Below are 115343 nucleotides of genomic sequence, written 5' to 3' on the forward strand. Positions count from 1 at the left end.
TCTTGTGTTTTTTGCTCTTCCCTTGATGACTTTACCTGATTGATTCTGGCAATCTGTTCACTACGTACTTTAGAATTGTCAACTTTAAGTATATCAAGTTCTGACTCGTGATCTGCTACCAAAGCATTGACGCCTATGACGTGTTCATGTCCACTGTCTATACGTGCTTGCTTGGCCGCAGCGGCTTCTTCAATACGCATCTTTGGTATACCTGCGACGATAGCAGATGTCATCCCTCCAAGTGATTCTATCTCCTCTATATGTTTTCTTGCTTTAGTTACCAATTGATCGGTCAGGTACTCCACATAATAAGAACCACCCATGGGGTCTATGGACGAAGTGATTTTAGTCCCACTTTGCAGATATTTTTGTGTATCCCTGGCAATTTTGGCTGAAAAGTCAGTAGGCAAGGCGATAGCTTCATCCAATGAGTTGGTATGTAGTGACTGTGTACCTCCGAACGCCGCTGCCATGGCCTCGATGCAGGTCCTGGATATATTGTTATAAGGATCCTGTGCAGTAAGACTATATCCTGAAGTCTGACAATGGGTTCGTAAAGCCAATGTTTTGGATTTTTTAGCACCAAAATCAGCCACCAATTCAGACCATAAAAGACGACCTGCCCGCATTTTGGCTATCTCCATAAACATGTTCATCCCTATACCCCAAAAAAATGAAAACCTGGATGCAAAACTATCTATATCCAATCCTGCTTTGAGCCCGGCTCTGATATACTCTACACCATCACACAGTGTGTATGCCAGCTCTATATCGGCAGGTGCACCGGCTTCATGCATGTGGTATCCGCTTATGGAGATACTATTGAATTTGGGCATATGCGCTGCCGTAAACCCAAATATATCAGAAATGATATGTATGGAAGGAGCTGGTGGATAGATATATGTATTTCTTACCATAAACTCCTTCAGGATGTCGTTCTGGATGGTACCACTCAGTTTTTCCATAGACACACCCTGCTCTTCAGCGGCTACGATAAAGAATGCCAAAATCGGTATGACAGCACCATTCATAGTCATAGACACCGACATCTCATCAAGAGGTATACCGTCAAACAGTATTTTCATATCTTCTACGGTGTCAATGGCAACACCCGCCATACCCACATCACCAGGTACTCTCGGATGGTCTGAGTCGTAACCACGATGTGTAGCCAGATCAAATGCTACAGACAATCCCTTCTGACCGGCTGCCAGATTTCTCCTGTAAAAGGCATTGCTCTCTTCAGCAGTAGAAAATCCTGCATACTGTCTGATCGTCCATGGAGATGTAAGATACATAGTGCTGTAGGGACCTCTCAGAAATGGCGGAATGCCTGCCTGATATCCTAAATGCTGTAAATTTTTGATATCTTCTGGTTGATACTGTGATTTAACTTCAATGTTTTCAGGAGTTACTTTTGTTTTCATTTCTCTTGTGATCATCTTCCTAAATGGTGTATGAAGCGCCAAAGTTACACATTATGAGCAAGACAGTACAATCAAAGTTTGATGATTTAAATTATGATTACAGATGATCTTTATCTGATCAAAACCTATCAGATTTCAAATTTGAGTCTAATCTTAAAACGAATATTTGATGATAATCAAATGTTTTTCACCCTTCCATTAAAAGTATACATTTGATTATCAATGCAATAGATATCAATAATATTTTTTCACTTCATCGAAGATATTTAGGAGTGGGTTCAAATTTGAAGTCGTCACAACTTAACCCAAGATACTTTTTGAACTTTAACGCCGGTTGTGAGAAAGAGCATGTAATGACCGGGTGATAAATATTGAATATCCAAAACCGTTTTTTCCTGATCACAGGTACCTTGGTTGATGATTTTGCCGTCTGAAGCCATTATGGAGTATCTGGTTTTGTTTATTTCAGGAGTTGTAAAAGAAATGAAAGATGATGCCGGATTGGGTGCAACCGTCCACGCATCTACAATGTCGTCCACATCACTAAGCAGATTAGGATTGTTTAGGATGGTATGTTTTGAAACCAACCATAAAGCAGGGTCAAATTGCACTTCCTGTACCTTAAAGTCTGTAGGTATAGTAAATTCCTGTATTTTACTCGTATTTTCCAATCTGATTTCTTTACGAGTCGTACCACCTTTGATGACAAATGGTAATGGCATATCAAAGAAATCAACTGAAGCATGGGAAGTGGTCTGCTCAACTTTTATTTTAAGTTTGTCGTCGGTAGAAGCCCATGTGATATTGTACGTGGGATAACCTTGACCCTCATACCACTTTGTAAAAAATGAATTCAGGTTTTGGCCTGAAGCAGTTTCCATATATTGTTTCAACTGAGGAGTTTTAGCATAATTATAAGAACTTCCGTTTAAATAATCTCTTACTGCCTGAAAAAACACCTGATCTCCGAGTTTCCATCTCAACATATGGAGCAGGTAAGCTCCTTTATTGTATGATAATCTACTACTAAAAATTCTATTGACAGAAAGAGAGTCATCCACTTTTACAGAGCCTGCCGGACTGGATATGATAGAATTGACTTTTCCGGACTTCCACTTTTGCCAGTCATCTACCGTCTGTGGAAAACGCTCTCTGCTCAATCCCTCGAGATAAGTTGCAAATCCTTCATTGAGCCAGATATCTACCCAACTACCGCATGTCACCAGATCACCAAACCATTGGTGAGCTAATTCATGCGCCAGCAGGCCCCAGTCAAAATTAACTACAAAACTCATAGTCTGGTGCTCCATTCCGCCTCCCCAACCAAATTGGGCGTGGCCGTACTTTTCTTTTTTGAATGGATATGTAATAAACAAGGAATCAAAGTATTCCAATGCCTTTACATGAGCTTTCGTACCATTTTGAGCAGCGGTGAGACTCTCGGGATACACGTAATTGACCATTGGCATATTGGTGCCGTCAGTTAACTTGACGTTGTCCTGATATACCTGATAATTGGTCACAGCAAAAGCAACAAGGTATGGTGTGATGGCATACAGGTGCTTCCAGTGATAGGTTTTTGTACCATTGGTATTGATTATTTCCCTGACCAACATTCCATTGCTTGCTGCTCGATAAGCAGGCGGAGTTGAAATGATCACATCTATGCTGTCGATCTTGTCTTCGAGACCATTTTTAGTTGGCCACCAATCCTGAGCACCAAATGGCTCTGAAAGTGTCCATATCACAGGAGTATTATTATGTGTACTCTTGATAAAAGACCCAAACCCGCCGGAAGGTGGTGTTCCATGATAAGTGATGGAAATGCTGTCAAATACTCCAGCCTGAAGTGTTACAGGTAGTTCAATTTCCAATTTATAAGTCGAAGGTTGTGTAAACTTCAGTTTGGTGTTATGCCACACTATGCTGTCTATGATCAACTGATTAGAAAAATCAAAGCTGATATTTTTAAGAGATGTGTTCCCAACTTTAAAATATGGTGTGGCTGTACCGGATATATTATTAACAGCAGGGTCGATAAACCACTCAAACCTGTAATACTTCATATCAAAATCATCATGTGCTACAGGACCTCTTTCTCCCTTGTGCATAAAAAATCTGCGGGCAGCATGAGCTTTATTACAGTAATGATCTTCCTGTGCAAAAATTGAAATACTCAGCAAGACCAGGATTGATGTTAAAATTTTTATTTTCATTATAATGTACTCATTTTCAGTAAATCAATTCCGATCATGACATAAAATGACTAAACATATCTATCATCACGCCCAAAAAGGAAATACTTACACCAAAAATAAAATAGTTGAGTGTCTTTTGGTAATACTTTTCAGCTTGATCTCTGTTGTAGTTCATCCTTAAGATTCTCTGCAACACTACTATCAGAGCCACGATACCAAACAGGATAGAAATGGCAACTGTATATGCCAAAAAATCACTAATGCCACTGTCTGCCTTCACAAATGATGATGCAAAATTGAGGATAAATCCCAGTATAATACCGGTCGCTGTGACCAATGGTTGTCTGTATGATTGTATTTTGTCTTCCATCAAAGCTAATAAAAAACAAAGATAGAATAAAATGATCTAAATCGTAAAAAATAGTGTTTGTTGCGTGTATAACAAAATAGAAGTTATTTTCTCTAATAAAGAAATTTGTGGCTAACTTGTCCTTGGTAAGAAAGAAGCCTATATATCAAAACTATATTACAATAGCTGGGGTTCCCCATTTTTGCACTAAAATTGTTTAAACTGCCCGCTACCCTCATTCCCAAAAGTGACGACCCGCCCAATTCAACCACGTTTCTACCATTTATTAAAAAGAACACTGAAAAAGTGCAGGTTGTTATACACACGTGATTGTTCACCCTGTTTTAATACGCATATAAATTGCTTTATACTTGCTAATAACAACAATGAAAGTGGAAACTTACGAGTCCGCTATTCAGAAAAAACTAAATTCATTCCCAACCATTCGATTAATATTTTTACATTTGGCTGTCATTAGCCATCTCTAAATAGCATCATCGTTTTATGAATAAAATTAACCCTTCAAATAGTAGGTTAAAACATCCATCTTACATGTTTGGCAGATTACTTTTTATTATAATGATATTATTTATTGCCCTGAATGTACAATCTCAAAAAACACAAAACATCAACGGTCGTGTCATAGATAAAAGCACAAAACAGGCATTAATTGGAGCGACAGTTTATGTGGAAGGTACTACTATCGCTTCGGTAACAGATGAATCCGGCGCATTTTTACTTGAAAATATACCTGTAGGTCGTATTAATATAGTTTGTAATTATCTTGGGTATGAACCCACAATAGCAGAAGGCATCATTATTTCTACCGGAAGATCCGATTTTTTAGAAATCCAACTCAATCAAAACTCTCAAATAATAGCAGACGTTTTGATAACAGGTACAAAAAATGCTTTTGAAGCAGTCAATCCGCTTTCTGTGGTAAGTTCAAGATCTTTTACAGCTGAAGAGACTGATCGAATTCCTGCAGGAATTAATGATCCCGGACGTGTGGCCCTTTCTTTCCCCGGCGTAAAACAAGGAAATGATGAAAACGAAAATACTATCATTGTAAGAGGTAATGCTCCGATTGGCATCCTTTGGAGGCTTGAGGGTATCGATATCCCCAATCCGAATCATTTTCCTTTGATAGGTTCGGCTACAGGTGGAATTACTATTTTTAGTGCCCAGTTATTGGCAAAATCTGATTTTTCTACCGGTGGAATGGCAGCAGAATATGGCAATGCACTTTCCGGAGCATTTGATATACAGTTTAGAAAAGGCAATACTGAATCGCGCAACCATCGGATTAAGTTAGGAATCATAGGTCTGGATATATCTACTGAAGGTCCGATCCGCAAAGGTAAATCGTCTTATCTCCTCAATTACAGATACTCTACCTTGAGTCTGCTCAATAAAGCCGGATTTAATCTAGTGGGAGAAAGAGTCGTCAATGATTTTCAGGATTTTTCTTTTAATATAGGCTTCAAAACCAAAAACTCTAAATTATCCGGAACTGTATTTGGGATCGGTGGCTTGAGTCTGGAGCAATATCTTCCTGAATATGATCTGAGCAAACGCAATCCTGCTTACTTTGATCATAGAGAATTTCAGGATAAACCCGCAAAAATGGGAACCATAGGTACTACGTGGACCTACCTGGGTAGTGATAAATATTTCATCAAAGGGGTCGTAGCTTTGATCGGTTCAGGAATAGATAGAAAAAATGATACTATTGGACTGGACAACAAACATTTCAGATATCATACAGAAAGTTTTACCGATACACGATTATCCACATCACTGACTTTCAATTACATCCCCAATACCCAGTGGAGAATAAAATCAGGTCTGATAGCTCATCAGATATTCTTTGATTTTTTCAGGGACAGATTGCCGGTTGGAGGATTGAATGATATCAATAGTTTTGAAGTGGTTGCCAAAGTTAATGGATCGGGCAGTACACAGACGCTGCAACAATATACACAGGCATCATGGCAACCATCGCCAAGATTATCTGTCAATTTTGGGTATCACTTCCTGCATCTATTTGCCAATAACAGCAATGCCATAGACCCTCGATTATCTGCCCAATATAGTTTTTCATCAAGACATAAGTTGAGTCTGGCATATGGCATCCATAGTCAAATCCTGCCATTGATGTCATATTATTTCCAGGATCAAAGAGGACAATTTACAAACAAAAACATTAAACTCCTTCAAGCCAATCATCTCGTAGGTGCTTAGCATTTTTACACTGAAAATAAAATGAAAATCAGTCTGGAAGCCTATTATCAGACATTATCAAACGTTCCGGTTTCGACCAATATAAAAGATAAATACTGGTTGTTGAATCAGACTAATGGATATCCTCTCTTTGAGGTGAAAAGCAATGGAAAAGGCACTAACATGGGTATTGATGTTGCTGTTGAAAAGCTTTTTTCCAATTCATACTATTTCCTGGCAACGGGGTCTTATCTAAAATCCGATTTTACACCGGCAGATGGAAAAACATACAGGAGCAGATGGTCTGCAGGGTTGACTTCTTCATTTACTTTTGGCAAAGAGGTAAAACTGGGACAAAACAAAACATTACAGATCGGTGGCCGGTTTCTGCTCAGTGGCGGTGGTCGTTATACACCTTATGATCCGGTATTGAGCCAGATCGCAGGGTCTTACATTGCAAAATCCGAAGCCGAGTATGCAGGGCAATTGCCGGTATACTACAGGTTGGATACCAGAATACAGTATAGATTCAATGCTAAAAAATATGCCGGAAGTATCAGTCTGGATGTACAGAATGCTATCAACAGGATCAATGCTTCTGGTATAGGATATGATGCTGTTACTAATACTACATACATTCAGTACAGAGGTGGTGGATTTGTGCCTGTGATAGCATTTCAGGTAGATTTTTAATAATTCAGATATGGAAAAAGCATATGAATCTGTAATAAAAAAATATAAAAAAAATAAATTATATATTAAATGTATTATCCATTCTTAAAATCAATGTATCAATGAAACACATCTTTTGCTTTTTATTCATCATAAGCATCATAGCATGCAAAGAAAAACCGACTTCCTCACCCACAACTGAATTAAACATAGCAGCGGACAATTTTGAAAAGGACTTACAGTCGAAGCTCATAGATGCTGTTGAAGGATCAGTATTTATATTGCCCGAAGGAAAATTTGACCTGAAAGGGGGTATCTCTCTACAAGATATCCCGGCCATCACCATCAAGGGAAGTGGAAAAGGAAAGACCATCCTTTCGTTCAAAGGACAGATTTCAGGAGCTGAAGGTATGCTTATCAAAAATGTCAAAAACCTGACACTGGAAGGATTTACAGTGGCTGACTCAAAGGGTGATGCCATCAAAGTGCAGGCTTGTACCAATGTGATCATGAGAGATCTGGAAACTACATGGACTGGTGGCAAGCGTCCGACTAATGGAGCATATGGTTTATATCCGGTCAGCTGTACCGGTGTACTGATGGAAAAGTGTGAAGCATCATACGCCATGGATGCCGGCATATATGTAGGACAAAGTACCAATGTCATCGTCAGGGAAAATTATGCGCACAACAATGTTGCAGGTATCGAAATTGAAAATACTATCTGTGGTGAAGTCTATAATAATATTGCTAAACAAAATGCCGGAGGTATGCTGATTTTTGATATGCCTGATTTGCCACAAGCTAAAGGCGATAAAATCAAATTCTACAACAATCTAATGGAAGATAATAATGGAGAAAACTTCGCTCCAAAAGGCATGGTGGTTTCTACAATTCCGTCTGGCTCCGGGATGATAATCATGGCTCACCGCAATATCGAAATGTATAAAAATACCATCAAAAACAATAAATCTGTGGGTATAGCCATCAACTCATGGTTGCTGACTGGTGTTCCTTTCAAATCAAAAGATTATGACCCATATTACAGAAATATAAACATACATGACAACGAAATCACCGGCACAACAGGACCAATAGACCAGCAATCTGATTTCGGAAAACTAATCCATGGCGTATTACAAGGAAAGCCATCTGATATCATCATGGATGGTTTGTTTTCTCCAGAACTCATTGATGCACAAGGCAAAGTGCAAGGTATATGCATCTCAAAAAACGGAAATGCCACTTTTTTGTGTTTCAATATGTATAAAGGACAAAAACCCGAAGAGATATTAAAAAACATGTCAAAAGATATCAGTCAATTCGACTGCACATTGGAGGCTTTTGATACTTCCTGTCATAGTGCATGGCTTTCAGGGGATGTTACCAAAAAATGATATAAATATTTTATAAACTCATACTTTAATCATTATATCTTATATGCATTTTCGTGAAACATTAATTTCCATTTCCATCCTGATTTTTATTTTGGTTTCAGGTTGTAAAAAGAAATCAGATCAGATAAGTCAAACATCGAATGTCAAACAAAAACTGTCGGAATACGGATTTTTCGAAGGAAAACTTTCAGACCTGTCACCAAGAGCTGATGTATTGCCTTACGATCTGAATACACCATTATTTACCGATTATGCTTACAAGGCAAGATTTGTATGGATGCCAAAAGGTAGCTCTGCGTCATATACTACCGATCACGTCCTGGAATTTCCTAAAGGAACAGTGCTGATAAAAAATTTTTATTACTTGCTCGACGAAAGAAAACCTGAACAAGGCAAAAGAATCATAGAGACCCGTTTGATGATAAACAATGATAAAGGATGGGAAGTACTTACCTACATCTGGAATAAAGAGCAAACTGAAGCGCAATTTGACAAAGCAGGTGATATCCTTCCTGTCTCATGGGTCAACAACGAAGGAAAAGAGATGTCAATACAATACATCATACCCAATAAAAATCAGTGTAAGAGCTGCCATACTTACAAAGGTAAGTTTACACCCATAGGACCAAAAGTAGCTCATCTGAATAAAGATTTTGTCTATGCTGAAGGTACACAAAATCAATTGGCAAAATGGCAATCTGTGGGTTATCTGAAAGGGTACGATCCAAATCAACTGCATCCCAAAGCTGCAAACATGGATGACAAATCACAAAGTATTCATGAACGTGCAATGGCATACCTCGACATCAACTGTGCTCACTGCCACAATCCGCATGGTGCAGCAAATACTTCAGGTCTGACATTGACGCTCGATAGTCCTATAGATCTGAATCTGGGGATTTACAAGGCAACAGTTTCTGCAGGTGCAGGCACGGGCGGACATACCTATTCTATTGTTCCCGGCAATCCTGATCAATCCATACTGGTTTACAGGATGCAAAGCACCAATCCCGGAGCTATGATGCCTGAACTTGGACGTACCGTTGTGCACGAAGAGGGTGTGACCCTCATCTCAGATTGGATAAAAAGTATGAATCCTAAAGAGTTTGATATGCCTGAGAAGAGTTTATTACAGTGATGATGGATTAAATAAACCAATCATCATTATTTTGCTTAGGATATGCTCTCAAAATGTATCTATCAATCCTATTGAGTCAAAGTATCACGCTGCTATCAACTTCCTAATGGCACTTTTTGAAATCTTATCCTCAGCATAGACCCTGTCCACTACAAACTCCTTGATATCTTTTTGTGATGGTAACTCAAACATTGCATCTGTAAGTATAGCTTCACACAAAGACCTTAGACCCCGCGCACCCAACTTATATTCCAATGCTTTGTCGGCAATAAAATCGATGGCTTCTTTGTCAAAGACCAACTTTATGCCTTCAATTTCAAATAGCTTATTGTATTGTTTTAACAAGGCATTTTTAGGCTCGGTAAGTATAGCAAGCAGGGTACCCTTATCCAATGGTTCGAGATATGTCAGGACTGGAAGTCTACCTATCAACTCCGGAATAAGTCCATAATGTTTGAGATCCTGATGAGTGATGTATTGGAGCATATTTTCTCTGTCGAAATGTTCTTTATCGTCATGATTGTAACCTATGACCTGAGTGTTGAGTCTCCTGGATATGACTTTTTCTATCCCTGCAAATGCTCCTCCGCAGATAAAGAGAATATTGGAAGTATCCACCTTGATCATCTTTTGCTCTGGATGTTTTCTACCTCCATGTGGCGGCACATTTACATCTGTACCTTCGAGCAGTTTCAATAAGGCTTGCTGCACTCCTTCACCGGATACGTCACGTGTGATAGATGGGTTGTCACTTTTTCTGGCAATTTTATCCAACTCGTCTATATACACGATACCCCTTTGTGCGGCTTCTACATTGAAGTCACATGCCTGAAGCAATCTGCTCAGCATGCTTTCGACATCCTCACCGACATACCCTGCCTCAGTAAATACTGTAGCATCTACTATGGCAAATGGTACATCAAGAAACTTGGCAATAGTCTTTGCAAGTAATGTTTTACCTGTACCTGTCTCACCTACAAGGATGATGTTGGACTTTTCTATTTCGACATCTCCTGTGTTGATACTATTGAGCCTTTTGTAATGATTGTAGACAGCTACCGAAAGATACTTTTTTGCATCAGTCTGACCAATGACGTACTGATCCAGGAATGTTTTTATCTGAGCCGGTGTAATGTTTGTTGGAAGTCCGGCTAAACTATCCTTCTTCGATGAAGATTTTTTTGATGGCTTCAATTCATCTGATATGATTTCATGTGCCTGCTCTACACATGACTCGCATATGTGGCCATCTATTCCGGCTATGAGCATAAGTGCATCACGCTTGTCTTTGCCACAAAATGAACATTTAATATTTTCCTTATATTTTGACATACTAAAGGATATTACTTTGATTTAAGGTTTTTTTGTAGCTGACTTTCTATCCAGCACTTCATCTACCAATCCGTATTCTTTTGCCTCTGTGGCTGTCATCCAGTTGTCCCTGTCTGAGTCTCTCTCGATATCTTCAAATGTTTTGCCGGTATGGGTAGCCATGATGTCATAGAGTTCATTTCTCAGGTTCTTGATCAGTTTGTAGGAAATCTCCATATCCGTAAACTGTCCCTGCATACCACCTGATGGCTGATGTATCATCACTCTGGAATGCGGAAGACAAGTACGCTTTCCGGTTTTGCCCGCACAAAGTAATACAGCACCCATAGATGCCGCCAAACCAGTACATATTGTAGCCACATCCGGTGCGACATATTGCATAGTGTCATAGATGCCCATACCAGCTATCACTGAGCCGCCCGGGCTATTGATAAACATTTGAATATCCCTTTTGGGGTCAGTGGATTCCAGAAACAGAAGCTGTGCCTGAATGACATTGGCAACATAATCATTGACGGGAACTCCCATAAAAATGATACGGTCCATCATAAGTCTGGAAAAAACGTCCATACCAACTATGTTCATCTGTCTTTCTTCTATCACTTGTGGTGTAAAACCATTGATATCGGGAACAGTTGTCTCCATAAATTTGTCCAGATGCATACTGCTCATGCCCATATGACCGACAGCAAATTTTTTAAACTCGTTTTGTGAATGCATTAAATAATCCGTTTAATTGAGTGATAAATTCAAACTTACAGTTGTATTTACTATCTATCTTATAAAATGTTGCAAAATTGATTTCAACCCATAGGATTAAGATCCAACGGGATAAAACTCCTAAAAAAGAAACTAATTTTTGATAAATAGAATTAAACTGTAAAAAATAAAAATTGAAACCATACACTTAACAACTGAGATTACAAATTGTTAACCCTTTCGTTGAGTTCCTTTACTTTTTGTGTAAAATCATCTACAGAAATACTGATTTTGTCTTTGGTGACAATCTCTCCTGCTTTGGTAAAAATTTTATCAGCTAGAATTTCTTCATAAGCTTTATTGACCTGTTCCTTGTCTTTCATAAGCCGATCTACCGTCTGAGTGATAAACGAATAATCCATGTTTCCATAGGATCTCATGTATGAAAAAACAGAGTTTATAAAATGTCTTTTGATGTCTTCTTCGGACACTTCTATGTCAAATCTCCTTGCAAGACTGGATTTTTGTAATGACCACCGCATATTTTTTGCAAATGCGTCAAATTCTTTTTCCAATATTTCTTCATTCACATTTTCATTAGTAGCTTTCAGATACTTTTTCAGAAACTCCTCAGGCAAATCTATCTTATTATTGTCCACCAGATAATCCATTATCTCACGGTACATAAACTGTTCGGCCTGCTGATCGTAGTATTTTTTGATGTCATTTTTGAGAAATTCTCTTAGTGATGATTCATCTTTTACTGATTCGTCTCCAAAGCTGCTAAAAAAGTCTTCATTAATCTCAGCAGGGACGATCCTGGATACTTCTGCTATCCTTGCAGTAAAGATATCACCTATCTCCTGATCATTATCGGCTGGTACCTTTAGGATGTACTTTCTTATATAATCCTTATCTTTATTCTCCAGTTTGAATACATCAAAAACAATGGTATCACCTGCCTTTTTGGTAAGAATATCTTTTTTTACATCTTCATTGTCGATTACTTTGACCAAAATAGAGATATCTGTCTTCCATCCGTCTTCTTTGACAGCATCTCCATCCATTTCTGATGCTTCAAGCTTGAGCATATCCATTTCTTCGATAGTATCGGTGGCTTCTATTCTCTCACCCTGACGCCTCCTTGCCGCTGTAAGTTCTTCATCTACGAGATGTTCAGGTATATCTACATCGAAGTTAGTATAGACATCCGTTTCAGAGACACCTTTGACATCTACCTCTGGAGCAATACCCAGCTCAAAACTGAAAGCATAGTCCACGGGATGATTGATGTCAAGACTTGTGATATTATTTTTATCTTCATCCGGAAGTGGTTGACCAAGGTAGTTGATTTTCTCCTCATCAAGATAGCCATATAATTTGTCCTGAAGGGTTTTATTGATGATATCAGCCAGGATTGACTTTCCGTACATTTTCTTTATGACACTTTCAGGAGTCTTACCTTTTCGGAATCCCTTCAGTTGGGCCTGATTTTTAAATTTTTTTAACTCACTATCCACCGCAGGGGTATAATCTGAAGGCTCAAGTGTAATATCCACTGATATATGTAATGGGGCTATTTCTTTTCTAACAATTTGCATAGAAAAATGATAATTATTTTAAAAAATTATGAAACATGTTATTGATCAAATCAAATGAAGGAGTAATTTTTTTCATTTGCACAAAGAGTGTGCGGGTGGAGGGACTCGAACCCCCAAGCCTCGCGGCACCAGATCCTAAGTCTGGCGTGTCTACCAATTTCACCACACCCGCAGTATCAACAAAACTTACTTTCTTAAAAAGTGGCGCAAAGATAAAACAATAAATGAAAAGAAAAAACAATTTCCAAGATTTGCAAAAAAAACCTTTTATGAAGTGTCTATTTTGAGTACGTCATTTCACCACCGCATGGTGCACTTCTCCTAGTTTTTTCTGGATATCCTGAAGTTTATCTTCCAGCATGCTATTGAATGTATATTTTGAATCTGAAAAACTCAGGTGCGCATAATATTGCCACACTTCATCAATATCTCCATAATTAATCGCATATGGCAAGTAAACGTCATTATCTGAAATGAGTATTAGTTTTTCTGTGTTTTTTTCATTTTTTACACGTTTATACACTACTCCTTCTGATTTACTGATGATGATATATGTTTTGCCGGTCTTAATATCATGGATGTTTTCTACATATGAGCATACTACAATGCTTCCGCTTTCCATCGGCAACATCGAATCTCCCCGGATTTCAAAACCCCGATAAGTCCCATGAGGAATATTAGGAAAACCAATTTTGGGTAAGTCTCTTATATACTCGGGATCAGCAAATGACTCAAGATAGCCGGCCTCCGCTTTGGTTTCAACCAGCTCTATATTGCTGTTGTTGTCAGCATCTACAGAGATGGCCAGTACTCTTAACTCTTTATTGCGTAAGATTTCAAGATCTCTGTGGCTTAGATTGGTCCTGAGGAGATCATCTATTTTTACGTCAAAAATATCAGCCAGCTTGATGAGAGAATCCAAGCCCACCTGTGTATGACCCCGCTCATAATCGCTCAGTGATGATCTGGGAACACTCAGTTTTTCTGATAGCTCCTGTTGTGAGAGTTTGTGTCTGTTGCGTAGGTATTTAATGTTTGATCCAAGCATGATATTTTGTGTATTTTGCGGTTAAAAATCTAATGTCGTTTAGATAAGAAATTTATCTTAGTTTTTACCCTATCTAAATCTTTCCCTTTTAAGGGAAAGACTTTATAAAGAGGTCTTAACTAAACGACATTGGTTAAAATTCTAAATCCTCAATTCAAAAGCCAGAGATTCACTCTCATTACCATTGATGACAATAGAAATTTTGTGGATTCCTGAATAATGTCTTCTTGTAGTAAGATCCTGAAATCTGTGCAGTTTTGTAAATTTATGTGTCGAATTTGGTAAAATTGGTTTTTCGGTAATTTTGAAAATTTTCTTTGAAAATTGTCCGCCGGATTTGACATACCAAATATTATACTCTACTCTGAACACTGCCTCATCATCACTGAGATTGGTTAATGAGAATGAAAATGAAAGTGGTTCACTTTGAGACAGCTGATCCTGGTCAATTTGAAAATGCTCCATATCATAGGGAACATCCCTCGAGGTGCCAAAGATGTGCAATACTTCATGATTTCCGTTTTTTAGCAAGGTGCGTGCTCCATGTCTGAGGATCCAATCTGTATTAGCGGATCTGCCCTTCCATTTTTTGATATATGCAACGACCATATCAGGATGATCCTTGGAGATATCATTCAGGTGATTGGCTACACTCTTGCGCACATAAAGAGATGCATCTTCCATGAGCTTTTCCAATACAGGGATACATGGTGACGGATCATGTACCAATGCTGTAAGTTTTGTGCCCCATGGCAATCTTGGTCTGCAACCTTCTGATGCATACCTACGCACACTTTCATTGTGGTGTTCGGTCCATCTGACCATCTGCCGCATCATTTCTTTGGGGTATCGGACTATAAAAGCCCGGCCTGCAAATTCAAAACTGACAAACTGAGTGATAGCTTCAATGGCAGCTACAGAAGTTTTCAGATCATCCAAACCATACTCCGTGATGATATCTGCCAGAAAGATATATTCCAGATTCTGATCTTTTACACCACGCCTGCGCAATACATCTATCAGCCGGAGTATGGTTTTGACTTTTTCAGGGTACTCCTTTGGCAGGATTTTAGCGGTAGTGTGAGCTAAAAAGGCCATCCTTTGCTTCAATTCTAAAGAATCCCAATGTGCCGTCTGAAAAGAAACTATAAATGTACTTTTGTCAAAGGTGGGAATGACCTCTGTGAGTGCATCAGTGTATGTATCAAAAAATGAAGTGTTGTAAATATGTTTTAGTAATTCGGCCATATGATGATGCCTTTGATCTATGAAGTTTATGGTCAAAAAGAAATTATGTACTTAAAAATATGTTTAAAATTGATAATGAATATTTTTTGCAAAGATAATCATATTTTCTAATTGACGCATATTACGTCATAAAATTGTCGCATAAAACGTCTGTTTCCGATATTTGTAATAAAAAGGTTATTTCTTTAAAATATGTTTGTATAATTAAAAATATATTTCGATATTTGTCGAAATATAAAAACAACTCAGTTTGAATCATCTTTTTAAAGCTTTAAATGATCCTGTCAGGAGAGATATTTTGGACTTACTCAAGGATAAAGACATGAGCGCCGGAGATATCGCTGATCATTTCAATATCGGCAAACCCACCATATCTCACCATTTGGATTTATTGCGACAAGCCGGATTGGTCACATCAGAAAAGCAAGGACAATTTATCATCTACAGTATCAGTACCACGGTACTGGACGAGATGCTGCAATGGATCTATCAAATCAAATCAAAATAATCACCTTCTAAAATCACAACATTATGAAATTCTTATACTTAAAAAATCTCATCTTAGTCATGTTTTTGGCAGCGCCTTTGATTTATCTAAATATGGTCTATGATATACTTCCGGAAAAAGTCGCCTTACACTTCGGCGCAGATATGCAGCCAGATCGTTATGGACCCAAAAGTGAATTGTGGACCACCATTCTTATGCTGATGGGTATTGCATTAGTCGCCTATCTCCTTGTGACCAATCTCAGCAAAATAGATCCGAAAAACCAAAACCTGCAGTCTCAAGGTATCATTGAGAAATTGGGCCTGACTATAGTTGGCTTTATGTCACTCATCACGCTTTACATTATCTATAGTAGCTATAATCCTACCAGTGGAAAGCTATTAATTGTGATGCTGGGCGGACTGTTTGCAGTATTAGGCAACTTTATGAATAGCATCAAACCCAATTATTTTGTAGGGTTTCGATTGCCCTGGACACTTGAAAATGAAGACAATTGGCGCAAGACACACCAACTCGGAGGTAAGGTTTGGGTAGCGGGCGGTTTGCTGATAGCTCTGTTGACTTTTCTCCTGCCAGCAGCCCTGATATTAAAATTATTGTTTGTGATCATATCTATCATGGTATTGGTACCTGCAATTTATTCCTATAGACACTATCGGCAGTCAAAAATAATTTCAAAATAATAATAACCTGGAAGACAGTCACATTATGCACAAGATACTTTTTATTCATAATTTTGATGGTTTCCCTACAAATGTATGGACAGCAGGATATTACTGGTCAATGGAATGGTATACTTGATATACAGGGAAAGCAGGTAAGATTGGTCTTTCATATTAAAGAAGATGATGAAAAACTGACGGCTACCATGGATAGCCCCGATCAAGGAGCCAAAGGCATACCTGTAAGCAGTGTCACCTTTGAAAATATGGTGTTAAAATTTGAAGTAAGCAGTGCCGGTATTAGCTTTAATGGTATCTTGGGTGAAGATAATGTCGTCAAAGGAACATTTAAACAATCTATTTACTCTTTTCCATTAGAATTGACCAAGGAGAAAGTGGAAAAAAAGGTCATAGCGAAGCCACAAGATCCTTTAAAACCCTATCCATATCGAACGGAAGACGTAATTTTTGAAAACAAATATGCAGGCATCAATTTGGCAGGTACATTGACATTGCCGCAACAAGAAGGTATATATCCGGCCGTAATTTTAATCAGTGGCAGCGGGCCACAAAACAGAGACTCTGAATTACTGGGACATCGCCCCTTTTTAGTTATATCAGACTTCCTGACCAAAAATGGCATAGCAGTGCTTCGATTTGATGATCGTGGTACCGGAGCTTCTTCCGGAAATTTCCAGTCTTCAACAAGTATGGACTTTGCCCAAGATGTTGAAGCCGGACTGGCATATTTGCGTTCCAGAAAAGAAATTGATTCGGGGAAAATAGGATTGATCGGTCATAGTGAAGGTGGGTTGATAGCGCCCATAGTAGCGTCGCGATCCAAAGATGTAGCTTTTATAGTTTTACTTGCAGGTCCGGGATTACCCGGTGATCAAATATTATTGCTTCAGCAAGAATTGATAAGCAAGGCTTCTGGTATAAGCAAATCTGTTATAGATAAAAGTCAAAAAGATAATAAGAAAGCATTTGCATTAATATCCAAAGCCACTAATGAAACCAAGCTAAAAACTGATCTAACCAACCATATAGTTCAAATCCTGGATAATGACCCACATCCGCAAATACCAGCAGGGATGTCTAAAGAAGAGTTTGTCAACATGCAAGTCAAACAATTGACCAGTCCATGGATGCGATTTTTTATTACTTACGACCCTAGACCTACACTTCGAAAAGTAAAATGTCCGGTCCTGGCCATCAACGGGGAGAAAGACTTGCAAGTACCTTACAAAGAAAACCTTTCAGCTATCCGGGCAGCATTAAAAAAAGGTAAAAACAAAAGCTTCGTAATCAAGGAGCTAGCCAGACTTAATCACCTATTTCAGGAATGTACTACAGGTGCACCATCTGAGTATGCTGTGATTGAGCAGACATTTTCGCCTATAGCGCTAAGAAAAATGTTGCACTGGATGTTGCTTCAAGTAAAGTAAAAGCAAAGGATTTTTACTTTACTTTTGTACGATTAGTATTTCTCTGGAATAAAAATATCAAAATTTTTGAGATAGAATATCATTCTGTTAGATAGCTGTTAAATAATAATTAAATATTTAGTATCATCTTCTTTGCGGAATAAATAGTTTTAGAATATATTTGCATGGTTATTAGTATTATTAAACCAACAAAAATCAAAACAATTTATGTATTTCAAATCTAAACATATTATTTTCCTTTTTACTCTGATTATAGTAGGTAGCTGCGCTAAAGAAAATGAACAACAATCTACATCAAAAACACTGTCAAAAAGCGAAGTGTACAACTTCATCTCCGGGGAACTGACCCGTACCAACAAAGCCTTTGACTGGAATACCGCTTCAGATGATCTCATATTTGCAGCAGGTCAGCATTCGGATGCCATTTTTTCCATAGGATACCAACCTAGTGGATTTATTGGTATCAAAGATAAAATCCATCTAATTGACTTGAATGACGATACTTGGGTAAACACCAGGGAGATGATTGAAAAAATGATTCTGAAATACGAAAAAACAGATAAAACACCTGAAGGATTTTCTGTTTTGGCACCTACGGACAATAAGTTTCCACATATATATGCGATCATAAAAAATAAAGAGTTGATCACAAAACTCAGATCTATGCCAGAAGTGAGATTTGTTGAACCATTGGGTTATAATCTAGAACCTGAAGTAATTTCCAGGTCGTCGTCAGGTTGTAGTGGCACACCCAATCCAAATATAAATGCTGCAGACTACACCGTATTGAGTCCATTATCAAAAAGGCCTTGGAACTTTGCCACACACAATATACCCACAGCATGGAACACCGCAAAAGGCCAAGGTATCACGATCTGTATCATAGATACCGGAGCAGGAAATAGCCAAGACAACCTGGGATCTCAGTTTGCTTCAGGCAATAGTACAGGCCGCACCATCACCAAGATGAGTACGCTGTATTCGGGTTCACTTTGGTGGCAGACATTAGACTCTCCACATGATCAATGCGGACATGGTACATCTATGGCTGGACTTGCCGCTGCACCATGGAGCAATGATGGCAATGCTGTAGGTGCTGCTTATAAAGCAAATTTATTGACCATTCGTGCAGTTGAAGATGTTTTAATCAGTACATCCAATGAGCGCAATGGTGTAAGAGACGCGCTTTATGTTGCAGGTAATAATAGTAATGTCAAAATCATCAGTATGTCTATTGGTTCGCCTACATCCAGCAGTACAGTAAGTGATGGTATCTATTATGCTTACAATAAAGGTAAAATGATATTTGCAGCTGCAGGGACCTCATTTTCATGGACTACCTGGTACGGTGTGATTTTCCCTGCCTGGATGCCGGAATGTATTGCTGTGACAGGAGTTAAAGAAGGTACTGTCAATACTAAATGCTCCGTATGCCACGAAGGATCAGAAGTAGATTTTACCGTTGTGATGGAGCGCATAGCCGATGCAGACAGAAACTCTATCGGCTTGGCACTCTCAGGCAATGATCCAAAATATATAGGTGGTTCATCGTGTGCTACGGCGACGACAGCTGGTGTAGCAGCCATGTTATGGTCCAAGACACCATCAGCCACACGTACACAGGTATTCAACGCCTTGCGCAATACTGCACAATTCTACCCAAATCCCAATAGCAATCTAGGTTGGGGCAGAATCAATGCATCGGCAGCCATGAGCAATATGTAAATTGGTAGAAAAACCCGGTTTAGAAAACAAAGCTAATCAGAGAAATTTTTGATTGGCTTTGTTTTTTTGCACATGTGCACATTAGTTGGTTCTTAGAGCAGTTTAACCTACATAGTACCCACTTTCAAAAAACTTCATTATACTTTTCAAAATGCCTGATCAATGCTTTAAATAGGTCAAGTCTTTATTGCCATATTAATTTTGATATTTTTAGAGATAGAAGCATTTTATATCAAACTTTATAAAAATTATTAAATAAGTCGTATATTGCGTCATTTATTTGTCGTAATATACGGCATTTATGTTTTAAAATGCACAATTTTGCAAATCATCGAATCAGCAAAACAGACATACCATGTACGATCGCGCCATCCTCCACCTGGATCTCGACTCCTTCTTCGTCTCTGTAGAGTGCCTGAAGAACAGTAGCCTCCTGGGCAAGCCGCTACTCATCGGTGGTGCGTCCAATCGCGGTGTCGTCGCATCCTGCAGCTACGAAGCGCGCCGCTTCGGTGTACACTCTGCCATGCCCATGAAGATGGCACTCCGGATCTGTCCGCAAGCCATCATCCTGCGTGGAGATATGGATAGTTACTCCAAATACAGCGGTATCGTCACCGACATCATCGCGGAGGATGCCCCTGTGTATGAAAAGGCATCTATCGACGAGTTTTACCTCGATCTCACGGGTATGGATCGGCATTTCGGATGTTTCAAGTGGTCATCAGAGTTGCGTCAGAAAGTGATCAGGGAATCAGGGCTGCCCATCTCTTTCGGTCTCTCCATCAATAAAACCGTCTCCAAAGTAGGCACCGGCGAGGCCAAACCCAATGGCACCAAATACGTACCCAATGGCGAGGAAAAAGGATTTCTCGCGCCGCTGCCCGTAGGTAAGATACCCGGTGTAGGCGATCAGACGCACAAAAAACTTAACTTTATGGGTGTACGTACCATAGACACACTCAGCCAGATACCCATCCGTCTGCTGGAGCGAGAGTTCGGTAAACCAGGACGTACCTTATGGGAAAAAGCCAATGCCATCGACCCTACACCCATCGTACCCTATCACGAACAAAAGTCAATGTCCAAAGAGCGAACCTTTGTAGAAGATACCCTCGATGTCATGATGATGAAACATCTGCTACTCGACATGGCTGACAAGCTATCCTTTGAACTCCGTGCATCCGGTAAACTCGCATCTACGATCACCGTCAAGATCCGGTACGCTGACTTCAATACCTATACCAAACAAAAAAACATCGCCTACACAGCCAATGATCGGCTCCTCGGACAGCACGTACTCGATCTCTTCGACAAGGTATATGAGCGACGCCAACTCATCCGTCTCATCGGCGTCAAGTACAGCGGACTCGTACAAGGCAACTACCAGATCAATCTATTTGACGATACGATGGAGCATATCCAGCTCATGCAGCAGATGGATAGGATCAGGAGGCGCTTCGGAGCTGACTCCATCATGCGGGCGAGCGGACTTGTGAAGGCTAAGGTGCTATATCAGCCGCATTTGCCGCCTGATGGTGGGTAGTTATTTTATGAAATGAAACTGATTTTTATAAAGATTAAATCATACACTTTTAATACAGTTCATTAAATTTGTAATAATTTTTACAAAACCACAATTTTGGAATGAAAATTAAATACTTATTCTTGATAGCTTTAGGCACTTGTCTGAATGCAGAAATAATGGGGCAAAATGAAAAAATAAGACCAATACAAGCATCTAATAATTTATGGGGTTATAAGGATTTAGAGAATAATATAGTTGTAAATCCTATCTTTGATAATATAACTCCTTTGATAAGCAATTTCCATGAAGTTGAACCCAAACTTTTGGATGTAAAAACCTTACTACTCTACAACGATGAGAGAACTTTTTTTAAAAATCCTATAGGGATCGTAGTTTTTGGAGATTCGATAGGAATAGTTGATCACCAAGGAAGGTTTTTGCTCAATCCTATGAAATGTCAATTGAAAACTGTATATCAAGAAAGTGAAATGAAGGTGGTTGAGAATCTGGAAGAAGGATCGGATGATTATGGGAAAATAGCTCTGATCGCTCAATCGGGATTATTTATTTCATCTTTTATGAAATGTCAATTAGAAGATTATGAAGGAGGCAATCTTGACCCACATCAATATTATTATCGTGATCAAGCGGTAGAAAATCTTTTATTACAAGATTGTCAAGAGTTTTACAATACTTTTATTAATCAGACAGATGGATTTATCAAATTCATTCCTGATTCTATTTACATTATCCTAGCAACAGATGGGTTTTATTTTGCAGGAAATAGTCAAAAACAAAAAATAGATCTTTTTCATAATGACACTTATATTAAGTCTATTGTGATCCCTGAAAACTTCGATAGATTAACTTACTATACCAACGGAATATTTTCTGTTACTAATGGTCAAAACACTATCTTGATGGACACTTCAGGAAAGATTTACTATACTATTGAAAATGGAACTTTAGAAGGAGTGAATGATCATGGCCATGCCAAAATTTTCCAAAACCAAAGATTTCTATATATTGATAGCAAAGGAAATCAGATTTTGGAAACATCGATAAATGAGTATTTTTATTCTAATAAAGATGGATATCATTATTATAAAGGTGATAGTATTGTGCATTTTGATAAAAGTTTTAAAAAGATTACGACAGTAATTTCAGACAAGGCACTGCAAGATTCTAAAGGAGAAACTTTATTCAATAGCGATATATTTATAAGGTTGTGTCAGGACTCATTTTATTATCTCGAACAGATAAATAAAAATTTATCTAATTTGAGATTTATAAAATTGCACGAGATTGACCATGGGAAATACAATATTATTGAATTTGAGCTTGAAAATGGACATTATTTTTATTCAAAGTGTGGGAAAGAGCCGTTTTTTCCGTTTGAGAATGTTTATGATTTTAAATATATTGGGAATGATATTTTCTTCATTTACGTCGGAGGTGATGTTATAAAGTATCATTACCTAAAAGGTGAATTGAGTAAGTTTAATAATGATCAATTAAATCAATTTACTTTTCAAGGTAAGGTGTATTATTACACTTATGATTCTCAAACTGATCATACAGACATCTATGACAAATCACTTAAAAAACTTAATAGAAGTTACAAAAACTTTAATAAATCATATGAGGGTATTGAATGTGAAATATCCCCTTTCATTGAAAACGGTAAGTTTTTATTTGAAATCTTTGGACATAAGGGAGTAATAAATCTCGAAAAATTAGACCCACAATTTGGGCTTGCAAATATAAAGTTTTGGCATCACAGAAATATGGCCGATTCATATTCTATTTTTATGGGAATCAGAAATAATCTTTCATTTCATATTTTGGAGCTTAATTTTTCTAACATTATCGAAAATCCTCAAGACTATAAAGTCTTTCAATATTTATTAGATTATGATCCATTACTTTATTTAAAAACAAATGACAATTTCTTCGATTCACCAATGAACCCTAAAGTCAACGTTATTGATTCACTGATTTGTGTGATGTTGACTGATAATGTGTCAACTTGTTTAAATATGAATAAAAGAACAATCATTAAGATTGGTAATGATGTATTATCCCCAGAGTACTATTCATTTTATCATAACCGTCAATCTAAAATTGATTGTTATGAAGTTGGCTACGTAGACAAACAAGGCCGACAAATTATTCCACCAATATATTATGCTGGTTATAGTACAAGCTTTAAGCATGGAGTTGCAATAGTCTTGAAGTTTAAAAACCAAGTGAGTTATGAAAAAGAGTATGGTCTAATTGACACAATGGGAAGCTTTCTAATACCTTTATCTGATTGTGAACTTAAATTTGATAATTTAGGAAAGGCTATTATTAAAGAGTGTCGTAATGAAGATGGAAACAGAAAATTTTCATTTTATGATCTAAATGGAAAGTTTTTAGATGATTTTGAATATTTTGTTAATGAGAAAGATTTTCTTTATGCATCGTTGCCTTCAGGAGGTTATAGAGTATTTACAGATGATATCAATCATTATATTGATGTTGAAAAAGCTGTTATAAAGAATGATCAGTTATGGGTTAAAAAGGAAGGTATTGAATACACTTTAACTGGAAATAAACTTATTATTACGAACCAATCTTCAATAATTTCTAACCAAGGTAGATATTTTATATTAAATGGAGAAACAAGCATTCAAGTTGATGACGCATTGTTAGTCTTTGTTCAAAATAGTAAACAGCCAATAGCAGTCATTGAGGGGCATGTGAATAATATTGATTACAAAAATGAACTGGTATACATTAAAGATAAATATGATGATGTCTTAGTTTATAGTTTTAAAGGGGAAATATTATTGGAAGCAAATCATTCTTATATAGAGTATTATCCAAAATATAAACTGTTCATAAAAAGTAATTATAATAATACCGACCAACGTACTTTTTATCAATATCATTATATTGATTAAATTGGATACATTTCCCTTTCAATGTCATCAAGCGAGCTAGTAGACAGGTGAAGACAAAAGTGCTGCGGTACCAGTCGTCAGTAGATGGAAGCTTCTGCTTTATAGAGGATTCCAAATCATATGATCTGACAAAAGCAATCTTTTCCCTATCTTCGCACTGAATTTATCATCATACTACCATTGGCCAATAAAAATATTCCTGCATCGCTGGCATCACTCAATAAGCAGCAAAAAGCCGCCGTCACTGCCGAGGATAAACGTGTACTCGTCATAGCAGGTGCAGGATCGGGCAAAACGCAAACATTGCTCCAGAAAATCCTCTATCTCATCAATGAAAAAGGCGCCAAACCATCTGAAATTCTCGCTATCACTTTCACCAAAAATGCTGCCAATGAGATGATTGATCGACTGATATTGTCGGTTGATTTTGATGGCGAGTATAAGGATGTCCTTCAAAGCAAAACACTCTCCGAAGCGACCAAAAAAGCACGTCGCCGTCATCAACTACAGCAAACGAGCTGGATACGCAACCTTACGATACGCACTTTTCATGGCCTTTGCTACAGCATCCTAAAAACGTATGGTGTCAGCGAATTTGACAATAAATTTAAGATCATCACCGATACGGGTTTTGTAGATGAGGAGATGGCAGCCATCACAGCATCTGAGACGACATATACGGCATTGCATAAGGTATTGATAGATTGCTGTAGCGACAAAGAGTATCTCATTGATTTCAAACGATATGTGCTCGACTATCTGGTGGATAAACTTCACTTGCCACAGCGCTCTGCGTTGGCATTGAGTAGTGACAATAAGATATATACATCTCTCAATGGCACACGTGTCAGATCCAAGTCTGAGCAGTATATAGCCGACTGGCTGTACAGACACAATATCAAATTTGTCTATGAACCAAAGGTTTCTTTTCAGGAGCATGAGTTTTATCCTGATTTCTTTATACCTGATGCGAATCTTTATATCGAGCATATCAGCAATCTCAGCAAAGGATCAGAATTCAAAGAGCGGCAATTTAACATTTGATCGGTCATATCTTGACTTTAATGATCTCAATATCAAAGCGATAAGTTTACTCAAAAAGAGCGATGAGATAAGACAGAAATTTTTTCAGCAGTATAAGTATGTGCTAGTGGATGAGTTTCAAGATGTCAATAAGATCCAGGTCAATTTTATCAAAACACTCATGAATCCCGATGCACAACTTTTCTGTGTCGGCGATGATTGGCAAAGCATCTATGGATTCAGGGGTTCAGATGTGCAATACATTGTAGAGTTTGAACGTTTTTTTAAGGATGCCAGAACTATCAGCCTGGCTACAAACTACCGTAGTGCACCCAATATTGTAGATGCAAGTTCCGAAGTAATTCGCAACAATCGCTTCATGGTGGACAAAGTCGTCAAAGCACAGAAAAAGTCCAGAAAAAAGATCGAAGTATATTCTGCCATTGATTTTGAAGATGGTGTATCGTTTGCAGTGCAGGAAGTAAAAGAATTGTTGGCGCAAGGCATACCCAATGATCAGATCCTGTTTTTGTACCGTCGCAGCAAGATGTTTGAACCATATCGGGAGCGATTCAAAAAAGAGAAAATCTATGTCAATGCTAAGACCATCCATGCAGCCAAAGGTCTTGAAAGCAAAGCAGTTTTTATCATAGGGCTTACCCAGGGTAGCGGTGGATTTCCTGATGTATGGCTCGACGACCGCATCTATCAGATCATCAGACCCGTAAAATATGACATATTGCTGGAAGAAGAAAGGAGGCTTTTTTATGTAGCACTCACACGAGCAGCAGATGCACTTTACCTCATTACTGAAAAGGGCAACGAAAGTATGTTCATCGATGAAATACCACCATTGTACAAAGTACTTTATTCGAAATCTGTACTTTCTGTTTTGCCAGAAAGGATTCTTTGCCCTACTTGTCATAGAGTCGTAGAGTCACACTTTAAGTTTTGCCCGGGATGTGGTGGAAAGGTATGATTTTCTTAGGTTAAGAAAGAGATGACGTCCTGCTAAAATGTACAATAAATTTGACTACTTGAAGTATAATAGGTGGCGGAATGTGTGTTAAAAAATTAGATTCCGCCAATAATAAGTTTATTATAATTGGCGAAATGTGTGTTAAAATTTAAGATTCCGCCAACAATAAATTGATTATAATTGGCGAAATGTGCCATATAAATTAAGATTCCGCCAAATATATTTGGTTGAAGTAGATATGAAATGTTTATTTGGACAAGAGAGATTATGATTCCGTACGTTTTTTGTTCAGCATTTTTATTATTTAAGCAATTTTTCTGACCTTTGCCGTAACCAAAATTTTTACATTGGACACCAATACAATCACAGCCATCTCCACCGCTCTGCAAGCTTACAAATCCAATAAGGAACTTTACGAAACCGCATTAAAAATATATCAGGATGGTAATATTACCTGTGTCTGGCACGGCGTACATGAAGACGGGTTTCATATAGATAGGCCAGAAGATGAGGATTTAGAAGTGACCATGCATTTTCCGGAAGGACAGTTAAATATGCCAGACGATGTAGATCCTGTCTTCGTAGCTATACTTATGTGGTATTACAATGAGCATAAGATATCTCCATTACCCGAGATGCAGGGCAAGATATACACACGTGAAGGTATGATGTCGAGAGTCATTGCGGAGCGCAAAGAAAAAAGTGACAAATCCACTTACAGAATAGTCCCGGGAAAGTGCTATTATGGCGAACATATACTCTACAATGAAAGAAACGAAAAATTCTCTATAACACTTTGGAATCCAACGAAGTATCAGGGATACATTGACAATATAGACTGGAAAACCAACAAATTGGCTACGACCAAACATATCATCCATCTTTGTGATTACATGCGTAATCATCCGGAAAAATTCAATAATTTGCCTAAGGTTTCTCCGTACCTTGAGCTTACTTTGGATCCATTGCATGACTATGAATTTACATGGAAGTATACAGGTCAAATCAGTGCAAATCAGAGCGAAGTACTTCAAGAGTTTTTTGGTGAAAATGAGACACATCTGTCGATAGAAAAATTAGCAACTAAAGTGGTCAAACTTCGGGCGTTGGAAGGTACGGAAGGCATCATTATAAGGTCGGAAGTGTATCATAGGTTATCAGAGTACTTTGATCAATTGCTGATTTCCAAGATGGAAAATGACACGGATGAGCTTGATTTTTCAGATATAAAAGTGGATTTATTTCCCTATCAGAAAGAAGGTGTTCGATTTTGTTTGTTTAAAAAAGCTGCGATTATTGCTGACGAAATGGGACTTGGTAAGACTTTACAGGCTATTTCGGTAGCAATGATGAAGCGCAAATATTTTGGATTTACCAAGACGCTGATCATCTGCCCATCATCTGTAAAGTATCAATGGAAAGCTGAAATACTCAAATTTACCGGTGAGGAAGCATTGGTGGTAGAAGGATTTCCCGGAGACAGAGCTGTTTTGTATAAAAGTGAAGATCATTTCTTTTTCATAGCCAATTATGAGACGGTGATGAGGGATAAGACCATTATAGATGATGCAGGATTTAGTTTTATCATACTCGATGAAGCTCAAAAAATCAAAAACTACGAAACCAAGATATCGTCGGCTATCACAACACTCAAAAAAGAGCATGGTTTGGTACTCACAGGTACGCCTATAGAAAATAAACTGATCGATCTGTATGGAGTCATCCTCTTTCTGGATAAATATAAGGTCACACCACTTTGGGAGTTTTCATTTCAGCACTGTATTTTTGACAAGCTAAGTAAGAACAAAATCAATGGATACTACAATCTTCTGAATCTGAGACAAAAGATCGGCGATATGGTCATCCGAAGACAAAAGAAAGATGTCCTCAGTCAGTTGCCTTCTGTCATTCAGAAAGATGTGTTCATCCTACTTTCCAAACCACAAGGAGAGATCCATGCACGTATGGGTCAGCGACTTTCATTTTTACTGGGCAAAAAGTTCAAAACACCATTTGACTGGGATGAAATCATGATGATCCTCACCAATATGCGCAGAGTGAGTAATTCTACATATCTTATCGATAAACAGTCCAATCATTCGAGTAAACTGGTAGAACTGGAAGTGATATTGCGTGACAGGCTCAATATCGGGGAAGGGAATAAAAAAGTGATCATTTTTTCAGAATGGTTAGATAGCTTATTCCTGATCGAACAATTGCTAAAATCGCTCAAGGTAGGATACGTAAAGTTGACGGGTAGTGTCGCTGCCAAAAAGCGTGGTGAACTGATCAAAGCATTTCAGACCAAAGATGATGTTCAGGTATTCTTATCTACCGAAGCTGGTGGTTCCGGTCTCAATTTACAGTTTGCAGACACACTGATCAATTTTGAAATCCCCTGGAATCCAGCAAAAAAGAACCAAAGAATAGGTCGTATTGACCGGATCGGGCAGGAAAGTAAAAAGCTTCATGTATTTAATCTCATCTGCAGGGATTCTATCGAGATCAAGATCGCATCAGGACTCATATTAAAGCAAAACCTATTTGACAGTGTCCTCAACCATGATAATAATAAAGACATGGTGGACTTCTCCAATGAGGGCCGTGCGCAATTCATCAAGATGCTGGAAGAGATGTTTGATCTTGATGAAAATGGCATGTTTAAAGGCATGGATCATAGTATAGATGACTCAGATGCTTCAGGTGACGACATCCAAGACATTGATATAATCACAGAGGAAACACCCGAGTCTCAAAAATCAACAGATCAGAAATCCGCTCCCGAATTTGAAAAAATGGAAGAAGTGCTCACCAAGGGTATGGAGTTTCTTTCAGGGCTGTTTGAGATGAGTACAGGTCAAAAACTGGGCGGCACTGATGGACATACCATCAAAGTAGATAAAGAGACGGGTGAAGTGACGCTGAAGTTTAAAATGAAATTTTGACATTTTTTTTAGTCCACATATGTGGCGGAAAGTGTCATAAAATTTAAAATTCCACCGATCCTACATTCATTCGGAGGGATGTATGTTATAAATTTAGATTTCGTCAATGATAGATTGTTATTACTCTGATATTCTTATCAGCAATCTTGCCTATACTCTTAGATCATGTTGAAAACTTCACTAATTGCTTCAACATAAGGTTTAATACATTCTCAGAGTTTAATTTGAAACTCCTGACATATCATATAAATATTTCTTTTTCCTCCCTTTTCTTTGATGTAAGCGCACCATACAGCTTTCTATCATGTTTTATACTATTTGTTTTGTCGATAAATAACAGCACAATACATATTAAGAAATAAAATTATAAAAAAAACTTTATAAATTAGTATATTACATATTATAAAATATTTACATTTGTGTTGTAATTAGTAAAAGAGCCCATTTATCATTGGTTTTTCTACTAGTTATTATTTTCCCTACAGTAATGATTTTCCCTTAAATCCGGGAGATTTTGATGAATCTATTTATATGATAAGTCATCTCTAATACAAGGCTAATTTTTTATAAACAAATATTCATACACCAGGAATTCTCCGGGTGTATGTTCTGTAAACATTTATTTAATTTTTTTTTAAACTCAAAATGGATCTCATGATGAAAACAAAATTTACGAAAAGTATTCAAGCTTTCAGGTGGCTTATGCTGATGGTATTGACTTTTAGTGCTATTAATGATTCCTTTTCGCAAACTATTGCAGATTGCAAATGCGGAAGTCCTATTCATATTAGCCTTAACAGCCAAGGGTGGGCAAAGGTAACACCACTTGAAGTACTTGCATCTCCCAATTCTTGTAGCGACGCAGCTGCAGGTACGGTTGTGATTATGACAAGCGCCACAGGCGGTATTATTTCAAGAAGGGACACGGTAGATTGTAGTCATATCGGTAAAACTCTTTATGCCAAGTATACTAATGCCGCGGGAACTAATTCTTGTTGGACGCTCATAGCAGAAGTGAAAGACGCTCTGGCTCCAACTATTATGTGCCCTTCAGATATGACTATAAGTTGTGCTGCAATGCCAACCTGGTCACCTACAGTAAGTGACAACTGTGCAGGGGCCAAAGCTGTACAGGTAGGAGCTGATATTATTAATGCGCCGTGTACCCCTACATCAGATACATTAAGAACAATCACTCGCACATATATCGCTGAAGATGCTGCAGGCAATCGTTCTGCTCCATGTACCATAAGGTTTCATGTAAAAACTATTGCAAATCTTGTGACAGGTATATCAATGCCGGCAAATTACTTAAAAACCCCTACTGTAGGTGTTGATTCTTCTGCTCTCCAGTGTGATGGTGATTATCCCAAACTTGCCAATGGCAATCCGAATCCTGTAGGAACTACAGCAAATCCTGGAACTGGTGTGCCTAGGCTTGGATCTTTGGATCTACTCAACAACACTAATGCCATTTGTGGTCTTATGGTATCGTATTCTGACTCACCACCTATTAGAATAGGATGTGTTACAAAAATAATGCGTACATGGAAAGTGATAGAATGGTCCTGCCAGAACAGAACAAGACCTGATCATGTACAATTGATTGAAATCACTGACAATAAGGCTCCCGTAGTTACTCCAGCACCGGATGTCAATATTTCTACATCAAATCACAATTGCAGCGCAGAGTATACTTTCGCACAAGCTACCGCTACAGACAACTGCTCTACAAGGACAGTATCCACTGTAACTGTTTATGGAAATAGTGATTATGGCAATCCTGTAGCTTTCGTAGATACATCAGGTTCAAGACGAGTTACACTCCCAGTGGGTATTCATAAGGCCATATATATAGTATATGACAGATGTGGTAATAATGCAAAAGATACATTGGATATCATAGTTGAAGACAACACTGCACCTGTAGCCATTTGCGATGATATACCTACTATAGGTTTAAACTCAAATGGAGAAGCATGGGTGCCGGCATCCGTAGTAGATGATGGTAGTTATGACGAATGCCAACTCAAGACATTGGTAGTAAGGCGTATGACCAACACAGCATGTACGACCCCTTGTCCAACTCCTGAATTCCCTGGTTTTGCATACTTAGGTAAAAGAGGTGCAGGTGCATCTCAAAGTTGGTACTATCTGGCACAGCATGCAGCCACACCAAAGATAGCCGCAAAAATGGCTACTGCATTAGGAGGGTCTTTGGTAAATTATAATGCAACAAAAGAAAGGGACACAGTAAGAAGTTTTGTACAAACTTTGGCACCTAATATAAAATATTTTATTAATGGTGTCCAAAAAGACTCCTCAATAGGCACATATACTTTAGTAAATGCTCTGCCTACTGATACACTCAGATATGTGGTTGAAATCCAAAACCCTTGTAACGCTTTCAGTTCACATGTTAAGTTTTGCTGTACTGATGTGAATTCAACTCCAAAGCAGATGGTCATCCTCCGTGCTATAGATGCATCAGGAAACTTTAATGACTGTATGGTTGGTGTAGAAGTTCAGGATAAAATAGGTCCTTCCATCACTTGTCCTGGTGACAGAACGGTATTTTGTGATTTTGCTTATGATATCAATAATCTTTCCAAAGACTTTGGAAGTCCTGTTGTCAAAGACAATTGCACGCCGCTTGCAGAACCAATTGAAACCGCAACTCCTATTCTGACTGGTTGCAGAATAGGCACTATAACGCGTAAGTTTGTTATAACTGATTTAGGGTTAAGAAAAGATTCTTGCACTCAAACTATCACCTTCCTTCCAGATGCAACTAAAATTTATACTGGACCAACCTTAAGTGACTGGCCACGTGATACTATGATTCAGAGTTGTGGCAATCTCTCAGTTGGTGGTGTTGTATCACCAGAGTTCTTACCTGCAAATTTAGGATCTCCCAAACTCAATGATGGAGTATGTTCATTAGTTGGGGCTGATTATAAAGATGAAGAGTATGCTTTCAACAATAGTACAGGTCAGGCGTGTCTTAAGATACTCAGAACGTGGTCAGTCATAGACTGGTGCAAATTTGCTCCTAACAGAAGACCTGATGGGGATTTGTACCCAGCGTCAAAAGTACTTAATACAAATTACTGGACTTATACCCAGGAAATCAAGGTGATAGATAGAAATGCTCCGGTGATAGCTGCAATTCCTGCATCCCGTATATTCGATACATTTGATGGACAGTGTGCATCAGGACAAGTCACGCTTACTGCAAAAGCCAAAGATGTATGTACAAGGACACTTAGAACATTCATCCAGATTGACTCACTGGCAGATGGCAGCATCAACAGGACTATCAATCTCAACCCTGTAGTGGGAGTAAACGATACCAATACTATCAGTACTACATTCTCATATCCGGTAGGTCGACACAAAGTTATTTTCACATTTGAAGACAAATGCGGAAACCTAACTGCAAGAGAACAAATTTTCGAGATTATCAATAGAAAAACACCTTCTGCTATAGTACTTAAAGGCCTGGCTGCAACACTTATGAATTTAGGTAATGGGCAGGGTATGGTAGAAATTTGGGCAAAAGACTTTGACCCTGATGGAAAGTCAACTCATCCATGTCCGGGATATAAAATCTATTATTCTTTTGCACCGGTAACACAACTTATGCCTAACGGAGAGCCTGTCCTTGATATGAACGAAACATTTACATGTGCTAATCGTGGCGAAAACAAAATTAATGTGTATGTGGCGGCGGTTTCACCATCTGGACAGATAGTACAAACTGTTGTTGAAACATTTGTCGACATTCAGGATAATGGAACACCAAAAAATTTGCTCTCAGTCACCGACCAGAGTTGATGTAAGTGGAACTTTGGCAAATGAATTCGATCAAAAGGTTCAGGATGTCAGAATAGACCTTGTCGGTTCAGAGCTTCATAAAAATACCGGAGTGGATGGTAAGTTCAGTTTCAGCAATATGCCGACAGGTGGAAAATACCTGATTTCTCCGGAAAAGAATGATGACCCGATGAATGGCATTTCAACTTTGGACCTTGTTTTGATTCAAAGACATATACTTGGCTTGGAAAAACTTAATTCTCCTTACAAGCTTATTGCATCTGACATCAATAAAGATGGAAAGATAACAGCTGCTGACTTGACGGAATTAAGAAAATTGATCCTTGGTACCACAAATTCATTTGTAAATAACAAATCCTGGAGATTTGTCGATAAGGCCCACCGATTTGCCGATCCGACATCTGCGCAAGGAGAGGCCTTCCCTGAAATCTATTCTATCAACAACCTTAATTCCAACATGATTACAGACTTTGTAGCTGTCAAAACCGGTGACGTAAACGGAAACGCGAAAACCAGTAATTTGGATAACAATGTTGAAACGAGAACTTCAAAAACGCTTGCATTACATACAGATGACCAAAAAATTGAATCAGGAAAAGAAGTAACAGTACCTGTTATAGTCACTAAAGCTGAAGCAATATCAGGAATGCAATTTACTTTATCATTTGATGCAGATGTATTGGCAGTCTCATCTATAGATCCGGCAGGTATCAATATCAATGATAGCCATATAGGATTTTCAAAAACTGCAGACGGTATTCTTACCATAAGTTGGAACGACACTAAGATGACAAATCTTAAAGAAAACCAAACTTTGTTTAATATTACCTTCATAGCAAGAAATGATGGGAAATTGGCTGACGTTTTGAAAGTAAATTCAGAAGTTACTATGGCAGAAGCGTATAATGTTGAAAACAAAGTGATGAATCTAACATTTAGCGTTGACTCTCGTGGTAAATCCGTCAGTGGTTATGATTTGAAGCAAAATACACCTAATCCATTCAAAGAAGCAACAATCATAGGATTTGATCTTCCGAGAGAAATGCCTGCTACAATGACAGTTTATGATGTCTCCGGAAAAGTAATTAAATCTGTACAAATACAGGGAGCAAAAGGTTACAATTCCTTTGAAATCAATAAATCTGAGTTACATACCGGTATATTGTATTACACACTAAAAGCCGGAGAGTTTAATGCTACTAAAAAAATGGTAGTTCTGGAATAAATGAGTTTTTTGAAATAAGTTTTACTGTTTTTGGGATGGGACCCCTCTTCAGAGCAATCTGAAGGGGGTCTTTTTTTTTACACCCACATCAATATTCTGAAAATGCTGACAAAAACTATGTTCTTTTTTATACCTTTGCCGTTACAATGGCGCGAATAGTATGTCTGGATTATGGGCTCAAAAGATGTGGATTGGCTACAACCGATCCTTTGCAGATCATAATCACAGGACTTGATACTGTAGAGACAAAAGATATTTATTTTTTTTTTGAAAAATATTTGAAATCTGAAATTGTCGAAAAACTAGTGATAGGTCTTCCTGTACATCGAGATGGCAACTTTACCTATTTAAAAGTTGATATTGACAAATTTGTCGTAGAGTTTTCACAAAAATGGCCTAACATTAAGATTGATTTTGCAGATGAGCAGTTTTCTTCAGTCCATGCGAAGCAAATAATTCTGGACAGCGGTGCCAACAAAAAAAAGAGACAGGATAAAGCATTGGTAGATAAGATCAGTGCGGTAATCATCCTTCAAAGATATTTAAAACACATATAACGATTTATGATTTTACCTGTTTTTGCATTTGGCCAGCCGGTCTTAAAGAAAAAAGCAATTGACATCAATAGTGATTTTGATGAGCTAAAACAGCTGATAGACAATATGTGGGAAACCATGTACACTGCTCATGGAGTGGGTATTGCTGCTCCTCAGGTAGGAGTATCTATCAGACTTTTTGTCATTGACACTATTCAGATCATGGAAGAAGAAAAAATAGCTGAAGGCATAAAAAAAGTATTTATCAATGCAAAGATCATAGAAGAAACCGGCGAAATGTGGGCATATGAAGAAGGTTGCCTTAGTATTCCTAATATACGTGGTGATGTAGAAAGACAACAAAAAGTCAGGATACAATATCTGGATGAAAACTTTGAAAAACATGACGAAATATATGAGGGCATCAATGCACGTGTTATTCAGCATGAATATGATCATATCGAAGGCATCCTCTTTGTCGAAAAGTTAAAACCTCTGAAAAAAAAATTAATCCAGCGCAAACTGAATGATATCAAAGCAGGAAAAGCAACGGCAGATTATAAGATCAAATTTGTCAGAATGTAATTTTTCACTTCCGCCCAAAATCAGCGGGTATCTCTCCCCATGATACTGTATCCCACTTGATGATCGGATTTGAATACGTATTCTCTTTTAGCCAATTTTCTGCCCTTTCGATGAGTTCAAATAATATTTTATTGTCATCTGTTACTTCAAGTTTTGTTTTTGCTTTTTTAATTTTGACCCATTTTATGGCAATAAGGGAGTCTGAATAAATGGTAGTATGATCGTTCTTAAGTTTTTTCAGCATGGCCAGTCCATGGACCAGCCCCAAAAACTCACCTATATTATTTGTACCATTTTTGAATGGTCCCTGATGGAAAAGCTGCTTTCCTGATTGTGTTTCTACACCTCTGTACTCCATCAAGCCCGGATTGCCACTACAAGCTGCGTCCACAGAAATACTATCGGCGATGATAGCAGACCTGCTTTGTTTCATTCCGGACTCCTTTTTTGGTAAGGCTGCTTTATTGACAAACTCAAAATAATTTCTCTTTTGTGCAAATTCAGCCTCTGCCCTATTCTCAAATGCTTTATATTTAGCTGATGGATGTCCTGTGATCTGAGTCTTGCATTCATCCCATGTCATATAAATACCGGGAGTAAATCCTTCCCAAACCACATAATATTTTTGTTTCTTTGCCATAATTTTCTAAACAACTGAAACCACAAAAGTAATGTTTATAGATACTCATGCTCATATTTATTTAAAAGAATTTGAAAAAGACCTGGACACAATCTTGGTAAATGCACAATCAAATGGAGTATCACACATTTTAATGCCCAACATTGATGAAGCATCTATGCCTCTGATGATCGATGTGGCTAAAAGTCATTCTTTTTGCCATTCAATGCTTGGGTTGCATCCGTGCCATGTCTATGATGATTATAAAAAGGTAATTGAAAATCTTTGGAAACAATATGGTCAGCATACATTTTATGCTGTTGGCGAAATAGGCATTGACCTCTACTGGGACAAAACATTTCACCTAGAACAGGTGGATGCATTCAAAAGGCAAATTGCATTGGCAAAAGAAGTCAATCTTCCTTTTGTAATACATTCCAGAGATGCACTTGATATCACCATTTCAATTGTACAAGAAATGCAAGATGGTTCTCTTCGTGGTATATTCCATTGTTTCAATGGTGATGAAATGCAAGCACATAAAATTATAGATGCAGGATTTTTATTGGGTATAGGAGGTGTGGTGACTTATAAAAATGCAGGTTTGGACAAAGTAATGGCACACATGCCCTTGTCCAGCTTAGTACTCGAAACAGATGCACCTTATCTCAGTCCGATACCTTACAGAGGAAAACGGAATGAACCTGCATATATATTACAGATCGCTACCAAGCTCGCTGAAGTAAAAAACACCACCATAGAAGAAGTCGGATTGATCACGACCCAAAATGCTAAAGAATTATTTTTTTAGTGAAATCAACAAGGTCAAGATATCGTAATTTGAAGATGGTTAGACACTTATTATAGGAGAAAATGAAAATTTAAACCTACTCACATCCAATAAATAATCCTTCACTAAAATAAGGTATATCTGATGATAGGAAATGTAGTTTAAAGACAAATTTCTGAACTTACACATTTAAACTGCAATTCTCCTAAAGGTCCAAAAAATTTTATTTAATAAAAAATGACACCTATTAGATTGATTATCTGCAAATTGTGCATTACGAAAATAAGTATAAAAAAAAACCTTTTGATAAGTTGGGATTTATTACAAAATTTGCGGTGTTGGAGAGTTGTCCGAGTGGTTGAAGGAGCACGCCTGGAAAGTGTGTATACCTCAAAAGGGTATCGAGGGTTCGAATCCCTCACTCTCCGCAAAAAAAATAACTTGTAATTATTAACTAATTTAAATATTTTTTACTTTTAACCTTTATTTATTAATCTTATTATTCTTAAACGTAAATTAACAAATCATGCGAAAAATTTTAATTTTAATCGGAGTATTTATGATTGCATCCTATATCGGTGCATTTGACATGGTGGCTCAGGCAGCTGACTCTACTGCTGCAGCCCTTACAGATGCAGCTGCCGGAGCTGTAGATAGTGCAGCAGCAGCTGTAACAGAGACAGTAGAGGAAGCTGGTACTGCTATCGCAGAAGCGACAGAAGCTCCAGGTGCTTTTCAGGTATTGAAAGAAAAGTTTATTGAAGGTGACTGGGTTTGGATGACTCCGGTATTATTGTGTATGATTTTTGGTTTGGCATTCTGTATTGAAAGAATCATTACACTCAACATTGCTTCTGCCAATACCGATACATTGATGAGAAAGATCGATGATAAACTTGCTAGTGGAGACTTAGAAGGAGCGAAAGATGTAGCTAAAGCGACACCAGGTCCGGCTGCAAGTGTCATATATGAAGGTCTCAGAAACGCAGCATCAGGACCTGAAGGAGTAGAGAAAGCAATTGTTTCTTATGGATCCGTACAAATGTCACTTCTGGAGAAAGGTCTAATTTGGATTTCTCTATTCATTGCACTTGCTCCGATGTTAGGGTTCCTCGGAACAGTTATCGGTATGATTCAGGCATTTGACAAAATTCAGGCTGCGGGTGATATCTCTCCTACAGTAGTTGCGGGTGGTATCAAGGTAGCCCTTTTGACCACAGTGTTTGGTCTTATTGTTGCCATCATACTTCAGATTTTTTATAACTATATTGTTTCTAAAATAGATGGCATAACTACAAAAATGGAAGAATCATCCATTGCACTTATAGAGACTATGTTACGTAACAAGACAATATAATTTTTGTAATAATAAATTAAACATGAAATCATGACTAAATTATATAATATTTTATTAAAAAACGGAGATGGAATTGCCGTAGGTTTTAGTGCATTGATGTTTATTTTGTTTGGAGTGAGTGTTTACTTAGGATCCACATCAGGAGGATATGACCTTAGCACACTTACAGATATGCCTGATAAATCAAATGTCAATATTTTTAACGTAGGGCTTTATACAGTAATCATTTTGGGAGTAATTGCGATAGCTTTGACAATATTTGGTATCCTTTGGGATATTTTTAAGAATTTCAAAACAGGGTCGAAATCTATCCTTGGTTTTGCAGCTATTGTAGTAGCATTTTTAGGTTTTTACTTTACCTCGGCCCACGATAGTGGTGGTAGATTTGATGCATATTGGAGTCAAGATCCATTCTATATCACTGAAGGACTTAGCAAATTTATATCTGCAGGACTATATACATTGATAGCATTAACATTTGTATCTTTCTTGCTGATATTGTTCTTTGAAGTAAAGAGCTTTTTTAAATAATTAATTCTTAAAAAATTAATAAAATGTCAAAGAAAAACCGGATGAGTAATGAAATCAATGCAGGATCGATGGCTGACATCGCTTTCCTACTCTTGATTTTCTTTCTCGTGACGACAACAATAGCAGAGGATAAGGGGGTTTTAGTAAAATTGCCTCCTTACTCTGAAGAACCACCACCTGATGTCAGGCTGAATACCAGGAATATTTATTCTGTTATGGTCAACGCCCAAAATCAGTTGCTCGTAAGAGGTGAGTTGATGAAAATTGAACAATTGAAGCATAATGCAAAAATTTTCATCCTAAACCCTGATAAGAGGTCCGATATGTCTGATGATCCAACTAAGGCAATCATTTCGATCAAAAATGACAGAGGCACGAAGTACAAAACCTATCTCGAAGTGTACAATGAGTTAAAAGCAGCTTATAATGAACTTTGGGAAGAGGCAGCAATGGCAAAATTTGGTAAAAATCTGGAAGAACTCAAAGGTTCGCAGCAAAAAGAAATCAAAGATGCAATTCCTTTGGTTATTTCTGAAGCTGAACCTACCAAGTTTGGAGAAGAAAAATAATTTTTTGAAAATTTAAATACGATATTTATGTCAAAATTCAAAAAAAAGCAAGGTAATGTTACTCCCGGGATATCCACAGCGTCCTTACCTGATATCGTTTTCATGCTCTTGTTTTTCTTCATGGTGGTAACCAAGATGAGAGATACAGAATTGATGGTAAAGGTGGTCACTCCTATGGCTTCAGAATTGACCAAGCTCGAAAAAAAATCACTAGTCAATTTTGTTTTTATAGGCAGACCTACTGATAAATGGAAAAAGGCGGCAGGATCCAAACCTAGAATCCAACTAGGAGACAAATTCTCTACAGTGGATGATATTCCTTTGTTTCTCGCTAACTTTAAGACTTCTGTTCCGGAAGGCCAGCATACCAGTATCATATCATCATTAAAAATAGATAATGATGTGACTATGGGTTTGGTCGGAGATGTCAAAACAGCCTTAAGGAAAGCAGGACAATTAAAAATCAATTATTCTGCCAAAAAACGTGAGCGTACTAAAGGATAATTAGAATTTTATAGCGTATTCTGATAAGATTAAAAAGCCCCGAAATAAAAACTTCGGGGCTTTTTTTGTTTTGTATTTTTTCACATCAATATCTGTCATACGGCTTTTTGTAGGGCTAAGAATTATAAATTACATAATGTATGGCATCGCAGTTGCAAACTGCAACGATCTATGTGGTGGGTAAATTTAAAGTAACTTCGTTTGTCAAAGTCTCACCTGACTTTAACGGAACCTATCTTACGGTCCTGGACCTGTTGTGGACAATGTACTCCTGGTCATGAGACCGGTAGATTAAAAAAATCAAAAGTCAGAGACTTTGAACAACAGACTTATTGAGTAAAGTATTTTACACAAAACTGATGGTCGCAGTTTGTAACTGCGATCCAATTATTAAAGAATTTGCAATTCGATTGCCTGATTTAGAGTGTAAAAAAGCCGCACAAATTTATCTGTCATATGGCTTTTTGTAGGGCTAAGAATTATAAATTCATAATGTATGGCATCGCAGTTGCAAACTGCGACGATCAATAGGGAGGGAAGGTTGGGGTGGGTAATTTAAAGGAATTGACCGATAATCTCGCTTTTATCCCACCTGCCATTTAGATGTGATGGTTTGCCATCGATGTAAATGACGATGTGAAATGAATCGCAAGTCATCTTGGCCAAAATTAAATATCTTGACTTTCACTTCAACATAAAAATTTAATGTCGTTTAGATAAAGTATTTTTAGTTGTTTTTACCCATCCTAAATCCTTCCCTTTGAAGGGAAGGACTTCATAATATAACCTTATCTAAACGACATTGCATAAAAATTTAATCATACTCTCTCAAATCTTGACAAACTTGATTCGATATCGAATACCTGTATGTGTAGATATAGTCAAAATATAGGCTCCGGCACATAAATGGCCCAAAGGAATGTTCTGGTCTTTGAGATGTTGCTCTGTTACAATGATTTGACCGGTGATGCTGGAAATGTTGTAGCTTAAGTTATCATGATGTAATGAAGAAGTCACATTCAAAATATCATGAGCAGGGTTCGGATTTATTGAAAATAAGGTCGGGATATCTTCAATTGTATTGATCTTGCAGGAAGTTCTGAAAGTGTCAATAATCGAAAATTCAGAATTTAATGAATCACAATTGATCTGGTATCTATATTCGTAGAGTTTACATTCTTCAAGATTATTAAGTACAAGCGTGTCCTTTCCTGAGGCTACCTTCCAATCAGTGCTGCCTTTTACTTTGTAGTGTACCTTTATAGAATCACGCACCCCCTGCAAAAAGTAGTTATTGAGTATGATTGCCTTGTTTTTATCAACACTGAGTACATCGATATCAGCTCTGTTGGAGCACAGATTGTTGTTATTGAGAAAAACACAGTAATCTTCAACTTCCCCGTACTCAAAATCAAGGTGATCACAAGCCCCATCAAACCTTTCATAAGACATGATGACTCTTAATTTTGTCAACCCCTGTGTAGCTTTTAATGGAATTTTGATTTGACCCTTCACAGAATCCTTTACAGATTCAGTTTTAAAAATCAACTCGTCAAGTGTCCATTTACCATTTTGATCAAGATCAATATAGATTTTAAAATAGTCGGAAAACGAGGAGCCTGAATATCCTGGTTTGATAAAAAAATCATATGTCTTGCCTGCATCAAGGATGATATTACTGATGCCAGAGAAATCTCTGTACCCTTCTTTAGAAGTCCCTGATTTATTGGTTATTTTATTGATGGTGAATGACTCTATCCACTCCTGGCTGGCATCTTTTCTGCTGATAGGACAGTAAGGATTATCGGAACAACTGCCGCAACTGGTACTGGCAATAAATTCTGTTGTGGGTGGGGACTCGTTATTATATTTTTTGCAGAATGCCTTTATTACAAATGTATAAGCTGTACACTCGGGTACTTTTTTTAATAAAAATGATTTATCCTGGAGCAGGGTATCTATCCACTTATCAGCAGGACCTTTGTAAGAAACTTTAAAGGTTGCATCTTCTCCTGACCAATTGAGTGTGATAGAATTTATTGAAGATTCTATAGGCTTTATCACCGGCATACTACAACACCCTGTGGTGTTTATATATTTTGAGTAGCTGAATGGGCCAGGTAGCAAGCCGCAATTACTGCCTGTTTGAACTTCATATTCGGTACATGTTTTGAGTCCACCGATCATGTGTCCGTTTTTGATGTTACTGATTTCAATCCAATTATTGACTCCAACTTCTCTGTATCTCAAGTTTACTTTAGCGGTGCCTTGATCATTGACCCAGCTTACCGCAAATGAGAGCTCACTCGGTTGGATGATGATCCCAGCTGGCGGAGAACAGTTTTCACACAATGAAATAGTATTTTTCAGTGCCCGGTAAGCATTGAGTTTACCGTTTGTGGTCGATATACCCTTCATACTTTCATTGAGTAATACACCGTGCAGGATCATATCTTTGGCGACCAATGCAGCTTTCGCAGGATCTGACTTTGCGAGATTCTGAAAGACATTACACTGTGTGGCATAGATCAATCCTATCACTCCTGTAGCGTGAGGTGTTGCAGCTGAGGTACCTCCGAAAGTACCATAATCATTTCGGGTCACGGTATACACTTGATGCCCATAAGCACCCAGGTCAACAGACTTTCTGCCATATCCCGCACTATTTATTTTTAAATCTGCCCGTGTGAGATTTGTAACAGATATCAGGTATTCGCTTGTACAGGTTGTAGGCATATCCCCATTGGTATCCACATCAGTACTCGAATTGGTGGTGGCACCACAGTTGAGTATCCCTATACCGCCCAGTGAATCAAATAGGGCACACCATAGAGGAGCATCTTCAGCTTGCAAATTATCTACTCCCCACGAAGCGTTGGTAGCAACAATATAAGCTCCTTTTTTACCTCCTGATGTGTTATACAATTTTCTTTGAACAAATGCGTACTCATATGATGATAAAGCACTGGCTTCTGTGGCAACTCCATAGTTTACCGGCATCAGCTTAACACGCCAGTTTATACCGGAGACACCTTTCCCATTATTGCCGCTTGCACCTATTATACCTGCCACCGGAGTTCCATGTGATGCTCCTGTCCAGACATTATCATTCTTTGAGACGATGTTCCATCCTTTATAATCATCTATGTAGCCATTACCGTCGTCATCTTTACCGTTTGCAGGTATTTCGTGATGATTTATCCAAATGTTTTCTACTATGTCAGGATGCATACCATTGACCCCATCGTCTATAACACATATAACGATAGTATCTCCAAATGCTGAACTACCCCCTGTAGTTATATCCCATGCACGTTCCATATCCATGTCAGCTCCCGCAACACCACCTGATGAGCCATCATTCCTATACTGCCACTGTTTACTATATTCAGGATCATTAGGAATGACTCTGTGTGTCAGGTATCTGTTTTTTTGTACAGAAACAACTTCCGGATTATCTTTCAAAAATTTTATATAGCTTTCCTCCTGCTGACCGGAACCATTATATTTTACAAGCCAAAGATGAAAAGGTGCCTTCATCACCTGATGATATGTAAGAATTTGACCATTTCCAGATGACCTTGAATCTGTTATAGCGCTTCTCAATCGAATGATACTGCTTTCATGCTGTACTCTGATGATATATTCGCCTGGAACTTCATTGTGCAACTGAGCACTCAATATCATTGAAGATATCAAAGTCATGGTAATAACAAAATACGTCCTCAATAAGGTCATGAATGTAATTTACTATTCAAAAGTAACGTTTTTTATTAAGATATAGTACATCAAAATAATTAATTGTACAAAATGTTCAATAAGTAAATTATAAAGTCAAAATTGAAGATAAATGAATATTTGTGCTATATTTTACTAAAAGACACTAAAATAGATACAAATTACAAAATTATTTAATGTAAATGCATTACATATTAAATTAAAACCTTATATTTGTCATTTAATTTGGTCTCAATTGTAAACTTCGGAAATAATGGACAAGAAAATAATATTACTTTTTTGCTTGCTGTTTGTTGCTGGTATATCCTACTCCAATGCACAAAAATTGCTAAAAAAAGCAGATCTTCATATTCAAAACCACGAGTATGACAAAGCGGCACAACAATATTTGCAGTACCTCAAAAAGCACAAGAATGACTTTGAAACCATGAATCTGCTTGCCGCGTCACTTGCAAAAAGTGGTGATCTGTCAAATGCAGATATATGGTACAAAAAGATAATCACAGAAAACCAAGCTGTACAACCCGAAATTATTTTACAGCATGGGCTGGTTCTTAAAAAAATGGGTTACTACAAAGAAGCCATATCCAGATTTAATGAATTAAAAAAATTCAACTATGCAGAGGGTACATTTTACACTCAAGGATGTGATTTTGCTTTGAATGCAGTGAGTAAACCAGCTGACTATGAATTAATATCACTACCTGTCAGCAGTAGTGCTTCAGATTATGGATTGACATTTTATAAAAAAATGCCTGTATTTACTTCATTCAGGGAGGACATACTCATGACCGAAAAAGAAAAAGAATTGCAAGGTGACGCATCAGGTCAGAAAACCTTTATTTATAACAGCACCAAAAACAGACTACTTTTTATAAAAGGTCCTGATTCAAAAATCAATCACGTAGGTCCGGTAAGTTTTTCAGAAGACGGCAAAAAATGTGCTATCATTGAAGCAAAGTCCGTAGACGAAAACAATTTTATACTCCATCCTAAAGTATCAAGATTACTCATTGCTAATGTCAATAATAACGGTGAGATAGAATCATATAAGCCTTTCACGCACAATGAAGTAGGGTCAACTATAAATTCAGCATTTATGGCTTATGAAGGGACAGCTTTGTACTTTTCTTCTGATCGTTCAGGTGGCTTTGGAGGATATGATTTGTATGTTTCTTACTATAAAAACAATGAATGGACAATGCCTGAAAACTTAGGTAGCAATATCAATAGTCCTGGAAATGAAGTGACACCTTGTCTGAAGGACGGTGGATTATATTTCTCATCTGATTATCATAAGGGCTTGGGTGGCTTTGACATATTCGTCAGTCAGGTTCTCGATGGAGTATGGAGTAATCCTGAAAACAAAGGTTTCGGCATAAATTCATCAGCAGATGAATTTTTCCCTGCATTCAATAGTCTTGAAGAATTTTTTATCACATCTAACAGACTGGGAGGAAAAGGAAAGTATGACATATATAAGGCTTTCAAACTGACTCCTGAAAAGAAGGTCGAACAAATGGCTACCACTACCCCTCCGCCGGCAGTAAGTCTCGAAGAACTTGCAGTACAAACACAGTCTCCATCAAATGAAAATAAAAGTGTAACACAGGAAGATCCTAAAAAAGCCTTTTCACTTCCTGAATTTGATGTAAATAAAATAGGTTCAAATGCCGCTGCAACTGAAGTAAGTTTCACAGGAGCATACAGAGTAGCTTTGCAGGAAACAATACCAAATACAGAAGTCTTTTTTATCCAATTAGCCTCCGTTTCGTCTCAGAAACCTGATTTTAGCAAATTCAAATCGCTGCTAAAATATGGAAATATATACAAAATGGCAAACAATAAAATTCTGAAAGTGCGGTTAGGATATTTTTCTGAAAGGAAGGAAGCCGAAGATGTTTTAGTGAAAGTAAAACAAAATGGATATAAAGATGCATTCATATCTTTTGAGTTGCTCAACACTGCACAAATGGAGCTGGTACTCACAGGTACAGATGAATCCAGTTTTACAGATAAAGGCAATTTTAACACCAAAAATCCGGAAGTAGAAAAATCATATAAATCTCCAAGTAAATATAAAGTGAGATTGGCTTCCTATGAGGACCCAATCTGGTTTGATATCAATAAAGTTAAAGACTTGGGTCGCATAGAGCAATGGACAAAAGGAGGTTGGACAATATTTATTCTTGCCGGATTTAATAATATCGAAGAAGCAAAAAAAGCTCAAATCAGTGCCTTGAACAGAGGGTATAAGACAGCAGAAGTTGTCATCGACAATGGAGGCATACTCGAAAGATTAAAACAGAATTAGAGTGTATTTATATATCAATTTCGTTTAGTTAAGAAATTTTTCTTTGTTTTTACCCTATCTTTACCTTACAAGGGAAAGACTTCATAAAGATGTCTTAACTAAAACTAAACGACATTGATTTAAATTCCGAAGGGACTAAATGAATTTTTATTAGTACATTCAGAATAAAGAAAAATGAAAATAAAGGGGTTATTGCCCCTTTATTTTTTATAAAATCATTGCTGATCTGAGTTTTGATAGATGTTTTAATCCCCAGTCCAATATGATCAGTAGTACTACTGAAATAGCAACAGTATTAAATAAATTGATTGTGTCATTTCCAAAGTGTGAATAAAACTGAGACAATAACTGTGATTGCTCCATAGACTCCATATCTGCAAAATAATAAATGACGGCTCCCAATAAACAGAACAAAGCGATGGCCACCCATTGGATATTCAGCAGATTATAAAGCGAAACTTGTTTTATTACAACTGCCTTAGCCACAGATACTTCAAGTTTATTCCGAAACTCATTTGATATATCTATAGGTACATTTTTACTTAGAATTACATCAAGATGCACATATTCTTTATACTGCTCTTTGAATGCGGCATCCGTCTCTAAAAGAACTTTGATTTTTTCGATTTCTTCCGACGTACATTCGTTATCGATATATTTCCATAAAAGGTCTTCCATTATCATTCATTTTTGATTATATATATATCTTTAAAAGTCTCAGCCATTAGCTTTCTTGCTCTATGGAGTTTTATTTTGACATTACTCACACTTAAGCCTGTAAATTCGGTTATTTCCTTAACATTTTTTTCTTCAAGGTAATACATAGTGACAATGGCTTTTGACTCATCATCAAGAATTTTCATCATGGCGTTGATTTGAAATTTTGCGTCCGAGATTTCTGAAGTTTCTTCCGTATTATATTGCGAGATGAGGTGATCTACTTTAGTAATATCCTGATGGTTTTTTACCTTTCTCTTATAGTCAATCGCAGTACGGTACGCAATAGTATAACACCATGCTTTGAGAGAAGAATGTTGATCAAAAGAAAGTAGATTTTTTAATACCTTTAGGACTGCATCCTGGGTGGCTTCTTCAGCATCCGGAACCTGACCAAGAATCCTGTAAGTTACGTTGTACATAAATTTTCCATAAGTATCAATGAAATCACTGATAGCTCTTCGATCTCCATTCTGAAGCTGAAAAATAATATTCCTTTCGTCTACGTTATTTGACATTATAACAAATATACGCATCCGAAGTGGAGTCGGTTACAATTCTGGTTATAAAATCAATATTTTTGAGATGTAACTTCCTGTGGATTTGAAATAAATTAATCAGCAGTAAATACAGAAAAGTCAAATAGTAGTGAAAATCTGAGAGTATTGTCTAAAGGATTGGGCAAATTGGAAGTGGGAACCAGATAGGATAAATCTATACCAAAGACATTATACTTGATACCTGCGCCTACTGTAAAAAAACGCCTATTGCCTTTTTCAGCACTTTCCCAATAGTAGCCACCTCTGAATGCAAACTGTTTGTCATACCAGTATTCTGCACCAAATGATATCGAAACTTCTCTCATTTCTTCCCTGAGTCCACCCTGAGCATCTGAAAAAGATCCTAACATTCCGGCAAAAAGAGCTTTTTCTCTGTAATCAGCAATTCCCTTTTCACCTGTTTTATCCCAGTTAGGATTATCGATTGGCACTCCATCAGAACCTGCAATTTTTTTTGCAATGGGTGTTGGCACCAACAATTTGTTGAAGTCAAGTGCAAAAGTCAACGAATTATAATCATCAAATTCCAACTTTAATGAACTACCTAAACCTAAATTGGCAGGTATAAAGTCTTTGACTGAATTGTCCCTTGTATAACTTAACTTTGAACCAATATTGGTAATAGCTAACCCGTAAGACCACTCTCCCTTATAGCCACCTAATTTTGTTTTTGTTCTGTAATTCAGACCAAAATCCGCAGCAAATGAAGCAGCAGTATTGATGTCTACTCCATTGACGTTTAGTCCTGATGCCAGATTTGAAAAAACGTATTTTCCTGATAACGATGCTGACAATTTATCACCAAGTTTCCTGGCATAGGCAAGTGTAAACTCACCTTCACGCGGACGTCCGGTACCAAGAGATGCTCCCTGTGCAGATGTAAAATCAATATCTCCCAGTGAAAAGAACCTGATTCCTCCCCCTATTGCTTGATTTTCATCCAATTTGTAAAAACCTGAAACATACAATAGGAAAATGTCATCCAGATTTAGATTGCGTAGCCACGGAGTATACGTAAATGCAAAACCTGATTGTTCTTCCGAAAATACCAGATTGGAAGCATTAAAATGCAATGAATTTGCATTGGGTGACAATGCTACCCCAGCATCACCCATTGCACCTGACCTGGCATCAGGGGTGATCCGCAGGAAAGGCACTGCTGTCAATAAGGTATTGGAGATGCACTCACCATTATTGTCAATGACACCACCCTTTGCGGGATCGAAGACTTGTCCAAACATGGGTATAGTAAAAAGCAAAATAACCGTTGGTAAAAGTTGTTTTATTCTAATTAACATATTCTCTTTTCTAAAAAAACTTCGCAAAATTAACAATTACAATAAAATAAATTCAAAAAATAATATTTTAAAATCAATAATAACTGGTTTGGGAAAAAATGGTATTAAAAAAGAACAAAATTTTGCAACCTTATTTCTTTTAAGTAAAATGGTTTATGTTCTCCTTTTTCATGTTTTTCTAAGAATTGACAGATTGTTTTAATTCAATTGAAATCAGACGAGATGCTAAGATCTTAAAGCTTTACAAGTTTTTCAAATCCGCTCTCTTTTGTTATCTTCAATTCTTTAGAATGTATTCTGATCTTATACAGATATACTCCACGTGCCAGAGACCCGTCAAAATCATCTCGCCCATTCCATCCTATATCATTAACTCTAAATCCTGAAGAATATTTTGTCTGTACTATACTTTTTATCAATTTTCCTGAAATTGTATAAATATCGACAATGATATCCAAATCCGTATTGGTCATATTGTGCTCAAACTGAAAATGAGTCAAGGTACTAAATGGATTGGGATAATTATACACATTTTTAAGTGCATTGTCATTCACATCGGTCACCACAAAGTCTATTCTTTTTTCTGTTGAGTTACCTGAGACATCCCACGCTTTTGCCACAATAAAGTGATTGCCTTTTGACAATTTATTGAGCGGAAATTTTACCTGCCCTTTTGAAAAATCATCTTTTGTCGACTCATAAAACTCATTCAAAACAAATATATTCTGATTGTTGCCGTCAAGTACTGCGGTGATATCCTGACCTACTGCATTGCCGGTGACATTGATGCCAAAATCATCTTTAAGATTGAGGATGAGTACGGGGTTTTCATTGGTTATTCCACCTGACACAAAGCTTTCATCGTTTATAAATGCATCCATCTGTGGGCTCTGATCGTCAGCAACAAAGGCACTGTTGGCGCCGCCTACTATCACATTTGTAAAGATACCTGCTGCATCTGATTTTCCGTCATGAGCATAGTATGTAACCCTTGCATTTCCAAAAGTATAATTTATATTCTTGGGCATCCAAAAAGATATGATCCACTTTCCTGATTTTACTGTAGCTGTACCTTTGAACAAAATATTGGTATATGCTTTGAATGAAAATTTGGGAGATCCGCTATCATTGGATAAGGTCTGTAGAGTCGACTTCTTATCATATACGGTTACAAACAATGTGCCATTAAAACTGTCATCTATTTCTCCTTTCCCGTTTTTGATAACCCCTTCCAGTGCCACTTTTTCAAGAGCACTTAAGGTATCAGGCATACCGATAGCGTCTTTACTGTTTATACGGGTTGTAATTATCTCTTTTTCAGGCAGTGCCACTTTCAATGCAGGATCACCCAGCAAGGTAAACTTTCTGGAATTGATTCTGAAAAAATCGCCCTGAGATTTGTTTTTTCCTTCAGCAAGGACATAACCCAAGCTTGGTGCCTGATTATTTATCTTTGAAAACATCAGTTGATGTACTCCGTCAGTCAGTATCTTATTTGAGTTGGTATAAACTGCCCGGGTAGTACTGAGTAGGCCTATGGCTCCACCCTTAGGATTTAATATCGCATACTCTGCAGGAGTTACTATCGATGGATCGTCGTAAGCTGCAAATGAACATGTCGCTGTGACCATGACCGCAAGTTTGTCGATATTGGCCATAGATTGTAAGTCAGGGACTGTAAGAATTCTTTCTTGTGCCCAACCCAATGGCCCACCATGGCCCAGATATGTCACAGAAAGTTGCCCTTTGAAGATGTTGTCATTTATTTTTTTGTTGGCATCAGGATATCTGTTTTCTCCTGCTGTGGGTACCTGCCTAAATGCATCGGCATATACTTTTTGCTGATGGATGAGTTTATGCCGGTTTTCATCATCATTGGCAATCTCATCCATGTCTCTAAGATGTGTATTTCCATCCTCGTCATCTGCGACATACCCTGCATTGAGTTTCCAATCTCCAAATGAAGCCGATGATGTCTCATAGTGAATGATTTTATTGACCAGTGCCGCAGCTTCTTCTGCCGTTTTTGCAGGAAGTCTGCCAACGTAGATATCCAGTCCTCCTCTCAGATCAAAACCTTCATCATTGCCCAGCAATCCATAAAAATCATCAGAAGGAAATCCATCTATCGGATCAAGTGATTCATCTGTTTCATATGCGGGTACAAAGTTTTCTGCAGGAATCTCTTTGACAAGACCTTTGTAATCATAACTTCCGTCACCGAATAGCAAGAGATATCTGAACGAAGGATTTCTGTTCAACAGCATTCTGGCCATATCTCTTATGGCTGCCGGATCTGTCTTGCCACCACTAAACTCATTGTACACCTGATCTGTAGTCACTGTCATCACTTTCAATCCTGAATGCTTTTTTCGATGTTCAGCAAGCCGCTGTGCTTCAGGTAAAAATTTTGGATGGGTGACGATGACCATATCTTCATCTTTCATAGCATGAAGATTCTGATTAAGAATTTTGCCCAGACCTATAGGTTCGAATGCTCCGTTTAGGTTGTTATGGGCCACAAATTCTCTGACCAATCCACCAGTGTTAAATAGTAATTTGCCCGATGTCAGAGCCATTTCTTCCGGTGAAAACGGATCAGTGACATCCCATACGATCTGACTTATGATTGCCTTAGGTGTGAGTGATACTGTTCCGAATTGTTTTGTCCGCTTATTTCGAAAAGACAACTGTGTATTATTGAACACCAATTCTCTGCCATTGACTATCTGCAAGTAATCAATCCATCCTTTTGAATCGCTGCTTGTCTGCATATAATTCAGCTTTATCTGAGGGTTGGGTTCAGAGATTACAGTTTCCTCTTTGATACTGGTTTTTCTGGCATAGACGCCCTCAAGATCACCTGTAGATACGCCTTGAATATTTTTAGTAAAAACCTTTTTTCAAAAGTAAGTGAAACAGATGTTGTATTTTCACTTCTGCCGGCGAAGATCATTTCTATTGATACAGGGATTTCCTGCACAAAAGATGTAAAATCAAAACGGGAAGTATAGTTTTTTTCTCTGGAACTACCTGAAAGCTCATCGCCATACCACTCTTTGCCCGTTCCTTCTGCACCGGTAGCACTTCCCAATAAATTAATTTTATCGTCTTCAAGCCTCTGCAGCATATCATAATATGGGTATTCAGATTCTGCAGGACTTGATGGTATGGTACTCTTTCTTATTCTTAATCCGTCCTGAGCATCAACTTTCAGATAATAGTAGTTTTTGTCGTCATAGATGTTTTTATCGTACGTATAGGTATCTGATTTGGGGTCAAATCCCCATTTATCCGCTCCTTGTGCATAAAAAAGGATGTAATCACTATTGTCGAATCTATTGTCACTTTCGCCGGCAACAAAAATTGCCAATTCTTTTAAATCGTCTACCCTGGGGATACTATTATGTTCCGGTAATCTGCCACTATCCCCACCAAAGATTCTGATCTTTTTAGGATTTATACCGGATACATTTATTCCAAACTTAGACTCGAGAAAACTTTTGTCTATCTTATACACCCCAGTCTTGTCCACACTCAGTTTAAAAATATCCCCTGAGGAAAGTATGGATGTAAATGTATTTTCAGGGCCGCGTGCTCCTGAATTTTTGATTGCAGAAACTTCAGTAAGTAACTGGAAAGATAAAAGCCGTTCAACCCTGCCATCCGGTAACTTTCTACGTGGATGGACAGTGTAGTGCAATGAATACTGTCCTCTGACTTCAGAAATTTCTGCTTTCAATACAAAATCATCGCCCAAAATTTCATCAGTTATGGTATTTGCATCATTGACTATTTCGGTTTTCAGGTCACTTAAACTGTACCTGTCCAATGATGTTGCATAAAAAGGTACACTGCCATGAAACAGAGTGCTGTTTCCATTTTTAGTTTGAGCGGTAAAAATTTGACCATTAACAAAAGGGCTTTCTACCTGCTTATCTTGCCAGGGTAAAACAACTCTTATTACATCGTTTTTTTGAGCAATGGATTGTACTCCTAATAAAGTTAAAACTATTGCTAAAAACCAAATCCTCATGCAGTCAAAGTTTAAACAGGTTTTTTTGTTTGTTTATAATTGAATGTCAAAAAACAAACCAATTTATAAATAATTGTTAAATTTTCCTCTTTTTCACCTTAAAACGACCATATTTGCCGTTGTATTGTCTATAAGATTGTTAATGCCATCCCAAATTCAAAATATTTTTAAATTCGATATATTTAAACCAATAAGAATTTGGGCTTTAACTATTTTTTTATTTTTTACACAAGTAGTAAAGAGTCAGGATCCTATCTACAGTCAATATTATAATGCTCATCTCCAGCTTAATTCAGCTCTTGCAGGAAATACAAATGGCCCCTTGTTTCAACTGAACTACCGCAATCAATGGCCCCTTCTTGATAAAATTTACACAACATATTCAGTTTCATATGACCAGTTTGTCAGGCGACTCAACAGTGGAGTCGGTGTTCAATTACTCACAGACAATGCAGGAGATGGCACACTTCGTACTACAGGATTGACAGGATATTACAGCTACAAGCTGAGAGTTAAAAAAAAATCATTCATAAAGGGTGGAATGGAGATAGGTTACTCACATCTTGGGCTTGATTGGAGTAAACTTATTTTTGGAGATGCTATAGACCCCGGTTCAGGACATATTTCTCCCGGTGGCACTCCATTTCCAAGCAAAGAGCAAACGCCCGGTAATACTTCAAAAAATCTTTTAAACATAGGGGCTGGTATTGTCTTTTTCAATCCTGAGTATTATGTAGGTGTCTCTTTAAAAAATCTCAATACCCCGGATATTTCTTTTCTTGAAAGCGGCACTAACACGGGCGAATCGTCCCAATCTTTGCCTGTCAGATTTTCTTTACATGGCGGAATGCAAATTATATTAAGGTCAGGCAATAAAAGAATTGATCCTACGTTTATATCTCCGAATATTATGTATTTGAGGCAAGGAGGTTTTCATCAGCTCAATGCTGGGGCTTATCTTTCGGTCAACAAAATTCAGGGAGGTTTGTGGTACAGACATTCGCTGTTCAATGGAGATGCTTTGATAACTTCATTTGGTGTTAAAAAAGACTTTCTTAAAATAACTTACAGTTTCGATTTGACCCTTTCTCAATTAAATATTCGACAAGGAGGTGCTCATGAGATAGGGGTAGTACTAAGTTTTGAGCATCTATATCCTAAAAGGCAGGATTATAACGATTGTTTTGCGATATTTCGGTAGCAGAAATTGAAAAATGCATAACTTATTATCCTTTTTTTTAATTATTAAAACGGTGAAATTTAAAAACCCGTATATTTGCGCGCTAATTTTAGAATTTTAGAATATCAATCCATGAAAAATTATTTTAGTTATTTAACTTTGATGGCGTGTTGTGCCATATTGATCACTTCTTGCGGCAGAAAAGGCGGAAGTGGCGGAAGTTCATCTGCAACAGGATGGAAATACAATGATCCGGAATGGGGTGGATTTGAGAAAAAAGATTATGAAGGCCAAATAGATGGTCCTAACCTTGTTCTTATAGAAGGTGGTACTTTTTCAATGGGAAGAAACACCGATGACCCGATTTACGAATTTAACAATGTCCCCAGAAGAGTTACTGTTTCTTCATTTTATATGGATGAAACTGAAGTCTCTAATATCAACTACAGAGAATATCTTCACTGGCTCAAGAATAAATACATCACTTATCCTGAAGTGCATAGAAAGGCACTTCCTGACACCCTTGTATGGAGGGAAGAACTCGCATTTAACGAGCCCCTTGTCGAAACATATTTCAGACACCCTTCTTATGATGACTATCCGGTAGTAGGTGTGTCTTGGATTCAGGCAAATGAATATTGTAAATGGAGATCAAGCAGGGTGAATGAGATGCTTCTGATAGAGAAAGGTATCCTCAACCCTACCCCGGAATCCAAAGATTCAGATGTGTTTGACACCAAGGCCTATCTTACTGGTAAATATCAAGGCAATGTAAAGAAAAACCTTCCGAATCTTGTCAACGGAGGAGAAAGACCTGTGGCCTTTGATGATGGTATCCTTCTACCAGATTACAGACTACCTACAGAAGCTGAATGGGAATATGCAGCATTGGCTCTCCAAGGAAACCAGCCTACATCAGATGATGAAGTCTATACTGACAGACGTATATATCCGTGGAATGGTAATACTGCAAGGTACAAGAAAAGAAATAAATCGCAGGGAGAAATCCTCGCCAACTTCAAAAGAGGAAGAGGTGACTATATGGGACTTGCAGGCAATCTGAATGATAATGCATCGTTCGCCGGCCCTGTGAGAAGTTATATTCCCAATGATTTCGGTCTTTACAATATGGCTGGAAATGTGAGTGAATGGACAGCAGATACATACAGACCTACCACATCCATGACGCTTAATGATACTGACAATCATGAATTAAACCCATTCAGAGGTAATCAATTTCAGACTCTTGTAATAGATGAAGAAGGTAATCCTGTGGAAAAAGATTCTCTTGGCAGATTGAAATACAGATATGTAGATGATGAAGAAGCAAAGGATCGTGAAAACTACAGAAAAGGTGATGTAAGGTCATATCAGGATGGTGACTCTGACAATATCAAATATCTTTATGGAGAAACAACCTTAGTATCTGACAAATCTAAAGTATATAAAGGTGGTTCATGGGCAGACAGACTTTTCTGGCTTCAACCCGGAGCAAGAAGATATAAAGATGAAGACAAAGCAGACAGAACCATAGGCTTCAGATGCGCAATGATAAGAGTAGGTGGAGCAGCAGGTAATGAAGATGTAGGCGGAAATACTTTTAAGGAATCAGGAAGAAAAGTAAAAAGAAGATACAAATAATTTTATTAAACTGATATAGCCTCTGTAGTAATGCAGGGGCTTTTTTATTATATGAATATTCAGCAGCTTTATCAGATTTATACCGCACATCCGGTGATATGTACCGATAGCAGAAAGGTCACAAGGGATTGTTTGTTCTTCTCATTGAAAGGAGACAACTTCAATGGCAATGAATTTGCAAAAGCTGCTATCGAACAAGGCGCAGCATTTGCCATCATAGATCAGGAAGAATTTGATCAGGGAAGCAACTATATACTTGTAGATGATGTCCTTCAGTTCCTCCAGCAACTGGCTTATCATCACAGAAGTCACCTAAAAATACCGGTTTTGTCTATCACCGGATCTAATGGTAAGACTACAACGAAAGAATTATGTCGTGATGTCTTGCAAAAAAAATATAATGTGAAAGCAACTGCAGGAAACCTTAATAACCATATTGGAGTACCACTAACCATCCTTGGGACAGGCCATGAAACTGAATTTCTGATTGTAGAAATGGGAGCAAACCATCAGGGAGAAATCGACGCATTATGCAAAATAGCAGAGCCTGATTATGTGATGATTACAAATATAGGAAAAGCGCATCTTGAAGGATTCGGCGGAGTGGAAGGTATCAAAAAAGGTAAATCAGAAATGTACAGACATGCAGCTGTTCATCATAAAAAAATATTTATAAACAGCGATGATGATGTGTTGATGTCTTTATTGCCTCCACATTCAGCGACTATTATTTATTCTGCTTCAGCACTCGCAAAACTCAGGGAGGAAAAACCATTCATAACTTTTGAATATGATGGTACCACTCATTCTACTCAACTTTATGGAAGTTATAATATTTCAAACATAGCCTTTGCCATTGCGGCCGGAGAGTATTTCGGAGTGGAGCCTGCAGATATTTCATCTGCTATCTCAAATTATCTTCCGGAAAACAACAGATCCCAAATCGTCAAACTCGGTACCAACACAGTCATCAAAGATGCATACAATGCCAATCCAACCAGCATGAAATATAGCATAGAAAGTTTCGCAAAGTTGGATGCATCTAACAAGATGATGATTCTCGGTGATATGCTGGAATTGGGAGATCACACTGCCGAAGAACATAAAGCAATCATATCACTTGCCAAAACACTTCAATTAAATGATGTCATCTTTATTGGTAAAAACTTTTCTAATGTGAAAAATGAACAGCATGGTGTGTATTTTGAAAATGTAGATGATGCAAAATCCTATTTTACTAAAAGAAATATAAAGGATTGCACAATATTACTCAAAGGTTCCAGAGGTATTGCTGTGGAAAAATTAATTGGGTGACCCATTAATAGCAACTAACAATATGTTTAGGCCCTAAAAGGTGTCAATTTGTTATTGTGAATGGGAAATATTTTGGTACAAAATCATATCATAATGTATTATAAAGTAAATAATTATGATTATAAATTTTCGCAATCAATTTTCAGTTTGGTATAGTTGGGACTAATTTTAGATACACTAAATATAAATGTCGTTTAGTTAAGGATTTTTTTTTGTTTTTACCCTATCTAAATCTTTCCATTACAAGGGAAAGACTTTATAAAGAAGTCTTAACTAAACGACATTGCACTAAATATTATATTATTCAAAATTTGTGTACGAGCACGATTATTGTAATTTTGTGTCTGAATCAATTTTGATGAAATATGATAATGAAAATATTTAAGATATTCTTTATTCTCTCTTCTTCTGTGCATTTTGTATTCTGCCAGCATATTCACTATCCTGTCATCATCATAGGTGGTGGAGCGAGTGGTGTTTCTGCAGGAATTCATGCGGCAAGATCAGGTGTAAAAACCCTCATCATTGAAGAATATCAGTGGCTCGGAGGTATGCTTACATCTGCTGGAGTAGCAGCTTTTGACGGCAATCACAGGATTGCAGGCGGAATCTGGAAAGAGTTCAGAGACAGTCTGTATCGACATTATGGTGGTCCCAAAGCAGTAGAAACCGGATGGGTCAGCAATACACTATTTGAACCAAGTATAGGCAATCGTATATTTAAAAATATAACAGCCAAAGAAAAAAATCTTACGGTTAATTATAATAGTATTTTTCTGTCCGCTGAAAAAGATGATAAAAAATGGACCATCATTATCAATGAAAATGGAGTTGAAAAAAAGTACACCTGCAACATTCTGATTGATGCCACAGAGACAGGTGAAGTGTGTCAATATCTCAAATTGCCAGCTGATATAGGTATGGATAGCGGTCCACTTACGGGCGAATCATGGGCTGGCGATAAAGCGAATGACATAGTGCAGGATCTTACCTATGTCGTCATTCTAAAAGATTATGGCAAAGGTGCGGATAAAACCATACCAAAACCAGAAGGCTATAATCCCGATGAATTTAAGTGTTGCTGTGACACAAAAGATCCTTCTATATCTTCAAAACCTAATATCGACTGTGATAAAATGATGACTTACGGCAAACTGCCCAACGGTAAATATATGATCAACTGGCCGGCATGTGGCAACGACATCTATATGAATGTGCTGCATGATGACAGAAAAAACCGATTGGAAAGATTGAAAGAAGCAAAACTTCACACACTGAGATATGTATATTATATGCAGAAAGAGCTGGGATTCAAACATCTGGGCATTGCAGATGATGAATATCCGACTGATGATCTTTTGCCTTTTATTCCTTATCACAGAGAATCGCGCAGGATTAAGGGATTGGCACGACTTCAGGCAGAGCATCTGGTGAAACCCTTTGATCAGGATAAAAAATATTACAGAAACGGGGTCGCTGTCGGAGACTATCCTATAGACCACCATCACAAAAAAAATCCCGAAGCACCTGAATTACATTTTTTTAACATAAAAGCACCTTCATACAATATTCCGATGGGAAGTTTGATTCCTCAAAATACTGAAGGCCTGATCGTTGCTGAAAAAAGTATCAGTGTATCCAATATTGTAAACGGAGCTACAAGGTTGCAACCTGTAGTATTGGGCATCGGTCAGGCAGCAGGTGCCATCGCGGTTCAGGCAATTAATGATAAGAAGCTTCTTTCAAAAGTTTCTATCAGGAAAGTACAGCAGCAACTATTAAAATCAGGTGCCTATATCATGCCTTATATCGATGTAGCAACAAGTGACAAATATTTTGCAGCGGTACAAAGAATAGGAGCAAGTGGCATCCTCAAAGGTACTGGTCTGACATACAAGTGGGCAAATCAGACCTGGTTTTATCCCAACAAGGTTTTATCTGAGTATGATTTGCTGGATGGATTAAGGTATGTATATCCGCATTTGTCAGAAAGAAGGGATGGTTCCGGTGAAGACCTGAAAGTTGCATATCTGGTGACACTTCTGAAAACGATCAAGGCAGAAACAGAATTGAAAGACATCATCAAGATCCTTCGAAATATAAAACCAGGCAAGTATACTGAAAATACCTTCCTGACCCGATATCAGACAGCTATCATATTGGACACCTTGATTGATCCTTTCAGCATTGAGACTGACCACAATGGAAACTTTTTAATACAAGAAATAAAATAAATATGTCCCTACACATCATCGACATCCTGATCATAGCCACCTATATTATTTTAGTTCTTGGTTTGGGTTTTTACTTTGCCAAAGCTGCATCCAAAGATTTGAATGCTTACTTTTTAGGCGGCAATACCTTGAAATGGTACATGCTGGGGTTAAGCAATGCTTCAGGAATGTTTGATATTTCCGGGACAATGTGGACAGTTAGCATTTTATTTATTTATGGTCTGAAAAGCGCCTGGATACCCTGGTTGTGGCCGGTATGGAATCAGGTGTTTGTTTTTGTGTATCTGGCCATATGGATGCGTCGTTCCAATGTGATGACCGGTGCTCAATGGATCACTTTCCGGTTTGGAGATGGCAAAGGATCCAAACTTTCTCATATTATCATTGTGGCATTTGCCATCGTAAGTGTACTAGGATTTATGGCCTATTTTTTTGAAGGTATTGGTAAGTTTTGTGTCCTTGTATTGCCATGGGATATGTCCGTAGAGACCTTAAGCCTTACTTCAGCGCATGGATATGCCTTGTTGATCTGCGGGTTGACAGCTTTTTATACCATCAAGGGAGGTATGTATTCTGTAGTATTTACCGAAGTACTCCAATTTCTGATCATGACCATTTCATGTCTGGCAATTGGATATATCGCCTTCACTTCTGTTACTCATGAACAGATTATGTCAGTGGTACCTGCGGGATGGGACGAATTATGGTTTGGCTGGAATCTTGACCTGGACTGGTCGGGTACACAATATGCCGCTATCAACGAACGGATAGCATCAGACGGGTTTGGGTTGTTTGGCATGCTCTTTATGTTAATGCTGTTTAAAGGTGTATTTGCATCTATTGCAGGACCTGTTCCAAGTTATGACATGCAGCGGATATTGGCCACACGCACACCATCGGATTCGGCAAAGATGAGCATTCTCACCATCCTTGTGATGTATATGCCCAGATATCTGATGGTCTCAGGATTTGCTGTCTTGGGTTTGGTATATCTGGGGCCGGAGATTACTGCCATGGGAAGTAAGATTGACTTTGAACAGGTATTGCCCATGGCCATTCAAAAATTTGTACCGGTTGGATTGAAAGGATTATTGCTTGCTGGACTTTTGGCGGCATTTATGGGTACATTTTCGGCTTTTATCAATTCTGCTCCGGCCTACATTGTCAATGATATTTACAGAAAATACATCGACCCACATGCGGATGATAAAAAGTATATCAGATTGAGTGTTTATGCGTCTCTGACATTGGTCGCTGTTGGGATTGTATTTGGGTTTTTTGCATCTTCGCTCAATCAGCTTACTTTATGGATCACAGCAGCCCTGTACGGAGGGTATGCAGCCGCCAATGCACTAAAATGGATCTGGTGGAGATTTACGGGCTATGGATATTTTTATGGTATGCTATTCGGTTTGATTGCTTCTACAGTCAAGCTTTTTGTTTTTCCACAGTATGTCGATATTTTTATCTTTCCGGTGATACTGACATTTTCAATTATAGGCTGTGTAGTAGGTACATATTTACATCCGGTTGAAGATATGGTTTCGGTAAAGGAATTTTACAGAAGAACTAGGCCTTGGGGATTCTGGGGACCAGTAAAGGAAGCTGTGATGAAAGAAAATCCTGATTTTATACCTAATCAGGACTTTGGTAAAGATACTTTAAATATTATCATCGGTATCGTATGGCAGATGGCACAGGTGGTGATCCCGATTTACTTCATGATTCAGGACAATACCAATATAGTCATTTGGTGTGGTGTCTTTATCCTGACGAGTTACCTGCTCAAAAAAATGTGGTGGGATAAGTTGGGTCATGGAGACAATGTCTGATAGTGAAAAATGGATTCATCACATAAAATTGAAAAACTGACTATATGCGCATTACAGGTACATTTATAGATGAGATCAGCCACGATATTCCGCACCAAAACTGGGGAGCAAAAGAGTGGGAAATCGACTTTCAACATATGAAAGCCATTGGCATTGACACCGTCATTTTGATACGTGGAGGGTATCGCAAATTCATCACATGGCCGTCATCGTATCTGATGACTAAGCACGGCTGTTATGCACCATCGCAAGATCTTGTGGAGTTGTTTTTATCTTTGGCTGATAAATATGAAATGAATTTTTACTTCGGTCTGTATGACAGCGGTAAATACTGGGACACTCACGATATGTCTCACGAAATTGATATCAATCGTTTTGTTATTGACGAAGTTTGGTCACAATATGGTCATCATCCATCATTCAAAGGCTGGTATCTCAGTATGGAGATCAGCAGGAAAACCAAAGGTGCCATTGAATCCTTTTATACGCTCGGAAAACAATGTAAAGATGTCAGTGGCGGTTTGCCAACCTTTATCTCACCATGGATAGATGGCAAAAAAGCGGTAATGGCTGCACAAAGTTCCTTGTCTAAAGAAAATGCTGTATCCATTACAGAGCATGAAGCAGAGTGGAATGAAATTTTTTCAGGTATTCATACTGTGGTGGATGCTGTCGCCTTTCAAGATGGTCATATAGATTATGATGAGTTAGATGCTTTTTTTACTGTAAACAAACAATTGGCAGATAAATATAAGATGCAATGCTGGACCAATGCTGAGTCTTTTGATAGGGATATGCCTATCAAATTTCTGCCTATCAAGTTTGATAAACTTAGGATGAAGCTGGAAGCCGCTGCTCGTTGTGGTTATGACAAAGCGATTACTTTTGAATTTTCACATTTTATGAGCCCTCAGAGTGCCTATCATCAGGCAGGGCATTTGTACAATCGGTATCAGGAATGGCAAAAACATTTGTAAATAATGACCAGACTATAATGACTATGAAATATATCAAAGTTTTAATTTCAATTATCTTAATATTTGTAAATCATACGATTACATCTCAGACTCAAGCTCGCCTGATACCGAAAAAAGGTGTTTATATCAATACTGGAGGTCTTGATTGGTCTTATGGGTCAGAAGTGAGTTTTTTTACACCCGACAAGAAGCACCATCATTATTACTTTACATGGTGGGAACAAGATATAGACACATCTGTAAAAGATAAAACTGTGCTCATTTTGGGCTCTGCCAATACTGCTGTGCATGGAACTTACAGCCTCAAAAACATGCTAAAAAACAAAGTTGAAACTGAAATAAATTGCCAGTGGTTGAGTGAAGAAGACGCTGTTGGAGACATTGTTCATGTAAAGTTTTGGTTGCCTTTTTTGAAAGAATGCACATTCAGCGATGGCAATGCTGAATTTACTATCGAAAATATCAAACAATTTAATGGGCGTCAACTGATTTTAAAAACAGGATTTGGAACATTCAAAATCACATCGTCTCACCCATTCAGTATATCAAGAAATGATCACCCTAATCCAAAAGAAAATGATTACGACAAAAGAGCACAATTTCTTCAATTGTATGAGCACAATATTCCATTAAAAAAAGGTGATAAATTAATAAGACAATTTTCCATTGAACAAATAGATCAAGACAATAAGAATACAGTCATTCATTCCCTGCAATCGACTGCATCAGAGATAGTCTATGATGGTGAAGAAAAATTTGAAATGGAACCATCAGTTATCCTTCCAAAGCCGGAAAGTCTGACATTAAAAGAAGGATATTATACAATTCCTGCTAAGGGTGATAAAAATGCTGTCTCCGATAAGGTGGTTACTAAATTTCGGGAAATACTGGCAGCACAATGGCAAATTAGAGACAGTTATTTTCCGAACATAAAGTCAATTCCTGATCAAAAATTTGAGGAAGAACAATATGAGTTAAATATTAACGGGAGCAATATTATTATAAAACACAAAACCCCGATAGGCCTTCAGCATGCTTTGCACACCCTTGTACAGATGACATTGCTTAAAAATGGTGAGCTGGTCATACCGCAGGCGATCGTCAGAGACAAACCGAAAATATCCTGGAGAGGAGTTCATATGTTTACAGGTCCAACTTCTTTGGCACTGCACAAGCGGATGTTTGAAAACATATTACTCCCACTAAAAATAAACAAAACAGTCATACAATGCGAACAAGCTGAATGGACATCTCAGCCTTATATGAGAGGCGGCATCAATATTTCACTTCAGGACCTGAGTGAATCATTTTCTTTTTTCAGAAAGCATAACGTAGAGCCTATCCCGTTGATTCAAAGTCTCGGACATATGGAGTGGTTGTTCAAACACAGGTCCAACAGGCATCTCGCCATCAACCCGCTCTATCCCTATACGCTCAATGCATTCCTGCCTGAAGCCCGACAATCAGTAAAAAAACTTTGGGATGAAACATTCAGACTACTCAAGCCCACAACAATACATATCGGATTTGATGAAATAGGAATGATAGGTTTTCATCTCCCTCGAGAAAAAGAAATTGACCTTTGGAAAATCCAAATGAAATATATGGCAGATTATGCCAAAAGCAGGAAGTCCGGTTTAATGATTTGGGGAGATATGGGTTTGGGACCAGAAGAAGGGCCTGATGCACTCAATGGCAGGACTAAGGAACGGGCCGCGCTGATCAGAAGTACCATTCGCTCAGGTACATATGTTGCTGACTGGCACTATCTGGATGATAAAAATCCTGAAGTCTACAAACCAAACCTAAAGATATGGAAGGCCAACAAAAACATACCTATCGCATCACCATGGTTGCACCCGGACAATGTTTATGGTTTTGTACATGCCGCCATTGATCAGGATATCGGAATGCTTCAAACCACCTGGGCGGATTTCGAAAGCAGCGAACACAATATGATCATCAATATTGAACAATTCGGGGCTTATATCCTTGCAATGGATTATGCGTGGAGTGGTCGCAAAGAACTACCGGATCGGTTGCCATATCATCATATCAGAGAGTGGAATAGAAGGTTCTACAGGCAAGCATTACCTGTTACCTCTATCAAAAAGCACAAGCTGACAGGGACTTTAAAAGCTCAAGACATTTGTGCTCCAACAACCAACAGCACAGATATAGTCCATGCTCTTGCCATCAGGGAAATGGAAGTAAGAGGTTTTTCTATCATAGGGACCACATCATGCATATTGCCATATGGGGAAGATGTTGGTTATATCCGATTTTATAAAGGTAAAAAGCTTGTCCACCAAAAAAAGCTCAGGTATGGTGTCGAGGTACGATCTGAAAATGATCAAAGGCCGTTATTTGATCATATATCAGGGAAAGAAGAAAACAAAATGTATGATTTTATGGTCAGAAATATAGATGTGGATGAATTAAGATTGGAAGATGTTCATCCGGGCAGTGGATTGAAAGTCAGTGAATTAACGTTGTTTTCCGATAGGTGAGGCTGTAAACAATTTGTGAAAGAATGACAGCAAAGAAATAAACCTGATACAAATTATCATTAAAGATAAATGAGGCTTTTTCAATTTAAGTATGAGTTGAAATCAAAAACGTCTGTATCTTTGCATTGGGAAAATAAAAGCTTGTCCTAAATGCCTGACGCTGTCAAAGTTTAACTTCATTTTAGAGTATGTTTAAACTTTATTATTGGGTTCCAAGTGACAAATTTTAATTTAGACATACTTAATAAAAGGATATCCTAACACACAGACTTTGAAAATATCGATTACGACACTAAAACGGTTTATATGATCGGACGAATATTTGTGTGTGGTGATATACATCAAATACGCAATTATTTTAAAATCATTTTAACCTATCTTTTATAAAAATACTAACCTAGTTCACAATAAACATATCCTAATCTATGTCCAATATCCTATTTACTACCGAAAATAAAATAGCCCACGTCTCACTTCATCGCCCTGAAAAAACCAACGCTCTCAATGCATCTACATGGCAAGAACTCGAATCCATATTTCGCGAGATAAGTGAAAATGACGGGGTACGTGTGATCATACTTTCAGGTGGAGAAAGCAAACATTTTTGCGCAGGTATAGATCTGGAAATGCTGATGTCTATCTCCACAAGTGATATAAACTGCGAAGGTAGGCGCAGGGAACAAATCAGAAAATTTGTATTGCAGCTACAGGCTCCTATTAATGCTATCGAGTCGTGTACAAAACCTGTTATAGCAGCTATCCATGGAGGCTGCATAGGTGCAGGTGTAGATATAGTGACAGCATGTGATATGAGATATTGTACAGATGAAGCCTACTTTACAGTCAAAGAAATGGACATGGGTATGGTTGCAGACCTGGGCACCTTGCAGCGCCTGCCCAAAATCATACCTGAAGGTATAGCCAGAGAAATGGCATATACCGGACGTAATATGTATGGACAAGAAGCGGAAAAGCTAGCTCTGGTCAATAGATCATATGAAAATAAAGAAGTCATGATGACTGAGGTGATGAATATAGCTGAAATGATGGCCCAAAAATCACCATTATCAATTCGTGGTACAAAAAACATCCTCTTGCATACCCGAGATCACAGTGTACAGGATGGTCTGCAATATATTGCTGCGTGGAATGCCGGCATGCTTCTCTCTGACGATCTGCAAGAAGCCTTTATGGCAAAAATGCAAAAAAGACCTGCCATATACAAAGATTAGGAAAAAAATAGCACCAAGATATTAAGTTTAAGCATCGTGACTTGAAACTCAGGTTGTCAGATTAGAACAGTAGTAAGTCTCATCTTGATGAGGTGCTTGCCAATATCTTTATCTCCACCCTTCGATTTTTACTTTTGTTTTGTTCAGTGTCATTGGGTGCCAGAGGTTTTGTATCGCCATAACCCAGAGCAGTAACCCTATATGCCGGTATACCTTTTTCCAACAATATCTTTTTGATCGCAATAGCTCTGTCTTGTGACAATTTTATCAGTGCATTTTTTTCACCGACATTGTCTGTATGACCTGCGATACTTATGTTCATTGATGGGTTAGCTGTGAGCAAGCCTGCAAGTTTCAGAACTTCCGGATAAGATTCTTTCAACAGTTCTGGTTTGGTTCTTTCAAAGTATATATTATGAACGATGATATCTTCCACTATTTTTAGTGGCATATCATCTCTATTTTCAACGTCCTCCTTGATGCTTCCTGCAGGTTTTGAAGTTTCTTTGACTAAATGTTCCGGTTTTGCTTCCCATCTTTGCTCAATATCCGTCCTTTTTATTATTAATTTCTGTTGTGGGATAAGAATAAGCTCTATATCTATCACATTTTTCCCATTTTCGATTAAATATTGCGGATCAATGATGACTTCTTCACTTTGAAGTTCTCTGTTGGCAGCTTGAAATACCATTGCTTTATTCTCAAAAAATTTGTATTTACATATTCCGTTTTTAGAATAAAAAGTGTTTGATTTTATATTATTGTAGGCTGGACCCCATGATATTTCTGCGGGATGATTTTTTCCTGTTTCCTGATGTATCACTTTGATATTTACTGTGATGGGAATAGTAATTTTGGAACGCTTGAGTTTGGCCTTGAAGATATCACTGCTACCATTTCTATTGGAAGTAAAAAATATGGTATTATCATCATTCATCAAGTGCGGATGAGCATCGTCATACTCACTGTTCAAAGGTGGATCCAGCTTATTAGGTCTCGACCAGTTTGTATATGTCAAATCCAACCTTTCAGAAACATAAATATCAGTACCCCCATATCCATCAGTTCTGTCTGAAGCAAAGTATAGTTTTTTCATATCATGGGACAACATAGGTGTTGATTCCCGGTATTCAGAATTGATAGATGGACCCAGATGAACAGGGCTAGTATATCTGCCATCCGAAATTCGGAAAGCTACAAATAAATCCATATTTCTGGTGCTGCCGCCTTTCATAGCAAGTATGAGGATGGTTGAGTCTCTGCTTGCTGTAAGATTGATTTCTGAAGATATCTGATTAAAACCCGCGATGTGCAAGAGTCGGGGAAATGTAAAAGACTCCCCGTCAAATTCTGACACAGAAAAACCTTTTTCTATTCCTCCTTCAGGAAAAAACTGATTGATAATCAAAAAACTATTGGATGTTCCGAAGTTGGAACAAATACTATTAGGGAGCACATCATTGATTGGGTATGATGGGTGGAATATGCCGTAAGGTTGACCATTATTAAGTCTTGTATACCATATATCCTGATTGTATCCTGATGATAGAGGGTCAGGGATATATTCAGAGGCAATTTGCGAATATACCATCCTGAGTGATTCACTATACTCTTTTTTTGATGCAATATTGTAAAGGTTGATACCATCTATGATCAGTGTTTTATTACAATCCGGATCAGCATTTCTCGTAAAAAAAAGCAATTTTTCATCGTATGAAACAACAGGACAAATTTCATCTAAAGAATCAGTATTGATAGGTTCAGGCAGCCTTTCAATGCTGTGTTGGGCATAAACTAATTGTCCATAAACCAAAAGCAATGCGGTGGTATACAATATTCTAAAAAACACTTAAATTCTATTTTAAGAACAATAAATCATGCAAATATATACATTAAAAATATATAATATGTCACAATACTTCGATAATTTTTAAATATAATTTTTAAATTAAAATATATATGTAAAAAATAAATGTATAAATTAGTTATTGTGCCATTTTTAATCACCATCTCTAACAATAATGGATGTTATTAATTTCACAAGATTCACTAATAAATACACACATTTTGCATTATTTTTTGTATATTTGTTGAATATTTAATAAATAATTTGTAGGAGTCGGGAGCGTTTTGCTCTGTTTAGCATTCTATACTAATAATTAAATCAATGAAATCATGAACATCCATTTTAAACAAATCATCAGGTCGTCTTCCAAAGTATTTCTATTAGTATTATTAGCATCAAGTATTTATAGTCAGGATTGTGGTCAGGCTGACTTTTTGTACACCATTCAGGGAAATATTGTAAAACTGACGGGAAAATCATCTTTAAGTGATAGTGCCAAATACTATTGGACCTTCGGCAATGGAAAATCTGAAGATGGCAGAGAAGTAAAAGCAGAATACCAAAAAAGCGGAGAATATGAAATCTGCCTTAAAGTGAAAAGTGGCAATTGTTCGCTTGTAAAGTGTAAAACTATAAAAATCAATGCTTTCCCCGGAGACTCCTGTGGTTTATCTATAATTTATGAACATAGGACTGAAGGCCTCACTGGTATCTTTCAGGCTAAAACCAACATTGACAATACAAAATTCCTTTGGTTTGTAGCAGGTAGCAATAGGCAATTTGAAGGCCGCGAAGTAAAAATCCCATTTGAAAAAGCCGGCATCTATGAGGTCTGTGTCAAGGCTTACTCCGGAAATTGCGAAGTTAAAGAATGTAAAAGAGTAGAGATAGGCGCTACCTGCAATCTTGGAGCTGACTTCACTTATTCAACAGATAGCTCAGGTATAGTAAAAGTAGTCGGGAAATCAGCACTTGGGGATACTGCCAAATACTATTGGACGTTTGGCAATGGAACATCTGCTGATGGCAAAGAAGCAAAAATCAATACGAAAAATCAGGAGAATATCAGATCTGCCTGAAAGTGTTGAAACCTGCAATTACAGCTTCCGGAGTTCAGTCCTGTACTCAGGCTGTATGCAAAACTGTAAAAGTCATCGTCAAAGCTGCACCTTGTAATCTGAAAGTGGAAACTGAAAGTAAAACCGAAGGCCTCACTGGTATCTTTCAGGCTAAAACCAACATTGACAATACAAAATTCCTTTGGTTTGTAGCAGGTAGCAATAGGCAATTTGAAGGCCGCGAAGTAAAAATCCAATTTGAAAAAGCTGGCATCTATGAGGTCTGTGTCAAGGCTTTCTCCGGCAATTGCGAAGCAAAATTATGTAAAAGAGTTGAAATAGGCGCTACCTGCAATCTTGGAGCTGACTTCACTTATTCAACAGATAGCTCAGGTATAGTAAAAGTAGTCGGGAAATCAGCACTTGGGGATACTGCCAAATACTATTGGACGTTTGGCAATGGAACATCTGCTGATGACAAAGAAGCAAAAAATCAATACGAAAAATCAGGAGAATATCAGATCTGCCTGAAAGTGTTGAAACCTGCAATTACAGCTTCCGGAGTTCAGTCCTGTACTCAGGCTGTATGCAAAACTGTAAAAGTCATCGTCAAAGCTGCACCTTGTAATCTGAAAGTGGAAACTGAAAGTAAAACCGAAGGCCTCACAGGTATCTTTCAGGCTAAAACCAACATTGACAATACAAAATTCCTTTGGTTTGTCGCAGGTAGTAATAAACAATTTGAAGGCCGCGAAATAAAGATCCCATTTGAAAAAGCGGGCATCTATGAGGTCTGCGTCAAGGCTTACTCCGGAAATTGCGAAGTTAAAGAATGTAAAAGAGTAGAGATAGGCGCTACCTGCAATCTTGGAGCTGACTTCACTTATTCAACAGATAGCTCAGGTATAGTAAAAGTAGTCGGGAAATCAGCACTTGTGGATACTGCCAAATACTATTGGACGTTTGGCAATGGAACATCCGCTGAAGGAAAGGAAGCTAAAATTCAGTACGAAAAAACAGGTGAATATCAGATCTGCCTCAAAGTGTACAAATTAAGCCCTGTCTCCAGTATTCAGCCATGCATTCAGTCAGTATGTAAAACTGTAAAAGTTTTTGTCAAAACCCCTTCTTGTAATCTGATAATTGAAACAGAAAACAAAATCGATGGCTTTACAGGTATTTTCCAGGCTAAAAGCAATGCAGACAATACTAAATATACATGGTATGTACCGAGTCAGAATAAAAAATATGAAGGTCGCGAAGTTAAGATACCATTTGAAAAGCCAGGTATATATGAAGTTTGTGTCATTGGTTATGCGGGCATCTGCGAAGTGAAAGTTTGTAAACGTATCGAAATTCTTAATACTGCCGGAGCATGTAATCTCGGTGCTGAATTTAATTATGAGGTAGAGAAAGATGTATTAAGAGCTAAAGCCAGTTCCCATGGAAGTGGTAATGTAAAATATTACTGGACATTTGGCAATGGTATTTCTGTTGAAGGAAAGGATGCTACCTTTAAGTTTGACAAACCGGGAGACTATCAGTTATGTCTTAAAGTGACCCGATCTTCAGCATCCAATGCAATAGATTCAACCAGCTGCACTCAAACTGTATGCAAAAAAATAAATATAACAAATCAAACAGAATGTAAACTTTCACCTGACTTCACCTACAAATCTGAAGGAAATACAGTGATATTCAGTGGTAAATCAAGTGATGAAAAAGCAAAGTATTACTGGTATGCCAGGGATATAAAAATGGAACTCACAGGAAAAGATGTAAGATTCCAGTTTGAAAAAGCAGCATCATATGAGGTATGTATGATCGTAGTCAATGGAGCCGAAACATGTAAAGATCAGATCTGTAAAAAAATATCTGTAGGCAACAGGATCAATGTTTTTCCAAATCCAACAGCCAATGTCCTCAATATAGCTGTAGATGAAGATATCAGTAGAGTGACTATCTATGATCAGTTTAAGAGAGTGGTACATTCAGGCAATCTTTATGATTCTTATGGCAATATTGATATCACACATCTCAATAGTGGATTGTATACAGTCACAGTTCAGCTTGAAAATGGAGAATTGATGGCAAAGAAATTTTATAAACAGTAGTTTTATAAAACATTGTCTCAACAGCATGTTTAAATTTTCATCACGTCGCTCTGTCATGAAAATTTAAACATGCTTTTATTTTAAGAAAAAAATTATCGTAGCTGATCCAAATTATTACTACATTTTAAATGTAAAAGTTGGGTTTTATTTTATTATTTGAATTTATAATTAACTTAAATAAAATAAAATATTAATAACTACACATATAATATTATTTATATTTGATATGTATAAATTTAGCAAATACAATATTTTGCCTTTATTGAACTTTTTTCTTTCCTAAAGAATTACTTTTACATGTCAATATAGTAAAATCCATGTTTGAGTCAATGAGCAGGCCTTCGTTAATGTGGTTGCTGAGTGAGCCCGGAAGAGCTCTGATTGAAAGGAGCGCTTCCATTCCGTTTGAACGAGTAACACAAAAAAAACAAATAGGAGACGGTCATCCTGTGATGATACTGCCGGGGTTTTTGAGTTCACAAAGTTCCACAAAAGCACTAAGGAAGTATGTGGCCAATCTGGGTTATGAGGTATATGATTGGGGTTTGGGTCGAAATATGGGGAAACTTGAGTACATGGAGCTACTACTCGAACGATTGGATGAAATTCATATCAAAACCGGAAGAGAAGTCAGTCTTATAGGTTGGAGCCTTGGAGGAGTGTTTGCCCGACAACTTGCAAAAGAAAGACCAAATATCACCAGACAGGTGATCACTCTGGCTTCCCCGTTTATTGGACTCAGTGAGCCAAATAACATTGCTTGGATATATTCATTACTCAATTATGGTAAAAAAGTAAAAGACGTAAACCAAACTCTCCTTGAAGACCTTCCTAGACCAGCGAATGTCCCTACTACAGCCATTTACTCAAAAACAGATGGTGTTGTCCCATGGAAATATTGCATAGAGCCTGTAGAAGATGACATCCATCAAAATATTGAAGTCAGATCAAGCCATATCGGTATGGGTGTAAATCTTGCGGTATTTGCAGTGATTGAAGATAGATTATTGTATGATAAAGAAAATTGGGTCAAATTCAGACCAAGAGGCATCATGAACAATCGACTGATGTTTCCGGCATATTGATCTGTGTTTATATGAATAGTTCATTTGTCCCATCTACTTTGGGTGCATTTCATTTTTTCGCTCTATGCTCTATTTCTTATCAAATTCCGTAGCTTCAAGCTACAATGCAGTAAATTCAGTCATCTTGTTCAAAATTAAATTTCCTCACTTTCGCTCAAACATAAAAATTTAAACATACTTTTATTGGGAAGCTTAAAAATCCCTTTATTACATCATAAAATGTTTGGTCTCTGAATAGACTCAAGATTTACAAAGTATAACTTTTTTAACTTTTTTAAAGTCCTATATCTCAGAATTCAAAGTGAATAAATTTTGAGATTCTTTCTGGCAAATCCTCCCCTATTGATGCCTGATATTCTTCAAACGAACAAGCCAGGTATCTGTTTGCCTTTGATTCAGGATGTTTGAGCCACCATTTGCCCGTTTGGTTGTGTTTTACAAAATCCAGATCATCATCTATCATACCTGCATAAATAACAAATGTAGTAAAGTCATTGGATCTAAGCGGATGGTCCGCCACCCTGATATTGACGCCTTCCGCAAAATACCAGATAGATTCAGCCAGAAGTTGTGATTCCTGCAGACAACCACTATTATTAAGTTCAAAATCAAAATGCACTACGCTAATTTGACCACCAGTGCCCGCATGTCTCATTATCTGGCACAGCTCTTCAGCATTTAATCCTGTAGGGTAAGTATATTTGACATTGGGAGCATCAGACGTCCTTAAAGCTCTTAAATCCACATACAGGTTGACGATATCTCTCAGCGATGGCTCCAGAATCGCAGGATTTGATCTCATCTTTCCGAGGCTGACATGATTGTAGTGATATTCTTCAGTCTGAAAAATGTCATCCTGAGTACAGAGGTGACGCTGATAACCGGTATAGTTGCAAGCAGGAAATTCTTTATGAATTTTGTTGGATATGATCCAATTGGACCAATCATTGGCAATATTGGCAAGGCCTCTGCTACCATCCCCAATAAAAACAGGCAGTACTCCTGCAGCATTACAAAACTCTGTAATTTTATCCTTTTGATTTTCATCCGCAATATATCCTAAATCATATATATCGATATTTCGGAAATGTGAATGGAGAGACCTTATCATTCTCCTAAGTTCCATACCTGTCTCTGTCTTAAATGTAATAAGCCCGACTCCAGGTCCTTTGAAATTTAAAAAAGGGTTTTTATCTTCATTCACCATGGAGAAAAAATAGTTTTCGCCATATTCTTGATCTGCATTACTCAAAGGTGTCAGTAAACTTGATAACATGTTTAAAATTTTATGTTCAATACAATAAAAGTTACACTCTAAAACAAGAGTATTTTTAAAGTTTCATCATTTAGCTCAAAGCGGCAGATGTAATTAGAGTGTAAATTTTTTGACGATAGTGCAAAGATATAAAATATTGTTATTGTGGGAATTATTTATATAATAAAAATTTCATACATGTTTTATTACTCATTCCTGATAAGGAGATGAAAGTTTTCTTTATCTTTGAAATAAAAAAAGATAGTGAAATATATAAAAATCTTTGCCGCTGTAATTTTAGTGTTATTGATCGTACTTCTGTCAGCAAAATATTACTTCAATATCAACCCACCTCTCAGTTTCATCGCATCAAAAAATCTATCTTCCCTGCCACTGGATAGTCTGAAATTGCCTACGGGATTTGTAATAGAAATATATGCTGACAGCATTGAAAATGCGAGATCAATGTGTATATCTCCATCAGGTACCTTGTATGTAGGAAACAGGTCCGGTAAAAATGTTTTTGCCTTGAAGGATACAAATGGCGATAATGTGATCGATCAAAAATTTGTAATTCTCAAGGAAGGGAATATGCCCAATGGTGTGGCTTTTAAAGATGGAAATCTGTACATAGCTGAAGTAAATCGAATATTAAAGTTTAAAAATATCGAAACTAAATTGTCATCTCCAGGTACCCCAATCGTCATTTATGATAGATATCCCACGGAAAAACATCATGGATGGAAATATATCGCTTTTGGACCTGACAACAAATTGTATGTTCCTGTAGGAGCTCCGTGCAATATTTGTGAATCCGAAGATGCGGTTTTTAATTCCATCACCAGGATGAATGAAGACGGCACGGGTGTGGAAATCGTTCATTCCGGCATCCGAAATACTGTCGGATTTACCTGGCACCCGGTGACAAACCAACTTTGGTTTACTGATAATGGCAGAGACTTGATGGGTGATGAGACTCCTGAATGTGAGCTCAATGTTGCTATCAAGGACAGCTTGCACTTCGGATACCCATATTGTCATCAGGGCGATGTATCTGATCCGAAATTTGGGACAAAAAGGAAATGCTCTGAGTTTGTACCTCCTGCAACAAAGTTAGGTCCTCACACTGCACCGCTTGGACTTAAGTTTTATACAGGCGACAATTTTCCTTCACAATACAAAAATTCTCTCTTTATAGCGAGACACGGGTCATGGAACAGAAGCAAAAAAAGTGGGTATGATATTGTCCAGGTAATCTTTGAAGATGATGGAAGTGTTAAAGCTGTGAAACCATTTATCACAGGGTGGTTAAATGAACAGACAGATGATGTTTGGGGAAGACCAGTGGATATCTTTTGCACCAGTGACGGATCGATGTTGATATCTGATGATTACGCAAATGTAGTGTACAGGGTTTACTATAAAGGTTAATTTTACAAACCTAATATATTCCATTTTAAATGGTAATATATTTCCTTTTCAGCCCCGAATCCTTCGTTTCGCCGCGCAATATTTTCTGCACTGGAACCTGTAAAATCAAGTATAAGTTTTTTAGAAGCATTATACTGAATGATGTAATCAATCATCTGATACATAGATCTTACTCTTTTACCATTTTCATTGGACGCACAAAGTAAAAAATAAAGTCTTTCACTATCCAAAATAAAAAAACCGATAGAAACTAATTCGTCATTCAAAGTGGCTTTTAGTCCAAATCCTGATCCCTTTTGGATGGATTGAGAGAGTAATTGCTGGACATTATGGCTGAATTTTTGCGTCAGGCCAGTGATGTCATAGTTTTTTATAAAATTAAACATCAGATTCACATCGTATTCCACAGTGATTTCTGTTCCTGAATTCTGGGATGTTGTGATATTTCGTACTGTGTTACGATGGTAGCTTTTGCGTATATCCTGATATGATTTTGTAAGCGGAAGGATATGGTTGACTCTTACATTAGTTTTGCCTAAAGGGATGACGGGACTTGCCATTTTAAGATCCATTTTTAATAAATTCCGGGCCAACAATATTTTACTAAAAGCTGCAGGATCCGTATGGTGATCAGATAAAGTAACAATTCCGGTACGTTGACATAAAAAAGGCATGGTGATGTAAGGTAAACCGAACTTCTTTTTTTTTAATACCGGAAAAACAGCCTTGTAATTTTCATCAATGATGGCTTGCCACCTACCGTCTGTCATGATATCCAGATACCATGATCTTGCAAAAAGAGAAGGGAACAGTGAATCATCGATACACTGTTCCCATTTCAATACATCTAAATCTTGTCTTTCAAGCCACTTCAGAGCCATCAGTATGCATTAGCATCATGCATACAAGGCGTCAATTTCTTCACCATATTTCTGAAGTATTACTCTTCGTTTTAGCTTCATGGTAGGTGTCAATTCGGCTTCAGAACCATCGACTTTACTTGCATCCCAGGATGTAGGAAGGATGGTAAACTTCTTGATTTTCTCAATATGGCTGAAATTTTCGTTCACCAGATCTATGGCATGTTGATATCTGGAAATCACTCCTTCATTATTGACCACTTCATCCAGTGATGTCCAGGCTACGTGATGCTCGTCACACCAGTTTTTCAATGCATCTACTGATGGTACGATTAAAGCTGAAACAAACTTTTTGGAGTCACCCACTACCATAGCTTGTTCTATCAAAAACTCTTCTTTCAGGAGGCTCTCTATGGGTGCCGGTGCGACATACTTTCCACCAGAGGTTTTGAGCAACTCTTTTTTCCTATCAGTAATTTTAAGATATTTTTTACCATTGGGGCCGTTGACAAAAGTACCGATGTCTCCGGTTCTGAAATATGTTTTGCCATTCAATTCTTTAAATACAGCTGCCGATTGTTCAGGTTGCTTATAATAACCCATCATAATATTAGGACCAGCTCCCAGGATTTCACCTTCACCTTCATTATAGTCTCCTTCAGAACGATCAATAACGATATCACACATATCAAGTGGTACTCCTACTGTTCCGATTTTATTATTTCCGCTATAGTAATCGTTGAGAGTAAGTACCGGTGATGTCTCAGTGAGGCCGTAACCTTCAGTGATTATAATGCCTGCTGCAGAAAATACCCTTGCAATCTTTGCAGGACAAGCTGCGGCTCCGGTAGCTATAGCCTTTACATTACCGCCAAGAGCAGCTCTCCACTTACTGAATATCAGCTTGTCAGCTATTTTACGTTTTATGGCATCCAAACCGGAATATGTCTTTCCATGTTCAAAATCATCTGTAAGGCTCAATGCCCAGAAGAAAAGTTTTCTCTTTACACCTGTAAGCAAGAGTCCTTTATTGTATATCTTTTCGTACACTTTTTCAAGCAATCTTGGTACAGTAGTAAAGTAGTGCGGTTTGACAGCAGCGAGATCACCTGTCTCACCTCCAAGATTATCTGTTCCGGTAAAATAGACTTCTGTACCTATAGAAGTATAAACATAAATAACTGCTCTTTCAAAGATATGACATAAAGGTAAAAAACTCAATACCCTTTCTCCTCTCAAGACAGGTAACAAATTACAGCAACTTTCCACTACACTGATGATATTATTATGCGTCAACATTACGCCTTTTGGATTACCCGTTGTTCCCGATGTATATATAATAGTTGCAAGATCACCGGATTTTATAGTATCACTTATTTCCTGAACTTTTGCCAGATTTTTTTCGCTCATAATATCTGTCCAGAAAGGTCTTTCGCCATGTCTGTCAAAACACACAATTGTTTTTAATGTACTTACTTTGGCTTGTGCCAGTGAAACTTTGTCATACAAATCGCCGGCACCTGTAAAACAAACCTTAACTTCAGCTTCATTCATGATATACTCATACTCCCGGGAGCTGATAGTAGGATACATAGGCACACCTATAGCTCCGATGTATTGGATCGCGAGATCAGCAACGACCCATTCAGGACGATTTTTATAAACTACCAGACCTACCTTATCGCCTTTTTCGATACCCATGTCGAGCAGACCAGAGGCCAGTTTTCTGGACATTTCGATAACCTGTCCTGTACTATAAAAATTCCAGTTTCCCGCCTCGTCACGCGAACCTACAAATTTGTCCAAGGGACCATCGTCAAACTGTTTTGTAATGTAATCGAATAATCGTTTCATTTTCATGATTAAAATATTTATGTGGTTTAATGATTTTTTGTCTTTAATTTCTGCTATCAAATGATTTTATAAGCTGTCTGATAGTCCAATATTTTCAAAACTGCGTGCATTAAAAATTTAATTGTAAAAATAATAAAATTATTAAAATGTTAAAAGAAAAGATTAAAAAATAAAAATCTAATTTTGGTTGTTGCATATTACTAATTTTGCGCAATATAAAAAACCTTTCAACATTTATGAAACCAAAACTAAACTTCCGCACAATGGGCGACGGGCCACCTGTAATCATACTCCATGGATTATTCGGAATGCTGGATAACTGGATAACCATAGGGAAAAAACTTAGTCAGGAAGGATATATGGCCATTTTGATAGATCAACGTGATCATGGCAGATCAGATCACACTATAGATTTTAACTACAATATTCTGGCAGATGATCTTTATCGATTTATGGAGGAAAACTGGATCCATTCAGCAATTCTGATTGGTCATAGTATGGGTGGAAAAACAGCATTACAGTTTGTTGCTGACCATACCACGGACATCAGAAAACTTATCGTCATAGACATAGGCATCAAATCGTATTCAGGAGGGCATGAAGATGTTTTTAAGGCCTTGCTTTCAGTGGACTTATCTATAATAAAAGCAAGAGAGGAGGCAGAAATAGCAATTTCAAACATCTTGCATGATAAAGGAACAGTACAATTTCTGTTGAAAAACTTAACAAGAAACAAAGATGGTCACTTCGTTTGGAAGATGAACCTTCCTCTATTATTCGAAAAATATAAAAATATCCTTGCCCCAATTTCTATTGATCATACTTGTTACACAGATACACTTTTTATTAAGGGAGAATTGTCTGAGTATATCAATAATGAAGACCTGCCCGATATCAAGCAAGTATTTCCCAATGCCCGGTTTAAAACAATTGCCTCAGCCGGTCATTGGGTACATGCTGACCAACCTGATGAACTTTTTAAAACAATTATTGATTTTATTAAAGACTAATTCTAATTTTTAGCGTTATAGTATTCAAATATAGTTTTCCAAAATATGAACAAAAAATTAAAAGTCCTGATATTTAGTATTTCAGTATTGTCTGGGATAGCGGCTGTCAACATCAATAGCGACAAACTATTTGAGATAAGTAAGAATCTTGAAATCTTCATCAGCGTATATCGAGAGTTGAACACCAATTTTGTCGATGATCTGGACCCTGGTACTATGATGAGAAAGGCCATAGACGCGATGACAAACACATTGGATCCATATACAAATTTCGTGTCTGAATCCCAAATAGAAAGTTATTGGATCAATGAAGATGAAAAATACCAGGGTATAGGTGCTAAAGTGGCACTTGTAGAAAATAAACTTAAAGTGATCGAACCTTATGAAGGAGGCCCGGCTATCAAAGCAGGGCTGAAAGCCGGTGATCAGATTGTTGGTATAGATGGAATCAATATTGAAAATAAAAAACTGGATGAAATTAATGCTATATTGAGAGGATTGCCAGGAACAGCTCTCAAACTGAAAGTAATTCCCAACGGGAAATCATCTCCTGAAGATATAAACCTTGTGAGAGGAGAAGTAAATATACCCAATGTACCATATTCAGGATTTGTTACCGATGACGTAGGATATATTTCATTGACTGTCTTTACAAATAATGCAAGTAACAATATCTCTAAAGCACTTAAGGAATTGAAAGAAAAAAACCCAAATATGTCCGGTGTTATACTTGATCTCAGACAAAATGGAGGAGGTCTTTTGCATGAGGCAGTGAACATCTGTAACCTTTTTGTTCCACAAGGTGAAGTTGTAGTCACTACCAAAGGAAAAGTAAAGGAAAGAGACCAGACTTATAAAACTATAGTGCCACCGTTAGATCTCGATTTGCCACTTGCTGTCCTTATTGACAAAAGATCAGCTTCCGCATCAGAAATTGTTTCGGGAGTCATACAGGATATGGACAGGGGTGTATTGATCGGACAAAGATCATTCGGCAAGGGCCTGGTTCAGAATACTAAAGAATTGCCATACAATGCCAGACTTAAATTGACTATCTCAAAATACTATATACCGAGCGGTCGATGTATCCAGGGTGTCGAATATGAAAACGGCGAACCAAAAGATATACCTGATAGTCAAAGATCAAAATTTAAAACAAAAAATGGAAGATTAGTCCTTGATGGAGGTGGTGTCACTCCCGATATCAAAACAGAAGCAAGAAGTTTGTTGCCAATCACCCAGGCTCTGATAGATAAATATGTGATTTATGAATTTGCCAATGAATACTGTAAAAATAAAGATAGTATCGAAAAAGTAGGTACATTTGAATTTAAGGATTTTGAAGCATTTTCAAAATTTACTAAGAAACAAGGCTTTGAATATGAATTGCCGGAAGAAAAACACCTGAAAGAGGCTATCAAATCTCTCGAAGCATCTGCAAACAAATCTGAAATCAGAGAAATTCAACAAACACTTGAACGGATTAAATCCAATAAAATCAACGATTTTAATATGGCTAAGGAGCAAATTACAGATGAGTTGGAAAAAGAAATCATCACCAGATACTATCATCAAAAAGGAAAAGTAATGCAAACACTGGATGATGACGCCGATGTAAAGAAAGCCATAGAAATTCTCAGAGATTCTAAAAAGTATAAGTCCATATTATCAACAAAGTAGGTATATGGCATTCATTTTACAGCTTGAAACATCGACTGATGTTTGTTCTGTGGCAATTTCAGCTTCCGGATCTACAATTTCAATGGTGGAATCAGTAGAGCCCAACAGTCATACAGAAAAACTAACCTTGCTTATTATTGAATGCCTTGCAAAGGCAGAAATCTCAATAAAAAATCTCCATGCCGTATGTATCAGTGACGGACCCGGATCTTATACCTCTCTAAGAGTGGGATCATCGGTAGCAAAGGGTATTTGTTATTCATTAAAGATTCCATTGATTGCTATAGATAGTCTGTTCATTTTGGCACGTGGCATAGATTACCCAACAATATTACCAGAAGACTATATAATTCCAATGATCGATGCCCGACGGATGGAAGTATATACTGCATTTTTTAAAGGCAATCTAACCCAAATAACATCTACTCAATCATTAATAATTGAAGAAGACATACTCCATATATATAAAGGTGAAAATAGTACTTTCCATCTTTGCGGAAATGGTGCCAAAAAGTACTTTGAAAAACATTATTCTGACAATGTAAGATTATTTCATACCCGGACTTCAGCAGACTACATGTCAAAAACAGCATTTGAATATTATGAAAATAAACAATTTCAGGACTTGGCGTACTACACTCCTAACTATCTGAAGTCTCCGAATATCACAAAATCTTCAAAGAATATTTTATTATAAATAAACTTTTTCTCTACTTTATAGTTGATTATACATAAAATTAATCTTAATATAAAAATTTACCTAAAAAATTAAAGCTTTCTTAAATGTTTGGTACGGTTATTGAAATAGTGTATTAGAATTCCGTGAACTAACAAATCATTTCGTATGAGAAATAAGAAAAACGAAACCGTTATTTTAAAAAAAGGAGGCAAGGAAGTTCAATTAGATTATGCTGACCTGAGAAAAGCAGTATTAGTCCTTAGAGCTGTAAACCATAAGCTTCGACAAAGAATTATCGATCTTCTTGAAGATGGTGAGACAATGACTGTTACTGATATCTATATCAAGTTGAGGCTTGAACAATCTGTAGCATCTCAGCATCTGGCAATCTTAAGAAGAGCTGGTGTGGTAGCAACTGACCGTCAGGGTAAATTTATCTATTATTCCCTTGACAAGGAAAGATTAGGTCAAATTTCATCTTTGGTTGAGGATTTAACCAATTAAGAAATTTCTTTCAGCCACCCTCTATTAGCTAATGATCATCAACCAATTATGTAGCACAATTACACTCAAAATTGTTAAATTTCCTGTTAAAAGGCCGTTTTAGAGATTTTTTTTTAACAAATTAGAAATTTTTTTAATATTTTCTTTGTCATTAAAAAATATCTCTTCATATTTGTGCCAAGGTCTTAAAATATTTAAAATAAGGAAAACACATGAGAGGTACAAAGGTTACTTTCGACAATGATAAGTTGCATTATTCGTCGGAGTTGATGAGAGCACTAGCTCACCCACTGAGATTAAAAATTTTGGAGTTTATTGATCAAAATAAATCAATAAATGTCAACAAAATTTACAGCAATCTCGATTTAGAACAAAGTATTACTTCTCAGCATCTCAAAATTTTGAGAATGTCTGGAGTAGTGTCGGTAGAAGTTACCGGTAAGTTTCATATTTATTATATCAACTATGATGTAATAAATAAAGCAAGTTTTGCTGTAAATAAATTTGTTGGCAAAGCTTAACAATATAAAAAACCAACAAAAGTAAAATCGCAGTTGTAATTGAGTTTGCAACTGCTTTTTTTGTTTTTTTTCAAAAAAGAGGTACTCACAACTTTTATTAAGATTAAGTTGTGACTACCTCTGTTTTTTATTGATTCATTTTTTGTTCTGTAAATACTTTATGCAGACAACTTTAATTCTAACGTTCTATTAAAATAAGTTTTTCTACGTACTTATTTTGACCATTACTTATTTCCATGTAATACAATCCATCTCTGACATTTTCAGGTATTAATATTGAGATATTGGAAGGAGTATTGAAAATAATCTCAGGTTTATCAGAAATAACTGTTTTCCCATCAGAACTTATAATCCTTACTTTTATGCCAGGATCGATTTCTGATTCTGAAGCAAGATTTACTTTGTTGTAGGCCGGATTAGGATACACCACCAATGGTCTTGGCATCATCACATGAATGGAAATACTTTCAGTATCAGTGCATTCATTGCAGTCAGTAACAGTTACGCGGTAAAAAGTAGAAGACCCTGGGGTCACCGTGATACTAGAAGTAGTTGCTCCTGTTGACCACAGATACTTCACCACATTTTTTTCCGGATTATTGGGGTCACAAATGGACCTGCCTGTGATAACCGGTGTAAGTGTTACAGTTTGTCCCATACTAATCATCCTATCTTCACCTAAGTCGGCTATTAGATTTGTCACATTGACATTGACCTGTTTAGTATTAGTGCAACCGCAACAATCTGTAACAGTAACAGTATAAGTTGAATTGACAGTTGGTTTTACTGTAATTGATGTGCCTGTGCTATTATCTGACCATCTGTAACTCGCAATTTCCGTAGTTGTACCATTACAACATCCGCCCAAAACTTTTATTTCATCAATATCCCAGATAGATTCAGCTGCTCCATTATTTATGGTACAATAAGGTACTAGTTCGAACAAATATGTAGCCGGGATCAGGGTTCTGAAGTTATCATTATCAGAGAAGTCAAAATTTTGTAATGTCCAGTTTCTGCTTGTAGATATATTATCTTTATAATAAATAAATTTGCCATTTTTACTTACTCTTAAAATATATTTCTGAGCAAAATTGTTCCTTCCTGTTGGTCCATCCACCCAAATATAGTTTTCAGGGCTCTGCTCGAAAAATTCTAAACCTGTGATTTGGCCTGCTTGTGTTGGAGTTAATCTTACTTCAAATCTCAATGCTTGGGTAAAATCAACTTTTGAAGGATTACAAGTATTCTGAGTGCCAATACACATTCCAATACTTCCATTAGGACTTGGTGTACATGAATGCTTATTACCAGGCAATCTGTGCACATTTCCAGCTGTAACATTGTTACAATTTGAAGTTGAAACTATTGGTATAAATTCAGAATAATCCAGATGAGTCCCTGATGACATTATTGAATGACAAGCATTTAAATTCCACAAAGCAAGGACAGCTGGTTGAGTCACATTACAAACTCCCGGACATTCATTATCTGTCTTACCTGTAACAACTATTGTAGCTGAATCGCCTACACAAATAGTATTTACTCCTGAAAATACAACATCCGGTTTATTTTTAATCATTACAGAATCAACAGCTACAGCTGTACATCCAACCGCATTCGTTACAGTCACAGTGTATAATGTGTTTATCACTGGACTAACAGATATTGCTGCAGTAGTTTGTCCATTACTCCATGAATAGGAAATACCTCCTGATGCAGTAAGTGTTGTAGACCCACCTTCACATATTTTTTTAATGCCAGAAATCGATACTACAGGTGGGATCGTGTTTTGTAATACAATTGTAGTTGCAGTTGATGTACATCTATTGGGTGCTGTTACTGTTACAGTATATGTTCCAGCTACAGTTACAATTTTTGTAGCAGAAGTACCTCCTCCACTCCAGGTGTACAAACCTCCACCAGTCGCCGTCAGCGTCACACTTGTTTTTAAACATGTCAATGGGCCGTCATTTGAAGCAGCAGCAACTGGTGGAGTGATATTTTGTTCCACTGAAGTATTACCAGATGATGAACATCCATTTGTTCCGGTTACAGTGACTGTATATTTTCCGGAAACTGATGCAATTTTTACTGAAGTCGTTTCTCCTGTACTCCATAAGTATGCTCCTCCACCTGATGCTGTTAATGTTATTGAAGTATTACCGCATGTTAATATTCCACCATTTAATATATTGACAACCGGACGAATAGTATCCACAAGTATTGTTACAGATGAAGTAGAAGTGCACCCATTTGCAGATGTAACTGTAACAATATAAAAGCCTGCTTCAGAAACTACTTTTGTAGCAACATTGCCACCACCGGACCAAGCATAACTTCCACCACCTGTCGCTGTCAATGTCACCCTCCTTTTTGCGCACGTCAACGGACCATCATTGCTTGTTGTTACTGTGGGAGGTGTGATATCTTGGGTGACAATCGTGCTTGATGTACTGGTGCAACCATTGGCTGATGTTACTGTCACTGTATATGTGCCAGGTATTGTCACGACTTTGGTAGGTTCATTGCCACCACCGGACCAAGCATAACTTCCACCACCTGTCGCTGTCAATGTTACACTTGATTTTAAACAGGTCATTGGTCCGTCATTGCTTATTGTTACTGTTGGTCGGGTGATAACCTCTGTTACTGTTGTTTGAGAAGTACTTGTACAACCATTCGATGATGTAACCGTCACTGTATAAGTACCGGCTGTGCTGACAACTTTGCTAGATGCAGTGCCACCGCCTGACCACACATAACTGCCACCACCTGTTGCAGTCAGTGTAACACTTGGTTTTGCACATGTCAATGGCCCATCATTGCTTGTTGTTACTGAGGGTGGTGTGATGTCCTGATTGACAATGGTGCTTGATGTACCGATGCAACCATTCGCTGCTGTTACTGTCACTGTATACGTGCCTGGTGTTGTTACTACTTTTGTAGATGAAGTGCCACTACCTGACCATTCATAACTGCCACCACCTGTTGCTGTCAGTGTGACACTCGTTTTTGCACAGGTCAGCGGGCCATCATTGCTCGTTGTTACTGTGGGTGGTGTGATATCCTGATTGACAATCGTGCTTGATGTACTGGAACAACCATTCGCTGCCGTCACCGTCACTGTATATGTGCCCGGTGTTGTCACTATTTTGGTAAAGGCAGTGCCACCAACTGACCATAAATAACTGCCGCCACCTGTCGCAGTCAGTGTGACACTCGTTTTTGAGCAGGTCAGCGGGCCATCATTGCTCGTTGTTACTGTGGGTAGTGTGATATCCTGGGTGACAATCGTGCTTGATGTACTGGTGCAACCATTGGCGGCTGTCACTGTCACTGTATATGTGCCCGGTGTTGTCACGACTTTGGTAGATGAAGTACCACCACCTGACCATTGATAACTGCCACCACCTGTAGCTGTCAGCGTGACACTCGTTTTTGCACAGGTCAATGGGCCATCATTGCTTGTTGTTACTGTGGGTGGAGTGATATCCTGATTGACAATCGTGCTTGATGTACTGGTGCAACCATTGGCGGCTGTCACTGTCACTGTATATGTGCCCGGTGTTGTCACGACTTTGGTAGATGAAGTACCACCACCTGACCATTGATAACTGCCACCACCTGTAGCTGTCAGCGTGACACTCGTTTTTGCACAGGTCAATGGGCCATCATTGCTTGTTGTTACTGTGGGTGGAGTGATATCCTGATTGACAATCGTGCTTGATGTACTGGTGCAACCATTGGCTGATGTTACTGTCACTGTATATGTGCCCAGTGTTGTCACGACCTTCGTAGATGCAGTGCCACCACCTGACCATTGATAACTGCCACCACCTGTCGCTGTCAGTGTGACACTCGTTTTTGCACAGGTCAATGGGCCATCATTGCTTGTTGTTACTGTGGGTGGAGTGATATCCTGATTGACAATCGTGCTTGATGTACTGGTGCAACCATTGGCTGATGTTACTGTCACTGTATATGTGCCCGGTGTTGTCACAACTTTTGTAGATGAAGTACCTTCCCCTGACCATTGATAACTGCCACCACCTGTCGCTGTCAGTGTGACACTCGTTTTTGAGCAGGTCAACGGGCCGTCATTGCTTGTTGTTACTGTGGGTGAAGTGATATCCTGATTGACAATCGTGCTTGATGTACTGGTGCAACCATTCGCTGATGTTACTGTCACTGTATATGTGCCCGGTGTTGTCACGACTTTGGTAGATGCATTTCCTCCGTCAGACCAAACATATGTGGTACCCACGCTCAAGGCAACCAATGTAACATTCTTTTTGAAACAAGTTAATGGGCCATCATTATTTGTTGTTACTGATGGTCGTGATTTATCTTCATTCACAGTAATGCTTGCTGTGCTAGTACACCCATTGGATGCAGTAACTGTCACAGTATATGCACCCGCTGATGTCACCACTTTTTCCGCTGATGCTCCTCCGCCTGACCATGCATATGAGCCTCCTCCGCTTGCTGTAAGAGTCACGCTTGTTTTAGCGCATGTCAAAGGACCATCACTTGAGAGTGTTGCAATTGGTTTTTCGCTTACTACGACTGTAATACTCGCGGAATTCTTACATCCATTGATATCTGTAACAGACACTCTATAAGTTGTAGTGCTGATAGGACAAACTGTTATGGAGGCACTATTTAATGGTCCTGTTGGAATGACTCCACATTCATAACAATTTGCATTATCTCCTCTAAAATCTTGTGGCAACCCTTCACTTATTAAGGTCAATTCGCCGGTGATTTGATTGATATTAAATAATCTGCCTCTATCTACCTGTAATCCCTTCAAGACATTATTCTCATAATATATCCCACCAAATTCATCTGTTTTGATACCTGTTTGTCCAATATAAGGATTATTGGATGATGGTCCAGATACACAACTAGTAATCAATGTGTTAATATCAAGTCTGAACATAGCATTTTCTATACCCATGAAAGAATACAATGTGTTGCCATCAGGACTAAGGGCCCAATCATGAATTCCACCTGCTGGTTCTCTTGATGCAGGATTTAATGCAAAAGCTTGAAACCCTTCTATACAAGCATCCATATATGGTTTACAATTTGGTGATATGGTTATTGGTTTATAAACAACATTGCTACCACTACCGTGATCATTTAAATCTATCACTCCTAAATACATTGTGTAATCAATAATTCTTAAAGTTGCTGGGTTTATGTATGTAGCAACAGCAGGAAAATAGAATTTACCATCCTTCCCAATATCACCTATATAAGTCATGATTCCAGTCCTTCCAACACTGCCGTAGATATTTGGAGGTTGAGGAATTTCTCCCAAAATGGTGGTATTTGCAGTCCTTGGGTCAATGACTACCAAACTTCCTTTAACTGCATCTTCAATAGTGTTACCCTTCATTTTGATCCCATATAAGTGTGGGACATTTCTTTGACAGTAATACCCAACGCCGTTTATGTTATTTGTATTTAATGATCCTAATAAATTCAATTCTCCGGATGAAGAAACATTATATAAATTAGGAATTGATCCACCCTGCAGACCACCTACAAAAAACGACCCATTACACTTAAATCCATTTGCAAGAGCACCTTCCCATAAATATTCTGTTCCTCCTGATGCAGTTAATGTTGTGCATTCGTCTTTACATATTTCCAAATTTCCTGAAATTGTAATATTTGGCAAAGGATGTACAATTACTGATACACTAGCACTTGACTGACAGCCATTTGGAGAAGTAACTGTTACAGTATAATTAGAAGTAGTAATTGGTTTTACTTTGATAGATGTTGTTGACTCACCTGTATTCCATGTATAAGTACCTCCACCGGAAGCTGTTAATACTGTACTGTCACCTAAACAAAAGCTTGTTTTACCATTTATTGTAGCTGAAGGTAAAGTTTTGTCTTCTAATACCAAAGATGAAGATGTACCGGTGCAACCATTCGCTGATGTTACTGTCACTGTATATGTGCCCGGTGTTGTCACGACCTTCGTAGATGCAGTGCCACCACCTGACCATTCATAACTGCCACTACCTGTTGCTGCCAGTGTGACACTCGTTTTTGCACAGGTCAACGGACCATCATTGCTTGTTGTTACTGTGGGTGGTGTAATATCCTGATTGACAATCGTGCTTGATGTACTGGTGCAACCATTGGCTGATGTTACTGTCACTGTATATGTCCCTGGTGTTGTCACTACTTTGGTAGATGAAGTACCACCACCTGACCATTGATAAATGCCACCACCTGTCGCGGTCAGTGTGACACTCGTTTTTGAGCAGGTCAACGGGCCGTCATTGCTTGTTGTTACTGTGGGTGGAGTGATATCCTGATTGACAATCGTGCTTGATGTACTTGAACATCCATTCGCCGCCGTCACCGTCACTGTATATGTACCCGGTGTTGTCACTACTTTGGTAGATGAAGTACCACCACCTGACCATTGATAACTGCCACCACCTGTCGCGGTCAGTGTGACACTCGTTTTTGCACAGGTCAACGGACCATCATTGCTTGTTGTTACTGTGGGTGGTGTAATATCCTGATTGACAATCGTGCTTGATGTACTGGTGCAACCATTCGCTGATGTTACTGTCACTGTATATGTGCCCGGTGTTGTCACTACTTTGGTAGATGAAGTACCACCACCTGACCATTGATAAATGCCACTACCTGTTGCTGCCAGTGTGACACTCGTTTTTGCACAGGTCAATGGGCCATCATTACTTGTCGTTACTGTGGGTGATGTAATATCTTGGTTGACAATCGTGCTTGATGTACTGGTGCAACCATTCGCCGCCGTCACCGTCACTGTATATGTACCCGGTGTTGTCACGACTTTAATAGATGAAGTCCCACCACCTGACCATTGATAACTGCCACTACCTGTTGCTGTCAGTGTGACACTCGTTTTTGCACAGGTCAACGGACCATCATTGCTTGTTGTTACTGTGGGTGGTGTAATATCCTGATTGACAATCGTGCTTGATGTACTGGTGCAACCATTCGCTGATGTTACTGTCACTGTATATGTGCCCGGTGTTGTCACTACTTTGGTAGATGAAGTACCACCACCTGACCATTGATAAATGCCACCACCTGTCGCGGTCAGTGTGACACTCGTTTTTGAGCAGGTCAACGGGCCGTCATTGCTTGTTGTTACTGTGGGTGAAGTGATATCCTGATTGACAATCGTGCTTGATGTACTGGAACAACCATTCGCTGCCGTCACCGTCACTGTATATGTACCCGGTGTTGTCACGACTTTGGTAGATGAAGTACCTCCACCTGACCATTGATAAATGCCACCACCTGTCGCGGTCAGTGTGACACTCGTTTTTGAGCAGGTCAACGGGCCGTCATTGCTTGTTATTGCTGTGGGTGGTGTGATATCCTGATTGACAATCGTGCTTGATGTACTGGTGCAACCATTGGCTGATGTTACTGTCACTGTATATGTGCCCGGTGTTGTCACGACTTTGGTAGATGAAGTACCACCACCTGACCATTCATAACTGCCACCACCTGTCGCGGTCAGTGTGACACTCGTTTTTGCACAGGTCAACGGACCATCATTGCTTGTTGTTACTGTGGGTGGTGTGATATCCTGATTGACAATCGTGCTTGATGTACTGGTGCAACCATTCGCTGATGTCACTGTCACTGTATATGTGCCCGGTGTTGTCACTACTTTGGTAGATGAAGTACCTTCCCCTGACCATTGATAACTGCCACCACCTGTCGCTGTCAGTGTGACACTCGTTTTTGAGCAGGTCAACGGGCCGTCATTGCTCGTTGTTACTGTGGGTGGTGTGATATCTTGGGTGACAATCGTGCTTGATGTACTGGTGCAACCATTGGCGGCTGTCACTGTCACTGTATATGTGCCCGGTGTTGTCACGACTTTGGTAGATGAAGTACCACCACCTGACCATTGATAACTGCCACCACCTGTAGCTGTCAGCGTGACACTCGTTTTTGCACAGGTCAATGGGCCATCATTGCTTGTTGTTACTGTGGGTGGTGTGATATCCTGATTGACAATCGTGCTTGATGTACTGGTGCAACCATTGGCTGATGTTACTGTCACTGTATATGTCCCTGGTGTTGTCACTACTTTGGTAGATGAAGTACCACCACCTGACCATTGATAAATGCCACCACCTGTCGCGGTCAGTGTGACACTCGTTTTTTGAGCAGGTCAACGGACCATCATTGCTTGTTGTTACTGTGGGTGAAGTGATATCCTGATTGACAATCGTGCTTGATGTACTTGAACAACCATTCGCTGCCGTCACCGTCACTGTATATGTACCCGGTGTTGTCACGACTTTGGTAGATGAAGTACCTCCACCTGACCATTCATAACTGCCACCACCTGTTGCAGTCAGTGTAACACTTGGTTTTGCACAGGTCAACGGACCATCATTGCTTGTTGTTGCTGTGGGTGGTGTGATATCCTGATTGACAATCGTGCTTGATGTACTGGTGCAACCATTCGCTGATGTTACTGTCACTGTATATGTGCCCGGTGTTGTCACGACTTTGGTAGATGAAGTACCACCACCTGACCATTCATAACTGCCACCACCTGTCGCGGTCAGTGTGACACTCGTTTTTGAGCAGGTCAACGGACCATCATTGCTTGTTGTTCCTGTGGGTGGTGTGATATCTTGGGTGACAATCGTGCTTGATGTACTGGTGCAACCATTGGCTGATGTCACTGTCACTGTATATGTGCCCGGTGTTGTCACGACCTTCGTAGATGCAGTGCCACCACCTGACCATTCATAACTGCCACCACCTGTCGCGGTCAGTGTGACACTCGTTTTTGCGCAGGTCAACGGACCATCATTGCTTGTTGTTACTGTGGGTGGTGTGATATCCTGATTGACAATCGTGCTTGATGTACTGGTGCAACCATTGGCTGATGTTACTGTCACTGTATATGTCCCTGGTGTTGTCACTACTTTGGTAGATGAAGTACCACCACCTGACCATTGATAAATGCCACCACCTGTCGCGGTCAGTGTGACACTCGTTTTTGAGCAGGTCAACGGACCATCATTGCTTGTTGTTACTGTGGGTGAAGTGATATCCTGATTGACAATCGTGCTTGATGTACTTGAACAACCATTCGCTGCCGTCACCGTCACTGTATATGTACCCGGTGTTGTCACGACTTTGGTAGATGAAGTACCTCCACCTGACCATTCATAACTGCCACCACCTGTTGCAGTCAGTGTAACACTTGGTTTTGCACAGGTCAACGGACCATCATTGCTTGTTGTTGCTGTGGGTGGTGTGATATCCTGATTGACAATCGTGCTTGATGTACTGGTGCAACCATTCGCTGATGTTACTGTCACTGTATATGTGCCCGGTGTTGTCACGACTTTGGTAGATGAAGTACCACCACCTGACCATTCATAACTGCCACCACCTGTCGCGGTCAGTGTGACACTCGTTTTTGCGCAGGTCAATGGGCCGTTGTTGCTTATTTCTATCGTCGGTAATGGGTCTACCTGAACCAATTTTGAATCTGTTGAAGTACAACCATTGCAATCTGTTACAGTGACTGTGTAGGTTGTAGAGATAGTCGGAATGACTTTTATTGAAGGTGTAGTTGCACCATTGGACCACAAATAAATTGCATTTTCAGCAGTTTCAGATTCCGGACAGTCACCACCAAAGACTCTAATATCATCAATTTCCCATCCAGGGATTCCACCTCGATCTACCATACAATAGCCATATAATTCAAAAGAAAATTCACAAGATTCAGTTACTGTAAAATCAGGATGATCTGAAAAGTCAAATGTTTCAACATTCCAATCCCTTTCTGTGCCAATTTCATTTTCAGAATAAATCAAAGTTCCGTTTTTATATACTCTAATTAAGTATTTTTTGTTGTAGTTGTTTATTCCTGAAGCTCCATTCGTAGTTACCCAATTTAATGGAGATTGTTCTCTAAAAGATAGCTTTGTAAGTCTGCCGGTTTTTTTAGGATTTAACGTCACAGAAAATCTCAAAGCATTCTGAGGATTATATTGATTTGGATCACAACTCTCCAAAACACCAAAACATATACCAATTCCTCCGGTACCATCCGGAGTACAGGAATGATCGCCTCTATTTCTAAAAACATTTGTCCCTTCAACTGAAATCAGACCTCCTACCGAAATATTTGAAGGAAGAAATTCGCTGTAATTTAATTGATTTGCAAGTCCTTCTGCATTACATTGATCAAGAGTCCATCTTAATAATAAGGAATCTTTACAATCCTTATCACATGAAGTTTTACCTGTGACATTTGCAGTCAATACTGTGCTATCCCCAATACAAAATCTTCTTTTTCCTGTTATATCCACAGAAGGTTTGGTGTTTACTTTGACTCTATGTGATGCAGAAGATGTACAACCATTTGCATCTGTCACTGTAACCCTGTATATTGTTGTTAATGAAGGCGTTATGTTGATTGATGGTGTATTTTGACCAGTGCTCCAAAAATACAAAACACCACCAGATGCCAGCAAGGTGACTGAAGTTCCTTCACATATTTTTTTAGGTCCTGATATCGTAGCTACAGGTAAGCTCATGACACTCGCCATTCTTGATGCTGTAGCTGTACAGCCATGAACATTGGTTACTGTTACTGTGTAATTGGTGTTCAATCCTGGATTTATGGTTATTGAAGCTGTAGTAGCACCTGTGCTCCATCTATAGGATACGCCCCCTGAAGCTGTTATTACAGATGATTTACCATTACAAAGTGTACTATTTCCCGAAATTATGACTACAGGTAAAGGATGTACAATTATTTCTTTTGATTTTGTAGATGTACAACCAAAATTATTTGTGACAGTGACTGTATAAATTGAATTTGCGGTAGGTGAAATATTGATAGACGCAGTACTCAGACCATTACTCCATATATAGGAAGCCCCGCCTGATGCTGTAAGTGTAGTCGACTCTCCAGCACAAATCAAGGTATCTCCTTCAATATTTGGAGATGGTCTTTCGTATACTATAACTAATACCGTGCTGTATTCCATGCACCCGTTTTCATCTATAGCCATCACTCGGTATTCTGTGTCAGTAATAGGTTTTACAACAATCGAATTTGTCGTAGCACCTGTACTCCATTCAAAAGATACTCCACCACTGGCAGTCAAAAGAGTAGAATCTCCTTTACAAATCTCCAAATCTCCACTAATAACGGGAGATGGCAGGTTGTGCACTACTACAGATACTGAATCTATTGATCGACAACCTTTATTGGATGTTACGGTAACATGATATTTAGTTGTCAAAGCAGGACTTACTGTAATAGAGGATGAAGTCGATCCGGTAGACCATAAATATTGTGCACCACCACTTGCAGTCAACACTGTAGATCCACCAATACAAATGTTTTTAATCCCGGAGATCGCAATATTTGGCAGAGGGTTGACAGTGACATTTACCGTATCCATTCTGGTACAACCTGCACAATCTGTAACCATCACGGTATAGGCTGTTGTTACATCAGGAGTAACACTTATTGACTGACTGGTAGCGCCGGTGGACCAAAGATAAGAAATAGAATCACTTGTCGAAAGACCTGTACAACATCCTCCAAATACTCTGATGTCATCAACTTCCCAGCCTGCCATACCTCCACCTCTTTCAGTAACACAATACCCTCTAAGCTCAAACCTGTAAACAGCCGTCTCAGTAGTATAGAAAGCCGGAATATCTTTAAAATCAAATATTTCAGTATTCCATACCCTTTCAGTAGGAATTTCTGTTTTTGAATATATCAAAATATTGTTTTTGTAGACCTTAAGCAAGTACTTGGTATTAAAGTTATTCACACCGGAAGCACCATTGGTTGTTATCCAGTTGAGTGGTGATTGTTCAACAAAAGACAATCCGGTGATTCTTCCGCCTTCTGTTGGATTGACTGTTACTTCAAATTTTATTGCTTTATTACTATCATAAACAGAAGTATCGCAACTTTCTTCTGCCATTACACACATCCCGACATCACCACTGTAAGAATTAGGGATTGGGGTACATGAGTGATCACCAACAGGTTTAAAAATATTTGTCGCAAAAATGCCGGTGCAATTACCCTTGGATGGATAATTGGGAATAAATTCAGTAAAATCCTCTTTATTATTCTGGTTACTCGCATCACACTGATCCAATGTCCATCTAACTAATAATGAATCAAGTGTTTTGGGACACTCTTGTTTACAAACCGATCTGCCTGTAGCATTGGCGTTTAAAGTCGTAGATGCTCCTTTACATATTTCGACGTCACTTCCTGCATTGATGGACAGATTGCCCACATTTAATCTGATCGTAGTAATAGATGTGCAACCCCTACTGTTAGTAAATTGAATAGTATACAAACCAGAATTTGATGGTTGCAAATCAGATAAATTCCAAAAAGTATTTCCATCAGGTGAACTGTCTGAATAACCACCGGGACCACTTAAATGCAAGTTGGTTATTCCCAAATTTTGCACACCAAGCCGGATAGAACTACCTCTGCAAACAGTGATATTATCCGATGGGATACCGTTAACTTGAGGAAGAAGAATTGTCTCATCTGCTGCCACAAGATGAATATACCTCGTGATTTCATCATCACACCCACATCCTCTCTCCGCCACAAGTCTGTAAACTCCTTTGGAAAGGTTAATCTGTGTCAGTGAGTTGGTACCCTCACTTAAAAGAGTACTTCCTTTGTAAATTTTGACATTGCGATTACATGTACCTCTTGAAGAAATTGTAATTGAGCCATCAGTTGCAGTACATGATGATGGATTGTTTTGATAATTTACAAATAAATTACATTGGGCATTTCCAAGTTCAGTATTTAAAAGAAATACAATACATAAAATCAATAATTTTTGAAAAGGTTTTGAGTTGAGCATGAGTATAATTTTTGATCAATAAACTGTTAAATTAAGTATTAAAAAATATTGTAATTCAATGAATTACATTCCAAAATTTGTTACTTATCAACAGGTAAAGATAATTACTACCCCTTAAACTGCACCTTTTGTTAAATGATTCTTATAAATTTTTATTTATATCAACTATAATGATTTCAAAGCAATAAATTTACAAAATATAGCTTTATTGAATATGTAAATATTGAGTTTTGTCATATATGAAAAAAGTTAAAAAATCATCAAATACCTAATATCACTTCGGTGGTTTTTTCCTGTTCATTTCTGAGGTATTTCAGTTTGATTTTGTCACCGGGATTAAACTTTTCAAGGATTAAAAACAAGTCGTTATTATTGCTAATTTTAGAACCATTTACCTCAGTGATAATATCACCAAATATAATCTCTCCGTTTCGGGTTTGTTCAAGTGCTCTTAACCCTGCTTTTTCCGCTCCACCTCCGGGTACTATTCCCATAATCATGGCACCTTCAACACCCCAATTCTGAGCATATTGAGGAGGTAACAACTCAATACCAATTTTTGGTCTTTTTACTTCGCCATATTTAATCAGATCAGATACTACCCAGTTGACTTCATCCACAGGTATAGAAAATCCAATGCCTGCTGATGCTCCGGATGGACTGTAAATCATGGTATTTACTCCGATGAGTCGTCCATAACTGTCGAGCAATGGTCCACCTGAGTTTCCGGGATTTATGGCTGCATCAGTCTGAATAACGTCCCTGATAGGCCTGCCTCCCACTGAAATTATTTCTCTTCCTAATGCACTGATGACTCCGGTAGTTAATGACTGGTCCAATCCGAAAGGATTCCCAATGGCATACACACTCTGCCCAACCCTAAGAGTAGAAGACTGACCAACGGGTATAGGTCGTAGTGTACCCGCACTTGCTTTAATTTTAAGCACTGCAAGATCTTTATTGGGCTCGATACCTACCACTTCTGCATCCCACGAAGACCTGTCTGAAAGTGTCACTTTTAACTTTGTACCGTTTTGAATGACATGGTAATTTGTAATGATATGACCCTGCGTATCCCAGATAAAACCTGAACCCGAGCCTGAAGGCATTTCAGTAATATTTCTTGACCACATGTCTCTTTGTTGGTTGATTGTGGTGATATAACACACTGACGGTGCAGATTTTTCAAAGAGATCAATGGTGGATTTTTCGTCATGAGAGAGATAAACTATTGAATCAGCAGTGCGTCTAATTGAATTTTGACCTGTGCTACGAGTCAATATCTGGTTGTTATTGTCAACATTGGTCTGGCTTCCTTCATCTCCGGTTATGATTTTTTCCAGTTTAGAACCTGATACGTACTTTGTTCCCAAGAAAACACCTAATCCAATAAGTATTAAAGCAAACAATAAATAAATGATTCGCATATGATTATGATTTTTAAGTTTTTAGAATATTAAGTTAAACTTCACCACTTGTCATAACATAAAATCAATTTTAGTAGTTCAGCTGTTGATCTATTCTTATGCAAATTTTGTCGAAAATGATGATACCCATTTTCTCAACAGAGGGCAAACTCTGTATCTTTCTTCATGATAATGATAGTAAAGTCCGTCTAATGTCTCAATTATTTTATTATACCCTATTTCATTTCCCCATTGGAGCAAACCCTTAGGATAATTTAAACCGAGCTTTACGGATTTTTCGACATCTTCCTGATGGCATATGCCATAAAATACCGTATCGGCTGCCTCATTGATCAACATGGATATGATGCGCATAAATATCAAATTAGTTGATTCCGGACTGTTATACTTTCCTTTCATGGGTGTGGTTGGGTAATTATAAAAACCTTTACCACTTTTTTTACCCAAATATCCTGCTTCCAAAAGCCTGAGTTGAGAAAAAGACGGCTTGTATCGGCTATCATAGTAAAATGATTTCCAAACGGACTCTGTTACTCTGTAGTTGACATCATGACCTATAAAATCCATCAATTCAAATGGTCCCATTTTAAATCCTGAATTTCTCATTGTTGAATCGATAGTGAAAATATCTGAAATACCTTCTTCCATCATTCTCATTGCCTCACTATAATATGGTCTGGCTACTTTATTCACTATAAAACCGGGTGTGTCTTTGGCTTTCACCACGGTTTTACCCCAGGATTCTATGATTGAGATTGCTTTTGTTATGTTTTTATCACTTGTTTGTATAGCAGGTATGACTTCAGTGAGCTGCATTATCACCACAGGATTAAAAAAATGAATACCTAAAAATCGATCAGGCATCTTCAAAACCGACGCAATAGATGTAATCGAAAGCGATGAAGTATTTGTTGCCAAAATACAATTCTTTGATACGATAGGCTCTAATTTGCCAAAAAGATCTTTTTTCAAAGCAAGGTCTTCTGCTATGGCCTCTATGATGAGTTCACATTCTGAAAGCGAGTTGAGTGATTCACATGTATAAATACGCCCAAGAATACCACTCATTTCATCCTGACCGATCACTCCTTTCAGTGCAAACTTGCCCAAACTCAGTGAAATATCTTGCAACGCTTTAGTCAATTTGTGTTTGTCAATATCAAATAAACGAACTTCACAGCCCGACATTGCTGCCAGTTGTGCAATTCCTGATCCCATGATGCCGGCTCCAACAACTCCCGTTATCATTAAATTTTGATGGTGTTTAATGTAAAAAAATCATAAAACATTACCCGGCAATTTGCCAATTGCAATTTTATTGAGATTTAAAGAAAAACTGATCCTTGATAAAAATGTTTTGTGCTCACTTTTGTAGATATTGCCCACGTTTTCAGAATAAAATAATGGAAAATATATAGCCCCGATATCTTTATAATGAAGTGAAAGCCCGCCATTGTAAAGGAGGGTATTAGTAAATTTATCAATTCCGTAGATACTATAAGAGCCTATATCAAAATATGCTCTCAATGGTATCCACTTTGGCAGTCGAAAAGGTATGTCAGAACTAAACCCCACGGAAGCAGCCAAGTGATTGCTCATACCGATATTATGAGCACTTCCTACAGGAGTTTTAAATCCGCCTCCTGACGTCATGCTGATCTGATAATTCTGGAATCCTGTTTGATTCTGTCTGGAAAGGAAGGTCTCCTCATAAGTGTAATCATTAAATCCCTGGTGTATCAAAGCAATACTTCCTCTCGTAAATACATTCTGAAAGCTGTTTGATTGACGCTGAGTATTCCATAAGAAACCGGAAAGAAAAGCCCTGAAATACAAATGCTTCTTTTCTGCAAATCTGTACTTCTGATCCGCAATTCCTGTCATTTTTATATATTTTTCGGAATTGTACCCCTGATATTCGATAGAAAGCTTCATGTCGGTTCCCTGATAATCATCATGATTTGAGTAGTCATAGTCCATCCTTGGTATATAGCTGTACTCTGTACTCAAACCCTTAAATTGACCCTTGTCAAAAACAGGATTCTCTTCTGAAATAAAAAACAACTTCAAAGTCACTTTGGACTTCCTGGTATCTGTGTCAGTAAAGTGGATAGTCATTCGTGGATCTACCCTGATAAATCGCAAACTATAATCAAATTTTTCATTACGGTTATAATCATAAGATTTTATCCCAATGCCGTATGAAATTTTGTCGATACCTTTATTCAATACGATATTATTGAAGACTATCCTTCCTTCACCTGTCAATTTGGAGTTCAGGAAAGAAAACATGGGTGCTAACGCATATGAGAACTTTTTATTCTCTCTGCCATTATCATTTGTCAACACCAGTCCAGCCATCATACCATCATTATCATTATATGCAGGAAAAACCGTCCATCTTAGTACTCGGGGATGATTTTCGGCATTTTTCAATAGCCATAAAACCTTGATATCATTGGTGTCTGATGCAGTATCAAAATGATTGTATGAAGATGATGCAATAGATGAAAAACTAATAAATATTGCTCCTAAAATCATGAAGATCAAAACTGTAAATCTATGGAATTGCATATACTGTTTGCGTTTTTCAGGCTGTAAAGTTACAACAAATATGATCACTGTGAATAAAAACATCATGTCAATAATTATCCCTCTAATTTTACTCACCCCTACTCTCCCTACCTTGCATTCAGAAAGGCCTGCATCGCCGTAGTGTTGTGAAGGCAGGCTAATAATGGATAGAGTGTGTGTATTCTTTAAATTATATTACAATGTCGTTTAGGTTAGGAATTTTTCTTTGTTTTGCCCTATCTAAATCTTTCCCTTACAAGTGAAAGACTTCATAAAGATAGCTTTATTAAACGAAATTGATTTATATTAGTCCAAATACTAATGTCAATGTGAGAATTCTATCCATCTTAATGACAGAACCATTATCTAATAATTTAGCTGTTAAAAAATTTATTCGGGATTTTTATACAAATCAATTTTTAGTCAAAAGAAATTAGATTGCCAAAAATTTTAATTTTAATTCATTGGAAATGTGTCAATTAAAATTCCTAATTTTTGAAAACAAATTTACTTTAAGTATATTTTGAGTTAAATTTATAAAAAAATCTTTTGATGCCCTTTTCTCGAATGATTTGAGGACATTTGCGCGATCATAGAAGACAAAATCAATCAGTAGTATATGATCACTTTTTTTTGTGGAACTGATGACCACATATATGCTGTAAAAACAGAGCATGACATCACAGTAGAAAATCAGGAAAAATTAAGTTGGTTATTCGGTGATGCGACGTTGTCTCCATTTGAGACTTTAAATGCATCATATATCGGACCTCGGGCATCTATGGTCACCCCATGGAGTACCAATGCCGTAGAAATCACTCAAAACATGGGTATCTCTGGCATCATTCGCATAGAACAATTTGATGTTGAACAAAAAAACCATCATTTTGACCCTATGCTCTTTCAGAGATATACTTCCTTGCATCAGGAGATTTTTGATCTGCACATACAGCCGGAGGCTATTTTAGAAATAGACGATATCACAGCATACAATATAAAAGAAGGATTGTCACTCAGTGAAGAAGAAGTATCTTATCTCAATGAATTGTCGGTCAGATTATGCAGAAAACTAACGGATTCAGAAGTTTTTGGGTTTTCGCAGGTCAATTCAGAACATTGTCGGCACAAGATATTTAATGGAAAATACATTATCGATGGTGATGAGAAAGCGGAGAGCCTTTTTGCGATGATCAAAAAAACATCACAGGTAAATCCTAATGATATCGTCTCTGCATATAAAGACAATGTTGCATTTATTAAAGGACCTGAAGTGGTACAATTTGCACCTGAAAGAGGAGATATACCTTCATCGTATGTACGCAAGACTTTTCATTCAGTACTATCTCTGAAAGCTGAAACCCACAATTTCCCGACAACGGTGGAGCCATTTAATGGCGCAGCTACAGGATCTGGTGGCGAAATCAGAGACAGACTGGCAGGCGGTCAGGGATCATTGCCTCTGGCAGGTACTGCTGTGTACATGACGGCATATTCTCGACTTGAAAAAACGCGCCTCTGGGAACAAAAAATGTCTGAAAGACCATGGTTATATCAAACTCCTATGGATATCCTCATCAAAGCTTCTAATGGAGCTTCGGACTTCGGAAATAAGTTTGGTCAACCATTGATTGCGGGTTCACTTTTGACATTTGAACATGAAGAAGATGCCAGGATTGTGGGTTTTGACAAAGTCATCATGATGGCTGGTGGAATCGGATATGGCAAAGAATCTCAGGCTCAAAAACATATACCAGTAGATGGTGACAGAGTAGTTATCATGGGTGGGGACAATTACCGCATCGGCATGGGTGGTGCCGCGGTATCATCAGCTGATACAGGTGCTTTTGGTTCAGGTATTGAGCTTAATGCTGTGCAAAGATCTAATCCCGAAATGCAAAAACGAGTTGCCAACGCTATACGGGTCTTGGTAGAAAGTGACGAAAACCCGATCATTTCTATTCATGACCATGGTGCAGGTGGTCATCTCAACTGTCTGTCAGAACTCGTCGAAGCTACTGGCGGAAATATCAATCTCGATGCTTTGCCGGTAGGCGACCCTACTCTTTCCTACAAGGAAATCATAGGCAATGAGTCTCAGGAACGGATGGGACTAGTCATCAGCAAAAAAGATCTCCCATTATTGTCAAAAATTGCTCAGAGAGAGCGTGCTCCTATGTACGATGTAGGTGAGATCACGGGAGATCACCGATTTACCATAGGATCACCGTCCAAACGAGTAAATCCTATGCATCTGGCTTTGGCTGATATGTTTGGATCAAGTCCAAAAATGATCATTAAAGACCAAAGTAGAAAACCTGATTATAATGATATTGACTATGAAATAAAACATTTTGAAGACTACCTGGGTGATGTGCTCCAACTCGAAGCTGTAGCCTGCAAAGACTGGCTTACCAATAAGGTGGACAGATGTGTGGGCGGCCGTGTGGCCAAACAGCAATGTACCGGTCCTCTTCAACTACCGCTAAATAATTGTGGCGTTATGGCTCTTGATTACGAAAATAATCAGGGTCTGGCAACGTCTATTGGTCATGCTCCGATAAGTGCATTGATCGATGCAGAAGCAGGAAGCAGAAATAGTATAGGAGAAGCACTGACCAATATCGTCTGGGCACCATTGGAGAATGGAATAAAAAGTATCAGCCTTTCGGCCAACTGGATGTGGGCATGTAAAAACCCAGGCGAAGATGCAAGATTGTATGCAGCTGTTAAGGCTTGTTCCGACTTTGCCATTTCTTTGGGTATCAATATTCCAACGGGCAAAGACTCCTTGTCCATGAAACAAAAATACAAAGATAAGGAAGTCATTGCCCCCGGCACGGTGATCATCAGTGCAGCAGGACATGCCAATGATATCATGAAAATAGTAGAACCCACTGTCAAAACATCTGAAGGGACTCTATATTATATCAATATGTCATTTGCTGATCATGAGCTGGGCGGATCGTCATTTGGACAAATACGCAACAAAATCGGTATAAAAACACCTGACATTGCTGATAGTAAAAGATTTGTTCTTGCTTTTCAAACCATACAGGCATTGATCAAAGATGGTAAAATTGCTGCAGGGCACGATATCGGTAGCGGCGGATTGATTACCACATTACTTGAAATGTGTTTCTCTGATCCGGCGGCAGGATTGGATATTGATTTGTCTGGTGTTGGTAACAAGGATTCGATCAGATTGCTATTTGCTGAAAATGTAGGATTGGTCTTTCAGGCTACACATGGAGCAGAAACTGATATAGAGCGTTTATTTCAAATTAATGCCATCAAGTGTATCAAAATTGGCCATCCAAATCAAAGTAGCACCGTTACAATTAAAAATAATGGTGACCACTTTGATCTCGATATCCCGAAATTCAGAGATATTTGGTATAAAACATCCTATTTGTTGGACATTAAGCAGTCAGGCCACAAAAAGGCCACTGAAAGATATTCTAACTATAAAAATCAGCCATTAACATACAAATTCCCTTCCCATTTTGACGGCAAAAGACCAGAAATACCTCAACACAGAATCAAGGCAGCCATCATAAGAGAAAAAGGAAGTAACTCGGAACGCGAACTGGCCAATGCTATGTATCTGGCAGGATTTGATGTGAGAGATGTACATATGACAGATCTGATAACGGGCCGAGAGACACTGGAAGATATACGTTTCATAGGTGCTGTAGGTGGATTTTCCAACTCTGATGTTTTGGGTTCAGCCAAAGGATGGGCTGGGGCTTTCAAATACAATGAAAAGGCAAAATTAGTGCTGGACAAATTTTTCAACAGAAGGGATACACTATCGGTTGGAATATGTAATGGCTGTCAGTTACTGATTGAATTGGGTATGATACATCAAAATCATGACAAAAAGCCCAAAATGCACTTCAATGATTCTCATAAACATGAAAGCATATTTACCTCTGTACAAATCCAGGATAATGATTCTGTCATGTTGAGTACACTTTCGGGAACTACCTTAGGTGTATGGGTGTCGCATGGAGAGGGTAAGTTTTTGCTACCTGAAGAAGAAAAAATGTATCACATTGTGGCCAAGTACGGATACTCTGACTATCCTGCCAATCCTAATGGCTCGGACTATAACACCGCGATGCTGTGCAGCGATGATGGCCGTCATCTTGTCATGATGCCGCACATAGAGCGATCTATATTTCAGTGGAACTGGGCGTATTATCCGGAAGGAAGAAAGCACGAAGTCTCCCCGTGGCTGGAAGCTTTTGTAAATGCAAGAAAATGGTTAGAAAATAATTTCGGGTAACCAAGTCTTAGAGTTTGTTTAAACTTTTATCATTGGGTTCCAAGCGGTAAATTTAATTTTATCCAGCGTTATACCCAACAGAAAATAATTTTCAAAATTTAAAAATCACAATTATTTGAAAATTATAAACTTGTGATTTAAATTTTTCGCACAATATTTTCTGTTCACTATATATTTTTCGCCTTACCTCGCCAAGCTATGCTTGAACTTTCGGAACGTTTTTGTCCCGATCAAGACATTTTTTTATCAAACGTTTGTTTGGAATTTTTTCACCCAGCTTATAGAGACGTTAATCTTTTAAAGTACGCATCAACATAGTCGATTTGCCACTGATTTTTAAAGTCAAACCACTTTTGTCTGTATACTCCGGAGTTGTCAATGAAAAACTTAAATTCTCTGAAAGGCTTTCTCTTTCTCAATGCTTCCAATAAACTGTTTTGTAGTTTTTCATTATCATCCAACCCTTCAGTAAATTCGAGCATCATATCAAAAGCATCGCTGGTATCCCATTTGTCTATCTCGTGGTATTCAGTAAAGTTATTGTCCAAGAGTTCTGTTTCTTCTTCCCATGCATCCATATCAATATCTGGTAAATCGTTTGTATCAGGAATGAAAATTAATTCCAACGAGGTCTTATGAATAAATGCCCGAAAACCACAATCAAGCTGCTCTGAAATTTCTTTTAATATGTCTGGTGTTAAATTCATTTTTATCTGCAAATTTAAATGCAAATTTAAAAAATGAGTTCAAATATAAGAGTATGTTTAAATTTTTATGTTTGAGCGAAAGTGAGGAAATTTAATTTTTGACAAGATGACTGAATGGTCTCGTTTATGACGAGAATTGAGTAAAATACTTTACTCAATTCTCAATAAATCGTTGTCCAAAGTCTCTGACTTTTGGACTTTTATCAATCGGTCTCATGACCGGAGTAAATTGTCCACAACCGGTCAAAGACCGTATGATAGGTTCCGTCAAAGTCAGGTAAGACTTTGACAAACGAAGTTGATGTTGCAGACCTGCCTGTTCACAAGGCAGGCCTGCCTTGCCGACAGGCAGGAGAAAAATAAAATTTGCCACTTGGAGCCAAATGATAAAAGTTTAAACATACTCTAAATCAAATTTTTAGAGTGCTTAAAATATGTTTTTATAAATGTGCTTGTTGATTTGCTGATTTGCATTACAGTTCCTCCTGCTAGCAGAGGTAAAACATAGGTCAAAATAGAGTAAATGGACATCACCAAAAAAATGTTAAGTCATCTGTTTATGTTCCGGACAGTCAATACGTAATTCATTGTCTTCAAGTTTACTATTCAGAAGTTCGCAAAAGTGTTGTTGTCCATTATTTTTTGGGTTGTAAAAATGGCATGTAAAACACATTCTTTGAATGGTGATAATACCTGATTTGTTCAGGTGATAAATAATATCCAACAAACTTAAAAGCAAATTTTCCTTGTCATTGGAATTTAATTTGTCGATGGGAACCAGTATTTGTTTTGCAAACAGGGAAGTCTGATCTGCAATTTTCAGACCTTTTTCTGTTAAATGTATAATATAACTTCTGGTGTCGTCCGGATTAAATTCTTTATAGATCAGATGTTTCTGTTCAAGTATTTTAATTGTCTCGCTTATTGTAGCTTTTGTCATATTAAATTCGTCTGCCAGATAACTTACTCTTCTTTTTTCATCAGAATGATGTAATAGAAAAATCAGTACTTGCACCTGGATGGGACTTAATGAAAATTCCTTGCTCTCATTCCATAGCAATACCCTAAACGCTTGTGAAACTCTTTCCAGAGATGCCACTATTTTGCTTTCAATACTTGAATTTTGATGCTCTATATCAAATGCAGATTTTTTCATTCAGTTACAATTTTCCATTTCGATGATAAAGTAACCTTGTTTTTTTATATCTGCTTCCCAGTCTGGTCGCATTTTTTCAACGTGGCAAAACCTACATTCCTTTGATGATAACGGTTGTCCTTCCTGGCCTTTTGTTTTTAAATATGCTTTACCATAATTATAAATTACCTCTTTATCCTTTATCTCTACGGGTGCAAGTATGTCAAAATGCATTACTATCCCGTCTTTTTTTGTTACATATGTGTCCCAAACAGCTACTTTCATTTTATTTGTTGTTTTATTTTGAGATTGACTGCAGCCTGACATACAGACTAAAAGAAAAACTATATTAAATATCAGTTTCATTTTTTTTAAATTTAAATGCTCCACAAAGGTAGTTAACCTAACTTTATGGAGCAAATTATTTTTAACCTTTTACATCAGCCATTGAAGCTCCAAAATTGATATGTAAAACATTTCCGTTTGGAGTTACTAAAGCCGGGACAGATTTTACACCGGCTTTTTCTGCTTCGTCTATACGTGATTTGTCGTTGCCAAAGTGAATGACTTCAACTTTGTCTGCTCCTAATAGGTTTATGATGTCGTGTTCTGCACTTATGCATACAGGACAACCTGCGTGATAGAATACTGATTTACTCATGTTTTAGTATTTAATTTGTATTGACAATATTGTTGGCACAAATATAGTTAGGATAACTAACATAATGAAATAATTGGATATTTTTTCGATATCCAGATAAATAATTAAAGCTACTTTGTTAAATTATAAATCAACATATGCTAAATATCCATAAAGGTTTAATTCGTTACATACAAATATTCAACCCATTCAGGGTTGAGCATTGCTCTTGATGGTGCTAAGGGTTGCACCCACAGTAAATCATATTGAGTCCTTTCAGCGTATCGGAACGACCATGCCTCTTAAATTCTACCTTAATGGTTGGTATTTAGCCCATGTTTAATATAATAGTTGACCCGATCTTAGCGTAAATGCTAAGTTGACAAAGTAGAAGTAGTTATAACCCTAAAAATCTTAACTTATTGCTTCACTGTATTGAGCTGCATTCATAAGGTGATCTATTTCTGACTCATCTGATATCTTAATTTTCACAATCCATCCTTCACCGTATGGGTCTGAATTGATGAGGCCGGGATTGTCTCCTTCATTTTCATCAAGTTCTTTATTGAACTCAAGGATCACACCAGATATTGGCATAAAAAGATCTGATGTGGTCTTTACAGCTTCTACCGTACCAAATATCTCATCTTTTGAAATGGTATCTCCTACAGTATCTACTTCGACATATACAATTTCACCAAGTTCGCTTTGAGCAAAATCAGTAACCCCAATATATGCTTCATTACCTTCTATTCGCAACCATTCATGTTCCTTGGTATATTTCAGATTTTCAGGAATATTCATTTCTAATATTAATTTTGTTTATGTTTTATAAAAATTTCAAACTATCTGATGAGCTGTTAATTCATGCCAAGAAATTTCTTAAGCCAGTCAGTAGTGACTGATTTTGGTCGTTCCAGAGGTAATCCAAGTGCTCTGTCCCAGCATAAGCCAGCGCAGACACCCAGTGCCCGGGATACTCCGAATAGCACAGTATAATAATTGTATTCTGTAAAACCGTAGTGAACCAAAAGCGCCCCTGAATGTGCATCAACATTCGGCCACGGGTTTTTAACTTTGCCCAATGCTCCCAATACCTCCGGTACAATTTCGAAAAGATCCCAGACAATTTGTACTATCGGATCATTTTTGATATTTTCTTCAGCAAAACGTTTTTGCGCCACAAATCTGGGGTCAGGCTGCCTGAGCACTGCATGTCCATATCCTGGTACCACTTTGCCTTCAGCCAGTGTATCATTGATATATTTTCTGATTTGGTCCTTGGTGGGCGAATTGGTACCCAATTCCTCTATCATCTCAAAGATCCATTTGATCACTTCCTGATTGGCCAATCCGTGGAGAGGACCAGCAAGGGCGTTCATAGCTCCGCTGAATGAATAATACACATCGCTCAGTGTCGAACCTACGAGATGCATAGTATGCGCAGAGGCATTGCCTCCTTCGTGGTCTGCATGGATAGTGAGGTATAATCTCATCAGAGCATAAAAATCTCTGTTGTCATATCCCAGCATTTTAGCATAGTTGCCGCCCCAATCCATGTCCGGGTCAGGTGCTATGTGGTTGCTATTATGAAAAGTACGTCTATATATATATGCTGCAATTCTGGGAAGGCGCGCAATCATATTCATGGAATCTTCATACATAGGGTCCCAATAGTCATTTTTGCTCATGCCTTCTTCGTATTTCTGAGCGAAGATACTGTCAGCTTGCATAGCCAGTACCGCGATGCTAAACTGTGTCATAGGATGTGTATCCGGCGGTAAGGCTTCCAGAGTGTCAAAAACATGCTGTGCTACATGGCTCCTTTGACTCCATTCTGCTGAAAGCCACCTAACATCTTCAGTAGTGGGTATCTCCCCTACCATCATCAGCCAAAAAAGTCCTTCAGGTAGTGGTTCTTTGCCATTCGGTACTCTGGGCAGCAGTTCCCTTAACTGAGGAATATTATATCCTCTGAATCGAATACCTTCTTCAGGATCAAGTGAAGATGTATCCCAAATCATACTTTTGACGCTTCTCATGCCTCCGATCATCTGGTCAACAGTCACTTCGTCAAGTTTCTTTTCGCCATGATCTTTTAGTAAAGTCTTGATTTCAGCTTTTAAGGCTGTAGATTTTTGATAAAATTTTTCTTTTAGCGGGTCCATTTATAGGGGATTATAAGTAAAAACTTTAAATAATAATTCATTAATAGCTCTTATAACAAAAAACTATCGAACAGGATTAAAAAACGTCGCTAAATTATAAATAAAAAGATAATCATGAAAATTAAATGATGAAAATCACAAATATTTAATCATAAAGCCGGTAAATCCTATATTACATTTGGTGGATTAAGAGTATATTTAAAATTTCATCATTTGGCTCCAAGAGGCAAATTTAATTTTATCCAGCGTTATATTTTTCGCCGTACCGCGTCAAGCTCCGCTTGAACTTCCGGATATATTCAGTATTCGCTGCGATCCGTTGTTCGCAGTTCCTTCATTATTGAGTAAAGTATTTTACTCAATTCTCGTCATAGACGAGACCATTCAGTCATCTTGTCCAAAATTATATTTTCTCACTTTCGCTTAAACATAAAAATTCAAACATACTCTAAACTATATGGAATGATTATTGTAATATTCATGTCAATAAAAATAATTTATCTTTTTGAACCCGAAAGAAATTCCCCATCAACCACAAACCCATCATCATGATGATAAAAGTGCTTTAAAATATCTTAAGATATCTAAAGTAATATTACCATCTGTCATAGGATTGGGCGTAGTGTTGTGGTTGATGAGCAGACAGTTGGATATCAACGAGTTGACTAAACTCAATAACAGCGGACATACTATCTTTTGGGTATTGATGGCTATGGTGATGTATTTTTTGAGACATCTTTTTTACTCATGGAGGTTGAGGGTCATTACAGATTATGCATTTTCCTGGTGGAAATCCATGCAGTTGATCGTCATATGGGAATTTAGCACCGCAGTATCACCTACGAGTGTGGGCGGGTCAGCTGTCGCCTTTTTTCTTTTGGCCAAAGAGAAACTACCCGGAGCCAAGACCATCACTGCCGTATTGTACAGTATGGTGATAGATACCATATTTCTGGTGATGGCTTTGATATTTTTATACATCGCTGTAGGACCGGTAATGATCCGGCCCGGAATGGAAAAATTTTCGGATATCGACGGATTCGGTATTACTTTCCTGACAGTATTGGCTTTTATGTTTACTTACGGGTCTATATTTTTTTATGGTTTGTTTATCAATCCTCGTGCGATAAAGAGACTGCTCTTGTTGGTCAGCAGGTTTCCGCTTTTGAAGAGATTCAGAGAAGAACTTCGTAACACCGCATATGATGTAGTGACTTCTGCCGTCAAAATCAAAGAGAAGCCATTGTCCTTTCACATAAAAGCATTTACTGCTACTGCCGGAGCCTGGACAGTAAGATTTATAGCTATCAATTGCCTTATTCTGGCGTTTGTCTCCGGAATATCTCCAGAGATATATGACCATTTTATTATTTTTTCGAGAGGAATGGCCATGCACACGATCGAAGCTTTTAGCCCTACTCCGGGAGCCTCAGGTGTCGCCGAATATCTTTTTGGTGGCTTTTTCAGCGACTATATCCCCAAAGGTATATCATCACTCATAGCTTTGGTCTGGAGACTGATAGGGTACTACAGCTACCTGATAGCAGGTGCGATCATCATCCCGATATGGTTCAGACAAGTCAGCTTAAAAAACCGGGTAAAAAAAGGTTTAGACTAATAGGTGGTTTGGGGGATTTAATCAATCAATAAACATTGACTTGGATGAGAAAACTTTTGCGAAAGATACCACTTTTCGGTGCTTTTCGCAAAATATTTCTGAATATAATTTTTGAAGCAATCCGTTTTTAATACGATTTATGTTTGTATTCTGACCTTCCTATTGGAAAGTAAATTGGTTTTGACTTTGAATTTTTGCCTTGTCATCCTTTCCCTATCCACGAATCATTCGTTCGAAATCAATATTAGGGTATATTCTGTTGGGGCAAGATGTTCGAATATGGGTTCTTTCTTCCTTTATCAAAGGTCAAAGTATATGATCAGTGGTGTGTGATCGCTGTGTGTGATCCAGTTTTCATATGTACCGATTTCCATACTTTTTACCTTGTCATAAAGGTCTGCTGACGCAAAACAATAGTCAAGGTGATAAGGTTTGTCCATGTTGCGGTACAAGAAAAAGGTAGGATGATTTTCTTTGCCTTGTTCCTGATTCAAACGTTTGTGATAAACACTGTAAATACTCTTTTCTGCTAACCTGTCAACCACTGCTGAATGATTTCCAACTCTGCGTGGTTTGTCCCATATTTTGTTGCTGTTGAAGTCTCCCGTTAAGATTGTCCTTCCATCGTTCAGTAGTTGGTCATAATGATTAACCGCTTTCCAAACCTGTTCAATATACTGTCCGGCAGGGTCGGTACGGTTGTTAGCCCAGATTGCAAAAAGCGTGAAATCAAGTTTTCCGTTTGTAACGGAAATAGGAATTACAATTTTGATATCTGCGTTGTGCTGCTTGAGCAGTTGAAATCTGTAGTTGCTGTATGAAAAAATTCCGAGTCCTTTATGTTTGTTATCACCAAACCAAAGCATGTCATTTGGTTTTTCAGTTGTAGGGTTGAAAATTAATTTGTCCGGATGTTCACATTCCTGAACAACCAAAATGTCTGGTCGTTGCTGCAAAATTGTTTCTGCCTTTTTTCTAAATGCTCCCTGACAATTCCAGGTTATTAATTTCATTTTTTGTATTTCGGTTAGATTGTTGAAGGTACTTAAATGTCCTTGTGGATACTCTTTAAATAAAACTAATTGCGATTTAGCTTGATTTCTTCAATCATCTTTTTTGCATTGTCATTTTTTGGGTCAAGTTCTAATGATTTTTTATAGTACTTCAACGCAAAGTCTATCTGTTTGTTTTTATAAAAGGCTTCACCAAGGCTGTCGTATGCATTGCTTGATTGAGGAAATTCTTCAGTATTCAATTTAAGTATTTTTATTGCTGAAATCATATCTCCATTTGAAAGATAGTGGTAACCAATAGCGTTTAAACTACTTTCTAAGCCCATAAAATTATATGCAGTTCTTGTTGCTTTTATTGTATTTTCAAAATACTGTAATCCTTCGTCTACAGATTTTAATTTTATGACTTTCATCAGGTCAATGGATGCCAAAGGTTTTGGAAGTTCTGCTTTTACATCATATAAAACTGAAAGGATATCATTGGCTATAGCCACCAATTCTCCACCTCGCATTCCTGCTCTTGTGTTGTCAAGCAAAATTATAAAAATGCTGTCTTCCGGTATTCTTGCCATATAACTTGAATAACCTGTAAGTCCACCATCGTGGCTTATAAATGTGATATCTCTATTTGTGCCTAAATAATTTTTCATATTGTTTACCGCAACACCATAACCATAGTTGGGTAAATATTTTGTGCACATTAGTTTTTTGTTTTCTGCACTTAACAATTTGTCCGTATAAAAGGACTTATCCCACAAAAACAAATCTTCCACTGTGCTGTATATTGCTCCCGTTGAAAAAGCATACACTTTTGGATTTACACTTTGCGCTACAATATACTCTCCCATATAGAAGTAGTGTCCATTTGCTAAATTACCAATGACTTGACCGGGATATTCGACTCCTGAATTTTTCATACCTAAAACATCAAATACATTTTCTTGTAATACAGTTTCATATGATTTTTTGGAAACCGCTTCTATAATCATCCCTAAAATATAGTAGCCTGTATTGCAATAGCTAATATTATTTCCGGGTTCAAAAAGCAAACTGTCTTTAAAATATTTTAGTGCAAATTCTTTTGGATTCAACTCTTCTTGTTCCATTATTGGGGTTGTACCATCTGTGTAGTTGGGCAAACCCGAAGTCATACTCAGCAAATGATGAATGGTTATTTTATTGCCAGTATTCTTATAATACCACGGCAAATGCTTACTGATTTTGTCTTCTAAATTTAATTTACCTTCTTGTTTTAATTGAAGAATCAGTAAAGCGGTAAACTGTTTTGTTAAGGAACCTATTCTAAATTTTGTGTTTGGTGTGTTATTAATGTTCCATGAAAAATTAGCTTTACCAAAACTATTTTTAAATATTTCTTTCCCATTTTTCGCAATTAAAACACTTCCATTAAATAAGTCGTACTGATGATACTTTGAAAGTATATCATTCAGCTTTTTTGCTTTCTCTGTAGTTGAATTATCAAGTGTGTGTGTCAGTTTTGGAATTTCATGAAATGTATATGATTTATGCACAATTTTCCAACTACCTTCATATTTTAGTAGCAATAAATAATCTATAAATGTCCTCCAACCGGGAACAATAATTTCCACTTTGGCAATGGCTGCATCTTTCTCAAAGTCCACAGAAATAATTCGCCCGATTCTGTTTGATTTTTCACCCACTTTAAAATTGGCAATATATTGCTCTCCTGATCGAATCCACAGCGTATCTTTAGCCACAGTATACAAATTAAAGTCTGGATGAAATGCTTTTCTTAGCCTTTGGGGCTCTCCATTAGCCGATCCCTCGATGTAATCCATCAAAGTTTCTTTGATTAGATCTAAGTCACTTTTCTCTTTTGTATCACTTAGCTTGCCTGCATGGAGCTGTTTGATGATTTCATTGGCTACGGATGCAGCAGCTGATGGATCTTGCCCTGTGACGAATCTTCCATCCACAACATAGAAATTTTCTTTCTCGGAGAATACGAAATGTCCTTTATTATCATGGATGGCCTTATCCATAATAAAAGGAAATGTTTTGTAATAGGCTTCATTTCTATCTTCTTGTGAGTCGGGGTAGCCTGTTATTTTTCTTCCTTCATAAAGAGACTTCCCAAAGTCATCCTTAAGGAACGCAATGCCGGCTGTTCCGTGACATAGAGTTGATACAACACCATTTTTATTGTAAATATTCCTTGCAATGCTTTGGATAGTAGTGTCCTCTGCCACACCAAACATAGCCGCTCCTCCTCCACTATAGTAAATCGCAGCATAGTCGGAAGCATTGATTTCAGATGGCTTCCTGGTATTTGCCAACTTATTCATAAACATACCATCATACAAGTACTTCTTATGTGTAGGATTTGAAGTACTGATATAGCCAATCGGTATCGCACCACCTTTTGGACTAATAAAATCAACCTCAATGCCAGCATTAGTAAGAATATCATAAGGTATGACAATCTCGCCAAAATGGTTGGATGTATTGATTTTGGTATTCCCGTAAAAGTGTTGATTGGATGTTACAAAAAGGATGCGGTTTTGGGCATGTATGTTTGTAAACAATAAAAAAAATCCAAGGGATAAAAACAGTTTGCTCATTTCTCAAAAATTTATTGATCTGGAATGAGCACAAATGTCGGTCAAACTTACTCTCAGGAGGATGTAATCTATAATTTAGTAGTTCGGATCTATAAAATAGTACTCATTTTGAGCTAGACTTTTGATATTCTGCAGGAGTAAGGCCTGTTATTTTCTTAAAAGCAGTGTAGAAGCTTGATTTGGAATTAAATCCTATTTCATAGCCAATGCCTTCAATGGTGAGATTACTCTCGGCCATCAGTAATTTTTTCGCTTTCTCAATTCGGTATTCTTTGATGAGATCTGAAAAGGATTTTCCCAATGTCTCGTTGACATATTGGGATAATAAATGTCTGCTTATTTTGAGTTCTTTAGCAGCTTCTTCCAGGGTAAAGTTCGAATTTAGAAACAGTTCTTTCTCCACCATCATTGACAATTTCTGCTTTATCAGTGATTTTGTATCTTCATCAATAACTTTGTTTTTATACTTTTCTTTTTCTTCAAAGATATCCGAATGCCTGATGTATCTGAATACAATCAGTAATAATATCAAATAAAGGATAAAAGTGAAAGATAATGCACCTACTATATAGGATGTATACGAACCGATAGTATAAGCCAACCAGATAAACAAAATACCAAAGTAAATACTGAGGAGCCACACCTCAATGTTTTTTAATGTTTCCTTTTCTTTTATTTTTTGAAAGATTGGTTTTATAAACTTCAGTGATACAATGATATATGCTAACCATTGCAGATAGATACCAAACACTATCCATCCACTCCATATGGTTCTGTTATCCACATATGGATATAAAGCTCCCAGGATTGTGATGCCCAAAATGTATGGAAGTACATGCGGCTTCCAATTTATTTTTGCATATTCTGTGGTCGACTTTAGGTATAAATAAAGAAACGGCCCAATAAGAATACATCCTGAAAGTCCAATCTGAATGAATATATTAGCTAAATTCGGATTGAAATAAAAAAACACTGACTTAATGATACGAATGCTTAACACAAGCATCAACAAGGCTAAGTAGTAGTTTGAAGAACTTTTTTTACCAGCTATTAAAGCAAAATATGCCGAAAGGATGATGCCGTTAAAGCCTCCTAAAGCGCTAAAGAAAAATAGAAGTTGATTGTCAGAATTCAAAGTATTATTTTTTTGCTAATCTAAGTGAATGATTTAAGGAATTTTTTGAAGATTATGAATTTACTATTTGTTTGCGGAGCGGAGTAGACTCATAATTTAATATTCATTGCTTCAAACCTTGCAGCAGCATTTAAAAAATGAGCAGTTATCCAAAATACAGTCCATCCTTCAGAATAACCTCCGCGAAGCTTAAATACATTGCTCATATCACCATGCTGGGCAAAATTGGTATGCAGTAATTGCTCGCCCTGAGATCCCGTCGGATCAATAATCTGGCCACAACTTAAAAACATGGTTTTAGCCAATTTCTTTAAGGAGTCGTCTTTCAAATAGATCCCCAACTGATATACTGATGGTGATATCACTACCCCATATACGTCCAAATGCTGGTTCTGAACTGAAACTCCCGTCCATCCTCTTGTTTTGAAATAATGATCAGCCATCCTTCCTGCTACGAGGGGAATATCCCAAACTACGGTATAGCTTAATGTGACATCACAGGCATGCTTAGCATATTTCAAATATTTAGGGTCTTTAGTAAGTTCGTATACAGCTAAAAAGCCCTGAAATGCTCCCCAAGCCCCTTCTTTATCTTCACAAGTCGCATCCAGGGTTCCACCCCAGTATGGTTCGTCCATTGATAGATGCCGTTTTGCGTAGTAATCAGTGGCTTTTATAGCCGCTTTTTTGTAATGCTCATTTTTTAATAACTGAGCAGCTAAGATCAATGGCGAAATAAAAAATGCTTCGGCAGTATTTCTTGGGTTCCATGATTTGTCCAAAATTCTATTTGAAAAAACATCAGCCGATTTTTTAAGAAACGCTTCCCATTTTTTGGTATTTAAGCCTTTATTTTTTCTTCCTTCCTTTATAGCCATTGCAATATTGTTCATCGCCTGCCCTTGAGAAACAGGGTCACTTCCATGCCATTTGTCAGTAGTAATATCGTAAATAACGCAAAAACCATCCTCATTTATCGGAGAAGTACATATATGATCAAGAGAGCGCTGTATTTTATCCCTTATATTTTTGTCATTGATGCCTCTGTATAACACCTGATAAGCATACGCAGGGATCTCGCATTGTCCTGCCCAACCCAAAACTATTTGCGGCTTGACAAACGAAGGAAACATGTTATATCCTGCATAATTAGCGCCTTCGACCCATCGTGAATCGCAAAAACGAATTTTCAATTTCATTATATCGTTATATTGAGGCATGTCATCGGTATAAAATGGTTTAAAGAGACCCAAAGATGTATACATTGGTTTCTGAAAACCAGAACCTTTTTCGGAAACAGAATATGCTTCCAGATAGAATGTTTTCTCAATAACCGTTTTCGGGGTTACTTTCATATAGGTATCACCATAAGGTAAGCCGGAACCCTGCAAAGCCTTTACCATGCTGTGCTGACCATTGTATGTAGCAGGCCCGGAAAGCATTTCCAATTCGGTATGTTGTTTTGTTGTTTTTAAACCTAATGCCCACCACTGGTCAGTAAGGTTTCCGTTATAAACAGGGCTTGGTACAGTATGTAAAGCGGCACCGAAATACTTGCCATTATCTCCCCATTCAACAGATGAAAAGGGCATGGGGTAACGATGCTCTTCAAACGATGCTTCCTCCCCCGCTTGTTGGTGATAGTGGGCTACCCGCTCCGCTCCATTTTTATACCCTGATGGATTCCCGTAGTATAGTATACCGGGCAAAAAAGGTTTTGCATCAGAGGATGACACCTTCCAACGTACAGAAAGGGTGATTTTTTCAAGTGTCTTATCCCCCTCCCACGTAAAACGGCGTATACATTTGATTTTATTGCCTTCTTTTCTATAGTAATCTTTTAGTATCCAATCTCCCTCGGGCATACTGATTTTTCCGGTAACTTCTTTCCATTCGCCAATATCTTTCACTTCTGTAATCCGTGCATGTAGCCATTTTGCTGGCCAGTTATTTTCCCATGAAGTTG

At 37.9% G+C, this 115343-nt stretch carries 78 protein-coding genes and 2 tRNA genes (2 of these 80 cut by a window edge); 44 read left to right on the top strand and 36 right to left on the bottom strand.

The genetic code is table 11. The annotated features are described in order from the left end of the window. The 3 genes from scpA to IPK35_20400 all read right to left on the bottom strand — a co-directional run. Window positions 1-1442 carry the 5' portion of a methylmalonyl-CoA mutase gene (scpA, locus tag IPK35_20390; GenBank protein ID MBK8055560.1) on the bottom strand. It extends 643 nt beyond the left edge of the window, so only the first 1442 of its 2085 coding nucleotides appear in the window; it begins with the start codon at window positions 1440-1442; its stop codon lies beyond the left edge, outside the window. A gap of 278 nt (window positions 1443-1720) precedes the next feature. Next, window positions 1721-3643, bottom strand: coding sequence for a M1 family metallopeptidase (locus IPK35_20395; protein ID MBK8055561.1), 1923 nt, complete (start codon window positions 3641-3643; stop codon window positions 1721-1723). 34 nt (window positions 3644-3677) lie between these two features. After that, a complete protein-coding gene (locus tag IPK35_20400; protein MBK8055562.1) occupies window positions 3678-3995 on the bottom strand; it encodes a hypothetical protein in 318 nt (105 codons plus the stop codon). Window positions 3996-4526: 531 nt separating this feature from the next. Here IPK35_20400 and IPK35_20405 point away from each other — a divergent pair. The 4 genes from IPK35_20405 to IPK35_20420 all read left to right on the top strand — a co-directional run bounded on the left by IPK35_20405 (window position 4527) and on the right by IPK35_20420 (window position 9404). Further along, complete coding sequence (locus IPK35_20405) at window positions 4527-6218, top strand: TonB-dependent receptor (protein MBK8055563.1); 1692 nt, start codon at window positions 4527-4529, stop codon at window positions 6216-6218. Window positions 6219-6239: 21 nt separating this feature from the next. Then, a complete protein-coding gene (locus IPK35_20410) occupies window positions 6240-6890 on the top strand; it encodes a hypothetical protein (protein MBK8055564.1) in 651 nt (216 codons plus the stop codon). A gap of 101 nt (window positions 6891-6991) precedes the next feature. After that, window positions 6992-8266: a right-handed parallel beta-helix repeat-containing protein gene (locus IPK35_20415; protein ID MBK8055565.1), complete on the top strand. Its 1275-nt coding sequence runs from the start codon at window positions 6992-6994 to the stop codon at window positions 8264-8266. Between the two features lie 43 nt (window positions 8267-8309). Continuing rightward, window positions 8310-9404 (top strand): hypothetical protein, encoded by a 1095-nt coding sequence (locus IPK35_20420; protein MBK8055566.1) that lies wholly within the window; start codon window positions 8310-8312, stop codon window positions 9402-9404. 84 nt (window positions 9405-9488) lie between these two features. On the opposite strand, the gene clpX is transcribed toward IPK35_20420, so the two are convergent. From clpX to IPK35_20450, 6 genes are all read right to left on the bottom strand, one after another. After that, on the bottom strand, window positions 9489-10736 hold the full coding sequence (gene clpX / locus IPK35_20425) for an ATP-dependent Clp protease ATP-binding subunit ClpX (protein ID MBK8055567.1): 1248 nt from the start codon (window positions 10734-10736) through the stop codon (window positions 9489-9491). Between the two features lie 21 nt (window positions 10737-10757). Further along, window positions 10758-11456: an ATP-dependent Clp protease proteolytic subunit gene (locus IPK35_20430; protein MBK8055568.1), complete on the bottom strand. Its 699-nt coding sequence runs from the start codon at window positions 11454-11456 to the stop codon at window positions 10758-10760. A gap of 200 nt (window positions 11457-11656) precedes the next feature. Continuing rightward, window positions 11657-13036, bottom strand: coding sequence for a hypothetical protein (locus IPK35_20435; protein MBK8055569.1), 1380 nt, complete (start codon window positions 13034-13036; stop codon window positions 11657-11659). A 90-nt stretch (window positions 13037-13126) separates the two neighbouring features. After that, window positions 13127-13208 (bottom strand) — tRNA-Leu (locus IPK35_20440). Between the two features lie 120 nt (window positions 13209-13328). Then, complete coding sequence (locus IPK35_20445) at window positions 13329-14084, bottom strand: helix-turn-helix domain-containing protein (protein ID MBK8055570.1); 756 nt, start codon at window positions 14082-14084, stop codon at window positions 13329-13331. 141 nt (window positions 14085-14225) lie between these two features. Continuing rightward, entirely contained in the window at window positions 14226-15332 is a 1107-nt protein-coding gene (locus IPK35_20450; GenBank protein ID MBK8055571.1) for a DNA alkylation repair protein, read from the bottom strand. A gap of 250 nt (window positions 15333-15582) precedes the next feature. On the opposite strand from IPK35_20450, the gene IPK35_20455 reads away from it, so the two are divergent. The 13 genes from IPK35_20455 (at window position 15583) to IPK35_20515 (ending at window position 35281) form a co-directional block, all read left to right on the top strand. Continuing rightward, a complete protein-coding gene (locus IPK35_20455; GenBank protein ID MBK8055572.1) occupies window positions 15583-15840 on the top strand; it encodes a winged helix-turn-helix transcriptional regulator in 258 nt (85 codons plus the stop codon). Window positions 15841-15863: 23 nt separating this feature from the next. Further along, complete coding sequence (locus tag IPK35_20460; protein MBK8055573.1) at window positions 15864-16523, top strand: SdpI family protein; 660 nt, start codon at window positions 15864-15866, stop codon at window positions 16521-16523. A 56-nt stretch (window positions 16524-16579) separates the two neighbouring features. Continuing rightward, a complete protein-coding gene (locus IPK35_20465; protein ID MBK8055574.1) occupies window positions 16580-17950 on the top strand; it encodes an alpha/beta hydrolase in 1371 nt (456 codons plus the stop codon). 207 nt (window positions 17951-18157) lie between these two features. Next, window positions 18158-19675, top strand: coding sequence for a S8 family serine peptidase (locus tag IPK35_20470; protein ID MBK8055575.1), 1518 nt, complete (start codon window positions 18158-18160; stop codon window positions 19673-19675). Window positions 19676-20030: 355 nt separating this feature from the next. Then, window positions 20031-21221, top strand: a complete 1191-nt coding sequence (gene dinB / locus IPK35_20475) for a DNA polymerase IV (protein ID MBK8055576.1) — start codon at window positions 20031-20033, stop codon at window positions 21219-21221. Between the two features lie 122 nt (window positions 21222-21343). Beyond that, entirely contained in the window at window positions 21344-24151 is a 2808-nt protein-coding gene (locus tag IPK35_20480; protein ID MBK8055577.1) for a WG repeat-containing protein, read from the top strand. A 195-nt stretch (window positions 24152-24346) separates the two neighbouring features. Next, window positions 24347-25195, top strand: coding sequence for a UvrD-helicase domain-containing protein (locus tag IPK35_20485; GenBank protein MBK8055578.1), 849 nt, complete (start codon window positions 24347-24349; stop codon window positions 25193-25195). Next, window positions 25119-26153, top strand: a complete 1035-nt coding sequence (locus IPK35_20490; protein ID MBK8055579.1) for a UvrD-helicase domain-containing protein — start codon at window positions 25119-25121, stop codon at window positions 26151-26153. Before IPK35_20485 ends, IPK35_20490 begins: the two co-directional genes overlap by 77 nt. A gap of 347 nt (window positions 26154-26500) precedes the next feature. Next, a complete protein-coding gene (locus tag IPK35_20495) occupies window positions 26501-29098 on the top strand; it encodes a DEAD/DEAH box helicase (GenBank protein MBK8055580.1) in 2598 nt (865 codons plus the stop codon). 654 nt (window positions 29099-29752) lie between these two features. Then, a complete protein-coding gene (locus tag IPK35_20500; protein ID MBK8055581.1) occupies window positions 29753-32935 on the top strand; it encodes a hypothetical protein in 3183 nt (1060 codons plus the stop codon). Further along, window positions 32892-34160, top strand: coding sequence for a T9SS type A sorting domain-containing protein (locus IPK35_20505; GenBank protein ID MBK8055582.1), 1269 nt, complete (start codon window positions 32892-32894; stop codon window positions 34158-34160). Before IPK35_20500 ends, IPK35_20505 begins: the two co-directional genes overlap by 44 nt. Before the next feature lie 146 nt (window positions 34161-34306). Further along, entirely contained in the window at window positions 34307-34717 is a 411-nt protein-coding gene (ruvX, locus tag IPK35_20510) for a Holliday junction resolvase RuvX (protein MBK8055583.1), read from the top strand. A 6-nt stretch (window positions 34718-34723) separates the two neighbouring features. Continuing rightward, on the top strand, window positions 34724-35281 hold the full coding sequence (locus tag IPK35_20515; protein MBK8055584.1) for a peptide deformylase: 558 nt from the start codon (window positions 34724-34726) through the stop codon (window positions 35279-35281). Window positions 35282-35285: 4 nt separating this feature from the next. Here the strand turns inward: IPK35_20515 and IPK35_20520 are convergent, their stop codons facing one another. Continuing rightward, a complete protein-coding gene (locus tag IPK35_20520; GenBank protein MBK8055585.1) occupies window positions 35286-35921 on the bottom strand; it encodes a ribonuclease H family protein in 636 nt (211 codons plus the stop codon). Between the two features lie 31 nt (window positions 35922-35952). Here IPK35_20520 and IPK35_20525 point away from each other — a divergent pair, with 31 nt between their 5' ends. The 7 genes from IPK35_20525 to IPK35_20555 all read left to right on the top strand — a co-directional run bounded on the left by IPK35_20525 (window position 35953) and on the right by IPK35_20555 (window position 39932). Then, window positions 35953-36711, top strand: a complete 759-nt coding sequence (locus IPK35_20525) for a TatD family hydrolase (GenBank protein ID MBK8055586.1) — start codon at window positions 35953-35955, stop codon at window positions 36709-36711. Between the two features lie 319 nt (window positions 36712-37030). Further along, a tRNA-Ser gene (locus IPK35_20530) sits at window positions 37031-37118 on the top strand. Window positions 37119-37216: 98 nt separating this feature from the next. After that, entirely contained in the window at window positions 37217-38047 is an 831-nt protein-coding gene (locus IPK35_20535) for a MotA/TolQ/ExbB proton channel family protein (GenBank protein ID MBK8055587.1), read from the top strand. A gap of 30 nt (window positions 38048-38077) precedes the next feature. Continuing rightward, on the top strand, window positions 38078-38578 hold the full coding sequence (locus tag IPK35_20540; GenBank protein MBK8055588.1) for a hypothetical protein: 501 nt from the start codon (window positions 38078-38080) through the stop codon (window positions 38576-38578). A gap of 23 nt (window positions 38579-38601) precedes the next feature. After that, on the top strand, window positions 38602-39147 hold the full coding sequence (locus IPK35_20545) for a biopolymer transporter ExbD (protein ID MBK8055589.1): 546 nt from the start codon (window positions 38602-38604) through the stop codon (window positions 39145-39147). A gap of 27 nt (window positions 39148-39174) precedes the next feature. After that, a complete protein-coding gene (locus tag IPK35_20550) occupies window positions 39175-39651 on the top strand; it encodes a biopolymer transporter ExbD (protein MBK8055590.1) in 477 nt (158 codons plus the stop codon). A gap of 140 nt (window positions 39652-39791) precedes the next feature. Next, window positions 39792-39932, top strand: a complete 141-nt coding sequence (locus IPK35_20555; GenBank protein MBK8055591.1) for a hypothetical protein — start codon at window positions 39792-39794, stop codon at window positions 39930-39932. A 547-nt stretch (window positions 39933-40479) separates the two neighbouring features. On the opposite strand, the gene IPK35_20560 is transcribed toward IPK35_20555, so the two are convergent. Next, complete coding sequence (locus tag IPK35_20560) at window positions 40480-43389, bottom strand: S8 family peptidase (GenBank protein MBK8055592.1); 2910 nt, start codon at window positions 43387-43389, stop codon at window positions 40480-40482. A 253-nt stretch (window positions 43390-43642) separates the two neighbouring features. On the opposite strand from IPK35_20560, the gene IPK35_20565 reads away from it, so the two are divergent. Then, complete coding sequence (locus tag IPK35_20565) at window positions 43643-45703, top strand: hypothetical protein (GenBank protein MBK8055593.1); 2061 nt, start codon at window positions 43643-43645, stop codon at window positions 45701-45703. 207 nt (window positions 45704-45910) lie between these two features. On the opposite strand, the gene IPK35_20570 is transcribed toward IPK35_20565, so the two are convergent. The 5 genes from IPK35_20570 to IPK35_20590 all read right to left on the bottom strand — a co-directional run bounded on the left by IPK35_20570 (window position 45911) and on the right by IPK35_20590 (window position 52314). Continuing rightward, window positions 45911-46381 carry a hypothetical protein gene (locus IPK35_20570; GenBank protein MBK8055594.1) on the bottom strand — a complete coding sequence of 157 codons (471 nt, stop codon included), beginning with the start codon at window positions 46379-46381 and terminating at the stop codon, window positions 45911-45913. Between the two features lie 2 nt (window positions 46382-46383). Further along, a complete protein-coding gene (locus IPK35_20575) occupies window positions 46384-46938 on the bottom strand; it encodes an RNA polymerase sigma factor (protein MBK8055595.1) in 555 nt (184 codons plus the stop codon). A 95-nt stretch (window positions 46939-47033) separates the two neighbouring features. Continuing rightward, window positions 47034-48278 (bottom strand): type IX secretion system outer membrane channel protein PorV, encoded by a 1245-nt coding sequence (gene porV / locus IPK35_20580; protein MBK8055596.1) that lies wholly within the window; start codon window positions 48276-48278, stop codon window positions 47034-47036. A gap of 233 nt (window positions 48279-48511) precedes the next feature. Continuing rightward, window positions 48512-51160 (bottom strand): type IX secretion system sortase PorU, encoded by a 2649-nt coding sequence (porU, locus tag IPK35_20585; protein ID MBK8055597.1) that lies wholly within the window; start codon window positions 51158-51160, stop codon window positions 48512-48514. Then, the gene (locus tag IPK35_20590; protein ID MBK8055598.1) at window positions 51088-52314 is read right to left on the bottom strand and encodes a hypothetical protein; all 1227 of its coding nucleotides are present in this window, start codon (window positions 52312-52314) and stop codon (window positions 51088-51090) included. Before IPK35_20590 ends, porU begins: the two co-directional genes overlap by 73 nt. Window positions 52315-52456: 142 nt before the next feature. On the opposite strand from IPK35_20590, the gene IPK35_20595 reads away from it, so the two are divergent. The 8 genes from IPK35_20595 to IPK35_20630 all read left to right on the top strand — a co-directional run bounded on the left by IPK35_20595 (window position 52457) and on the right by IPK35_20630 (window position 65234). Continuing rightward, complete coding sequence (locus tag IPK35_20595; GenBank protein MBK8055599.1) at window positions 52457-53515, top strand: PorP/SprF family type IX secretion system membrane protein; 1059 nt, start codon at window positions 52457-52459, stop codon at window positions 53513-53515. Window positions 53516-53626: 111 nt separating this feature from the next. Further along, window positions 53627-55135: an SUMF1/EgtB/PvdO family nonheme iron enzyme gene (locus tag IPK35_20600; GenBank protein MBK8055600.1), complete on the top strand. Its 1509-nt coding sequence runs from the start codon at window positions 53627-53629 to the stop codon at window positions 55133-55135. A gap of 51 nt (window positions 55136-55186) precedes the next feature. Next, the gene (locus IPK35_20605) at window positions 55187-56449 is read left to right on the top strand and encodes a UDP-N-acetylmuramoyl-tripeptide--D-alanyl-D-alanine ligase (GenBank protein ID MBK8055601.1); all 1263 of its coding nucleotides are present in this window, start codon (window positions 55187-55189) and stop codon (window positions 56447-56449) included. Window positions 56450-56814: 365 nt separating this feature from the next. Continuing rightward, on the top strand, window positions 56815-58683 hold the full coding sequence (locus IPK35_20610; protein ID MBK8055602.1) for an FAD-dependent oxidoreductase: 1869 nt from the start codon (window positions 56815-56817) through the stop codon (window positions 58681-58683). Window positions 58684-58685: 2 nt separating this feature from the next. Then, a complete protein-coding gene (locus tag IPK35_20615; GenBank protein MBK8055603.1) occupies window positions 58686-60515 on the top strand; it encodes a Na+:solute symporter in 1830 nt (609 codons plus the stop codon). 44 nt (window positions 60516-60559) lie between these two features. Next, complete coding sequence (locus tag IPK35_20620) at window positions 60560-61492, top strand: DUF4434 domain-containing protein (protein ID MBK8055604.1); 933 nt, start codon at window positions 60560-60562, stop codon at window positions 61490-61492. After that, window positions 61474-64002, top strand: a complete 2529-nt coding sequence (locus IPK35_20625; GenBank protein MBK8055605.1) for a hypothetical protein — start codon at window positions 61474-61476, stop codon at window positions 64000-64002. The genes IPK35_20620 and IPK35_20625 overlap by 19 nt, the downstream gene beginning before the upstream one ends. Window positions 64003-64427: 425 nt before the next feature. Then, window positions 64428-65234 carry a crotonase/enoyl-CoA hydratase family protein gene (locus tag IPK35_20630; GenBank protein MBK8055606.1) on the top strand — a complete coding sequence of 269 codons (807 nt, stop codon included), beginning with the start codon at window positions 64428-64430 and terminating at the stop codon, window positions 65232-65234. Window positions 65235-65313: 79 nt separating this feature from the next. Here the strand turns inward: IPK35_20630 and IPK35_20635 are convergent, their stop codons facing one another. Next, window positions 65314-67083 carry an OmpA family protein gene (locus IPK35_20635; protein ID MBK8055607.1) on the bottom strand — a complete coding sequence of 590 codons (1770 nt, stop codon included), beginning with the start codon at window positions 67081-67083 and terminating at the stop codon, window positions 65314-65316. Between the two features lie 326 nt (window positions 67084-67409). Between IPK35_20635 and IPK35_20640 the strand changes: the two genes are divergently transcribed. The 3 genes from IPK35_20640 to IPK35_20650 all read left to right on the top strand — a co-directional run bounded on the left by IPK35_20640 (window position 67410) and on the right by IPK35_20650 (window position 71337). Beyond that, window positions 67410-68159, top strand: a complete 750-nt coding sequence (locus tag IPK35_20640) for a PKD domain-containing protein (GenBank protein MBK8055608.1) — start codon at window positions 67410-67412, stop codon at window positions 68157-68159. Between the two features lie 2 nt (window positions 68160-68161). Further along, window positions 68162-70252, top strand: coding sequence for a T9SS type A sorting domain-containing protein (locus IPK35_20645; protein ID MBK8055609.1), 2091 nt, complete (start codon window positions 68162-68164; stop codon window positions 70250-70252). A 317-nt stretch (window positions 70253-70569) separates the two neighbouring features. Further along, on the top strand, window positions 70570-71337 hold the full coding sequence (locus tag IPK35_20650) for an alpha/beta hydrolase (protein ID MBK8055610.1): 768 nt from the start codon (window positions 70570-70572) through the stop codon (window positions 71335-71337). 289 nt (window positions 71338-71626) lie between these two features. On the opposite strand, the gene IPK35_20655 is transcribed toward IPK35_20650, so the two are convergent. Continuing rightward, on the bottom strand, window positions 71627-72613 hold the full coding sequence (locus tag IPK35_20655) for a hypothetical protein (GenBank protein ID MBK8055611.1): 987 nt from the start codon (window positions 72611-72613) through the stop codon (window positions 71627-71629). Window positions 72614-73057: 444 nt separating this feature from the next. On the opposite strand from IPK35_20655, the gene IPK35_20660 reads away from it, so the two are divergent. Continuing rightward, entirely contained in the window at window positions 73058-74023 is a 966-nt protein-coding gene (locus tag IPK35_20660; protein MBK8055612.1) for a sorbosone dehydrogenase family protein, read from the top strand. 2 nt (window positions 74024-74025) lie between these two features. On the opposite strand, the gene IPK35_20665 is transcribed toward IPK35_20660, so the two are convergent. After that, window positions 74026-74904 (bottom strand): hypothetical protein, encoded by an 879-nt coding sequence (locus tag IPK35_20665; protein MBK8055613.1) that lies wholly within the window; start codon window positions 74902-74904, stop codon window positions 74026-74028. Window positions 74905-74919: 15 nt separating this feature from the next. After that, window positions 74920-76743 (bottom strand): long-chain fatty acid--CoA ligase, encoded by a 1824-nt coding sequence (locus tag IPK35_20670; GenBank protein MBK8055614.1) that lies wholly within the window; start codon window positions 76741-76743, stop codon window positions 74920-74922. Between the two features lie 230 nt (window positions 76744-76973). On the opposite strand from IPK35_20670, the gene IPK35_20675 reads away from it, so the two are divergent. The 5 genes from IPK35_20675 to IPK35_20695 all read left to right on the top strand — a co-directional run bounded on the left by IPK35_20675 (window position 76974) and on the right by IPK35_20695 (window position 81131). Beyond that, window positions 76974-77747, top strand: a complete 774-nt coding sequence (locus IPK35_20675) for an alpha/beta fold hydrolase (protein ID MBK8055615.1) — start codon at window positions 76974-76976, stop codon at window positions 77745-77747. A 45-nt stretch (window positions 77748-77792) separates the two neighbouring features. Continuing rightward, window positions 77793-79427 carry a PDZ domain-containing protein gene (locus tag IPK35_20680; GenBank protein ID MBK8055616.1) on the top strand — a complete coding sequence of 545 codons (1635 nt, stop codon included), beginning with the start codon at window positions 77793-77795 and terminating at the stop codon, window positions 79425-79427. A gap of 4 nt (window positions 79428-79431) precedes the next feature. Then, window positions 79432-80124, top strand: a complete 693-nt coding sequence (tsaB, locus tag IPK35_20685) for a tRNA (adenosine(37)-N6)-threonylcarbamoyltransferase complex dimerization subunit type 1 TsaB (GenBank protein MBK8055617.1) — start codon at window positions 79432-79434, stop codon at window positions 80122-80124. 147 nt (window positions 80125-80271) lie between these two features. Next, window positions 80272-80610, top strand: a complete 339-nt coding sequence (locus IPK35_20690) for a helix-turn-helix transcriptional regulator (protein MBK8055618.1) — start codon at window positions 80272-80274, stop codon at window positions 80608-80610. 212 nt (window positions 80611-80822) lie between these two features. Next, a complete protein-coding gene (locus IPK35_20695) occupies window positions 80823-81131 on the top strand; it encodes a helix-turn-helix transcriptional regulator (GenBank protein ID MBK8055619.1) in 309 nt (102 codons plus the stop codon). 178 nt (window positions 81132-81309) lie between these two features. Here IPK35_20695 and IPK35_20700 read toward each other — a convergent pair whose 3' ends face one another. The 5 genes from IPK35_20700 to IPK35_20720 form a co-directional block, all read right to left on the bottom strand. Beyond that, window positions 81310-89256 (bottom strand): T9SS type A sorting domain-containing protein, encoded by a 7947-nt coding sequence (locus IPK35_20700; protein ID MBK8055620.1) that lies wholly within the window; start codon window positions 89254-89256, stop codon window positions 81310-81312. Continuing rightward, on the bottom strand, window positions 89141-94069 hold the full coding sequence (locus IPK35_20705; protein ID MBK8055621.1) for a hypothetical protein: 4929 nt from the start codon (window positions 94067-94069) through the stop codon (window positions 89141-89143). Before IPK35_20705 ends, IPK35_20700 begins: the two co-directional genes overlap by 116 nt. A 260-nt stretch (window positions 94070-94329) precedes the next feature. Beyond that, a complete protein-coding gene (locus IPK35_20710) occupies window positions 94330-95496 on the bottom strand; it encodes a trypsin-like peptidase domain-containing protein (protein MBK8055622.1) in 1167 nt (388 codons plus the stop codon). A 96-nt stretch (window positions 95497-95592) separates the two neighbouring features. Continuing rightward, window positions 95593-96744: a 3-hydroxybutyryl-CoA dehydrogenase gene (locus IPK35_20715; protein MBK8055623.1), complete on the bottom strand. Its 1152-nt coding sequence runs from the start codon at window positions 96742-96744 to the stop codon at window positions 95593-95595. Between the two features lie 30 nt (window positions 96745-96774). Then, a complete protein-coding gene (locus IPK35_20720; GenBank protein ID MBK8055624.1) occupies window positions 96775-98070 on the bottom strand; it encodes a hypothetical protein in 1296 nt (431 codons plus the stop codon). A gap of 619 nt (window positions 98071-98689) precedes the next feature. Between IPK35_20720 and purL the strand changes: the two genes are divergently transcribed. Continuing rightward, window positions 98690-102358, top strand: a complete 3669-nt coding sequence (purL, locus tag IPK35_20725; protein ID MBK8055625.1) for a phosphoribosylformylglycinamidine synthase — start codon at window positions 98690-98692, stop codon at window positions 102356-102358. Window positions 102359-102636: 278 nt separating this feature from the next. Here purL and IPK35_20730 read toward each other — a convergent pair whose 3' ends face one another. From IPK35_20730 to IPK35_20760, 7 genes are all read right to left on the bottom strand, one after another. After that, window positions 102637-103065: a hypothetical protein gene (locus IPK35_20730; GenBank protein ID MBK8055626.1), complete on the bottom strand. Its 429-nt coding sequence runs from the start codon at window positions 103063-103065 to the stop codon at window positions 102637-102639. A gap of 154 nt (window positions 103066-103219) precedes the next feature. Further along, complete coding sequence (locus IPK35_20735; GenBank protein ID MBK8055627.1) at window positions 103220-103438, bottom strand: hypothetical protein; 219 nt, start codon at window positions 103436-103438, stop codon at window positions 103220-103222. A 171-nt stretch (window positions 103439-103609) separates the two neighbouring features. Then, complete coding sequence (locus IPK35_20740) at window positions 103610-104221, bottom strand: winged helix-turn-helix transcriptional regulator (protein ID MBK8055628.1); 612 nt, start codon at window positions 104219-104221, stop codon at window positions 103610-103612. Continuing rightward, window positions 104222-104485: a DUF2024 family protein gene (locus tag IPK35_20745; GenBank protein MBK8055629.1), complete on the bottom strand. Its 264-nt coding sequence runs from the start codon at window positions 104483-104485 to the stop codon at window positions 104222-104224. A gap of 142 nt (window positions 104486-104627) precedes the next feature. After that, the gene (locus tag IPK35_20750) at window positions 104628-104861 is read right to left on the bottom strand and encodes a thioredoxin family protein (GenBank protein MBK8055630.1); all 234 of its coding nucleotides are present in this window, start codon (window positions 104859-104861) and stop codon (window positions 104628-104630) included. A gap of 393 nt (window positions 104862-105254) precedes the next feature. Further along, window positions 105255-105644, bottom strand: coding sequence for a glycine cleavage system protein GcvH (gene gcvH / locus IPK35_20755; GenBank protein ID MBK8055631.1), 390 nt, complete (start codon window positions 105642-105644; stop codon window positions 105255-105257). Between the two features lie 56 nt (window positions 105645-105700). Next, window positions 105701-107008 carry a citrate (Si)-synthase, eukaryotic gene (locus tag IPK35_20760; protein ID MBK8055632.1) on the bottom strand — a complete coding sequence of 436 codons (1308 nt, stop codon included), beginning with the start codon at window positions 107006-107008 and terminating at the stop codon, window positions 105701-105703. Between the two features lie 505 nt (window positions 107009-107513). Here IPK35_20760 and IPK35_20765 point away from each other — a divergent pair. Further along, complete coding sequence (locus IPK35_20765; GenBank protein ID MBK8055633.1) at window positions 107514-108626, top strand: flippase-like domain-containing protein; 1113 nt, start codon at window positions 107514-107516, stop codon at window positions 108624-108626. Window positions 108627-108925: 299 nt separating this feature from the next. On the opposite strand, the gene IPK35_20770 is transcribed toward IPK35_20765, so the two are convergent. From IPK35_20770 to IPK35_20785, 4 genes are all read right to left on the bottom strand, one after another. Beyond that, a complete protein-coding gene (locus tag IPK35_20770) occupies window positions 108926-109639 on the bottom strand; it encodes an endonuclease/exonuclease/phosphatase family protein (protein ID MBK8055634.1) in 714 nt (237 codons plus the stop codon). Window positions 109640-109704: 65 nt separating this feature from the next. Next, complete coding sequence (locus IPK35_20775) at window positions 109705-112242, bottom strand: serine hydrolase (protein MBK8055635.1); 2538 nt, start codon at window positions 112240-112242, stop codon at window positions 109705-109707. Between the two features lie 103 nt (window positions 112243-112345). Beyond that, window positions 112346-113377, bottom strand: coding sequence for an AraC family transcriptional regulator (locus tag IPK35_20780; protein MBK8055636.1), 1032 nt, complete (start codon window positions 113375-113377; stop codon window positions 112346-112348). 89 nt (window positions 113378-113466) lie between these two features. Next, on the bottom strand, window positions 113467-115343 hold the 3' portion of the coding sequence (locus IPK35_20785; protein ID MBK8055637.1) for a hypothetical protein. The gene runs 160 nt beyond the window's last position; the window shows 1877 of its 2037 coding nt (coding positions 161-2037); the start codon falls outside the window, past its right edge; its stop codon occupies window positions 113467-113469.

It is taken from the genome of Saprospiraceae bacterium (genome assembly GCA_016713025.1).
Lineage (GTDB): Bacteria > Bacteroidota > Bacteroidia > Chitinophagales > Saprospiraceae > OLB9.

Excerpts from the sequence above, each read along its gene's own strand:
- IPK35_20395 (MBK8055561.1), bottom strand. The coding sequence starts at position 3,643 with ATGAAAATAAAAATTTTAACATCAATCCTGGTCTTGCTGAGTATTTCA.
- IPK35_20400 (MBK8055562.1), bottom strand. The coding sequence starts at position 3,995 with ATGGAAGACAAAATACAATCATACAGACAACCATTGGTCACAGCGACC.
- IPK35_20405 (MBK8055563.1), top strand. The coding sequence starts at position 4,527 with ATGTTTGGCAGATTACTTTTTATTATAATGATATTATTTATTGCCCTG.
- IPK35_20410 (MBK8055564.1), top strand. The coding sequence starts at position 6,240 with ATGAAAATCAGTCTGGAAGCCTATTATCAGACATTATCAAACGTTCCG.
- IPK35_20415 (MBK8055565.1), top strand. The coding sequence starts at position 6,992 with ATGAAACACATCTTTTGCTTTTTATTCATCATAAGCATCATAGCATGC.
- IPK35_20420 (MBK8055566.1), top strand. The coding sequence starts at position 8,310 with ATGCATTTTCGTGAAACATTAATTTCCATTTCCATCCTGATTTTTATT.
- clpX (MBK8055567.1), bottom strand. The coding sequence starts at position 10,736 with ATGTCAAAATATAAGGAAAATATTAAATGTTCATTTTGTGGCAAAGAC.
- IPK35_20430 (MBK8055568.1), bottom strand. The coding sequence starts at position 11,456 with ATGCATTCACAAAACGAGTTTAAAAAATTTGCTGTCGGTCATATGGGC.
- IPK35_20435 (MBK8055569.1), bottom strand. The coding sequence starts at position 13,036 with ATGCAAATTGTTAGAAAAGAAATAGCCCCATTACATATATCAGTGGAT.
- IPK35_20445 (MBK8055570.1), bottom strand. The coding sequence starts at position 14,084 with ATGCTTGGATCAAACATTAAATACCTACGCAACAGACACAAACTCTCA.
- IPK35_20450 (MBK8055571.1), bottom strand. The coding sequence starts at position 15,332 with ATGGCCGAATTACTAAAACATATTTACAACACTTCATTTTTTGATACA.
- IPK35_20460 (MBK8055573.1), top strand. The coding sequence starts at position 15,864 with ATGAAATTCTTATACTTAAAAAATCTCATCTTAGTCATGTTTTTGGCA.
- IPK35_20465 (MBK8055574.1), top strand. The coding sequence starts at position 16,580 with ATGGTTTCCCTACAAATGTATGGACAGCAGGATATTACTGGTCAATGG.
- IPK35_20470 (MBK8055575.1), top strand. The coding sequence starts at position 18,158 with ATGTATTTCAAATCTAAACATATTATTTTCCTTTTTACTCTGATTATA.
- dinB (MBK8055576.1), top strand. The coding sequence starts at position 20,031 with ATGTACGATCGCGCCATCCTCCACCTGGATCTCGACTCCTTCTTCGTC.
- IPK35_20490 (MBK8055579.1), top strand. The coding sequence starts at position 25,119 with ATGCGAATCTTTATATCGAGCATATCAGCAATCTCAGCAAAGGATCAG.
- IPK35_20500 (MBK8055581.1), top strand. The coding sequence starts at position 29,753 with ATGATGAAAACAAAATTTACGAAAAGTATTCAAGCTTTCAGGTGGCTT.
- IPK35_20505 (MBK8055582.1), top strand. The coding sequence starts at position 32,892 with ATGGAACACCAAAAAATTTGCTCTCAGTCACCGACCAGAGTTGATGTA.
- ruvX (MBK8055583.1), top strand. The coding sequence starts at position 34,307 with ATGGCGCGAATAGTATGTCTGGATTATGGGCTCAAAAGATGTGGATTG.
- IPK35_20515 (MBK8055584.1), top strand. The coding sequence starts at position 34,724 with ATGATTTTACCTGTTTTTGCATTTGGCCAGCCGGTCTTAAAGAAAAAA.
- IPK35_20520 (MBK8055585.1), bottom strand. The coding sequence starts at position 35,921 with ATGGCAAAGAAACAAAAATATTATGTGGTTTGGGAAGGATTTACTCCC.
- IPK35_20525 (MBK8055586.1), top strand. The coding sequence starts at position 35,953 with ATGTTTATAGATACTCATGCTCATATTTATTTAAAAGAATTTGAAAAA.
- IPK35_20535 (MBK8055587.1), top strand. The coding sequence starts at position 37,217 with ATGCGAAAAATTTTAATTTTAATCGGAGTATTTATGATTGCATCCTAT.
- IPK35_20540 (MBK8055588.1), top strand. The coding sequence starts at position 38,078 with ATGACTAAATTATATAATATTTTATTAAAAAACGGAGATGGAATTGCC.
- IPK35_20545 (MBK8055589.1), top strand. The coding sequence starts at position 38,602 with ATGTCAAAGAAAAACCGGATGAGTAATGAAATCAATGCAGGATCGATG.
- IPK35_20550 (MBK8055590.1), top strand. The coding sequence starts at position 39,175 with ATGTCAAAATTCAAAAAAAAGCAAGGTAATGTTACTCCCGGGATATCC.
- IPK35_20555 (MBK8055591.1), top strand. The coding sequence starts at position 39,792 with ATGGCATCGCAGTTGCAAACTGCAACGATCTATGTGGTGGGTAAATTT.
- IPK35_20560 (MBK8055592.1), bottom strand. The coding sequence starts at position 43,389 with ATGACCTTATTGAGGACGTATTTTGTTATTACCATGACTTTGATATCT.
- IPK35_20565 (MBK8055593.1), top strand. The coding sequence starts at position 43,643 with ATGGACAAGAAAATAATATTACTTTTTTGCTTGCTGTTTGTTGCTGGT.
- IPK35_20570 (MBK8055594.1), bottom strand. The coding sequence starts at position 46,381 with ATGGAAGACCTTTTATGGAAATATATCGATAACGAATGTACGTCGGAA.
- IPK35_20575 (MBK8055595.1), bottom strand. The coding sequence starts at position 46,938 with ATGTCAAATAACGTAGACGAAAGGAATATTATTTTTCAGCTTCAGAAT.
- porV (MBK8055596.1), bottom strand. The coding sequence starts at position 48,278 with ATGTTAATTAGAATAAAACAACTTTTACCAACGGTTATTTTGCTTTTT.
- IPK35_20590 (MBK8055598.1), bottom strand. The coding sequence starts at position 52,314 with ATGAGGATTTGGTTTTTAGCAATAGTTTTAACTTTATTAGGAGTACAA.
- IPK35_20595 (MBK8055599.1), top strand. The coding sequence starts at position 52,457 with ATGCCATCCCAAATTCAAAATATTTTTAAATTCGATATATTTAAACCA.
- IPK35_20600 (MBK8055600.1), top strand. The coding sequence starts at position 53,627 with ATGAAAAATTATTTTAGTTATTTAACTTTGATGGCGTGTTGTGCCATA.
- IPK35_20605 (MBK8055601.1), top strand. The coding sequence starts at position 55,187 with ATGAATATTCAGCAGCTTTATCAGATTTATACCGCACATCCGGTGATA.
- IPK35_20610 (MBK8055602.1), top strand. The coding sequence starts at position 56,815 with ATGATAATGAAAATATTTAAGATATTCTTTATTCTCTCTTCTTCTGTG.
- IPK35_20615 (MBK8055603.1), top strand. The coding sequence starts at position 58,686 with ATGTCCCTACACATCATCGACATCCTGATCATAGCCACCTATATTATT.
- IPK35_20620 (MBK8055604.1), top strand. The coding sequence starts at position 60,560 with ATGCGCATTACAGGTACATTTATAGATGAGATCAGCCACGATATTCCG.
- IPK35_20625 (MBK8055605.1), top strand. The coding sequence starts at position 61,474 with ATGGCAAAAACATTTGTAAATAATGACCAGACTATAATGACTATGAAA.
- IPK35_20630 (MBK8055606.1), top strand. The coding sequence starts at position 64,428 with ATGTCCAATATCCTATTTACTACCGAAAATAAAATAGCCCACGTCTCA.
- IPK35_20640 (MBK8055608.1), top strand. The coding sequence starts at position 67,410 with ATGAACATCCATTTTAAACAAATCATCAGGTCGTCTTCCAAAGTATTT.
- IPK35_20650 (MBK8055610.1), top strand. The coding sequence starts at position 70,570 with ATGTTTGAGTCAATGAGCAGGCCTTCGTTAATGTGGTTGCTGAGTGAG.
- IPK35_20655 (MBK8055611.1), bottom strand. The coding sequence starts at position 72,613 with ATGTTATCAAGTTTACTGACACCTTTGAGTAATGCAGATCAAGAATAT.
- IPK35_20660 (MBK8055612.1), top strand. The coding sequence starts at position 73,058 with ATGTGTATATCTCCATCAGGTACCTTGTATGTAGGAAACAGGTCCGGT.
- IPK35_20665 (MBK8055613.1), bottom strand. The coding sequence starts at position 74,904 with ATGGCTCTGAAGTGGCTTGAAAGACAAGATTTAGATGTATTGAAATGG.
- IPK35_20670 (MBK8055614.1), bottom strand. The coding sequence starts at position 76,743 with ATGAAAATGAAACGATTATTCGATTACATTACAAAACAGTTTGACGAT.
- IPK35_20675 (MBK8055615.1), top strand. The coding sequence starts at position 76,974 with ATGAAACCAAAACTAAACTTCCGCACAATGGGCGACGGGCCACCTGTA.
- IPK35_20680 (MBK8055616.1), top strand. The coding sequence starts at position 77,793 with ATGAACAAAAAATTAAAAGTCCTGATATTTAGTATTTCAGTATTGTCT.
- tsaB (MBK8055617.1), top strand. The coding sequence starts at position 79,432 with ATGGCATTCATTTTACAGCTTGAAACATCGACTGATGTTTGTTCTGTG.
- IPK35_20690 (MBK8055618.1), top strand. The coding sequence starts at position 80,272 with ATGAGAAATAAGAAAAACGAAACCGTTATTTTAAAAAAAGGAGGCAAG.
- IPK35_20695 (MBK8055619.1), top strand. The coding sequence starts at position 80,823 with ATGAGAGGTACAAAGGTTACTTTCGACAATGATAAGTTGCATTATTCG.
- IPK35_20705 (MBK8055621.1), bottom strand. The coding sequence starts at position 94,069 with ATGCTCAACTCAAAACCTTTTCAAAAATTATTGATTTTATGTATTGTA.
- IPK35_20710 (MBK8055622.1), bottom strand. The coding sequence starts at position 95,496 with ATGCGAATCATTTATTTATTGTTTGCTTTAATACTTATTGGATTAGGT.
- IPK35_20715 (MBK8055623.1), bottom strand. The coding sequence starts at position 96,744 with ATGATAACGGGAGTTGTTGGAGCCGGCATCATGGGATCAGGAATTGCA.
- IPK35_20720 (MBK8055624.1), bottom strand. The coding sequence starts at position 98,070 with ATGCAATTCCATAGATTTACAGTTTTGATCTTCATGATTTTAGGAGCA.
- purL (MBK8055625.1), top strand. The coding sequence starts at position 98,690 with ATGATCACTTTTTTTTGTGGAACTGATGACCACATATATGCTGTAAAA.
- IPK35_20730 (MBK8055626.1), bottom strand. The coding sequence starts at position 103,065 with ATGAATTTAACACCAGACATATTAAAAGAAATTTCAGAGCAGCTTGAT.
- IPK35_20740 (MBK8055628.1), bottom strand. The coding sequence starts at position 104,221 with ATGAAAAAATCTGCATTTGATATAGAGCATCAAAATTCAAGTATTGAA.
- IPK35_20745 (MBK8055629.1), bottom strand. The coding sequence starts at position 104,485 with ATGAAAGTAGCTGTTTGGGACACATATGTAACAAAAAAAGACGGGATA.
- IPK35_20750 (MBK8055630.1), bottom strand. The coding sequence starts at position 104,861 with ATGAGTAAATCAGTATTCTATCACGCAGGTTGTCCTGTATGCATAAGT.
- gcvH (MBK8055631.1), bottom strand. The coding sequence starts at position 105,644 with ATGAATATTCCTGAAAATCTGAAATATACCAAGGAACATGAATGGTTG.
- IPK35_20760 (MBK8055632.1), bottom strand. The coding sequence starts at position 107,008 with ATGGACCCGCTAAAAGAAAAATTTTATCAAAAATCTACAGCCTTAAAA.
- IPK35_20770 (MBK8055634.1), bottom strand. The coding sequence starts at position 109,639 with ATGAAATTAATAACCTGGAATTGTCAGGGAGCATTTAGAAAAAAGGCA.
- IPK35_20775 (MBK8055635.1), bottom strand. The coding sequence starts at position 112,242 with ATGAGCAAACTGTTTTTATCCCTTGGATTTTTTTTATTGTTTACAAAC.